This is a genomic window from Mesorhizobium sp. C395A (assembly GCF_030323205.1).
GTDB lineage: Bacteria > Pseudomonadota > Alphaproteobacteria > Rhizobiales > Rhizobiaceae > Mesorhizobium.
On record NZ_CP100473.1, the window covers coordinates 1,072,008 to 1,187,350 of the forward strand.

The window sequence follows — 115,343 nt, forward strand, 5'->3', positions numbered from 1 at the left end:
GTTGATGGTCGAGAACGGCGTGCTGAAGCACTGGTTCCTGTCGACGTCCGCCGCGCGGGAATTGGGGCTGACCACCAACGGACGCGGCGCGCGCAGCGGCTCGTCGGTATCGCCGTCTTCGACCAATCTCGCCATCGAGCCGGGCGACAGGACGCCGGAAGACCTGATCAGGTCGCTGAAATCCGGCTTTTATGTCACCGAAGTGTTCGGCCAGGGCGTCGACATGGTGACCGGCGAATACAGCCGTGGCGCATCCGGCTTCTGGATCGACAATGGTGAGCTTGCCTATCCGGTGGCCGAGGTGACCATCGCCTCCAATTTGAAGACGATGTTCCTCAACATGGTGCCGGCGAGCGATCTTGACCGCGATTTCGGCACCGCCGCACCGACGCTGCTGATCGAAGGAATGACCCTTGCCGGAGCGTGACCCGGTCATATCGGCCGGGGCCTCGGACGACCTCGATCTGCTGCGCGACGCCGCCCGCGAGGCGGGCGCGATCGCCATGCGCTATTTCGGCAAGAACCCGCAAGTGTGGATGAAGGGCGGCACCTCGCCGGTCAGCGAAGCCGACCACGCGGCGGACGCCTATTTGCGCGAGACCCTGCTTGCGGCGCGGCCGGACTATGGCTGGCTATCAGAGGAAACGACTGACGATCCGGCGCGGCTTCTGGCGCGGCGCACCTTTGTCGTCGACCCCATAGACGGCACCCGCGGCTTCCTCGAAGGCCTGCGCTCGTGGTGCGTCAGCGTCGCGGTGGTCGAGAATGGCCGCACGCTCACCGGTGTGCTCGAATGTCCGGCCAAGGGCGAAACCTATTGGGCGCTGCCTGGCCATGGAGCTTTCCGCAACGGCAAGCCGATTGCCGTGCGCGGCCTGGGTAAGACGGTCGAGATCGGCGGGCTGAAGCAGTTGATCGACCTGATGCCGGCGCAATGGCAGGGCCGGGTGCGGCGGGCGGCGCACATTCCCTCTCTCGCCTACCGGCTGGCGATGGTCGCCAACGGCACGCTCGACGCAACCTTCGTCAAGCCCAACGCGCATGACTGGGATATCGCCGCCGCCGATCTCATCTTGCGCGAGGCTGGCGGCGCCGTGCTCGACGGCCATGGCCGCGCGCCGCTTTATGCCGGGGAGATCATCCGTCACGGCGCGCTGGTCGCCGGCAGCGGGCAGTTGCTGACCGTGCTTGCCGGCGTCATTGCCGATACGGAAGCGTGATCGAAGGTTCCAAAGTCGGCAGCTTTGGGCTAGACCTGTCGCAAACTCACAATATGTGAAGGACCGAAATGGCCGCGGAAGACGGAAAGAAACAGCTTTTGCACCTGGTGTTCGGCGGCGAGCTGAAGAAGCTGGGAGGCACCGAGTTCCGCGATCTCGACGCGCTCGACATCGTTGGCGTTTATCCGGACTATCAAACCGCGCACACCGCGTGGAAGGCAAAGGCGCAAGCCAGCGTGGACAATGCCCATATGCGCTATTTCGTCGTCCATCTGCACCGGCTGCTCGACCCTGAAAGCAAGGCCGCCGGTTGACAGCGATGGAGCATGAAGCGGTGAAAGGGCAGCCCACCGGCGCCGCGGTCCGAAGAAGACGCGGCGGCAGTTCGAAGACATTCTGGCGCAAGGTCCGCGAGCCGTTGGCGCAGTCGCGAATCGTCAAGAGCATGATCGTCAGCCTGCTCGCCCAGTTCGTCCGCCTGGTGCGCCTGACCAACCGCGTGGTCGAAGGCTCGGCTAAATTTTCAGGCGGCGACTACGCCGAATTCGAACCCGGCATCATCGCGCTCTGGCATGGCCAGCATCTGCTGACCCCAGCCTATTATCCCAAGGGACGGCCGCTGGTCGCCATGGTCTCGCGCAGCGCCGACGCCGAACTCAACGCGCTGATGATCGAAAAATTCGGCATCGAGGCGGTGCGCGGCTCCGGCGGGCGTGAAAGCACGAAGCATCTCGACAAGGGCGGCGCCAAGGCGCTAATTGCCCTGAAAAAGTCACTCGTCGCCGGCAAGAACGTCGCCATGATCGCCGACATTCCCCACGGCACGCCGCGCGACGCGGGGCTTGGTATCGTTCTGCTGGCACGCCTTTCCGGCCGGCCGATCATGCCTGCCGCCATCGCCACCAGCCGCCGCAAGGTGCTGGAAAGGAGCTGGGACAAGACCACCATCAACCTGCCGTTCGGCCGCTCCTCGATCGTCATCGGAACGCCGGTTTTCGTGCCGGCCAATGCCGACGAGGCCGAGATGGAGCGCAAGCGCCAGGAAGTCACGGCCGCGCTCAATGCCGCAACCGCCGAGGCCTATCGGCTCGTGGACGGCAGGCCATGAGCGTCGGCTGGGCGCGCGCCTTCCTGGCGGCCTACCGCCTTGCCGGTGCAGCCGCCTATCCGCTGATGGGTCCCTATGTCGCCTGGCGCACATCGCAGGGCAAGGAAGACCGCAGCCGCAGCCGTGAGCGCTACGGCGTTGCCGGGCGGCCGCGCCCCGAAGGGCCGGTGATCTGGATCCATGCGGCAAGCGTCGGCGAGACCCTTGCGGTCGTGCCGCTGGTGCAAAGCATCCTCGACTACGGTGTCAACATCGTGCTGACGACGGGAACAGTGACCTCGGCGCAGGTTGCCGACGAACGGCTGGGCGACCGCATCATCCACCAATATGTTCCGCTCGACCTCAAGCCGGCCGTCAGCCGCTTTCTCGATCACTGGCGGCCGGACCTGGCTATCATCGCCGAATCCGAGATATGGCCGATGACGATCCTCGAGCTCGGCGCCCGCCACGTGCCGCAGGTGCTGGTCAACGGCCGGCTCTCCGACCGTTCGTTCAAATCCTGGAAGAAGCGCGCCAACATCGCCGAGGCGCTGTTCGAGAACCTTGCACATGTCGTTGCCCAGTCGGATGTCGACGGCGAACGGTTTCGCGCGCTTGGCGCCCGGCCGGTCACCGTGTCCGGCAACCTCAAGGTCGACACCTTGCCGCCGCCCGTCGACGAACGGGCGCTGGCGACGCTGAAGCGCCAGATCGCCGGCCGCCCGACCTGGGCGGCAATTTCGACCCATGACGGCGAGGAGGTGGTCGCGGCGGAAGTCCACGCCACGCTCTACAAGCGCCACCATGGCCTGCTGACGATCATCGTCCCGCGCCATCCCGACCGCGCCGAAGCGCTGGCCGCACAGATTTCCGGCATGGGCCTGAAGCTGGCGCGGCGCAGCAAGGGCGACCGGATCACCGCCGACAGCGATATCCTGCTCGGCGATACGATCGGCGAGATGGGGCTTTATCTCCGGCTGACGGAAATCGCCTTTGTCGGCCGCTCGCTGACCTCGGAAGGCGGCCAGAATCCGCTGGAGCCGGCCATGCTCGACACCGCTGTGCTGGCCGGCCGCAACGTCCAGAATTTTCGCGAGGCCTATCAGCGCCTGCTCGACAGCGGCGGCGCCAAGCTGGTGCGCGACCGCGACATGCTGGCCGGCGCCGTCAATTTCCTGCTGAGCAATGAAGTTGCGCGCCACGAGATGATGGCGGCCGGTGCCGCCACAGTCGACCAGATGCGCGGTGCGCTGGCGCACACGCTGAAGTCGCTCGAGCCTTATATCCAGCCATTGATCGTCAAGTCGCGCCTGAAGGGCGCCGACGGGCGATAGGTGGCGTCGGAAGCACCACCTTTCTGGTGGGAAGCGCCGGACTGGCGGGTCTTTGCGCTGTCGCCGCTATCAGCCGTCTATGGCATCGTCGCCGGCCGCCGCATGCATCGGGCGGTACGTGAAAAGATCGACGCGCCAGTGCTTTGCGTCGGCAACTTCACCGTCGGCGGCAGCGGCAAGACGCCGGTCGCCATCGCGCTGGCCAAGCAGGCCAGGCGCATGCAGCTCAATCCCGGATTCCTGTCGCGCGGCCATGGCGGCTCGTTTGCGCAGCCGCATGTCGTCGATGCCAGTCACGACGCCGCCAAGCATGTCGGCGACGAGCCGCTGCTTCTGGCCGAGCATGCGCCGGTTGCGGTAAGCCCGAACCGCGCCGCCGGCGCCAAGCTGCTCATGGAAGCCCATGGCTGCGATTTCCTGATCATGGATGACGGTTTTCAGAGCGCGCGCATCCATATTGATTATGCGCTGGTCGTCGTCGACGCCCGCTACGGCATCGGCAATGGCCGCGTCATTCCGGGTGGGCCGCTGCGCGCCAACGTCGTCGACCAACTGGTGTTCACCGATGGGCTGTTGAAGATGGGCGAGGGCACCGCCGCCGACCAGGTCGTGCGCCAGGCGGCGCGCGCCGGCCGGCCGATCTTCGAGGCGCATGCTGAACCGGGCGGCAAGGAGCGGTTCGCCGGCCGGCGGTTCCTCGCCTTTGCCGGCATCGGCCATCCCGAAAAATTCTTCGAGACGCTGCGCGGCACGGGCGCGGAAGTGGCGCTGAGCCGGTCGTTTCCGGACCATCATTTTTATGCCCCCGACGAACTCGCCGAACTGGCGGCAACCGCGCGCCGTGAGGGACTGGGCCTCGTGACCACCGCCAAGGACGCAGCCCGGCTGCGCCATGGCGCAGCCTCGGCTGAATTCCTTGGTCAACTCGACGTGCTGGAGATAGACGCCACGTTCGAGCTCGACAATGTGCCGGAGCGGATCATCGATGAGACGCTGGATGCCTGGAGACAGCGCCGGCTGCGAGGGTAGGGCGCTCCCGCGTTGACACAGGATATTTCTCGCCGCTTATCACAATTATAAGTCAGACCGGCTTCAGCGCGGGGGGTGGAATGGTTAGGTTGCGGGCACTCTTTGTGGGCTTTGTTCTTGTGGCGATGGCGAACCCATCTTCGGCGCAGGCACCCACCGCGACCGACAGCGAATTTCTGGTCTCGGTCACCGAAGCGGACGGTGCTACCCACGTTCGGCCCTCAAACATTGTACCGCTTATCCCCGATAGCGCCTGCTTTGAATGGCGCGTACGTTTGGCGCAAGGCGACAGACTGGTATCGGTCACCGAGGTGTTCGCGCTTCCCGCGGAGCCCAGGCAGTGGGGTGGTATCGACGGAAACGAATACAGCTTGAGCAAGCTATCGGGCGATCGAAGGGTCTCCGAGACCACCATGTTCTACAAACCGCAGGACGGATGGATCTCGCATGGGTGGTGCATGGCCGAGGGTGATCCGATCGGGCCGTATTCCATCAAAGTGCTTGTCGGAGATCGGCTTGTTCATAAATTCGACTTTTCGGTCGAAAACGCGCCGGCATCCTCAAAGCCATAGTCCTGCAGGCGTTCCAGGAAAATCAGATCGACGGTGAGCCTTGCTTTCCGGTGTGCCGATCTAGCCCCGGCTGCGCAGGTCCGGATGCGTTTCGATCTCGCGGCGCAGCGAGGCGGCGGCGCTGACATAGGGCTCCTGCCTGGCGACGCTCCAATATTTGAGCTCGTCCAGCGGAATGCTCTCACCGGTCACAGCGCAGCGCACGAATGCGCCGGGGCTGGTGACCTGGAAGTCGCCGTCGAGATAGCGGATCCGGGCTTCCTTGCCGCCAGGGCCTTCGAAGCGGTTCATCATGGGGTGGTGCCAGAGTTCATGCTGATTTCATCGCCATAAATTGCCGGCAAGGTCAAGCTTGACGCAATGCTGAGGCGCTATTGTCGGCTCCAAACCATTCTTATGGGACCGGCATGGACATTTCATCCGCCCGCCTGACTGCGCTGCTGCGCGAGGCCATGATATTGGCAGCGGTGCCGTCGGCGAAGGCCGATCCGGCGAAAGCAGCACTTATAAAGGCGCTGGTGCAGCCGCCGACGCCATCCGGTGCGCCTTTGCAGCCGGCAGCGGCGCCGGCGCTGCAGGCGCTGTTGTCCGCAGCCGTCGCAAAGGGGCAGCAGACGGGTTCAGCCGAGATCCTGCAGGCCTATCTGGCGCTTGCCGAACCGGGTGACGCGGCGCCCGACGATTTCGGGCCGACAACGGCTGCGACAGGCAAGGCGACGCCAGCCAACGACGATGCACAGCGCGGTCTGCCGGTGCCGCCGGCCAGGTCCGATGATGGCGCTGCCGCAAAGCCGGCAGGACTGCCCTGGTTTGCGCTTCTCGCACCGGGGGTTTCGCCGCCGCGCCGCGCCTCCGCCACCGACGCGGCGGCGAAGCGGGGGCAGGCGATGTCTGGGTCGAATGACACGGTCCAGCCCGAAGGCCGGCAGCAGATGCGTGTCGGCCTGATGGCGCTGGCAGCCGGGTTTCTGGCCGTCGCCATTGTCGGGCTCGCCTTGCTGGTGCTTGGCTGAGCACCGAACAATCGCCGCTATCGCTCGGCTTCGAGGAACGCTTCCATCTTTTCCATCGCCAGCCCAGCCTCAATTGCGATGCGGCGCGAAAGCTCGGCGGCAGCCGTGCGCGGCCGCCCCAGCGGCCGGTCGAGCCAGTACGACACCGGGTTCAGCGCCGTGCGCTCATCGACGGCAACGATGCGGCCCGACTCCAGCTGATGTCGGGTCAATGGCGGCCGCGCCAGCGCGATGCCGAGCCCATAGGCGGCAGCGTCGAGCACCAGATTATAGTCCTCGAAGCGGCGGTCCTGCGGGCGCGGGCGGTAGTCCATGCCTTGCGCGGCAAACCAGGCACGCCATCCGGAGGCGTCGGAATCGTTGATCAGTGGAAATTTGAGCAGCCGGGCCGGGTCGCCGCGACCGATCTCGCGGGCAAGGCCAGGCGCGGCGACGGGAAAGACATGTTCCTCGAACAGCTTCACCGAGATCCGGCCCGGAATGCCGCCGCGCCCGCAGCGGACCGACAGGTCGATGCCTTCATCGGCAAGGTCGGCCTGGCGGATGTCGACGTCGAGCACGATGCGCAGCTTGGTGGGATTGTTCTCCAGCGCCGCCATGCGCGGCATCAGCCACAGCCCGCTGACGGAGGGTATCGATGTAAGCCGCACCACGGCGGTGCCGCGCGGCTCGACCCAGCGGTCGGAATGGCTGGAGATCAGCGCAAAGGCTTCCGCTGTGCGCAGATGCAGGCGGTTGCCCTCGATGGTCAGCGAGACGCCGCGGGCCCCGCGGTCGAACACTTTCAGGCCCAGCCAGTCCTCCAGCTTGGCGATCTGCCGGCTGACGGCGCCATGGGTGATGTTGAGCTTCTCGGCCGCGGCCGAAAAGCTCCCCGTGCGCGCCGCCGCATCGAAAGCACGCAGTGTCTCGAGCGGCACCATTGTGTCTGAGCTGTGATCCATAGTCACAGGTGATCCTCGATTTGATCGTTTGTCAACGGCGCCGAAAAGGCGCTTTCTGCCTTTCAACACTCTGGGAACCCGAGGAGAGGCAGATGAGCGCAACGACCAGCACGTCGAATCCGACACAGCGGATGGACACCACGGCGGCCATCGCCGTGGCCTTGACGGTGGTTGGCTGGGCCTCGGCCTTTCCGGCGATCCGTGCCGGACTCGCCGCTTTCGGGCCGCTGGAACTCGGTGCGCTGCGCTTTGCCATTGCCGCGGTGCCGGCAGCGATCTTTCTTGCCGTCAAGCGCCCGGCGCTGCCGAGGCTCGACGAAGTGTGGCGCCTGGTTTTTGGCGGCGCCATCTTCGTCGCGCTCTACACTGTCATGCTCAATTTCGGCGAATTGACGGTTTCGGCGGGTGCCGCCGGTTTTATCATCAATGTCAGCCCGATCTTCACCGCCATCATGGCAATGGCATTGCTCGGCGAGCGCTTCTCAAGCTGGGCCTGGTTCGGCACGGCGATTTCTTTCGCCGGCATCGGCATCATCGCCGTGGCCGACGGGAATGGCTTGAGTTTCGACACCGGCGCGCTGCTGGTTCTTGGCTCCGCGCTGTGCTCGGCCGTCAATACGATCGTGCAGAAGCCGCTCTTTGCCCGCCATCACCCGCTGACCATTTCGGCCTCCAACATGATCCTTGGCGCGCTTTGCCTGGCACCCTTTCTGCCGAGCGGCTTTGCGCAGGCCGCGGTCGCTAACACGGCCGGTATCGGTGCCGTGATCTTTCTTGGCATCGTGCCCAGCCTGATCGCCTATGCCGCCTGGGCAACCGCACTGTCGCGTCTTCCGGCAGCGCGCGCGTCGAACTTCCTCTATCTGGTCTCGCCCATGTCAGCCCTGATCGGCTTCTTCTGGCTGGGCGAAGTGCCGACGCTACTTGGTATCCTCGGCGGCGCACTGGCGCTGGGCGGCGTGATCGTGGTGAATTTAAAGCGTTAAAACAAATGATTTGAGCTGTTTTCGGACTCAAACCGAGAACCGCTTCCATCAGAATGCAGACACCCAGAGGAAGGACAGCTATGGTACGCTGCCTTCACTGGGGGACGGAATGGGAAGACTGTTCATATCGGCAATTTTTTGCGTTTTGCTGCTGACCGGGAAAGCCGCCGCGGGCTGGTATCAGGTCGAAAACTACGAAGGCTCCATCGGACCTAACCCCGTCCACCTATCGCTGCAGAGATATGACAGTTTCGGCAGCGGGATTACGGTCGAGGGGAGCTATTTCCACGACGCGAAGCAAAGCCCGATAGCGGTGTACGGCAAGATCAGTGGCACCAGCGTCTTCCTTTGCGAGATTGCGGACGACAGGGAGTTCGACCGGTGCTGGTCATGGGATCGAAAACGCCCGTTGGCACCACCGGATGTCCGTTTTCTCTCGACCTTGGCGAAAGCGGCGCAACAGGGACTTGGAGCAAGGGCTCGGACAAGTTCCCGATCACGCTGAAGAAGGTCGCAAGCCTCGACGATACCGGTGAGGCGAAGGTTGACGGCACCGTCGAGATTCCCTTCTGGGCGCAGACAGCCACCCACAGATTTGCCGGGGTCTACGAGAAAGCGGGCTTTCTCGTCTGCATGAATAAGCTGCGGGTCATCGATAAGAAGAAAAAGAAGGTCGTTCAGGAGATCGCTTTCGATGACGACGATTGTGATGCCGGCATGCTGATGACTCCCATCTACATGAATGTTCAAAAACAGGTTGGGAGAAGCTTCGAGATAATCTCCGTGAATTTTCGCGGCGGTGGCGCCGGTTACTCAAGGGATTACGTTTTCTCTCATAGGTTCAAGGATTATCGCCTGTTGGTGAATTGAGCGTGTGGCCTGACCTGGCTTGTGCTCACCGCCTTCCGAACAACCGCTCGATATCGGCGAGCTTGAGTTCGATATAGGTCGGGCGGCCGTGGTTGCAGGTGCCGGAGCCGGGAGTCGCCTCCATCTGTCGCAGCAGTACGTTCATCTCCTCAGGCTTGAGCAGGCGGCCGGAGCGGACCGAGCCGTGGCAGGCCATGGTGGCGGCGATCTTGTCCAGCCGCTCTTTCAGCGTCTCGACGGTATCGTTGTCGGCGATCTCATCGGCAAGGTCGCGCACCAATTGCTGGACATTGGTTTCGCCGAGCATGGACGGCGTCTCACGCACCGCCACCGCACCGGGGCCGAAACGCTCGATGCCGAGGCCGAAACGGGCCAGGGTCTCGGAATGCACGGCCAGCCGCTCGGCATCCTCTTCCGGCAGGTCGACGATCTCCGGCAAGAGCAGCATCTGCGAGGGCACGGCCCGGGAATGCAGCGCATTCTTCAGGGCTTCGTAGACCAGCCGCTCATGCGCCGCATGCTGGTCGACGATGACAAGCGAATCCCTGGTTTGCGCGACAATATAGTTTTCGTGCACCTGCGCGCGCGCAGCACCGAGCGTTGTGCCAAGCAGCGTCTCGGCCGGCTCGGCCGTGCCTGCACGCGCGTCGGCGCTGACAAGCGGCCCGGCATCGAATGCAGCCTGGTCGTTTTCGCGGAAGCCGGCGCCGTCAAATCCCATATCCAGCGGCCGCTGCGGCGAGCGGTCGAACCCGGCAAAGCCCGATGCGCGATGGGCCGCGTCGTAGCTGCGATGGCCGTTGGCCGGGCCGGCATGGGCGTAGGAGGCCGCTCCCGGCCGGAACGCCGCCATGATACCGGCGGCACCGCTGGTGGCGGCGCGGATGCCGGCATTGGCCAGAGCCTCGCGGATGGCGCCGACGATCAGCGCGCGCACCAGGCCGGGATCGCGGAAGCGAACATCGGCCTTTGCCGGGTGGACGTTAACGTCGACGGTCGCCGGATTGAGCGTCAGGAACAGCACGGACACCGCGTGCCGGTCGCGCGGCAGCACATCGGCGAAGGCGCCGCGAATGGCGCCGGCGATCAGCTTGTCGCGCACCGGACGGCCGTTGACATAGGCGTATTGCTGCAGCGCGTTGGCGCGGGTGAAGGACGGGATCGAAACGTGGCCGGTCAGGTGCACGCCGTCACGACTGGCATCGATGGCAATGGAATTGTCGGGGAACTCGGCGCCCATCACCTGGGCGACGCGGCGCAGGCTGCCCTCCGTACTGTCATCGGTCGCCGGCAATTCCAGCGTCGAGCGGTCCGAGCCGGCCAGCGTGAAGCGCACGGCGGGGAAGGCGATGGCGATGCGCTTGACCACGTCGCTGGTGGCCGAGCTTTCGGCCCGCTCGCCCTTCATGAATTTGAGCCGCGCCGGCGTGGCAAAGAACAGGTCGCGCACCTCGACCGTTGTGCCGCGATTGGCCGCCGCCGGTTTGACCGCCGAAACGCGGCCGCCTTCGATGGCGATCTCGGCGGCAGCGACGCCTGCGGTCGTGCGCGAACGGATCGACAGCCGCGCCACCGAACCGATCGACGGCAGCGCCTCGCCACGGAAGCCGAGCGAGCGGATATCATGAATGTTGTCGGCAAGTTTCGAGGTGCAGTGGCGCGCAATGGCCAGCGCCAGTTCCTGTTCGGGGATACCGGAGCCGTCATCGGTGACGCGGATCAGGTTCAGCCCGCCGCCGGCAGTGACGACCTCGACGCGGGAGGCGCCGGCGTCGAGCGCGTTTTCGACCAGTTCCTTCACCACGCTCGCCGGACGCTCGATGACTTCGCCGGCGGCGATCTGGTTGATCATCGTTTCGGAAAGCTGGCGAATGGGCATGGGGGTATTATAGGCGGATTCGAAGGGTGTGCGGAAGGCTTCAATGAATGCCGGACATTGGAGACGCCAGCGGGACAGCACCCCCCCTCTGGCCTGCCGGCCATCTCCCCCGCAAGGAGGGAGATCAGATGTCACGACGGCTTTCGCCAATCTCCAATGCTTGAAGGGTGACGCGACATATGAACTGCCAATCTCCCCCTTGCGGGGGAGATGTCCGGCAGGACAGAGGGGGGTGTGAAGGAACTCCGCGATAGTGACTACGCTGCAACCGATTTCAAGCCTGCGCCGCCAGCCAGTCCCTGACTTTCCGCGCATTCTCGCTCAACTCCCGGTTCTTCGGCCAAACCACATAGAACGCCTTGCCGGTTCTCAGCACATGGTCGGTCACCGGCACCAGCAGCCCCGACGCCAGGAGCCGTTCGGCCAGATGCCGCCAGCCGAGCGCGATGCCCTGGCCCTCCATGACGCCCTGGATCACGAGGCCGTAATCGTTGATGCGCAGGCCGCGCGCGGTGTTGTCGAGCCTGCCGCCCGCAGACTGGAACCATTCGTCCCAGCTAGCCGCCTCGCGGTAGGGCTCCTCGAGGTGGATCAGGCGATGCGTCGCCAGCTCCGCGACGCTCCTTGGCATGCCGAATTTCGCGAGATAGCTGGCGCCAACCACCGGAAAAATCTCCTCGTCGGCCAGCGGCAGCGAATGATAATCGGCCCAGTCGCGCGGTTCGCCGCCGCGAACGGCGAGCGGGATGCCCTCGGCGATGATGTCGAGATCACGGTCGGCGGTCTGGATGCGCAAGTCGATGCCCGGCAGTTCGTCGCGGAACTGCTGCAGGCGCGGCATCATCCAGAACGAGCCGAAGGCGGTCGACGCCGCCAGCGTGACATGGCCGCCGCTCGCCTGCAGGCGCAGATCCTCGGCCGATTTGCGGATATGCGACAGACCGAGCGAGACGTCGGCATGGAAGCGTTCGCCCGCTTCTGTCAGGACGACCTGGCGGTGGCGGCGCTGGAACAGCTGCGCGCTAAGCTGTTCCTCCAACCCGCGCACCGCATAGGAGACGGCGGCCTGCGTCATGCCGAGCTCGCGCCCGGCAGCGGTGAAGCTCGACAGCCGGCCCGCCGCCTCGAAGACGATCAGGCTGCCGGCCGAGGGCAGGAGGTGGCGCAGGCTTCGCATAAGCTGAGCTTATACAAGAGATCAGGATTTTCCAGCATCACATCCATATTTCCTCTCGCTAACTTGGTTGGACGGAATGAGGAGGCTCCATGAACGCACCGGCCGCTGAACTGACCGAGCAAACCCACCGCCGCGGCGGCGGTCGCCTCGGACGCAAGGCGCTGAGGAGCGCCCCCGTCACCTCGTTCCCGACGCTGGTCCGCGAGATCCCCACCTACCAGATGGTCCCGGACGAGGCGGTGGAACTGATCCACCAGGAGTCACTCGCCATCCTCGAAGAGGTCGGTTGCGAGTTCCGCGACGACGAGGCGATCGCCATGTGGAAGGTGGCGGGCGCCGACGTGTCCGAGACACGCGTCCGCATCGACCGCGGCCTGCTGATGGAACTGGTCGCGAAGGTTCCGTCCGAATTCACCCTCAATGCGCGTAATCCCGAGCGCACCGTGCGCGTCGGCGGCAAGAACTCCATCTTCGCGCCGATGTATGGCGCGCCTTACGTGCGCGACCTCGACAACAACCGGCGTTATGGCACGCTTGAAGACCTCAACAATTTCCACAAGCTCGCCTACATGGCCCCGGCGCTGCATTCGTCGAGTTCGATCATCTGCGAGCCGATGGAGATCGCGGTGCCGAAACGGCATCTCCACATCATCCATTCGGCGCTGAAGCATTCCGACAAGCCGTTCATGGGCATCGTTACTTCCAAAGACCGCGCCGAAGACACGATGGCGATGGCGGGCATCGTCTTCGGCGAGGAGTTCGTCCGCGACAACCCGGTCCTGGTGTCGATTACCAACTGCAACTCGCCGCTGGTGTGGGACGCCACCATGCTGGACGCGATGAAGGTCTATGCGCGCAGCAATCAGCCGCTGATCCTGGCTCCCTTTGCGCTGTGCGGCGCATCGACTTCGGCCTCGGCCGTCGGCGCGGTGGCGCAGGTCAATGCCGAAGCACTGGCCGGCGTCGCTTTCACCCAGCTGCTGCGCCCGGGTTCGCCGCAAATCTACGGCCAGTTCATGGTGACGGTCGACATGAAGACCGGCGCGCCGATGGGCGGCACGCCGGAAGCCGCCCAGATGATGTATCTGATGGGCGCGCTGGCGCGGAAATACAAACTGCCCTGGCGAACCTCCGGCTTCCATGTCGGCTCCAAGCTCAACGACGCCCAGGCCGGCTATGAATCCAACATGCTGATGCATGCCGCCATCCTCGCCGGCGCCAATTATATCTGGCACTCCGCCGGCTGGTTGGAGGCCGGGCTGACATGCGGCTATTCGAAATTCGCCACCGACTGCGAGCAGCTTGTCGGCTGGTATAAATATGCCGGCGGCCTGCCGTTCGACGATTTCAAGGAGGCCATGGCGGCGATCCGCGAAGTCGGGCCGCAGGGCCATTTCCTCGGCACCCAGCACACGCTCGATCATTACGAGTCGGCATTCTTCATGCCCACCATCATGGATTTCAACTCCTACGAACAATGGAAGGCTGGAGGGGCGAAGGACCACGACACGCGCGGCCGCGAGAAAGCCCGCAACATGCTGGCCGACTATGAAGAGCCGAAACTCGATGAGGGCATTGCCGAGGGCCTCAGGGACTTTATCGCGCAGCGCGAACAGAGGCTGCCCGACAGCGTTAGCTAAGAGAACGACGAATGAGTTGATAACGGGCGAAGACCCGATGGGAACCGCAAGGGAGAAAGATATGACAGTTTTCAAAAGCAATGGCGATCGCGTGCCAACGGCCATCGAGGCGATGGCGCAAGAGACGCGTGCTGGCCGTATGGACCGGCGCGAGTTTCTTGCATTGGCAAGTGCGTTCGGCGCATCGACGGCGCTGGCCTACGGCATGATCGGCCTTGCCGCGCCGGGACAGGCTTTTGCCGAGGAGCCGAAGAAGGGCGGCACGCTGCACATATCGATGTCGGTCAAGGCCCAAAAAGATCCGCGCACCTATGACTGGGTGGAACTCGCCAACATCTCGCGCTGCTGGCTGGAGCCGCTGGTCCGCTACACCAGGGAATTCACCTTCGAGCCAGTGCTGCTCGAAAGCTGGGACATCAATGACGACGCCACGGAATACACGTTGCATGTGCGCAAGGGCATCACCTGGAACAATGGCGATGCTTTCAACGCCGATGACGTGGTCTTCAATGTTACCCGCTGGTGCGAGAAGAAGGTCGCCGGCAACTCCATGGCCGCTCGCGTCGGCGGGCTGATCGACGAAAAGTCGGGCAAGGCCAGGGAAGGCGCGATCGCCAAGGTCGACGACAATACGGTCAAGCTGACGCTCAGCGCGCCCGACATTTCGCTGATCCCGAACCTCACCGATTATCCCGCGCTCGTCGTCCACCGCAATTTCGACGCCGAAGGCGCCGACCCGGTCAAGAAGCCGATCGGCACGGGCCCGTTCGAACTGGTCTCCTACGATGTCGGCCAGAAGGCGGTGGTCAAGCGTCGTGAAAACGGCAAGTGGTGGGGTGGTGAAGCGCCGCTCGACAGCGTCGAGTTCATCGACTACGGCACCGACTTCAACGCTTCGATCAACGCCTTCGAATCCGGCGAGATAGACCTCAATTTCGAGACGCCGGCCGACTTCATCGACATCCTGGATAAGATGGGGCTGGAGAAGTCCGAGGTTGCGACGGCAACCACGCTGGTTGCCCGCACGAACGTTACCCACAAGCCCTATGACGACCAGCGGGTGCGCAACGCGCTGCAGATGGCGGTCGACAACAATGCGGTGCTGGAACTCGGCTATGCCGGGCGAGGGACGGTCGGTGAAAACCACCATGTCAGCCCTATCCATCCTGAATATTTCGCGCTGCCCAAGAAGACGCGCGACGCGGCCGGCGCCAAGAAACTGATGGCCGACGCTGGGCAGGCCGATTTCGAGCACGAGCTGATCACCGTCGAGGACGATTGGCAGAAGAACACCGGCGACGCGATTGCCGGCCAACTGCGCGACGCCGGCATCAAGGTCAAGCGCACGGTGCTGCCGGGCTCGACCTTCTGGAACGACTGGACGAAATATCCCTATTCGATGACCATCTGGTACATGCGCCCGCTTGGCGTCCAGGTCCTGGCGCTTGGTTATCGCACCGGCGAGGCCTGGAATGAATCGGCCTATTCCAACCCGGACTTCGACGCCAAGCTGAAGCAGGCGCTGTCGCTGATCGATGTGGAGAAGCGGCGTGAGGTGATGAAGGATGTCGAGCAGATCCTGCAGGATTCCGGCGTCATCATTCAACCCTTCTGGCAGAAGCTCTACAGCCACATGAACAAGAAGGTGAAGAACTACGGCGTCCACCAGACCTTCGAGATGGACCTGCAGAACGTCTGGCTTGATGGCTGAGACGGTGCAGCCGGGGCTTCATGAGCCGCAAAAAAACCGATATGCAGGATGTCTGGTATTGCACCTTGCCGCCAAACGTCCGGAGATCCTGCATGAAACCGATAGTGCTTGCCGCTGTCTTTTCTATTGCCTTGCCAGCGACAGTGCTGGCCGGGCCGGCTTCCAACGCCGTCAAGTTCTTTTATGTGCCTGAAGTGAAATTCGAGGGAGACGCAAAGTACCGCGACCGCTTCACCGAGCCGGTGACCAAGCTGTTCGATCTCAACGACCAGGCAACGAAGAACAAGCCCGACGAAGTCGCCTGCCTCGACTTCGATCCCGGCCTTGACGCCCAGGATTTCGACCAGAAGTCGATTGCCAAGACATTGAAGCTGGCCGAGACCGTCAATGGCGATACGGCCGAAGTCACCGCCACCTTCAGCCTTTTTGCGGAAGGCGATGATTCCAAACGCGAAATGCTGTGGTCGCTGAAGAAAATCGACGGCAAATGGAAGGTCGCCGACATTACCTCCAAGACCAGCAGCTGGACGCTGAGCGCGCTGGAATGCATGCCCGACAAAGCGCCGGAGTGATCCCGTGCTCCGCCGTCTTGCCTTGGCGCTGTCGCCCATGTGCGTGCTGGCGGTGGGTATGAGCGCAGCCGCAGCACAAGGCCTGTTGGGCCCGCCGCCAGCCAATGCGCCGGCCGTGACGGCACCGGCCGGCGCAGCACCGCCCGCAAATCCACCCGGGACAGCGGTGGAACCGGCGACACCGCCGGTTGGGTGGCCGCCGGCCGACGCCCCACCGGCCGCACCCATTCTGCCGGGATCCCCGACGGCGGTGGTGCGGCCATTTTACGATCAGGTGGGACTGGAGATCGATCCGGCGCAGCGCAGCCACTTCATCGACCCGGCAAAAACCGTTCTCGACAAGAGCGACGCGTTGCGCACATCCGGGCAGGGAGAATGTCTCGACCCCAACATGGCGCTCGACAATGCCGACTATGACAAGACCGAGATCGATAAGAGCCTGAAGACACTCGAAGCGATCAATGGCGACCAGGCCAAGGTCATTGTCGCCTTCGTCGTCGCCGGCAACCCGCATCGCCTTGAATGGAAATTCAGGAAAGTCGACGGCGACTGGAAGATATCCGATCTGCTTTCGGTGACCGGTGAATGGGCGCTCAGCCAGTACCAGTGCGAATAATGTTGATTGAGGATCAGCGCCTGCGATCCTTCGCGCCCCCCTCTGTCCTGCCGGACATCTCCCCCACACGGGGGGAGATCAGCAGTTCCAGCGTCTCGCCCGCTCCGCATCATTTGAGATTAGCTAAAGCCTATGTGGCGGCCAATCTCCCCCCGTGTGCGGGAGATGTCCGGCAGGACAGAGGGGGGCGCTGTCCCGCTAAAGTTCCGCAAAATAGCTTCAGCCCCTTCCGCGATAGGGGGCAACGCCGGTGTCGGGCAACCAGGCGCCTTCGGGCGGAGCGCCGGTCTGCCAGAAGACATCGATCGGAATGCCGCCGCGCGGATACCAATAGCCGCCTATGCGCAACCACAGCGGCTTCGTTGCCGCCACAATGCGGCGGCCGATCATCACCGTGCAGTCTTCATGGAAAGCGCCATGGTTGCGAAACGAGGTCATGAACAGTTTGAGCGACTTCGATTCCACGAGCGTGGTATCGGGTGCGTAGTCGATGACGATATGAGCGAAATCCGGCTGTCCGGTGACCGGGCAGAGCGAGGTGAATTCCGGGCAGGTGAAGCGCACGATCGCCGGCGGTCCGTCGCCGCGCTGGAACGGCACGGTCTCCAAGACCGCGGTCTCCGGGCTCTGTGGCGTCTCGACGTGGGCGCCGAGCTGGGTGAGGGTTTTGGTATCGATCATCGCGGTTTTCCTGGGGATTTCCGCGCTCATTAGCACCGGACCGAAAAGTGTGCAGCGATTTTCGAATAAATTCGATGCTTAAGACAAGAACTGGAGCAGCACGCGCTGCTCCGACACAAATTGGAATGGCAGGAAGATGATGACCAGCAACGACCCGCTTCTCCAGCCTTACCAGCTCAAACACCTGACGCTGAAGAACAGGGTGATGTCGACCAGCCACGAGCCGGCCTATTCCGAGGACGGCATGCCGAAACAGCGCTACCGGCTCTACCACGCCGAAAAGGCCAAGGGCGGCATGGCGCTGACCATGACGGCGGGCTCGGCGATCGTCTCGCGCGACAGCCCGGCCGCGTTCGGCAATCTGCATGTCTATGACGACCGCATCGTGCCCTGGCTGGCCGAACTGGCGGACGCCTGCCACGAGTATGACTGCAAGGTGATGATCCAGATCACCCATCTTGGTCGCCGCACCGGCTGGAACAAGGCCGACTGGCTGCCGGTGCTGTCGGCTTCGCCGGTGCGTGAGCCGGCGCACCGCGCGTTCCCCAAAACCATCGAGGACTGGGACATCGAGCGCATCGTCGCCGACTATGCGTCGGCTGCGCAGCGCTGCCAGGCGGCCGGCCTCGACGGCATCGAGTTCGAATCCTACGGCCATCTGATGGACGGGTTCTGGTCGCCGGCCACCAACCATCGCGACGACGAGTTCGGCGGTTCGCTCGACAACCGGCTGCGCTTCACCGACATGGTGCTGGATGCCGTGCGAGCGGCCGTCGGTGAGAAGTTCATCGTCGGCATCCGCATGGTCGCCGATGAGGATTTTGACAAAGGCCTGTCGAAGGAGGAGGGCGTTGAGATCGCCCGGCGATTGGCCGGTTCCGGCAAGGTCGATTTCCTCAACATCATTCGCGGCTCGATCGAGAGCGATGCGGCACTAACCAAGGTCATCCCGGTCGCCGGCATGCGCTCTTCGCCGCATCTCGATTTCGCCGGCGAGGTGAGGGCGGCAACAAAATTCCCGACCTTCCATGCGGCGCGGATTTCCGATGTTGCCACGGCGCGCCACGCCATCGCGACCGGCAAGCTCGATATGGTCGGCATGACCCGCGCCCATATCGCCGACCCGCACATCATCAAGAAGGTCATGGAAGGTCGCGAGCACGAGATCCGGCCTTGCGTCGGCGCCACCTATTGCCTCGATCGTATCTATGAAGGCGGCGAGGCGCTGTGCGTCCACAATGCCGCGACCGGCCGCGAGGCCGAGATTCCGCATATCATCGTGAAGACCGAAGGGCCCAGGCGGAAAGTCGTCGTCGTTGGCGCCGGCGCCGGCGGGCTGGAGGCGGCGCGCGTCATGGCCGAACGCGGCCACCATGTCACGGTGCTCGAAGCCTCCGGTCAGGCCGGCGGCCAGATTCGGCTGGCGACGCAGAACCCGCGCCGCAAGGAGCTGATCGGCATCATCGACTGGCGGCTGGCGGAACTCGACCGGCTCGGCGTCCAGATCCGCTACGACACATGGGCCGAGCAGGACGAAGTGCTGGCGCTGTCGCCCGATGTGGTGGTGATCGCCACCGGCGGCCTGCCGCAGAACCCGCCGCTAACATCAGGCGACAATCTCGTCACGTCGAGCTGGGACATCATGGCCGGCAGCGTCAAGCCGGCGGAGAACGTGCTGCTCTTCGACGACAATGGCGGCCATCAGGGCATGGGCGCGGCGGAGCTGATCGCCAATGCCGGCTCGAAGCTGGAGCTGGTCTCGCCGGAGCGCTTCTTCGCCCCCGAAATGGGCGGCATGAACCACGTGCCCTATATGCGCGCCTTCCAGGAGAAGGGCGTCACCATCACCATCAACACCAGGCTGCGCTCGGTGCGGCGCGAGGGCAACCAGCTCGTCGCCGAACTCGCCTCCGACTTTGCCGATGGCTGGCGTGGCGAAAGGCGGGTCGACCAGCTGGTGGTCGAGCACGGCACGGCGCCGCTCGACGATCTCTATCTCCAGCTGAAACCGCTGTCGAAAAATGGCGGCGCGGTCGATTACGAGCGGCTGGTCGGCGGCGGCGATATTTTTCCTTCACGCAATCCCGAAGGCGGCTTCGTGCTGTTGCGCATCGGCGATGCGGTCGCCTCGCGCAACATCCATGCCGCCATCTATGACGGCATCAGGTTCGGCTTGCGCGTTTGAGCCTACAAGCCGGCCTACGGCTTGTTCCAAAGCTCGATCTCACCCTTCCGGCGGGCGCAACTCGATCGATCAAAGTGATGGGTGGCGCGCAGCCAAACCTCTGTGCGGAGAGCCACCTTGCACATCCGTCCGAACTGCGCGCCGCGTACGCCACGAGCCGAGAGCCAGGCGACGCACGATGCGGAATGCTCTTCAACCGGGAGGCGACGTGCGGCAGGGCTCAAATCATCCTGGCGGTCGCCATGCAAAGCACGGTGAGCACCAGCAGCCAGGCGGCGATGCGCTCGCCGCGGGCCATTTTGGTGCGCAGCGCTGCTTCCGTTGCGACGTCCGCGCCGGCAAGCTGCCGGCTGGTCTTGCTGAGAACGCCGGCAGCGGCGAAGGCGGCCAGGATGCCTAGCGCCAACACCATTTCCATCGAGCCGAAATAGGCGCCGTGGAAGAAATACCAGAGCAGGGCGCCGGTCACGAACACCATGCCGGCCGAGCCCATTTGCGGTCCGATAAAGCGCTCCGCCCTGATCTCGGGGTCGCGGGCAAGCGTGATGGTGGTGCCGGCCCAGAACACACCGGCCATGACGTGAAGGCCGATAACGACGATGTAGACATATTGCATGACCGCTTCCTCCTTGCCCGCCGCCCGTCCTCGGATCCCTGTCGAATGCAGGATGATACGAACTCGGTAGATCGACACGCATGATAGTTAGATATCAAATGGTTCGATGTCAATGTATAATGCCGCGTTCCATCGCTCGGCGCCTTGTTCTACTGTCGGCGCATGACTCCCTTTGACCGTCCGCCAATCGGCATGAATCTCGCGCGCACCTCCAAGCTGGTGGCGCAGGCCTTTGACGCCGCTTTGGTCGAGGCCGGCGGCACGCTGCCGGTGTGGCTGACCTTGCTTTCGGTCAAGTCGAGCGAGCTTGCCAACCAGCGCGAACTTGCCGGCATGATCGGCATCCAGGGCGCCACGCTCACCCACCATCTCAACGCCATGGAGGCGCAAGGCTTGCTGACGCGCCGCCGCGATCCGGACAACCGCCGGGTTCATCTGGTCGAGCTGACGCAGGCGGGCGAAACGATGTTCCTGAAGCTGCGGGCGGCGGCTCTCATCTTCGACAAGCGGCTGCGCGCGGGATTGCCGGACGACAGGCTGGCGGAGTTCGCCGAGGTGCTGGCGGCATTGCGGGCGAATGTCGCGCCGGCCAAATGACCGGCACCGGTGGGCAATAGTCTAGGCTAAATTGCCCTGAAGCACCTTCAGCTTGGCTTTCTTCGGGCTGCGCGCCAGCAGCCATTCGCGCGCCTTGTCCTGCGGCATCGGGAAGGCGATGGAATAGCCCTGCACCTGGTCGCAGCCGATCGCCATCAGCGAATCGAGCTCGGCTTCGGTTTCCGCGCCCTCGGCGACGATCGAAATGCCGAGACCGCGCGCCAGCTCGGTGATGGCGCGCACGATCTTGGTGTTGTCGCCATTCTCGTTGATGTTCTGGACGAAGCGGCGGTCGATCTTCAGCCGGTCGATCTCGTTGGGATTGACATGGCTGAGCGAGGCATAGCCGGTGCCGAAATCGTCGAGCTCAAGATGGACGCCGGCAGCGCGGATGTGGCGCAGCTTCGCCGCGATGCCCGTCTTCTCGTCGTCGAGAATGACGGATTCGACGATTTCCAGCGACAGCTTCTGCGGAGCAAGGCCGGCCTTTTCCAGCGTCGCGAACAGGAAGCGGTCGAAGTCGGGTTCGCGCAGCTCGGTGCCGGACACGTTGACGGCAAGCCGGCCGAAAGCGATGCCGGCGCGATCCCATTCGGCTGCTTGCTCGATCGCCTTGGTAAAGACGATGCGGCCGATCTCGGGCATGAAGCCGCATTTTTCGGCGACCGGAATGAACTCGCCCGGCGCAATCATGCCGCGCTCGGCATGCTTCCAGCGCACCAGCGCCTCGATGCCGCTGATGGCGCCGTTGCTCAGCGACACCTGCGGCTGGAAATAGACTTGGAAGGCGTTCTCCGAGATCGCGACCTTGATGTCGTGCTCGAGCTGCTTGCGGTAGTCTAGCTCGCGCCTGAGTTCCTCGGAGAAGAACGAGAAGCTGCCGCCGCCGAGCTTTTTGGCGGAATAGAGCGCGAGGTCGGCGTGGACGAGCAGATCCTCGGCATTGTCGGCGTCGATGGGATAGACGGCAATGCCGGCGCTGGCCCCTGGAAGGATGGTCGTGCCCTGGAAGGTAATCGGCTCGTTGATCTCCTCCAGGATGCGCCGGGCCAGCATGTTGATGTCCTCGGGGCCGCCGGCGCCATTGAGGATCATCACGAATTCGTCGCCGCCAAGGCGCGCGCAGAGATCCGACGCACGGCAGGAATCGCGCATGCGCTGCGCGGTGACGACCAGCACATAGTCGCCGGCGGCGTGGCCGAGTGTGTCGTTGATCTGCTTGAACCGGTCGAGGTCGAGCTGGATGACCGCCAGCCTCTCGCGCCGGCGATGCGCGCCCTTGATCAGCGTTTCGAAGTGGTCGGTCAGGAAGGTGCGGTTGTGCAGACCGGTCAGCCCGTCATGTACGGCGATGAAGGCCATCGAGTTGCGGGCATCGACAAGCTCGTGCGTCTTGCGCAGGATCGCCTTCGACATCGGCCGGAAGATGAAAAGCGCCACCAGGACGATGACGCCGATGGTGGCGTAGAACAAGGTGCGATGGAGATCGAGGAGCTTTTCCGACCGCTCGTCTGCGAATGCGGCGATGCGTTGGCCGAGCGCGGCATAACCCGACAGCGTCGCATTGGCGACGGAAGCATCGAGATTGACGCGCTCGCCGCCGCCCTTGTAGGCGGCATTGCCGGAGAGCTGGGATTCGAAGGACGAGATCAGCCTTTCGCCATTGGCGACCAGCCCGACCGAGAAATAGTCGAGGTGGAACGGCTTGCCGTAGAGCACGCTCTCGATCGACCTTGGGTCGGACAATGCCGGCGACAGCGGGTCGGCTCCCGTCTGTTTGAGGAGCAGGTCGTAGTTCGTCTCGAACTCGGCGGTCGCCTGTTTCAGCGCGGCAACTAGGGCCGGCTGCTTGTCACGCGCGGCGGAGCCGGTTGCGCTGGTCAAAAAGACGATGCGCTGCGACAGCGCCTTCTGGGTGCTGACGATGTCGAGCAGAGTATGGTTGTGCTGTTGCGCCGCCATCATCTGCTGCAGCAGGATGAAGGAGGCCATCACCATGGCGGCGATGATCAGCAGCGCCAGCCAATAGCCGCTCTTGATCAGCAGGATGAGTTTGCCCGAGACGGTTTGCGCCGGCTGCTGCGACATATTTTAGGTGACCCCTCGGTCGAACTGATTCCGCCACGGATTCGTGGCGAGAAGACCATTGGCTTGAAAGGGTTAACAGGTCTGGAAGCCGGCGGAACTGTTGCTTCGGCAGTAAACGAAAGCTGCCGAGATGGTTATCATGTTCTTTCGCGGCATAGCCGTATTCGCGTGCCTGCTACTCCAGCATGCGGGCCATGCGATCGGGTCGCGCCAGGGTTGAGCCCGCCGTGCCACCGAAACGGTCGCTTTTGCGATGGATTTTTAGTGCGCGTAGCGCGACAGTCGCGCCAATCTCAACAGGACCTGATCCATGAGCGCGGCATTCCTCTCCCATATCGACAACGAACTGCAAGGGCTGAAATCCGCCGGGCTCTACAAATCCGAGCGGGTGATCACCTCGACCCAGTCGGCTGAGATCGAAGTCGGCGGCGACAAGGTGCTGAATTTCTGCGCCAACAACTATCTCGGCCTCGCCGACAGCTCAGAATTGCGCGATGCAGCCAAAGGCGCGCTGGACCGCTACGGCTACGGCATGGCCTCGGTGCGCTTCATCTGCGGCACGCAGGAAGAGCACAAGCAGCTTGAATCAACGATTTCATCATTCCTCGGCATGGACGACACCATCCTCTACGGCTCCTGCTTCGACGCCAATGGCGGCCTGTTCGAAACGCTGCTCGGCGAGGAGGATGCGATCATCTCCGATGCGCTGAACCATGCCTCGATCATCGACGGCGTGCGGCTGTCGAAGGCCAAGCGTTTCCGCTATGCCAACAACGACATGGCCGACCTCGAAGCGCGGCTGAAAGAGGCGAAAGACTGCCGCTTCCGCCTGATCGCCACCGACGGCGTGTTCTCCATGGACGGCATCATCGCCAATCTGAAAGGCGTCTGCGACCTCGCGGAAAAATACGACGCCATGGTCATGGTCGACGACAGCCATGCCGTCGGCTTCGTCGGCAAAAACGGCCGCGGCTCGGCCGAACATTGCGGCGTCGAGGGCAGGGTGGACATCATCACCGGCACGCTCGGCAAGGCGCTGGGCGGCGCCTCGGGCGGCTACACCTCGGGCAAAAGTCAGGTGGTCGACTGGCTGCGCCAGCGCTCGCGGCCCTATCTCTTCTCCAACACGCTGATGCCGGCGATCGCCGGCGCCTCGATCAAGGTGTTCGAGCTGATCCGAAATGGCGACGCCCTGCGCCAGCGCCTCTATGCCAATGCGGCGCGCTTCCGGTCCGAGATGGGCAAGCTCGGCTTCACGTTGGCCGGCGCCGATCACCCGATCATCCCGGTGATGCTGGGCGATGCGAGCCTGGCGCAGGAAATGGCGGCGCGCATGCTGAAGCGCGGCATCTATGTCATCGGCTTTTCGTTCCCGGTGGTGCCGAAAGGCCAGGCGCGCATCCGCACCCAGATGTCGGCGGCGCATTCCACCGCCGACATCGACCGCGCCGTGGCAGCGTTCGCGGCGGTGGGAAAAGAGTTGGGCGTCATTTCCTGATCGCCAAAAGCGATTCCGGATCAAGGGATTCAAGGGACAAAAGCATGTCGAACATGATGAAGGCGCTGGTGAAGGCCAAGGCCGAACCGGGCATCTGGATGGAAGAGGTACCGGTGCCGGAGATCGGCCCCAACGACGTGCTGATCAAGGTCAAGAAGACGGCGATCTGCGGCACCGACGTCCACATCTACAATTGGGACCAGTGGGCGCAGAAGACCGTGCCGGTGCCGATGGTGACCGGCCATGAATTCGTCGGCACGGTGGCCGATTTCGGCGCTGCGGTCACCGAATACAAGGTCGGCCAGCGTGTCTCCGGCGAAGGTCACATCGTCTGCGGCCATTGCCGCAATTGCCGCGCCGGCAGGGGGCATCTCTGCCGTAACACGCTCGGCGTCGGCGTCAACCGCCCCGGCGCCTTCGGCGAATATCTGGCGATCCCGCAGCACAATATCGTGCCGATCCCCGACGATGTGCCCGACGAGATCGCCGCGATCTTCGATCCCCTGGGCAATGCCGTCCACACCGCTCTGTCCTTCGACCTGGTCGGTGAAGACGTTCTGGTCACCGGCGCCGGGCCGATCGGCATCATGGGCGCGCTCGTTGCCCAATGTGTGGGGGCGCGAAAAGTCGTCATCACCGACATCAACCCGGTGCGACTGGCGCTGGCCAAAAAGCTCGGCGTTCAGCATGTCGTCGACGCCTCGAAGGAAAAGCTGCGCGACGTCATGCCGGCGCTCGGCATGACCGAAGGTTTTGACGTCGGCCTCGAAATGTCCGGCGCCGCGCCCGCCTTCCGCGACATGATCGACACCATGAACAACGGCGGCAAGATCGCCATTCTCGGCATCGCGCCGACCGGCTTCGAGATCGACTGGAACAAGGTCATCTTCAAGATGCTTCATCTCAAGGGCATTTACGGGCGCGAGATGTTCGAGACCTGGTACAAAATGATCGCGCTGGTGCAAGGCCCGCTGGATGTCAGCGGGCTCATCACGCATCGGATCGGTATCGATGATTTCCAGACAGGGTTCGATGCTATGCGCAGTGGCAGTTCGGGTAAGGTGGTGATGGATTGGTGAGGGTGCGGCTGAGCGCTATCCGCTGGAAATGTCGGCGCGAGGCATCCCCCTCTGGCCTGCCGGCCATCTCCCCTGCAAGGAGGGAGATTGGCAGCTTTGACGCCTCGCCAACCTCTGCAACATTGGAGATTGGCGAAAGCCTTCGCGACATCTGATCTCCCCCCTTGCGGGGGAGATGTCCGGCAGGACAGAGGGGGGTGTGAAGGATCACGGCGGAGCAGATTCTTTATTCACCCAACGCTCCCTCCAGCGCCGCCACGCCGCTCACAATCGCTGTCCGCTCCTCTGTGCTCAACCTCTCCAGCAACTCCCGTTCAAAGGCTTTCGCCAGCGGCACCATCTCGCGATAGGCGGCCAGTCCCGCCTTGGTCAGCGCCAAATGCTCCACACGCCGATCATTCTCGTCCGGCGTGCGCGTCAGCCAGCGCCGCCGCTCGAGCTCGGCCACCGCGCGCGACACCTTGGTCTTGTGCATGGCCGACTGCTCGCCAAGCGCTGTCGCCGTCATCGTGCCGCGCTGGCCCAGTCCCGAAAGAGTGCGCCATTCCGGTCGCGTCAGGCCGTGGCGGTCCCTGTAGATCTTCGAGAATTCGCGGCTGACGGCGTCGGCCAGCCGGTAGAGCCGATAGGGCAGGAAGCTTTCGAGTTCGAGGATTTCCATCTGCACCATGGATGCGGCATTCGCCCGTTGATAGTTACATTTTCGATGGTTACAAATGAAACCAGTTTGGTCAACATCGCCGGCAAGCAGCGCTTCGCGGGGCCGGGATCAGGGAGGATCGGATGACCTTTTCCTACATGCCGGGCTTCGGCAACGACTTTGAAACCGAGACGCTGCCCGGCTCGCTGCCGCAGGGGCGGAACTCGCCGCAACGGCCGGCTTACGGGCTCTATGCCGAACAGCTATCGGGCTCGCCCTTCACCGCGCCGCGCGGCACCAATGAGCGTTCCTGGCTCTACCGCATCCGGCCGAGCGTAAAACACACCGGCCGCTTCAAGGCAGCGAGCTATCCCTTGTGGAAGACAGCACCCAATGTCGGCGACCACGAACTGGCGCTCGGGCAGTATCGCTGGAACCCGGTGCCGATGCCGAAGGAGCCGACCGATTTCATTCAAGGGATGCGCACCATCACCACCGCCGGCGACGTGCTGGGCCAAAGCGGCATGGCGGCGCATGTCTATGTCGCCAACCGCTCGATGGTCGACGACCATTTCTTCAACGCCGACGGCGAGTTGCTGATTGTCCCCCAGGTCGGCGCCTTGCGCTTTGTCACCGAGATGGGCGTCATCGAGCTTCGGCCCGGCGAGATCGCCGTGCTGCCGCGTGGTCTGGTGTTCAAGGTCGAGCTCGCCGACAAGGAAGTGCGCGGCTATGTCTGCGAGAATTACGGCGCCAAGCTGACGCTGCCCGACCGCGGCCCGATCGGCGCCAACTGCCTGGCCAACCCACGCGACTTCAAGACGCCCAGCGCCTGGTTCGAGGAGAAGGAGACGCCGTGCCGGCTGACGGTGAAATGGTGCGGCAATTTCAACGTCACCGAGATCGGCCATTCGCCGCTCGACGTCGTCGCCTGGCACGGCAACTATGCGCCCTACAAATATGATCTGGCGACGTTTTCGCCGGTCGGCGCCATCCTGTTCGACCATCCCGATCCGTCGATCTTCACCGTGCTGACGGCGCCGAGCGGCGAGGAGGGCACCGCCAATATCGACTTCGTCATCTTCCCGCCGCGCTGGCTGGTGGCGGAAGACACGTTCCGGCCGCCCTGGTACCACCGCAACATCATGAGCGAGTTCATGGGCCTGATCCATGGCCAGTACGACGCCAAGGAAGAAGGCTTCGTGCCCGGCGGCATCAGCCTGCACAATCTGATGCTGGCCCACGGCCCCGACGCACCTGGCTTCGAAAAGGCCTCGCGCTCCGAGCTGAAACCGGTCAAGCTCGACAACACGATGGCCTTCATGTTCGAGACCCGATTCCCGCAAATGCTGACCCGCTACGGCGCCGAGCTTGAAACAAGGCAGGACAATTACATTGACTGCTGGACCGACCTGAAGAAGCGCTTCAACGGCACGCCGGAGGGCGACTGGTCTTGAGATCAGCTCGATGAGCGACCGGCTGGTGCTTCTCGGCTCGAAAGGCGGCCCGGCATTGCGGCCGGGCGGGCCGTGGCCGAGTTCGTCGCTGCTGGAGCTTGGCGGGCGGACCATCGTCGTCGATTGCGGGCTGGGTGTCACGCGTGGCCTGGTCGATGCCGGCGTCAGCCTGAAGGCGCTCGACCTGATCTTCGTCACCCATCTGCATTCCGATCATGTGCTGGAACTGGGGGCGCTGCTCCACACCGCCTGGACCGCCGGTCTGGCCAATCCGGTGACGTTGTTCGGACCGCCCGGCACCGGCCATTACTGGCGGCGCTTCTGCCAGGCGATGGAGTTCGACATCGAGATCCGAATCGTCGACGAAGGCAGGCCGGACATCCGCGAAATGGTTTCGATCGTGGAATTCGGCGAGGGCGAGATTTTTGCGCAGCGCGGCCTGAAGGTCTCGGCACTGCGCGTCGACCATCCGCCGGTGACCGACTGTTTCGCGCTGCGTTTCGACCACGCTGGCAAAAGCATCGTCTTCTCGGCCGACACAGCCTTCTTTCCGCCGCTCGCAGGCTTTGCCCGAAATGCCGACATTCTCGTCCATGAGGCCATGCTGGAAGAAGGCATCGAGCGGCTGGTCGCCAGGACCGGCAATGGCGCGCGGCTGAAAGAGCATCTGCTTGCCAGCCACTCATTTGCCGAGCAGGCAGGTCGCATCGCCAGCGATGCCGGGGTGAAGAGGCTGGTGCTCAACCACCTCATTCCGGCCGATGATGCCGCGATCGGCGAGGCCGACTGGGAGGCGGCCGTCAGGAAATCGTGGGCGGGTGACTTGACGATTGCCCGCGACGGCCTTGTTGTGAACTTAGACGGCGCCAAAGCCGCATCAGGAGAGGAAACCGCATGAAGCTTGCCACATTGAGGGACGGGACGCGCGACGGAAAGCTTGTCGTCGTCTCGCGCGACCTGACGCGCTTCACCGACGCCTCGTTCCTGGCGCGCACGCTGCAGGCGGCACTCGACGACTGGCAGCGGATTTCGCCGCACCTGGCGACGATCGCCGAATCGCTGGAGAACAATGCGGTGCCGTCGGCACGCTTCCATGAGCATGACGCCCATTCGCCGCTGCCGCGCGCCTATCAATGGGCCGATGGTTCTGCCTATGTGAACCACGTCGAGCTGGTGCGCAAAGCCCGCGGCGCCGAGATGCCGGCAAGCTTCTGGACCGATCCGCTGATCTACCAGGGTGGCTCGGATTCCTTCATCGCGCCGCGCGAGCCGATCCGCACGGCGGACGAAGCCTTCGGCATCGACATGGAGGCGGAAGTCTCCGTCATCGTCGACGATGTGCCGATGGGCGCCAGCCTCGACCAGGCGCGCGCCGCCATCCGGCTGGTCATGCTGGTCAATGATGTGACGTTGCGCGCGCTCACCGGACCCGAGCTCGCCAAGGGGTTTGGCTTCTTCCAGTCGAAGCCGTCCTCGGCTTTTTCGCCGGTGGCGGTGACGCCGGACGAACTCGGCGACGCCTGGGATGGCGGCAAGGTCAACCTGCCTCTGCTCGCCGACGTCAACGGCAAGCCGTTCGGCCGTGCCAATGCCGGCGTCGACATGACCTTCGACTTCCCGGCGCTGATTGCCCATGCCGCAAAGACACGGCCGCTGGTTGCCGGCACCATCATCGGCTCCGGCACCGTCTCCAACAAGCTGGATGGCGGGCCGGGCAAACCGGTGGCGGCCGGCGGCGCCGGCTATTCCTGCATCGCTGAACTGCGCATGATCGAGACCATTGAGTCTGGCGAGCCCAAGACGCCGTTCCTGCGCTTTGGCGATACAGTGCGTATCGAGATGAAGAATAAAAGCGGAAACTCGATCTTCGGCGCCATCGAGCAGAAGGTCGAGAAGTCCCAGGCATAAGAGGGGCAATGCAATGACGGGCGAGGCGTTCTACCTGCTGGCCGGCGTCTGGGCGTTGGCCATTCTGGTGGTCTTCATCCAGGCGATCCGGCTGAGCTACCGCATCGAGGCGCGCTCGCCCGATCTGACCAACCACAGTGGCTACCCGCGCAAGGCGATGATGTTTCACACCATCACCAACACCAACGTGGCGCGCGACGAGGAGACACAGGCCATGCGCCGGCGCATGAACCGGCTGCTGCTGATCGTCGTCGCCGGCTTCGCGGTGATGGCGGCAGGCATTGGCCTGATCAGACGAATGAACGCGTGACCCTGCTCGAGCATTTCAGCCGCATGGCCGGCAACAATCTCTGGTCGAACGACCGGCTCTATCGCGCCGTGCTGCAGCTAAACCCCGGCGAATTCGAAGCCGAACGCACCAACTTCTTCCCGTCGATCAAGGCAACGCTCAACCACATCCTTGCGGTCGATCATCTCTATCTCGATTTTCTCGAAGAAGGCGGCGTCGGTGCGGCCGCCTATGACGACTACGTGCCGTTCGATGTGCCGCAGGCGCTGTTTGCCGCCCAGGTCGCAGCAGATCGACGCCTGATCGCCTTTTGCGAGAAGCTGTCGGAGGCGGATCTCGACCGTCAGGTCATCACCGACCGGCGCGAGGATGGCATGATCCCCGAAAAAATCGGCGACATTCTCGCCCATGTCTTCCTGCACGACATCCACCATCGCGGCCAGGTGCACGCGATGCTCTCCGGCACGTCAGTCGCGCCGCCGCAACTGGACGAGTTCTTGCTCGATTATGATTTGAAGGTGAGGAGGGAAGAGGTCGTGCGGCTGGGCCTCTGACCTTTATCTGGTGTACTCGTTCCATTCAGGGCCGAGTTTGTCGAAATCGTCAGAAATCCAAATCTTGCCCTTCAGGGCACCTATGCGCGACAACAAGTCTTCTCGAACTGGTGGCACGAGCCGCGCCGCGATCTTGCCGTGATGAGTGATGACTATCTCCTCGCCGGCCTCCGCGCGGCCGACGAGTTCCGATAGTTTGGCCTTTGCTTCGGTTATGGAGACGTTCACGGCTTGACCCTTGTGATCGAAATTTAGATCAAAGCCGATCGAGCCGCAAACGGGGTTTCAGGCCGCTTTCCCGTCGACCTTGATCACGCCGCGCTTGATCTGGTCCTGCTCGATCGACTCGAACAGCGCGCGGAAATTGCCTTCGCCAAAACCTTCGTCGCCCTTCCTCTGGATGAATTCGAAGAAGATCGGGCCGATCACGGTTTTGGAGAATATCTGCAGCAGGATCTTGGTCATGCCGCCGTCGACCACGCCTTCGCCGTCGATCAGGATGCCGTGCTTCTTCATCCGCTCGATCGGCTCGTCATGCCCGTTCACCCTGTTGTACGACATGTCGTAGTAGGTCTCCGGCGGACCGGGCATGAACTTCAGCCCATTGTCGGCAAGCTTGTCGGTGGCGGCGTAGATCTCGTCGGTGCCGACAGCGATATGCTGGATGCCTTCGCCATTGTACTTCTTCAGATACTCGGCGATCTGGCTGGTGTCGTCCTTGGACTCGTTCAGCGGGATACGGATCTTGCCGCAGGGCGAGGTGATGGCGCGGCTGACGAGGCCGGTGATCTTGCCGTCGATGTCGAAGAAATGGATCTGCTTGAAGCCGAACAATTCGCGATAAAAGTCCCACCATTTGTCCATCTGGCCGCGATAGACATTGTGGGTGAGGTGGTCGAGGAAATAGAAGCCGACGCCTTGGGGCCGCGGGTCGCGTTCGCCCAGCCACTCGAACTCGGCATCATAGGCCGAGCCCTTCTTGCCATAGGCTTCGATGAAATAGAGCAGTGAGCCGCCAATGCCGACAATGGCCGGCACGTCGAGCGCCTTGTCGTTGCCGTCGTAGGGCGTGGCGCCTTTCGATACCGCATGCTCGAACGCATGCTTTGCATCGACCACGCGCCAGGCCATCGAGGCGGCGCAGGGGCCGTGCTTGTCGACGAATTTCATCGCATGCGAGCCGGGCTCGGCATTGACGACATAGTTGATGTCGCCCTGGCGCCAGATGGTGATGTCCTTCGTGCGGTGCTTGGCCACCGCGACATAGCCCATGCGGGTGAACAGCTCGGCGAGCTTCTGCGGCTCCGCATGGGCGAACTCGACGAACTCGAAACCGTCGGTGCCGGCGGGGTTTTCCTTGCTGATCTTGGCGGGCGGGGCGTCGTGCGGAAAGGGACCCATGGCATTCCTCCAAACGGATGGTGGCCGCATCGGACCACGAGATGACGCATGATAGTGCGAAGCAACCGCACGGTGCTTGCATTCAAACGCTTGAAATGATCATCTCGTGCGCAATTCATGCATGATTGGAGATGAATCGATGAATGAAGCGCGCATCGATCAATTTGACCGCAAGATAATGGCTCTCTTGCAGGGCGACGCGCGGCTCACCAACAACGATCTCTCGGAGCGCGTGAACCTGTCGGCATCGCAATGCTCGCGCCGCCGCCAACGGCTGGAGGAGGACGGCTTCATCACGGGCTATCGCGCGGTGCTCGACCGCGACAAGCTTGGATTCTCGCTGGTCAACGTCATCTCGGTGACGCTCGCCACCCACAACCGCGACAATGCGCGGCGCTTCGGCGAATTGCTGGCGCGGCTGCCGGAAGTGCAGGAGGCGCACGCGCTGACCGGTGAGATGGACTACATCTTGAAAGTGGTGACCCCCGATCTGAAATCGCTGTCGGAATTCGTCAACGGCGTGCTGTTGCCGCACGACTCCGTGCAGCATGTAAAGACGGCGATCGTGCTGGAGACGCTGAAGGAGACCGGGGCGCTACCGATCTAGTTTGAGAGAGTTTCAGTTGATACGTCGGCGGGACAGCACCCCCCTCTGGCCTGCCGGCCATCTCCCCCGCAAGGAGGGAGATCAGCAGCTTTGTCGATAGCGCTCATCCTGCAATGTCGGCGATTGGCGAAAAGCGAAGGCGACATCCGATCTCCCCCCTTGCGGGGGAGATGATGTCCGGCAGGACAGAGGGGGGTGTGAGGGATCGCCAGCGCCTCAGATGCTCACCCCTTGGACTGCTGAATCAGCCCGTAGAGATTGGTGCAGCGCGCGCCCGAGCGGCAATAAGCAAACACCGGTCCCTCGAGCGCGTCGAGCGCTTCGGCCTGATCTTCGACATTCTCGGCTGTGATCTGGCCGCTGATTACCGGGATGTAGCGGAAGGCCAGCCCCGCGGCTTCGACCGCCGCCTTGACGCTGTCGGCCGAAGGCTGGTCGGGCTGCTCGTCATCCGGCCGGTTGCAGATCACGCTCTTGAAACCGGCTTCCTTGATGGCGGCGGCATCTTCGGGCTGGATCTGGCCCGAGACCGAATAGTCCTCGCTGATTTCTCGATATTCCATGGCTCTCATCCTCTCAACCTGGTTTGGCGCGAAGTCTTGCCACTCTCACACGAGGTCGGCAATCCGCGCCGGAAAGAAATACCTCGGCGCAGATAGACATTTGCGGCCCAAGATCCAACCCAGGCTCAAGAGGTTTCGCGCTGTTGGCCTTGCCCGGAGGCGGCAGCGACTCTAAACAGGCGCACCGACAAACGAAGGAACCATCCCATGAGCATTCGTCGCATCGATGTTGGCCCGCGCATGAGCCAGATCGTCATCCACGGCAACACCGTCTATCTCGCCGGCCAGGTCGGAACGCCCGGCGCCAGCGTTGGCGAACAGACCAGGTCGATCCTCGCATCTATCGACGAACTGCTGGCCAAGGCCGGCACCGACAAGACCAAGATCCTGCAGGCGATCATCTGGCTGGCCGATATGGGCACCTTCGCCGAGATGAACAAGGAATGGGACAAGTGGGTCCCGCAAGGCAACACGCCCGCCCGCGCCACGGGCGAGGCCAAGCTTGCAGGGCCGGAATATGTGGTCGAGATTATTGTTACGGCGGCGATTTAAAGTGCAGCCTTCTACCTCCCCCTTGTGGGGAGGTCGGACCGAAGGTCCGGGTGGGGGGCTTGGCGCCGACCCCCACCCCGCTGCTTCGCAGCGACCCTCCCCACAAGGGGGAGGGTAAAGGAGCTACCCCTGCGAAGGCCTGAACCGCGCCACCAGCGTGTGGCTCTCCGCGGCGTAGGTGAACCTCACCTGCGTCACTGGGTGCTCGGCGCTCCAGGTCCGGCGCTCGACCACCAGGCAGGGCGCGCCGGTTGCGATGTCGAGCGCTTCGGCAATATGCCTGTCGGCCGCCACCGCGCGGATACGGTGCTCTGCCTCGCTCCATGGCACGCGGCCGATCAGCCAAGGGCCGGGGGCGATGTCGAGAAACTCCTCCTCGGCGGCTTCCGCGACGGCGGCGAGATTGATCAGCCGCTGTTCGTGCGCGAACGGCCGCTTGCCGGCGAAATGCCGGCATTCCAGCGCCAGCACCTGTCCAGCCGCTCCCAATTCCAGCAAGGCGCGATCCTCGGCGCTGCTGCGCCTTTTCTGCCGCGCCACGCGCTCGTAGCGATAGGCCAGCCCAAGCGCCTCGACCTCGATCCTGATGTCGTGGATTTCCAGCACCGCGGCCTGCGATTGCGGCTGGCGCACGAAACTGCCCGAACGGCGGCGGCGCTCGATCAGCCCGGCCTTGGCCAGTTGCGACAGCGCCTTGTTCACCGTCATGCGCGAGCAATGATACTGCGCCGTCAGCTCGTGCTCGAACGGGATGCGGTGGCCCGGCGCCCAGGCGCCGGACATTATTTTCTCGCTGATGTCGGACAGGATGCGCTGGTGCAGCGAGCCGCCTTCTACCACCGCTGTCTCTGAAATGCTCATGCCGAAAGCGCTGTCATCACCTGACGAAAGCGCTCGGCGATAGTCTTACGCGCTACATGCCGGCCGCCGCTGACTTGTTTTTTTCCGTGCACCCAGACGCAATCGACCTTGCCGCCATTGGCAAAGATCCAGGCGTCGAGGATCGCATCGCCACTTTTTCCGGCCAGCGAAGGATGGTTTTCGTCGAGGGAGACGAAATCAGCCGCGGCGCCGGCGGCGATCCGCGACGGGCCGGTGCCGAGTGCGGTGCTGCCGCCATCGAGGGCGGCGTCGAACAGAGCCCGCCCGGTCGAGCCGCCGGCCACCGCCAGCACATTGCGGGCGCGGTGTGCGAGGCGCTGCGAATATTCGAGCTGGCGCAATTCATCCGGCAGGCCGATCAGCACGTTGGAATCCGAGCCGACGCCGAAGCGGCCGCCATGTTCGATGAACAGAGGTGCTGAAAAGGTGCCGTCGCCGAGATTGGCCTCGGTGATCGGGCAAAGCCCGGCAATGGCGCCGCTTCTGGCCATGCCGGTTGTCTCAGCCTCGGTCATGTGGGTGGCGTGGATCAGGGACCAACGCTTGTCGATCCCGGCATTGGCGAGCAGCCATTCGACCGGTCGCGCACCCGACCACGCCAGGCAATCCTCGACCTCCTTCACCTGCTCGGCGACGTGGATGTGGATCGGTCCGTCCGGCGCAATGGCGGCAACAGCGCTGAGTTCCTCCGGCGTCGCGGCGCGCAGGCTGTGCGGGGCGACGCCAACGACAGCCTGATTCAACGCACGAACCGATTCGCGGCTTTTCTCAAGCAAGCGTTCGAACCGATTCACATCGTTGATGAATCGCCGCTGGCCTTCGTTGGGCGCAGCGCCGCTGAAGGAGGAATGGGCATAAAACACCGGCAGCAGCGTCAGGCCGATCCCGGTTTCGCCGGCGGCCGCGGCAATACGTTCGGCCATCTCGGCAAGGTTGGCATAGGGTTTTCCGTCGCGATCGTGGTGGAGATAATGAAATTCGCCGACGCGCGAGAATCCGGCCTCCAGCATTTCGACATAAAGCTGGGCGGCGACCGCCTCGACCTGGTCCGGCGTCATCGACAGCGCAAAGCGGTACATCACCTCGCGCCAGCTCCAGAAGCTGTCGGCGGAGGGACCGCGCAGTTCGGCAAGCCCGGCCATGCCGCGCTGGAAGGCGTGGCTGTGCAGGTTCGGCATGCCGGGCACCAGAATGGCGTGGCGTTCGTCACCGCTCCGCGGCGAAGAACCTGGCTCCACCTTCGCGATCTGACCGCCGCTCAGCGAGATCCGCACCTTGTCATGCCAGCCATCGGCCAGCAGCGCCTGTTCCGCAAAGATCGCCGTCACGTTTTTCTCCGCATTCCATCAACAATGCACTTGCAGCGCGTTTCAATATGTATATACATAATCGCCATCCAAGCAACGGAAAAAGATGATGGCGGCACAAGACAAAAGCCGGGCAGGGGGCCTTCAGCTTTGGCGCGATGCGCGCCTGGCGACCATGGCCGAAGGCGTTGCCGGAGTTGGCATCGTCGAAAAGGGCGCGATCGTCGCCCGTGACGGCGTCATCGTCTATGCCGGTCCGGAAGCCGACATGCCGTCAGCGTTGGCTCAGGGCGGCGAGACTACCGATTGCGAAGGCCGCTGGATCACGCCCGGCCTGATCGACTGCCACACCCATCTCATCCATGCCGGCAACCGTGCCAACGAGTTCGAGATGCGGCTGGCCGGCGCCACCTATGAAGAAGTCGCCCGTGCCGGCGGCGGCATCGTCTCCTCGGTCAAATCCCTGCGTGCCGCGAGCGAAGACGCACTGGTTGCGCAGACGCTGCCACGCCTCGATGCGCTGATGGCCGAGGGTGTCACCACGGTAGAGGTAAAGTCGGGTTACGGGCTCGATCTCGAAAATGAACAGAAGTCGCTTCGCGCCGCGCGGCAGCTGGACAAGCAACGCCCGGTCACGGTCCGCACCACCTTCCTCGGCGCGCATGCGCTGCCGCCGGAAGCAAAAGGCGACAAGGACGCTTTTGTCGATCTCGTCGCCAACACGATCCTGCCCGCAATCGCCGCCGAGGGCCTGGCTGACGCCGTAGACGGCTTTTGCGAGGGCATTGCCTTTTCGCCGGAACAGATTGCCCGCGTCTTCGACAAGGCTAAGGCGCTTGGCCTGCCGGTCAAACTCCATGCCGACCAGCTGTCCAATTTGCATGGCGCCGAACTCGCCGCCCGCTATGGCGCGCTGTCGGCCGACCATCTCGAATACACCGACGAGGCCGGCGCCGCAGCGATGGCCAAGGCCGGCACCGTGGCGACCATTCTGCCCGGCGCCTACTATTTCATCCGCGAAACCAGGAAGCCGCCGGTCGGCCTGTTCCGCCAGCACGGCGTCAAGATGGCGGTCGCCACCGACAACAATCCCGGGACGTCGCCGCTGACCTCGCTGTTGCTGACCATGAACATGGCGGCGACGCTTTTCGGCCTGACCGTCGAGGAATGCCTGGCCGGCACCACTCGCGAGGCTGCCCGCGCGCTTGGGCTGCTTGGCAAGACCGGCACGCTTGAGGCAGGAAAATCCGCCGACCTGGCGATCTGGGACATCGAGCGTCCGGCCGAACTCGTCTACCGCATGGGCTTCAACCCGCTCCATGCCCGCATCTGGAGAGGACAATGACCGAACTTAACCTGAAGCCCGGCAATGCGACGCTGGCCGACTGGCGCGCTATCTATCGTGGCGCCATGCCGAAGCTCGACGCCTCCTGCCGGCCAAAAATCAAGGCCAGCGCCGAGGCTGTCGCCCGCATCGTCGCCAAGGGTGAGCCGGTCTATGGCATCAACACCGGCTTCGGCAAACTGGCCAGCGTCCGCATTCCGGCCGAGGATCTAGAGACCCTGCAACGCAACATCGTTTTGTCGCATGCCGCCGGCGTCGGCGAGCCGATGCCGGTCGCTGTGGTTCGGTTGATGATGGCGCTGAAGCTCGCCAGCCTGGCGCAGGGTGCGTCGGGCGTGCGGCCGCAAACCATCGAATTGCTGGAAGCGATGCTGGCCAACGACGTCATCCCCGTCGTGCCGGCGCAGGGCTCGGTCGGCGCCTCCGGAGATCTCGCGCCGCTGTCGCACATGACTGCGGTGATGATCGGCGTTGGCGAATGCATTACACCGCATGGCCGCTTCCCGGCCAAGGTCGCTTTCGTCTCGCACGGCCTGGAGCCGGTGACGCTTGGCGCCAAGGAAGGTCTGGCGCTGCTCAACGGGACGCAGTTTTCCACCGCCTACGCGCTGGCCGCTCTGTTCGAAGCCGAAGTGCTGTATCAGTCGGCGCTGGTCGCCGGGGCGCTGTCGACCGACGCTGCCAAGGGCTCCGATGCACCCTTCGATCCGCGCATCCATCTCCTCAGAAAACACCCGGGCCAGATCGAGACGGCGGCAGCGCTGCGCAATCTGATGGCCGGCAGCGCTATCCGTGAATCGCACCGCGTCGGCGATGAGCGCGTGCAGGATCCGTACTGCCTGCGCTGCCAGCCGCAGGTGATGGGTGCGGCGCTCAGCGTGCTGCGCCAGGCCGCCGATACGCTCGGCACCGAGGCCAATGGCGTCACCGACAATCCGCTGATCTTCGCCGAGGACGATACTGCGCTTTCAGGCGGCAATTTCCACGCCGAGCCGGTGGCTTTCGCAGCCGACATGATCGCGCTCGCCGTCTGCGAGATCGGCTCGCTGTCGGAACGCCGCATCGCCATGCTCGTGGACCCGGCGCTGTCCGGCATGCCGGCATTCCTGACGCCGAAGCCCGGCCTGAACTCCGGCTTCATGATCCCGCAGGTGACGGCGGCGGCACTCGTTTCCGAAAACAAGCAGAAGGCCTATCCCGCGAGCGTCGATTCCATCCCGACCTCGGCCAACCAGGAAGACCATGTCTCGATGGCCGCACACGGCGCTCGCCGGCTGATCGGCATGATCGAAAACGCCACGGCCGTCATCGGCATCGAACTCCTGGCCGCCGCGCAAGGCTGCGATTTCCATGCGCCGCTGGCGTCGAGTGCAGCTCTGGAAGCGGTTCGCAAGCTGGTCCGCGCCGAGGTGCCGCATCTCGACAATGACCGGCATTTCCACCCTGACATGGAAAAAGCCATCGCCATGGTGCGCAGCGGCGCTGCCATCAAGGCTGCGAGCGCGGTGACATTGCCTTCGATCTCGGGAGTCTGACATGACCGACTGGCTGACAGTGACGGAAGGCACGGCACCCCTGTTGGTGTCCATCCCGCACACGGGTATCGATCTCGCCGGCATCGACAATCGGCTGGTCTCGCCCTGGCTCGGGCGCCGCGATTGCGACTGGTGGATCGACAATCTCTACGATTTCGCCGCCGGCCTTGGCGCGACGATTGTGCATACGTCGATCTCGCGCACCGTCATCGACGTCAACCGCGATCCTTCCGGCGCCTCGCTCTATCCCGGGCAGACGACAACGACGCTATGCCCGACCGAGACCTTCGACGGCGATCCGCTGTATCTGCCCGGCGCGGAACCGACGCCGTCGGAGATAGACCAGCGCCGCATAGCGTATTTCGTGCCTTACCATGAAATGCTGGCGGCCCAGGCCGTCAGGCTGCGCGGCCTGCATGAGAAGGTCGTCATTTACGATTGCCACTCGATCCGGTCGGTGCTGCCGCGCCTGTTCTACGGCACGCTGCCGGTGTTCAATCTCGGCACCAATGACGGTCAGACCGCGGATCCTACGCTGCAGGCGCTGGTTGGCCAGATCATGGCCGAGAGCGGTGAAAGCAATGTCATCAACGGCCGTTTCAAGGGTGGCTGGATCACCCGCTATTTCGGCAATCCGCAAGGCGGCTACCATGCGCTGCAGATGGAACTTGCCGATCGCGGCTATTTGCGCGAGCCCGAGGGCAAGGGCGAACCGGACAATTGGCCGGTGCCTTATGATGCCGAGTTCGCCGCGCCGATGCGCGCCACACTGACGAAAATCCTCCAATCCGCCATTGACTGGGCCGGGCGTTGAGACGCCGCCTTACTCCAAAGGGACAATGATGAACAATCCTCGCCACAACATCCGCGAAGTGCGCGCGCCCCGCGGCGACAAGCTCAACGCCAAATACTGGACGACCGAAGCGCCGCTGCGCATGCTGATGAACAACCTCGATCCCGATGTCGCCGAAAACCCCAATGAGCTCGTCGTCTATGGCGGCATCGGCCGGGCCGCGCGCACCTGGAACGATTTCGACAGCATCGTCGCCTCGTTGAAGACCCTCAATGAAGACGAGACGCTGCTGGTCCAGTCCGGCAAGCCGGTCGGCGTCTTCCGGACGCACACCGATGCGCCGCGCGTGCTGATCGCCAACTCCAACATCGTGCCGCATTGGGCGACCTGGGATAAATTCAACGAGCTCGATAAAAAAGGCCTGATGATGTACGGCCAGATGACGGCCGGCTCCTGGATCTATATCGGCACGCAAGGCATCGTGCAGGGCACCTACGAGACCTTCGTCGAGGCCGGCCGCCAGCACTACAATGGCAACCTTACGGGCAAATGGATCCTGACCGGCGGCCTCGGCGGCATGGGCGGCGCCCAGCCGCTTGCCGCCGTCATGGCCGGCGCCTGCTGCCTCGCCATCGAATGCAATCCGGACTCGATCGATTTCCGGCTGCGCACCCGCTATGTCGACGAGAAGGCCGAGACGCTCGACGAAGCGATGGAAATGATCGAGCGCTGGACCAAGGCCGGCGAGGCGAAGTCGGTCGGCCTGCTCGGCAATGCGGCCGACATCGTGCCGGAAATGTTCAAGCGGGGCATCCGCCCCGACATGGTCACCGACCAGACCTCGGCGCATGACCCGATCAACGGCTATCTGCCCAAGGGCTGGACGATGGCTGAGTGGCGCGAGAAGCGCGTCTCCGATCCCAAGGCTGTCGAGAAGGCCGCCCGCGCCTCAATGCGCGAGCATGTCGAGGCGATGGTCGCGTTCTGGAATGCCGGCGTGCCGACGCTCGACTATGGCAACAACATCCGCCAGGTCGCCAAGGACGAAGGCTTCGAGAACGCCTTTGCTTTCCCGGGTTTCGTGCCGGCCTATATAAGGCCGCTGTTCTGCCGTGGCATCGGCCCGTTCCGCTGGGCTGCTCTTTCGGGCGATCCCGAGGATATCTACAAGACGGACGCCAAGGTGCGCGAACTCACCCCCGGCAACACCCATCTGCACAACTGGCTGGACATGGCACGTGAGCGCATCGCCTTCCAGGGCCTGCCGGCGCGCATCTGCTGGGTCGGCCTCGGCGACCGCCACAGGCTGGGCCTCGCCTTCAACGAAATGGTGGCCAGGGGCGAACTGAAGGCGCCCGTCGTCATCGGCCGCGATCACCTCGATTCCGGCTCGGTCGCTTCGCCGAACCGCGAGACGGAAGCGATGAAGGACGGCTCCGACGCCGTCTCCGACTGGCCGCTGCTCAACGCGTTGCTCAACACCGCGTCGGGCGCAACCTGGGTGTCGCTGCATCACGGCGGTGGCGTCGGCATGGGCTTCTCGCAGCATGCGGGCATGGTCATCGTCGCCGACGGCACGCCGGACGCCGCAAGGCGCCTGCAGCGCGTGTTGTGGAACGATCCGGCGACAGGCGTCATGCGCCACGCCGATGCCGGCTACGACATCGCCATCGAGTGCGCGAAGGAGCACCAGCTCAATCTGCCCGGTATTCTAGGTTGATTGGCTTAAATGATGCGCATCCTATGGGCCGCCGACTACCGGGTCATGCCGTGGAAGAATGGCGGCGGCACGACCACCGAGATCGCCGTCTCGCCGAACGGCGCCGGGCTGGACGATTTCGACTGGCGCGTTTCGATGGCGCGAGTCGAGGATAGCGGGCCGTTCTCGGGCTTTGCCGGCGTCGACCGCACGCTGGCCGTGCTGGAAGGCGAGGGCATCGTCCTCGACATTGCTGGCCGGCGGCCGGCCGAAGTGACGGCGGCTTCCGCCCCGCTGTCCTTCCCGGCCGATGTGCCGACCACGGCCGCGCTGATCTCCGGTCCGATCACCGACCTCAACGTCATGACCCGCCGCGGGCGGGCAACGCACTCGGTCCAGCGTCTGATAGTTTCGGTTCCGACCGATATCCGGCCGACCAGCGCTATGACCCTGATCCTGCCGTTCGACGGTGAGGTCGGCGTGACCGGCGCGACATCGTCGCGCCTTGGACCTCGCGACACGCTGTTGCTCGGACCGCAGGCCGCGAAACTGCGGCTTGAACCGGTGCGGCCGACGATCGTGTTCGTCGTCCGGATAGCCAGCCTGGGCTAGCCGCACCGCCAGCACAACGATTAACGCCTGTTGCCAAACATGATCGCACGCCGGAGAAATCTGGCGTAAGCTGTTGTCTGGATCACGAAAAAGCCCGAATCCTTCCGTCGTTCCAAGGCGGACGGGAGGGCAGGGGTGCTCGTCCTTAAGTTGTCGAAAGCCCCACTTAAAATGTCGAAGGGATAACGCCTCTGGCGTGGTGCGAAGCAAAACTTTCGGCCAGTGTAATCATGCAACCAATTGCATTTGAATCGGTTTTAGGGACATTGCCGTGGCGGTGGCGCCGCATCGCGTCCCCCATGCGGAATTTTCAATGAATATCCAGACAAATCCTGCCCATATCGAAAAGTCCAGCGCCGGCTTCCCGGTCATCACCGAAGAGCCGATACGCTCCAATTTCCTGCCCGAAGAGCGGCTGCGCGCGCTGGGCGAAAGCCTCGCCAAGGGCGACATCAAGGACCTGTTCGGCCTGACGCCGTTCGATTTCCAGGCCCGCATCCGCGACAGCGCCAAGAAAATCCTCGAAGTCTACCGCTCGACCAATGCCGCCCAGGCCAAGGGCGAAACCATCACGCCTGCCGCGCAATGGCTGCTCGACAACAATTATCTCGTCGAGGAGACCATTTTTCAGGTGAAGCGCGACCTGCCGCGCCGTTTCTACCGGCAGTTGCCGACCCTGGAAGTGGCCGATCGCGCCGCGGTGCCGCGCGCGCTTGCCCTGGCCTGGAGCTATGTCGCCCATTCCGACAGTTCGGTTTCGGCGACCATGTTCAAATCCATCGTCGAGGGTTTTCAGTCGGTCGAGCCGCTCAAGATCGGCGAATTGTGGGCGCTGCCGTCGCTGCTGCGCTTCGTTTTGATCGAGAATCTGCGCCGCATCGCCGTGCGCGTCGACCGCACCAGGCAGATGCGCCATATCGCCAACGAGGTCGCCGACCGCGTGCTGGCGACCGACGACAATGCAGACCGCCGGAAGATCCTGTCGGGCTACGGCGCGCATGCGCAGGACACCACCTTCGCCACCCAGTTGCTCTACCGCCTGCGCGACGGCTCGCAGAATGCCGGCAGGGCGCTGGAATGGCTGGAGGTCGAGCTCGAGAAAACCGGCTCCGACGCCGAGGAAATCATCATTTCCGAGCATCGCACGCTGTCCAGCGGCAATGTCACCACCGGCAACATCATCCGCGGCCTGCGCCTCATCAACGACGTCGACTGGACGGTGTGGTTCGAGGGCGTCAGCCGCATCGACACGCTGTTGCGCGAGCGCACCGATTTCGCCGCGCTCGATTTCTTTTCGCGCGACCAGTACCGCACGTCGATCGAGCAACTGGCGCGCCGTTCCGACCTGTCCGAATTCCGTGTCGCCGAAAAGGCCATCGAGCTGGCCAGCCATGTTCCCGGGGTCACCGATGCCTCCGGCGTGCCGGATGCATCAGCCGATCCGGCCATGCATACCGATGTCGGCTTCTTCCTGGTCGGCCCGCGCCGGCCGGATCTGGAAAAGGCGATCGGCTATCGGCCGCCCTTCCATGTGACCTTCAAGCGCGCCTTCACCGCCACGGGCTGGCTCGGCATCGTTGTGCCGGTCTTCCTGCTGACGGTGCTACTGCTGGTTGTCTCCGGCAATGCGCTTGCCCATCTCGGCCTGTCGGTGGAATCCATCACGCTGATGCTGGCGCTGTTTGCGGTGCCTGCCAGCGAAGGCGCGCTCGCCTTCTTCAACACCGTTGTTTCACTGTTCCTGAAGCCGACGCGGCTCGTCGGCTATGATTACAAGCACGGCATTCCGGCGGCATCACGCACCTTGGTCGTGGTGCCGTCGCTGATCGGCTCGCGCGATGATGTCGAGGAAAACATCCGCAACATCGAGGTGCATCACCTCGCCAACACGGCCGAAGAAATCCATTTCGCGCTGCTGTCCGACTGGCCGGATTCCAAGACCGAGATCGACGCCGCCGACATCGAGATCCTGCAATATGCGCGCGACGAGATCGCCAGGCTCAATGCCCGTTATCCCTCGGAAGGCGCGCCGCGTTTCTATATCCTGCATCGCCGCCGGCTCTACAACCAGGCGCAGGGCGCCTGGATGGGCTGGGAGCGCAAGCGCGGCAAGCTGCATGAGCTGAACCTTCTCTTGCGCGGCGACAGCGACACCACCTTCCTGCCGCTCGACGTGCCGCTGCCGGAAAAGGTCGTCTATGTCATGACGCTCGACGCCGACACGCGCACCACGCGCGACGCCGTGTCGTCACTGGTCGGCAAGCTCGCCCATCCGCTCAACCGCCCGCATTTCGACGCGACAAAGCGCGTCGTTACCGCCGGCTACACCATTCTGCAGCCGCGCATCACAGCCTCGCTCACCAGCGGCGACGACGCTTCTTTCTTCCAGCGCGTCTTCTCGTCCAACAGCGGTCTCGATCCTTACGTCTTTGCCGTCTCGGATCTCTACCAGGACGTCTTCAGCGACGGCTCCTTCACCGGCAAGGGCCTTTATCACGTCGACGCTTTCGAGGCGGCGCTGCAGGGCCGCATCGAGGAAAACACCGTCCTCAGCCACGATCTGCTCGAAGGTGCGCTGGCGCGCGCAGCACTTGTCACCGACGTCGAACTGGTCGAGGACTATCCTACCCGCTACTCGGTCGACGCCTCGCGCCACCACCGCTGGGCGCGCGGCGACTGGCAGCTGCTGCGCTTCATCTTCTCGCCGCGTTCCGGCGTGCCGGCGCTGTCGCGCTGGAAGATGGTCGACAATCTGCGCCGCTCGCTGACCCCGATCTTCTGGGTGATGGCGGCGATCGCCGGCTGGACGCTACTGCCCTTCACGCAGGCCGCGCAGTGGCAGGCGCTGCTGATCCTGTCGCTGTTCATGGCGCCGACCTTCGATGTCGTCAACGCCATCCTGCCCAAGAGCGGCGACCAGACGCCGCGCGGCCATTTCTCCGCGCTGGCGCACGACACCGTCTTCGGCACGGCCCTTGTGGCGCTGAAAGTGCTGTTGATGGCGCACAATGCCTGGATGATGGGCGACGCCATCGTGCGCACGCTCTACCGCCTGTTCGTCAGCCGCCAGAACCTGCTGGAATGGCGCACCGCGTCGCAGGCGCACAAGGGCGGCGACAACGATATCGGCTCCTATTACAGCATGATGTATGGCGCCGTGATCATCGGCGTCGTCGGTCTCGCTATCCCCGTGCTGGCCGATTCCACCGGTGCCTTCGTCGCCTTCTTCTTCGCTCTGTTCTGGATCGGTTCGCCAGCGGTTGCCTGCTGGATCAGCCGCTCGGCCGAGACCGAGGACCGCCTGCGCATATCGCAGGCCGACATCCACGCGCTGCGCACCGTGGCGCGCCGCACCTGGCATTATTTCGAAACCTTCGTCACGGCCGAGCACCACAATCTGCCGCCCGACAATTTCCAGGAAAGCCCGGCGCCCGTTGTAGCGCCGCGGACGTCGCCGACCAATATCGGCGTCTACCTGCTGTCGGTGGTGTCGGCACGCGATTTCGGCTGGATTGCGCTCTCCGACGCCATCACCCGGATCGACGCCACGATGACGACCATCGAGAGCATGCCGCGCAACCGTGGCCACCTCTTCAACTGGTACGACACCACGACGCTCAAACCGCTCTATCCGCTCTACATCTCCGCCGTCGACAGCGGCAATCTCGCCGGACATCTGGTCGCGGTGGCGGCTGCCTGCGCCGAATGGGCGGAAGCCCCGTCCGTTCACCTGCAGGGCGATTTCGAAGGCGTCCTCGACACGGTGAGTATCCTCGACGAGAGCCTCGAGGAATTGCCTGACGACCGCCGGCAACTGCGGCCGTTGCGCCAGCGTCTGGCCGATCGCCTCGATGGCATGCGGCGCGCCGTCATGACCATCAAGGCGCAGCCGGAGATGGCCTCGATCCGCACGATCAACCTGGCCGTGCTTGCCGGCGAGATCCGCAAGCTCGCCACCGCCATCCACACCGAGGCCGGATCGCAGCGGAGCGACATTATCGCCGACTGGGCGGCCCGGCTGGAAGCGACCTGCGAGGCGCATGTGCATGACTCGCACAGCGACGAAAACGCCGTCGAAGCCTTGCGCGCCAAGCTGCTGGCGCTGCGCGAACGCTGCCGCCGCTATGCCTTCGAGATGGATTTCTCTTTCCTGATGCGTCAGGAGCGCAAACTGCTCTCGATCGGCTACCGGGTCGAGGAGCACCAGCTCGACGAGAGCTGCTACGATCTGCTCGCCTCCGAGGCGCGGCTGACCAGCCTGTTCGCCATCGCCAAGGGTGACCTGCCGACGGAGCATTGGTTCCGGCTTGGAAGGCCGATCGTCGAGATCGGCTTCCAGGGTGCGCTGATGTCCTGGTCGGGCTCGATGTTCGAGTATCTGATGCCGCCTTTGGTGATGAAGGAGCCGCAGGGCTCGATCCTCAACCAGACCAGCAAGCTGATCATCAAGCGTCAGATCCAGTACGCGCGTTCGAAGAACGTGCCCTGGGGCATTTCGGAAGCGGCCTACAATGCCCGCGACCGCGAACTGACCTACCAGTATACCAATTTCGGCGTGCCCGGACTTGGTCTCAAGCGCGGCCTTGGCCAGAACACGGTGATCGCGCCTTACGCCACGATCCTCGCGGCGCAGTTCACACCGCGCGAATCCGTCCAGAATCTGGCCAGGCTGCGCTCCATCGGCGCTCTCGGCCGGCATGGCTTTTACGACGCCGTCGACTTCACGCCGCAGCGCGTGCCGGAAGGCACCGACCATGCCGTTGTCCTGAACTACATGGCGCATCACTCCGGCATGTCGATCGCCGCCGTTGCCGACGCCATCTTCGAGGGCCGGCTGCGCGACCGCTTCCACAGCGATCCGGTGATCGAGTCTGCCGAACTCCTGCTGCAGGAGAGGGCGCCGCGCGACATCCCGACCGCCACGGTCAGGACCGAAGCCGACGAGCGTTCGAAGGACGAGACCGAGGTCGAGAGCCCGGACTCGCGCATTATCCTCGACCCGCTGAGGGCGTTGCGCGCCACCAGCGTCATGTCCAATGGCCGCTACTCCGTCATGGTCTCGGCCACCGGTTCCGGTTACAGCCGCTGGGGCGAACTCGCCGTCACCCGTTGGCAGCCCGACCCGACCGAAGACCGGCTCGGCTCCTACATCTTCCTGCGCGACGCCGGCAGCGGCGACTGGTGGTCGGCCACCGCAGAGCCGAAGCAGGCGACCGGCGAGAGAGTGCAAACGCTGTTTTCCGACGACAAGGCGAGCTTCGTCAAAACAGTGGGCTCGCTGCGTTCGGAGGTCGAATGCATCGTCATCTCGGAAGGCAATGGCGAGGGACGGCGCGTCACGCTCTATAATGACGGCGCCACTGACCGGCATATCGAGGTGACCTCCTTTGCCGAGCTGGTGCTGGGCAACGAAGCCTCCGACAATGCCCATCCTGCGTTCTCGAAAATGTTTATAGAGACCGAGATCGCTGCCAACAACGGTGCCATCTTTGCCACCAGGCGCAAGCGCGACAAGAACGAGCCTGACGTCACCATGGTGCATTTCGTCACCGATCCGTCCGGGTCGGCGCGCGATGCCGAGGCCGAAACCGACCGCCGTGCCTTCATCGGCCGTGGCCGTACCATCGCGGAAGCGGCGGCCTTCGATCCCGGCGCCAAGCTTGGCGGTCACCACGGCTTCACCCTCGATCCGGTAGCGGCCCTGCGCCGCCAGGTGCGGGTGCCGGCCAACAAGAAGATATCGCTGACCTTCTGGACCGCCGTCGGCGCCAACCGCGCCGAACTGGACGAGGCCATCGCCAGGCTCGACCATCCCGAAAGTTTTGCTCGCCAGGCGATGCTTGCCTGGACGCGTTCGCAGGTGCAGACCCGCCATCTTGGTCTCAGCCTGACCGACGCCGCCAACGTGCAGAAGCTGGCGCGCTTCCTGATCTATCCCGATCCGTTCCTGCGCCTGCCCGGCGAATCCATCGCTTCGGGGCTGGGCAAGCAGTCCAGCCTGTGGCCGACCAGCATTTCGGGCGATTTCCCGATCTTCCTGGTCCGCATCGGCGACGTGGCCGACCTCGAAATTGTCGCCCAGGCGCTGCGCTTCCAGGAGTATATGCGCGCCCGCGGCATGATGATCGACTTCGTGGTCGTCAACGAGCAGGCATCGTCCTATGTCCAGGACCTGCAGCGCGCGGTCGAAACGCTGTGCGAAAACAGCCGCCTGCGCGGCAAGGAACTCGGGCCGCGCCAGCACATCTTCGCCGTGCGCCGCGACCTGATGGACGAGGCGACGTACAAGACGCTGCTGGCGGTTGCCCGCGTGGTTCTGCACACACGCAACGGCACCATCTTCGACCAGATCGAACGCGCCGAGGCGGCAGCCTTGCAAGCACGCGATGCCCTGCAGCCGGCGGCCCCCGCGTCACTGCGCGAGCCGTCTCTGCCGGTGCCGGCGGCGCCTGCATACCATGCCGCGTCCGACAGCAGCGCCGACGGCAGCGGCCTCAGCCAGTGGAACGGCTTCGGCGGTTTCGAAGGCGATGGCCGTCACTATGTCACGCGTCTCACCGGCCGGCGCACGACTCCGCAGCCCTGGATCAACGTCGTCTCGAACGCCTCGTTCGGCTTCCATGTCTCGGCCGAAGGCGCTGCCTTCACCTGGAGCCGCAACAGCCGCGATTACCAGCTGACGCCATGGTCGAACGATCCGGTCACCAACCGGCCGGGCGAGGGCATCTACATCTACGATCAGGCCAGCGGCAAGGCATTCTCGCCGCTGGCTGCCGTGGTCCGCGATCCCTCGATGACCTATGAGACATGGCACGGCCAGGGCTTCTCGACCTTCCGGTCCAAACGCGGCCCGCTGTCGATGGATCTGACGCACGTCGTCGATCCCGTCGATCCAGTGAAGATCACGCGGCTGCGCATCCAGAACTCGGGCTCGGCGCCGGCGCGGCTGCGCGTCTATGCCTATGCCGAATGGGTTCTCGGCAGCCATCGCTCGAGCACGGCTGCGACCATCATCCCGTCCAGGGATCCAGCCACCGGCGCGCTTCTGGCGCAAAACCCCTACGGTCTCGATTTCGGCGACCGGGTGGCCTTCCTGGCCGCCACTGGTCCGGTGCATTCGGTGACAGCCGATCGCGGCGAGTTCATCGGCAGGCATGGCACCAGCGCCTTCCCGCACGCCGTCGTCAGCGGAGCCGGCCTGTCGGGCCGCGTCGAGGCCGGCGACGATCCGTGCGCAGCTGTCGCCAGCGATGTCGACATCCCCGCCGGCGGCGACGTCACGCTGGTCTGGCTGCTTGGCGACGCCGCCACATCAGCCGAGGCGAGCGCGTTGGTGCAGACCCATTCGGGCAAGGATTTCGACCAGCGGCTGGCCGACAATGAACGCGTCTGGCGCGGCTTCCTCGACACCATCCAGGTCGAGACGCCCGACAAGGCGCTCGACGCCATGGTCAATCACTGGCTGCCCTATCAGAGCCTGGCCTGCCGCATCCGCGCCCGCTCGGCCTTTTATCAGGCAAGCGGCGCCTTCGGCTTCCGCGACCAGCTGCAGGACACGCTGGCCCTGCTTGCGCATGATCCGAAACTGGCGCGCGACCAGATCCTCAATGCGGCGCGCCGGCAGTTCCCCGAAGGCGATGTCCAGCATTGGTGGTTGCCGCGCACCGACGCAGGCGTGCGCACCATGATCTCCGACGATGTGGTCTGGCTGGCGCATGCCACCAATCGCTACATCGAGGTGACCGGCGATACAGGGATCCTGAAGGAGCAGCTGCCTTTCATCGACGGGCAGGTGCTGGGCGAGGGCGAGCACGACGCCTTCTTCACGCCGGAAATCTCCAAGACGAACGCGTCGCTCTACGACCATTGCGCGCGTGCGCTCGACCTTGCGGTCAAGCGCAGCAGCCCGGCCGGGCTGCCGCTGATCCTCGGCGGCGACTGGAACGACGGCATGAACCGCGTCGGCGAAGCCGGCAAGGGGGAGAGTGTCTGGCTCGGCTGGTTCCTTTTGAAGACGCTGGGCGACTTTACCACCGTGGCCAAGGGGCAGGGCGACACCAAGCGGGCGCAGGCCTGGACAAAACACGCCGATGTGCTGAAGCGGGCGCTGGAAAGCACCGCCTGGGACGGCCAGTGGTATCGCCGCGGCAGCTACGACGACGGCACGCCGCTTGGCTCGCATAATTCGGACGAGTGCAAGATCGACTCCATCGCGCAGTCGTGGAGCGTGCTCTCCGGCGAGGGCGACCCCGCGCGCTCGACCACGGCGATGCAGCAGGCGACGAACCTGCTGGTCGACGACAAGCTCAAGATCGTCAAACTGTTTACCCCGGCCTTCCAGAACACGAGAAAGGACCCTGGTTACATCAAGAGTTATCCGCCGGGCGTGCGCGAGAACGGCGGCCAGTACACCCATGCGGCGACCTGGTTTGTCATCGCGCTCGCTGAAATGGGCCGCACCGACGATGCCTATCGCTGCTTCTCGATGCTGAACCCGGTCAACCATGCGCTCGACGATGCATCGGCCGAGCATTACCGCGTCGAGCCGTACGTCGTCGCCGCCGACATCTATTCCGGTGAGGGCAAGGGCGGTCGCGGCGGCTGGACCTGGTATACGGGCTCAGCGGGATGGCTCTACCGTGCTGCGGTCGAAGGAATTCTGGGCATTGAGCGGCGGGGCAAGCAGATCACGTTCCGGCCGAAACTGCCCAGCCATTGGGACGGCTATTCTGCCACGCTGAAGATGCTGGGGTCGGAGATCAAGGTTCGCGTCATCCGCGACAAAAAGGCCAAATCCATCTCGCTCGAAGTCAATGGAACCAAGACAAAGTCTTCCGGTTTTCAGCCGAAAGCCGGCGACAAGACCGAGGTGGTCGTCAAGATACCCGCGTAAAATCAAAGGCTTCAGGTTATTGACGCGCGCCTTTCGAGGCGCGCGTTTTCTACTTCGGCATGCTCCTGGCGCAGAACGGCGTGCCTTCCCGATAACGGCGGTCCAAGCGTGCAGTGACTAAAAATGTGGCAGCGCCAGCTGCTGCCATGATTTTGCCGCAAGACTGACATTTCACCTTTTATCTCAAACCGTTAGGTGATCACGGCAGATTTCGCAACGTCGTCATCTTTTGTTCGCAGAATGGGAACGGAAGAGGTAGACGGGCATTGTTTTGCGACCCGTTAACCGGTACGTGTCAAGAAATGGTGCGGTGCACAATAATGTTTTGGGCGGAGTAGCTGAAGTGTCACTTCTGCAAATCTACTGGAGAGCGCTGGGTTATCTCGCAGCCGACAGGAAGCGCGTTGCGTTTATCTGCGGTGCGAATGTCGCGCTCGCCATTATCGCCATCCTCGAGCCGATCATGTTCGGCCGGGTGATCGACGCCATCTCCGATAAGGGTTCGGTGTTTTCGACGCTCGCGCTGTGGGCCGGTCTCGGCGCCTTTAACATCGTCGCCTTCGTGCTGGTGGCGCGCGGCGCCGACCGTTTTGCCCACAAGCGTCGCAGCGAGGTGCTGTGCCAGTCGTTCGAGCGCGTGATCACCATGCCGCTCGCCTGGCACCACCAGCGCGGCACCTCCAACGCGCTGCACACGCTGCTGCGCGCCGTCGAGACGCTGTTCAGCCTGTGGCTTGAATTCATGCGCCAGCATCTGTCGACGGCGGTTGCGCTGGCTCTGCTGATCCCGACCGCGATAAGCATGGATCTGCGCATGTCGCTGGTACTGATGGCGCTGGGCGTTCTCTATGTCGGCATCGGCCGGCTTGTGATGAAGCGCACCAAGGCGGGCCAGGCCGCCGTGGAGCGCCACTACCATCAGGTGTTCGCGCATGTGACCGACTCGGTCAGCAATGTGGCCGTGCTGCAGAGCTACAACCGTCTCGGCCACGAGGCCGATACGCTGCGCCGCTATGTCAAGAACCTGCTCGACGCGCAGAACCCGGTGCTCGACTGGTGGGCGATGGCCAATGCGTTGCACCGCCTGTCGTCGACCATTTCGATGATGGTTGTGCTTTTGATCGGCGCCTATCTGGTCACCCATGGCCAGCTCAAGATCGGCGACGTCATCGCCTTCACCGGCTTTGCCACGCTGCTGATTGCCCGCCTCGACCAGATGTCGGCTTTCGCCAACCAGATTTCCGAAGCCCGCGCCAAGCTCGAGGACTTCTATCACCTCGAGGATTCGGCCGCCGACTCCGCCGAGCCGGACGGCTTGCGCGACCTCACCAACGTCACCGGCCACGTCCGCTTCGAGAATGTCGGCTTCGAGTTTGCCAATTCGAGGCAGGGCGTCGACGACGTCTCCTTCGAGGTCCAGGCCGGGCAGACGGTTGCCATCGTCGGCCCGACCGGCGCCGGCAAGACGACGCTGATCAACCTCTTGCAGCGCGTCTTCTCGCCGTCTCATGGCCGTATCCTGATCGACGGCATCGACACCCGCACGGTGACCCGCAAGTCGCTGCGTCATTCGATCGCCACCGTCTTCCAGGATGCCGGCCTGCTCAACCGCTCGATCGAGGACAACATCCGCGTCGGTCGTGCCGAGGCGACTTATGACGAGGTTCACGCCGCCGCCAATGCGGCTGCCGCGCAGGATTTTATCCTTGCCAAGAGCGCCGGCTATGACACCGTCGTTGGCGAGCGCGGCGGCCAGCTTTCGGGCGGCGAGCGTCAGCGCATCGCCATTGCCCGCGCCGTGCTCAAGGACGCACCGATTCTGGTGCTCGACGAGGCGACCAGCGCGCTCGATGTCGAGACCGAGGACCGCGTCAAGGAAGCCATCGACGAACTGAGGCGCAACCGCACCACCTTCATCATCGCCCACCGCCTGACCACCGTCCGCGACGCCGACCTGGTCGTGTTCATGGACAAGGGCAAGGTGGTCGAGATGGGCGGCTTCGCCGAACTGTCGCTGCGCAATGGCCGTTTCGCCAGCCTGCTGCGCGCCGGCGGCCTGCTCAACGACGAGGAAGTCCGCCGTCTCAGCCGCACGGTGAATATCGAAGCGGCGTAGCTTTTTTACCTCCCCCTTGTGGGGAGGTCGGACCCGTAGGGTCCGGGTGGGGGTAGTGCCCCACCACCCCCACCCCGCTGCTTCGCAGCGACCCTCCCCACGAGGGGGAGGGTAAATAAGACTGCGACACTCCCTCGATTGCCCCGAACGCGCCGCCGGTCTATCTAGACCTTATGAGCGATACCTCCTCACGCCTCGCCGGCTGGACCGACCTCGCCAACCCCACGCGCTTTGTCGGGCTGGCCGATAGGCTGGTGCCGTGGCTGGCGTCGATCGCCGCGATCCTGCTCGCCATCGGTCTCTATATGAGCTTTGCCGCGCCTGAGGATTTCCAGCAGGGCATCACGGTGCGCATCATGTATATCCACGTGCCTTTCGCCTGGCTCGCCATGATGTGCTACACGGTGATGGCCGTCGCCGCGCTCGGCACGCTGGTCTGGCGCCATCCCTTGGCCGATGTCGCGCTGAAGTCGGCAGCCCCGATCGGCGCCACCTTCACCGCGCTTGCGCTGGTCACCGGCTCGATCTGGGGCAAGCCGATGTGGGGCACCTGGTGGGTCTGGGACGCCCGCCTGACCTCGGTCTTCATCCTGTTCCTGATGTATCTCGGCATCATCGCGCTGACGCGTGCGCTCGATGACGCCAGCCGCGCCGCCTGGGCCGCCGCCATCATCACGCTCGTCGGCTTCATCAACATCCCGATCATCAAATTCTCGGTCGACTGGTGGAACACGCTGCACCAGCCGGCCTCGGTGTTCCGGCTCGGCGGACCGACGATCGATCCCAGCCTGCTATGGCCACTGCTGGTGATGGCGCTCGGCTTCACCGTGCTGTTCTTCGCGCTGCATTTCACGGCGATGCGCACCGAAATCCGCCGCCGGCGGGTGATCGCCATGCGCAGGGTGGCGGCACGGCAGGCCGACTAGCGCGATTTTCAAAATCGAAGCCATACGCCTGCCGCCAAACATTAGCATGTGCTGCTATGTTGCGGTGCAGCAACAAGAATTCTCAAAAGATTGTTCCCGACTTCGCTTGGCTCCTTGATCTCGTTTGCTTTCTTGACAGCTCGGCCGCGAAGCAAGAGTGATACCAGTCACTAGTTGTAGCGAGGGAATCGGCGATGAAACTGCGCTTGTTGGCTGGCGTCTCGACATTTGCATTGGCGCTTGGTTGGAGTTCGGCCTACGCCGCCGACGCGATTGTCGACGTTCCGAGGGCGGAGGATCTCTGGTACGTCACGCTCTTCGGCGGCGCCAGTTTCCCGAACCATGTGAAAACGGACTACAATGGTACTGGCTATTCAGTCGATCTTGATACCGGGTTCGTAATCGGCGGCGCTGTCGGTCGGCGCATCAACGATGTGTTTCGTGTCGAAGGCGAACTGTCCTACGCGCGCTACAAGGCAAGCGAATACAGCTACACGGGCGTCGGCAACTATCCGGCTTCCGGCAATCTGTCGGCCACCTATCTTCTCGCCAACGTCTGGGCCGATGTTGCGCATTTTGGTGATGCCAAACTCTATGTCGGCGGCGGTGTCGGCGCGGCCTATGTTACCGCCGATACTCACTTTGATGGCCACGCCTTTGGATACGGGCCTGGCGGCTGGGGTTTCGCCGGCCAAGTGGGCGCCGGTGTTACCTACGCGGTAACGCAGAATGTCGACCTCGATTTCGGTTACCGCTTTAAGGCCGTGACAAGCGTGGATCTAGACGACAATGATGGCGGCGGCACATACGAGAACGCCAAATTGTACTCCCACAATCTCCAGCTTGGCGTAACCCTGAAGTTCTGATTGGTTCGTCGCAGGCCGCGACCGGGATTTGACGGATGCCGCTCTTGCCACGCCGGCAACCCCTGGGCCTGCCGGCAATGATCCCAGCCTCGCTGCCGACCGCCGGTGAGCCGGCGGAAAAGACATTGCAGCGCGGCATCGACCTGCAACGGCGCAAGCGTTTTCGCGAGGCCGAGTTCTGCTACCAGACGGTGCTTCGCACGCAGCCCAAAAATGCCATGGCGCTGAACCTGATGGGCACGCTCGCCATCGAGGCCGAGCATCATGACGCCGCCATTGCCTATATGGAAAGGGCGGTCAAGCTCGAACCGGACAACGCCATCTTCCGCAACAATCTCGGCAATGCCTACAATGTCACCGGCAACGTCGACAAGGCGCGCAGACATCTGAGAAAGGCGATCGAGCTCGACGGAGGGCTCATCGAAGCGCTGTGCAATCTCGGCCGCTCCTACCGCAGCCAGCTCGAGGGCGACATTGCCGAAGGGTTCTATCGCCAGGCGCTGGCTATCGACGGCCAGTCGGTGATGGCACTTGCCGGTATGGGCGATTTGCTCACCGACATTGGCCGGCCGGCCGAGGCGGTCGAATGCTTCAGCAAGGCCCTTGCCATCGACCCGGGCCATGTCGAGGCGCTGGCTGGAATGGCGCTTGCGCGCCGGGCGGTCAAGGATGATCCGACGCTGCCTCTAATACGGGCTCGTCTGGAATTGCCGACGACCACCGATCGCGAGCGGGTGGTGCTGCACCATGCCGCCGGCAAGATGCTCAACGATCAGCGCGAGTATCGCTCGGCAATCCGCCATTTCGCGAGGGCCAAGGCGATTTCCGGCAATGATTTCGACATCGACCGGCACACCCAGCTTTACGACAGCTTCATCGACACTTTCGACGCCGGCTTCTTCGAGGCGCGAGCCAATTTGGGAAATCCATCCAGACGCCCGGTCTTCATCGTCGGCATGCCACGGTCGGGAACGACGCTGACCGAGCAGATATGCGCCAGTCATCGCGATATCCATGGCGCCGGGGAGTTGTCGACCATTCGTTCACTTGCCGGCGAACTTGGGTTCGACAAGCTCGACCCAGCCATTTTCACCAAGGCCATGGCGGCGCTCACTGCGGCCAAGGCCAAGGAGCTTGGATCGAAATATCTCGACGATCTCAAAAAGCGCAACAACACGGCGCGGCTTGTCGTCGACAAGATGCCGCATAATTTCGAGCTGCTGGCCTTCATCAGCCTGATCTTGCCGAATGCCCGCATCATCCATTGCCGGCGTGACCCGATGGACAATTGCGCGTCCTGTTTCATGCATAATTTTTCCGAGGCGCACGGCTATAATGCCGATCTGACCAAGCTTGGGCAGTATTACCGGCAGTATGACCGCCTGATGCGCCATTGGGCCAAGGTCATCCCGCTGGATATCCACGACATGCCCTACGAAGAAACGGTCGCCGATTTCGAAAATCGCGCCCGCGGATTGATCGGATTCCTCGGCATCGAGTGGGACGATGCCTGCTTGCGTTTCAACGAAACCGAGCGCACGGTCCGGACGCCGAGCCGCTGGCAGGTGCGCCAGCCGATCTATTCATCCTCGGTCGAGCGCTGGAAGCTGTATGGCGACGCGCTGGATCCGCTGAAGGCGGCGCTGGGTCCGGTTTATCCGTCCTGATTTCAGTTGGCCCGAACAACCTCGCGCTCGACGCGCGCTGGCGTAGATTAGACCTGAGTTGCACCGTGCTTTGGGGCCAAATGAAAGCCGAATGCTTTCATGACCGCCAGTGTGGTTTCCAGCGTAGGATTACCGTTTTCGCTGAGCGAGGTATAAAGATGCTCGCGAGCCAAGCCGGTCTTTCTGGCAATGTTGCTCATCCCCTTGGCGCGGGCAACGACACCGAGGGCGGACGCGACGAATTTGGCGTCTCCGGTTTCCATTGCCTCTGCCAGAAACGCCTCGATTGCCGTATCGGAATCGAGCATTTCGGCGGGATCGAAATCATAGATTTTTTCAACCATTGTCGTCACTCCATTCTACGGCCAGGCGCTTTGCTGTCCGTATGTCGGTTTCTTGTGAAACTTTTATCCCCGCCGCACAGGAGCAGGATGACCGTTTCACCGCGCTTGTGAAATAAACGCGATAGCCGGGCCCATAGTGAATGCGCAATTCACTGATGCCTTCACCCACTGGGGCCACGTCGCCGGGATTTCCTACAATCAAACGTTGCAGCCGAACGGCAATTGCCGCCTTGGCTCTTCCGTCTTTCAGCTTTTGGTGCCACCTCCGAAAGGTGGCTGTCTGCTTCAGGATTGCCATGGGGACTAGTAAGTTATAAATTACAATTCGTCAATGTCGAAATAGGGCGAGCCTCCAAAACGAAAAGCCTCACCCCATCCGCCCACGCGCTTCCACCTTCAGCGTTTCCAGCACCTTGTCACCGTCGATCAGATGCACCTGGTCGAACAGGTTGGTCACGACGCAGCAATGATCAGGCACCACGCGAACGCGTTCGCCGATGCGTAGGCTCGCGCCATTCGCAAGCGTGACCGTGCCATGTTCCTCGCTCAAGCTGGTAACGCGGGCGCCGGGCATGCCGAGCAGCTCGCCAAAATCGGCGAGCCCCAGCGTGTCGCTGGACAGCGCCTTGCTGCCGCTGTCGAGGATGGCGCGGGCCGGCGTCGGATGGCTGACCACGGTGGCGAGCACCGTCAGCGCACAATCGTCGAGCGTGCCGACGCCTTTGGCGACCTGATACCGGTCGAGGTAGATGTAGGTGCCGGGGCGGTATTCGGTCACCACGCTGTCCTCGCCCGAGCGCCACATGTCAGGCGTGCCGCCGCTGGAGATGCGATCACAGGCGAGACCCGAGGCCGCGAGCGTTTGTTTGGCGCCGGCCAGCCAGGATTCAGCCTCGGCGGCGCGGCCGGCCGCGGGGTAGGTCATCAGCCCGCCGAAGGTGAGCCCCTTGGCTTGGTCGATCAACTTCGCCGGTGCCAGCGCCTCGGCGGCGCTTTGCACACCGCAACGGCCCATGCCGGTATCGCATTCGACCAGGACGGGCAGGGGGTGCCCTGCATCGGTGAAGGTGGCGGCGAGCCCCTCCAGTGTTTCGCGGCTGTCGGCCGTCACTGACAGTGTCACGCGGCCATGCAGCGCCTTGAGGCGCTCCAGCTTGGCGCGGCCAAGGATGTTGTAGGGCAGGAAAATATCGGTCAGCCCGGCATCGGCCATCACTTCGGCCTCGCCGATCTTCTGGCAGGTGATGCCGACCGCGCCGGCCGCCATCTGCTTCTTCGCCCAATAAGGCAGTTTGTGCGTCTTGATGTGCGGCCTGAGTTTCAGCCCGTGGCGGTCGGCATGCGCCTGCGCTCGTGTGATGTTGGCTTCGGCGCGGGCTGCGTCGATGAGGATCGCCGGCGTGTCGAGGTCGTCTATGCCTTGCATGAAATATCACCCTGGGAAATCTGGCTGACTTATGGCCCCGATCCGCACGGATGTCATGGGGCCAGCACGCAGTTTGCGTCGACACCGCAGCGCTGTTCGGCTATGCGCTTCAGATAACTCCAGGGAACGCGACGCGAAGGGATCACGATCATGAAACGCTCCACCGTCAACGACATCATCCGCGATGCAGACGCCTTCATCCGCTCGTTCGGCTACATCATGCCGCCCTTCGCCTACTGGAGCCCGGAAGAGATGAAGGCGCGCAAGGCCGACTCCGCCGCCATTTTCACCTCGCGGCTCGGTTGGGACATCACCGATTACGGCCAGGAAAAATTCGACGAACTCGGCCTGTTCCTGTTCACCGTTCGCAACGGCGTCTATGCCGACATGAAGAAGGGCATGGGCATGCTTTATGCCGAGAAGATCATGATCTCGCGCAAGGATCAGCTGTCGCCGATGCACCGCCACAACATCAAGGCCGAGGACATCATCAACCGCGGCGGCGGTAAGCTCGTGCTGGAACTGTTCATGCACGATCGCGACGGCGGCATCGATCCGAAGGCCGAAGTGACGGTGCCGGTCGACGGCACCATCCACAGGCTGCCGGCAGGCGGGCTCCTGAAGCTCGACCCGGGCCAGAGCGTGACGCTGCTGCCCGGCGTCTGGCACGCCTTCTGGGCCGAGGGCAAGGATGTGCTGATCGGCGAGGTCTCGACCGTCAATGACGATCTCACCGACAACGTCTTCCGCGAGCCGATCGGCCGCTTCTCCAACATCGACGAGGATGTCGCGCCGGTGCACCTGCTGGTGTCCGACTATGAGAAGTGGGTGGGGTAGGCGAGGGCCTAATCGCCCCAATTCAGCTGCTGAAAGAACGTCCAGATGCTGATCGTGCTGTCATCCCGATCGCTCGTGCTGTGCAGCGTCAGGACAATATCCACGGTGGGCGGCGCCTTGCTCAAGACTGTGATCAGGCGCGCGCTGCCGTCAGGCACGATACCTCTGCCTGAGGTCATTTCCCAATTTCCGTCGGCTCGCTGAAGTCGGGAAGAAGAATCTCCGAATTGCTTCCTCATCGATGCATCGTTTAGAAACGGTTCGTCGGTGAGTTCTGCAAATTCCTTCCAGGATCCGGAGACTGCGGCCTGAATGGCGCGTTCTATTCTGGCTTTTTCCGCTTCGCTAACTTGAGCCGGCATCCCGAACTCCGATCTACCGCTGGTACTTATCCGCCTTGCGTGTTCCCAGCAAAAGCTTGCGTTCGAGCTGTGCCCGCAGCTCGCCATAATAGGCGGTGAGGAAGGCCCTGGAATCGACCGGCTCGATTGTCATGCCGATTTTGCGCCCGATCGTCTCGGCCACGGCTTTCAGGGCGAAATAGTCGTCGCGGCGCAGCACCTCTTCCAGCTTGTGCAGTTCGGCGATGCCATAGGCATCGAGCTGCGCCTGGGTGAATCGGAAGGCGCGGGTGGTGGTGTCCTGGCGTTGCGACAGGTCTTCGACCAGCGCCAGTTTCGGCGCCTCGACAACCCACGTTCCGGCCAAAAGGTCGCCGATGCGCATGCGGTCGCGATTGAACAGCGGGAAGAGCGCAAACAGCAGCGTCCACACCAGTCCGAAGATCGTCGTCAGCGTGTCGGCGAGCCCCATCTCGCTGCGGCCGAGGATGATCGATAGCGGCAGGAAGATCTCGATCTCGCGCATCAGGTTGCGGGCAATGACCTGATCGACCGACAGGCCGGCGCCGCTGCGCGATGCCACCCGGATGCCGAGCATCCGTTTGCCGGGTGTGGCGGCGCGGCGGCCGGCTTCGAAGACGATGAAATAGGCGTTGCGCAGGAAGAAGATCAGGATGATCCAGACGATGAACAGCGGCTGCGCGCCTTCGCCTTTGAGGCCGGCCAGCCCGAACAGTGCAACGATCGAGATCACGATCGCCGTGACAATGATGATGACAAAGTCGAGCAGGAAGGCGGCGGCGCGGGTGCCGGCATCGGCGAGCTTGATCCGGAGATCGACGCCTTCCGGCGTGATCAGCGGCCGTATTGTCGAGACGGCAGCACGCCTAGCGGTTGCCATGCCGCACCACCCTGAACACATAGAAATAGCAAAGCCACAGCGTCAGCATGACGCCGCCAATGGCATAGCGTGTCACGTCGCTGGTGATCACCTGCCTGCCGATGCCTTCGAGCAGGCCGGCAAACAAAAGCATGATCGTCACCCCGACCATGGTGGTGGCGGCCACGCGCCCGGCATAGGCAGCAGCCGTCATCCGCGTCAGTTCGCCGGGGAAGGCGATGCGCGTGCCGATGCGCATGCCGGCGGCGCCCGCCAAGGCGATCGCGAAGATCTCGGTGGTGCCATGGATGGACAGCCATCCGCCCAACTCCAGGCCGAGCCCCTTGGCGACGTAGATCTGGAACATTGCGCCAAGCAGGCAGCCATTCATCAGGATCAAGAGCACGCTCGGCACCGCGAAGGCAAAGCCCAGCGCGAAGGCCAGGATCGCCACCTGGACATTGTGCGTGAACAGATAGGCGGCGAAGCCCGACAGGAAATTATTCTCGGCGCCGTCATAAAGCACCTGCCGCAGGACTTCGACTGAGGCATCCGGGTTGCGCCCGCCGGCCAGGCTCGGCGGAATGATGGCGTCGAACCAGCCCTTGTCTTTGGCCACCAGCCAGTAGCCGGCGCCGGCGCCGACAAAGGTCAGGACGACCGACAGCAAGGTCTCGCGCCACAAATCGCGAATGGCATGCGGCCAGTCATGCAGAAAGAAATCGCCGATGCGCTGCCGCAAGCCGCGACGCGCGCCATAGAGGTAGAAGTAGCCGCGCAGGCACAGCGCTTCGAGATAGCTGACCAGCGCATTGTCGAGCGACGTCGCCCGCGCCACCGAAAGCGAGGACAGCGCCGAGCGGTAGAGCAGCGGCAGCGACAGCAGTTCGTCTTCCGACAGCGTGCGCGGCGCACGTTTCTCGACCCGGGCAAGCAGCGCCTCGAACGCCTTCCAGTCGGCCTCGCGCTCCGAACGGAAGCTCGCCAGCGACTGGCGCACCGCATCCTTGCCGACCAGCGCGTTCACAACAGATCCTCTCGCTTGAGTTCGAGATAGCGCTCGACCAGTGCCGGCCCGAGCCTCTGATGGTCGGCTTCGATGACATGCGCGCCGAGCAGCCTGAGCCTGCCGATGACGACCTGCCTTTCGCGCAGCAGCCCGCCGGCGACGACCGAGCGCGCCACATCCTCCGGTGCGTCCGGCGGCATGTCGGCCAGTGTCTCCAGTTCGACATCCTTCATCATCATGAACAGCACCAGATGCCGTTCGGTGAGCCGGCCGACGGTGCGCAGCATCAGTTCGGCGCTGATCGGATCGACGAAGTCGGTGAAGATGATCATCAGCGAACGCCGGTCGAGCCGCGCCGCCAGCGTCGTCAGCGCCAAAGTGAAATTGGTCTCTTCGGTGGAATAGTCGATTTCCGCGGCCCGCTTCTGGATCATGGCGAAGCTGGCGGAGCCGCGCACGGCGCCGCTGGAAACGCGCGGCCTCGCGTCGAAGCCGAACAGGGAGACCATGTCGCCGCCCTTCAGCGCAATGAACGCCGACAGCAAGGCTGCGGTGACGGCGCGGTCGACCTTCGGCACGCCGTCGACGGGCTCGCACATCAGCCGGCCGCTATCGATGGCCAGCACGATGTTGTTGTTCTCCTCGATACGGAATTCGCGCGCCAGAAGCCTGCCGTGGCGGGCGCTGCGCTTCCAGTCGATCATGCGCCGGCCCATGCCGGGCTGGTAGTCCTTGAGCGCCTCGAATTCGCGGCCCTGGCCGGCGCGGCGCTGCGCATGTCCGTCGGGCAGCGCCTGGCGCTGCAGAAGCGTGATCGCCTCGTCGCGGGCGCTGCTGACGTTGGGCAGCACCGCCACCTTGCCGTCCATCGGCAGCACGACCTGGTTCCAGACCAAGCCGAACGGCCCGCGCCAGCGCACCCACAGACGGTCGAACCTGGCAATGCCGCGCCGCAGCGCCTGAAATTTGAGGTCGAGCGATGCGCTGCCGGCCTCGGCGGTCAACGCGCCGCCGGTGCCGCCCACCGGTTCCAGCCGCTCGTCATGGCCGAGGCGCGCCTGCACCGCGCGCGACCGTCCGCTGAGCCCGGCAGTGACATGGACGGTGAACTGGCCGCCGACGCTGACTTGCGGCGGGGCATGGATGCTGGCATCCAGGGAAGCGCGTCCGCGCCCGGCGGCGGCGTCCACGGCCAGGAAAGCAAGCAGCGCGCAGATCCACAACAGGCCGAGATACCACAGCGACGGCAGCGCGAGCGCGATCAGGAAGGCCGGTATTGCACCTGCCGCACCTGCCCAGACTGCCCGGCCGCTCGGATAGATCAACGTGGCGCTTCCGTCTGGTCGACCAAGTCGGTGACGATCTGCTCGACCAGGCGGCCGTCGATCTGCGCCGCCGGCGACAGGATCACACGATGGCGCAGCGCCGGCACCGCAAGCGCCTTGACGTCGTCGGGGATGACATAGGCGCGCCCGTCGAGCGCTGCCCGGGCGCGTGCGGCTCTCGCCAGCATGGCGCCCGCACGCGGGCTGGCACCGACTTCCAGATCGGGGCTGGCGCGCGTGGCCCGCACCAGCCTTGCGATATAGTCCACGACGTCGTCGACAAGCGTGACCTCGCCGACGGTCGCCAACGCCTTTTCCAGCGTCTTGCGGTCGGCCTGGGCGGTGATGCCGTATTGCTTGATATCGTGCGAGGCGGTGCTGCCGCCATGGTGGATGATGATCGCCTTTTCCTCTTCCGGGCCGGGGTAGCTCACCCGGTGCTTGAACAGGAAACGGTCGAGCTGGGCTTCGGGCAGGGGATAGACGCCCTGGTGCTCGATTGGGTTCTGCGTCGCGACCACCATGAAGTTCGGGCCGAGCGCATGGGTGGTGCCGTCGAAGGTGACGGCATGCTCCTGCATCGCCTCCAGCAGGGCTGCCTGGGTCTTCGGCGGCGTTCGGTTGATTTCGTCGGCGAGCAGCAGATCGCAGAAGATCGGGCCGCGCGTCAGCGTGAATTGCCCGGTCTGGAAATTGTAGATGTTGGAACCGACGATATCGCCGGGCATCAGGTCGGGTGTGAACTGGATGCGGCCATAGGCGACGCCCAGCGCCTGGGCAAAGCAGCGCGCCGTCATCGTCTTGGCCGTGCCCGGCGGTCCCTCGAGCAATATATGCCCGCCGGCGAACAATGCCGTGAGCATCAGATCGACCGTATCGTGTTGCCCGGTGATGGCCTTGGCCACCTCTTCCCTGATCTGTGTCGCCAGGGCCTTCACATCATCGACGTTCACCGAGCCTCCTTGCCGTCCAGTCGTGCAGCTTTTCGGCTGCATCATGCATTTGTGTCAGGGTCTTTGCCGCGTTCGCAGCTTGCAGGCGGGTCGTGAAACCGCCGGCTTCGTCCTTGTCGCGGGAATCGAGCCAGCGGTCGAGCGCTTCGTCGTGCAAACCGTGCGGCGCGCCGAGCAGCGCGCCGGCGCGCACGCGTGCCAGTGCTCCATAGCGGTCGCCCAGTTCCTCCAGCCGGCCGGCGCGGCGCAACAGCATCGCCGTGGTGTCGACCAGCGCGCGTTTGCCGAAGGCGATGGCGCGCTGATCGGCCCGTGGCGGCCCGAACCGGCCAAGGCCATGCAGGAAGGCAAGTGCCGCCGCCGCCAGGATGGTCAGCGTCAGCGCCAGGAAAGGCGGTTCGACCAGAAGCTTGGCGAGATCGTATTTTCGCCCGACGCCATGCAGCGTCAGGTCGAACATGACGGCACCCTCTTCGGGCTGGAGGAACTCGATCAGCTTGAGCGCCGCCGCCGCCTTGTCGGGATCTTTCAAGCCAGCGTTGTTGATGAGATCGGGGTCCGTCAGAATGTAGAACCGCTCGTCTTCGACCTCGGTCAGCACGGCCTTGCCGTTGCCGGCGGCAATCAGCGGGTGTTCGTCGGCCACCCATTGCAACTGGTCGGGAACGCTGACCATTTGCCCTGAGACGTCGAGTTGCTTGGCCGTGCTTTCGCCTTCGCCGAGCTTGGCCTTGGCGATGCGGCCGAGCCAGTCGTTGACCACCACATCCGGCAGTCGCTGGATCTTCATCTCCCAGCCTTCGTGCAAGGCCAGCGGCAAGGTCGCCCATTTGGGCAGAACGAACAGCGTATCCAGGCCCTTGCGAAGCTTGATTATGTTGGCGAGCGCATCTGGGTCGCTGTCGGGCGAAATGGTGACGATCAGCAGCATCTCGGTCTCGAGATCGCTGTCGGACCGCGCCATATCGGGCGCCTTGCCGGTCAGCTTCAGCCATTGCGCCAGGCCGGCATAGCCGATGCCGCTCTTCGACAGCGGCGTTGCGCCACCGGCGCTCGGCTGGCGAAGGTCGGGCGCATAGGTGGACAACAGGAAGAAGCCCGCGGCCGCGAGTAGGCTGGCGAAAATGCCCCAGAACAGCGTCCTGCGGCTGAACGGTTCCTGCTGGGCGATGTCGGCTGTCGCGTCACTCACGTCCAGGCATCCCTGAAGACGAATCGCTCATAGGCGCTGCGCGCCTCCTGCCAGCCCTCTGGCCCGACCGGCCGGCGCGCGAACAGAGCGGCCTCGACGATGCGCGCGATCTGGGTAAAGGCGCCACGCGCCCGCGTTGGCAGCGACGCCGCTCCCGCGATATCGCGCGCGGTCAGCGACGGGCGCAGGAAGTCGGGCAGGCGGCCGGCAATGTCGGCAACGCTGCGGCGCAGCAGGAGATGCACCGCCTCGTCATACTCGCCCCGGGCGGCCAGCGCATCGGCTTCCGACAACAGGATCTGCGCGGCGCCCACGTCGGGGTGCCATGTCGCTTCCGCCTCGGTCACGCTCTTTTTGCGCCACCAGGGCAGGCGCCAGGCGACGCCTTTCACCTCAAGCAAAATCAGCAGCAGAATGATTGCGGCACCTGTGATCACCGCCCCCCAGAACAGATAGATCATGTAAGGGCCGAGCGATTTCAGGAACTCGCCCAGCGGTCTTAGCCACTCGGGGGTCTCGGGTGGTCTGTAGGCCGGCAAGTCGAACTGGATCGAATCGTCCGACAGCAACTGCTTGTGCAGTTTGGCCAGCCATTCGGCTTGCGCAGCGTCCGGCTGTGCAGCAGTCACCTTCTCGCCCCCCTGCAACCTGCGGTTCGCGAGCCGACACTGGCAATACGCCAAGGCAATTGCAAGCGGCGGCAACCGCAAGTATCAATATCGGTGATTTATACTTTCTGATTTCGGGTATCCATTAGTCGGGGGGAATGTAACATGACGTCAATCGCGAGCGAGCGTCCGGAACGGTTCAGCGTCGGCAGGGCTTTCAGCAATACGTTTTCGGTAATCGGACGCAGCTTCGTCCCACTTGCTGCCATCGTCGGCCTTTTTTCGACGCTGCCTGCGCTGCTGTACAACATCTGGAGCTTTAGACAGATTGCAAAGATAGCAGTACCTGGGGCGAGCTTCGAGCAATCGGCTATGGCGGGCTATGGTGCCGTTTCGATGATTGCCGGCCTGGTGCTCCTGATCTTGGCCTTTCTGGCGCAGGCGGCGCTGGTACGAGCGACAATCGAAGATTTGAACGGCAAGCGCCCGTCGATTGGCGATTGCATTCAGATAGCCCTGCGCAGCTTCCTCCCCACGCTCGGAATTGGTCTTGTGATCATCGTGGCAATGTTTCTGGTGGCGATGATATTAACGGTCATCACCATGGCCATCCCCATCGTCGGCGGTGTGATTGCACTTCTGTCGCTCATCCCCATAGCCATGTGGCTGATCAGCATATCGGTGGCTGTGCCCGTCGCAGTTCAGGAAAGGCCTGGCGTCTTCGCCTCGATTTCGCGAAGCAGGGCGCTGACGAAGGGAAGCCGCTGGCGGATATTCGCGCTGTTTCTGGTCCTCGGCATTGTTGCGATAGGGCTACAAGTGGTTTTCACCTTGCTGTTTCAGGCTGCTATTGCGAGCGGCGGGATCAGCACGACCGGTCTCATTGCCGCTGCCATCGGAAGCAGCCTGCTGTCGACAATCGTTTCGGCGGTGATTTCGGTGGCGATTGCCGTCACCTATGTCGAGCTGCGCCAGGTCAGGGAAGGCACCAGCGTCGACGAACTGGCGGAGATCTTCTCGTAACGAAGGTTTTGGCCCGAGAACAGCCAGTCATGTTGGCGCGATTGGCCGGGATCTAGCTCGGGCCGGAAGGGGTAATCGTGGCATCGACGGCGTCGGCGCGGCTTGAGAAGTTCCAGATCGGCAGGGTTTTCAACAACACCTTCGCCGTGATCGACCGCAATCCCGGTCTGATGATTGCTTTGGCGGCGCTTTTCCTGGTCCTCCCAGCAGTTGCGCTCAATCTGTCGAACCACTGGAATGGCGGCTCCAACGGCTACATCGCCGCACCTCCACTCGGCGCGAAGTGGGTCATTATGAGCAGCTCGTTCTTATCGCTCGTTTTAAGCCTGATCTATTTCGTTTGCGCGCTGTTGTTCCAGTCCTCGCTGGTGCAAGCGACGATAGAGGACCTGAACGGCAAGCGCCCGGCGATCGGCGACTGCATCCAGATAGCCTTGCGCAGCATATTCCCGACGCTGGGGGTGGGGCTGATTGTCTTTTTGGCCATGATCCTTGGCCTCATCGTGATGGGCATCGCCGGAATGTTGGTGCCGATCTTCGGAGCGATCATTGCCTTCGTGGTGTTGCTCGTTGCCGGCATCAGGTGGCTGCTCGGCATATCGGTTTCCGTGCCGGTGCTGATGCAGGAGCGGCTTGGCATGTTTGGCGCGATGTCGCGCAGCCGTGCTCTGACAAAGGGCAGCCGCTGGCCGATGTTCGGTGTCTTTCTGATCCTGTTTTTGGCGGCGCTTGCCTTCCAGATGATGTTTGCCTTGCTGATCGGCCTGATTTTCGCTTTCTTCAGCGGCCTCTCGACGGTTGCCCTGATTTTCGGCGCTATCGGAAGCGTCCTTATCGCGACGGTCGTGTCCACGGTGGCATCGGTGGCCATTGCGGTCGCCTATGTTGAACTGCGCCAGGTTAGGGAAGGCACCAGCGTAGACGAACTGGCGGAGATTTTCTCTTAGAAGGCGAAGCCAACTCGGCTGGTCGGGCGGCGGGGATTTCAGTGACAACAGCTTGGCCCCGCCTCCGCGCTCGTCCGACACAGGCACGACGAGGTGATCGCCACATCCCGCGCGAGCTGGACATGGTCGAAGCAGCGTTTGGCCGCACGGTCTGCCTCGTCCTTGCCGTGCTCGTTCCAGGTGAGGTTGTAAAAAGGCCCGGCGGCATAGGCGATGCCCCAATGCACGAAGGCGCAATCAGGATCTGTCTCCAGCGCCTTCTCGAAGCACTTTATGCCTTCCTCATGGTTGAAGCCGTAGCACCAGTTCAGCCCGATATCGAACCAGCGCTGCGTCTCGACCGAGGCGGTGGAGATTGGACGGCGATAGGTGCCGAGGTCGAAGTGGTCCATGCGTTCTCGTGCAAAATATCGCGGCCAAAGTGTATCAGGCCTTGAACTCAATCTTGGGGTGCTGACCTAGGTAAAGTGCGAAGCAATCTGTTCGACAGGGTCCTTGTCTGGGCGCACCAAAAGCCAGAAGATCAGCCCTGTAGCGCCACCGAGTATCCCTATGAAGGAGCATGCATAGAGAACTCCGCCGATTCCCAATGGAGGACTCCACTTACTGAGGCCGAAGACAAACGCTGGAACAAAAACTGCCAGAAAGCCAACGACGACGTATACCCAAAAAAACTGCCAGCGCCGTCGGGTCAGGACATAGAAGGCCGGAATTCCTACCACCGCCTCCACAACATAGAAAACAAGGGTTACGAAGATGAAGCCCGACAACGGCCCCGTCTCAGGGTGGTTCGCATGCCAATTGTAGCCGGGCAGGATCGCCGGAATAATGGGTGCAAGAATGAAAGCCCAACGGGCGCGCATGTGTATTCTCCGGAATGACGCGAGCCCACAGCGGCGCCTCGTCGACACACCAGACCGATCCACGGTCGCCGCGTCAAGACAGACACCGTCGTAAATGCTCGGAGTGCGCTGCAGGTATCTACCTGAGCGACATACCGCTCAGGTGCCAGCCGGTATGCGGCGTCCCCGAAGGATCACCCCTCCAGCCACACCTTCTCAAAATGCTGTTCCAGCGACTGGTGCTGTTCGCAGCCTTGCACGCCCTTGCGGTAGGTGCGGTAGACCGAGCGCCAGTAGGGCTGGATGATGATGCCGGCATCCCGCAGATTCTGTTCGATCTTGGCCATGATCTCCTTGCGCTGGGCAGCATCCGGCGTTGCCAGCGCCTTGTCGAGGAGTTCGTCGAACTCTTTGTTGGCGTAAGCGCTTTCGTTCCAGGCGGCGCCCGATTTATAGGCGAGCGCCAGCACCTGGACGCCGAGCGGGCGGCCCAGCCATTCGGTGGTGGAGAAGGGGTATTTGCTCCAGTCGTTCCAGAAGGTCGCCGCCGGCAGCACGGTGCGCTTGATCTTCAGGCCGGCCTCGCGCATCTGCGCGGCGATCGCGTCGCCGGTGCTCTTTTGCCATTCGATGTCGACCGAGATCAGCTCGAATTCGTGGTCCGTCTTGCCGGCTTCAGTGAGCAGTTTCTTCGCCTGATCCATATCTCGCTTGGCCGGACCGATATCGGCAAACTCAGGATGCATCGGACCGACATGGTGGTTGTCGGCAGGCTTCCCGCGGCCGCCGAGGCCGAGCGCCAGCACGGCCGAATTGTCGACCGCAAGCTGGGCGGCGCGGCGCACGTTGACGTCGTCATAGGGCGCGTTGCCGACATTGAAGCGGGCAACGATGGTCGAGCCGGTGGCGATCTCGGAATTCAACAAGCCCATCTGCTCGGTCTGCGACACGGCGTCGGACGCGGTCTCGTGGTCGGTGTCGATTTCGCCGGATTCGAACGCCGACAGCATGGCGTTGGGGTCGGAGCCGTAATCGACCCATTTGATGCCGTCGAGGTAGAAGTCGCCCTTCCACCAGGGCTTGTCCTTGCGCTTCACCTCCGCACTGGTCTCGGCATTCCAGCTGACCAGTTCGCAAGGGCCGGTGGTGATCGCCAGCGCCTTCATCGGGTCGTCGCCGCCCTCATAGGAGCGATGCATGATCAGCGCGGGATAGTCGGCCATGCCGGCGATCAGCGAAATGTCGGGTTTCGGCAGATTGAGCTTTACGGTGAAGTCGTCGACCTTCTCGATGCCGCCATCGACCGGCTTCTTGGTGTCGGCATTGACCAGCGCGCCCATGCGTGCGGCGACCGAGTTGCCGGCGACGGAAGCATCGCACCAGCGGCTGAGATTGTGGATGACGTCATCGGCGTTGAAGGCGTCGCCATTCGACCAGGCGATGCCCTTGCGCACATGAAGCGTCAGCGTCTTGGCGTCGTCGCTGGTTTCCCAGCTTTCGAGCAGCCACGGCTCGAAGGTGAAGTCGCGGTTCCAGCGCACCAGATATTCGTTGCAGTGGCGCGCTACATTGGACATTTCGACGCCGTCGAAAGTACGTGGATCCTTGAAGCCCTTGACGTTCATGGCGACGCGCAAGGTGCCGCCGCGTTTCGGCTCTTCGGCCCGGGCGGGCGAAGGGGAAAGGCCGCCCAATGCCAGTGCTCCGGCCGCGCTGACGCCGAAGCCGGCCATGATGGCGAGATATTCGCGCCGGTTGACGCCGCCCTTTGTGAAATCTTGGGCGACGGGTTTGGCCTGCGGGTGCAAATTGCGGTCGGTCAGCATGAATTTCATCGTCGTTCCCTCTTTTGTTGGGCGCCCCGACGGTCCGCCTCCGCTGGGGGCGGATGCGATCATGGGGCGCCGTTGCCTGAGCAGGTGATGATAAAGCGGGCCGACCCCGGGAAATGTTCTCTTTTCCGCAATTCTTGTGCGCCACTCCGCAGTGGGAGTGCAGACAATTTCCCCCTTGTGGGCGCGGCAATCGCATATGGATTTCGGCGCTTTGCGCTCTACGAATACCCCCACCCTTAATCCCTCCCCACAAGGGGGAGGGAGACTTCGGCAGCGCCGAACTCGGCAGATTGGCCACGTTGAGCGCCGCAATATAGCGGGCGGCAGCGTTCCCTCCCTTGTGGGGAGGACTAGGGTGGGGTCCTCTTCGCAAAAATCTCATATGCGATTGCCTGCCCACGAGGGGGAGATCAGCGCTTCGCCGCCTCAATATGGCCAGTCGTTCTTGCCGAGCACGGCGACGGCGGCGATGGCTGCAAGCGTGCACACGAACGCCTCGCCGGCGCGCTGAACACTTTTGCGGGCGCGCAGAAAACTGTGCACCAGCCGCGGCTCCTCATACCACCAGGCGCGGCCGCCGGCGGCAACAATGCGGTCGCGATAGGTCTCGCCGTCCGATGACAGCGGATCGCATTGGGCAGTGATGATGACAGTCGGCGGCAGGCCGGAGAAGTCGTTGTCTTTCAGCGGCGAAAAAGTCGGGTCGTCGGGCGACTGTGCCGGGGCAGCGCGAATGGTGCGGTAGAACGCGATGTCGCGCAGTGTCAACAGCGGTGCGTCGGCATGTTCGACATAGGAGCCGGCACTCTCGTCGCCGCCGAGGCCGGGATAGATCAGCACCTGGCCGACCGCCCGGCGCAGGTGGCGGCGCGAGGCGTGCGCGACCGCGGCGGCAAGGTTGCCGCCGGCGCTTTCGCCAACGAGCACGATCGGCAGGTCCGTTGTCACCGCCGCCCATTCGAACGCGGTCAGCGCGTCGTCGAAGGCGGCCGGGTGGGGATGTTCCGGCGCCAACCGGTAGTCGGCCGAGACAACGTCGAAACCGGTGCCGGCGCAGATCTCGGCGCAGATGTCGTCATGGCTGTCGAGCCCGCCCAGCACAAAGCCGCCGCCATGATAGTAGACGATGACGGCGCGCACGGGCTTGCCCGCCATCCGGTAGTAGCGGATCGGGATGGCGTGCCCTGCATCGGCGGCGATGTTGCCGCCGCTGGCCGAAACCCCTTTGGGATAACCCTGATGGAAGGCGCGGCACATCGCATCATAGACCGACCTTTGCTCGGCGATCGGAAGTTCGGCGATTTCTGGCGGGAACCAGTCATTGACCAGGTCGATATGCTCCCACAGCGCCGGGTCGAGCAGGGTGGCGTATTTCCCCCGCCTGGTGGTCTTGAGCTTGTGGACCGTGCCCATCTCTCAGAGCTCGCCGTAGAGACGTTCGGCGTTTTCAAAGGTGAAGCGCAGCGGCACCGAGCCCTCGACCCGCCATGCATCGACGGTGTCGCCCGCCATCAGCCGGCACGCGTCTATCGTGTTGGTGACGGCGCCGCCATAGAGCCGGTTGGCAAGGTTGAGGATGGCGGTCTGGTGCATGGCGGCACTGCCGCTGCCGCAGGCATCCTTGACCAGAAGCACACGAAAGCCGGATGCGACCGCGTCCTTGACGGTGGCGTCGATGCAGGCCTCGGTCCAGACGCCGGCGACGATCAGCCATTCGATGCCGCGCGCCTTGAGTTCGGTTGCGACAGGCCCGGCGCCGAAGGCGCTGGCCTGCGTCTTGACCAGCATCGTCTCGCCGGCCGCGGCCGCCACTTCCGGGCAGATTTCCGTCAGCGGATCGCTCTTGTCGGAAAAAGCCGACTTGCCGTCGGCATCGAGCGGATGGAACGGCCGCGCCTTGGCGGTATCGACGATATAGGCCCAGTGATACAGCGGCACGAAGTTGCGCCGCGCCGCCGCCTGCAGGCGCTGGACGTTGGCAAGCACCTCGCCAAAACCTTCGACCAGATAGCGCTTGTCCTGCCGATGCTCTTCCTGGAGGTCGATGAACGCCGCGGCGACCGTGCCACGTTTGATCGAGATGGGGCTTTTCATGCGGATAGGCCTTGGTTCGCGACCAACGCCATTCCGTTCAGCGAAGTCGCGCAAACAGTGGTGATTGGCCGGTGCCTCCCCACCTTCGTCATCCACGGGCGAAGCAGGAGCGAAGCTCCGTCGCGGAGACCCGAGGATCCATGCCGTGACGCTGGTCGGAGAGTGCGGCGGAGCAGAACTTGCACCGTTGGGGCGCGGATGAGTCCCGGCATGGATCCTAGGGTCTGCGCCGCGTCGCTGCGCTCCTTGCTTCGCCCTAGGATGACGAAGGCATAGCTGCCGCGACTATTCCCGAAGGTTTGCGATACCGCGCTGACGTTAGTGAGGGACGCTGCGATCAAACCTGCTTCTCCAGAAATTCATCCTCGTAGGGAAAGCGCGACAGAAGCTCGGTGCCGGTGTCGGTGATCAGGATCTCGTCCTCCAGCTTGACGCCCTCGCGGCCGCCTTTCTCGCCGATATAGCTTTCCACGCTCACCACCATGCCGGGCACGATAACACCGTCGCGGCCGTAGGTTTCATAGTCCATGGCGTGCGCTATGAACGGCGTCTCGCCATGCATGCCGACGCCGTGCATCACCGAGGTATAGCGCTGGTCGACGAAACGGTCCGGGATTTTCCACGCCTTTTCGGCGATCTCGCGAAAAGCCATGCCCGGCCTGACGATCGAAATGTTGTGCTGAACCTGGTCGTGCGCCATGCGGTAGAGCGATTTCTGATAGCCGGTCGGCTTGCCCGGCCCGCAGCGGAAGGTGCGCGAAAAATCGGAATAATAGCCATAGCAGCCGATCGTATCGGTATCGAGCGCCAGAAGCTCGCCCGGCCGGATCTTGCGGCCGCTGGCCTCGTTGAACCACGGATTGGTGCGCTGTCCCGAGGTGAGGAGCCGCGTCTCGATGAACTCGCCGCCCTGGCGGATCACCTCGCCATACATGATGGCGAACAGCTCATTTTCGGAGACGCCGGGCTTGATCGCCTCGCGCACGGCATAAACAGCGGCTTCCGCGCCAGCCATCGATACCTGCAGGCATTTGACTTCCTCGGGTGTTTTCACCGCGCGCACCGCCAGGATTTCGCCCTGACAATCCCTGACGTCGCAGCCGCGCTTTTCCAGCGCCAGCGCCTGCAAATGGCTGCAGCGGTCGAGCCCGAGCTTCATCGAGCCGCCGCCATGTTTCTTCAAAAGCTCGGCGATCTCGTCGGCGAAGGGGCCGGCGGTTTCGTCGTCGCGGCCCGACACCGAAGACCATACCAGCTTGGACGGGCGCGCCTCGTCGATCGTGTCGAGCACCATCGAGACATGGTAGCTCTGCGGGTATTCGAACAGAACGATCGGCCCGTCGGTCGGGATGAAGAAATACCGCGTCGAGTTGCGCAGGAAATAGCCGAACATGTTGCGCGAGCCGGTGGCATAGCGCTGGTTGTAGGGGTCGAACAAAACGACGCCCCCATAGCCCGCCTCGCGCATCCAGCCGCGCAGTTTCGCCAGCCGCCCCTTGCGCAAGGCGTCGGCATCGATGAAGGACGGCTCGGTGTCCGACAGCCACATGCCGCCGGCGGAGTCAGCCGCGACCGGGTGGCGCATGCGGTCTTTGAAGTCCACGTCTTCGGTGCTGTCGGGATCGAAAACGACGATGCTCATTGGGTGCGCCTCCTGAAGGGCTAGACCATAGCCATGCGCCGAAAAATGTCTGTGCGAGAATCCGCAGATGTCGTGCGAAATGCCGCAAGAAGGGCATGGATACAAAGGGCAATGTTGCGATCCTTCGCGCCCCCCTCTGTCCTGCCGGACATCTCCCCCACAAGGAGGGAGATTAGCAGCTTTCGCGTCCCGCTCGCCCTGCAACGTTGGTGATTGGCGAAAGCCGAGGCGACATCTGATCTCCCCCTGTGTGGGGGAGATGTCCGGCAGGACAGAGGGGGGCGCTGTCCCGCCAGCATCTCACCGCGTTAGCGCGCAGCGCCCTCTAATGCCGCCGCATCGCCTTCGGCGCGTGCCCATGCTCCTCGCGAAACGCTCGGGCGAAACTTGACATGGACGCGAAGCCGCAGGCCAGCGCCACGTCTCGCACCATCAGCGTCGAATGGGCCAACAGGTCGGCGGCGCGCCGCAGCCGGAGCCGCCGGTAATATCCATTGGGCGAAATGCTGAGCTGGGCGCGAAAATTGCGCTCCAACTTGTCGGAGGAGACGCCGAGCCTTGCCGCCAGTTCCGTCATCCCAAGCCGCTCCTCGACCGCATCCTCCATGATGGCGATGGCCGACAGCACCAGTTCGTTCTGGACGCCGGTGCGCAGCCTGAGCGGCATCAGCTTGCGGTCGACGCTCGAACGCAAGGGGCTGTGCACGAACCATTCGGCAACGCCCGCCGCGAGCTCGCCGCCATAATCGTTGGTGATGATCTCCAGCATCATGTCGAGGCTGCCGACGCCACCGGCCGAGGTGAAGCGCTTGCGGTCGATGACGTAGAGATCGCGCCGAAGCTCGATATCCGGGAACGCCTCGGTGAAGGCGGCCTGGCTGGTCCAGTGCAAGGTGCAGGCATGGCCGTCGAGCAGGCCGGCCCTGGCGAGGAAGAAGGCGGCGTCGGCCACCGCGCCGATATGGGCGCCGGCGCGCAGGCTCCTGCGGATCCAGGCAACCGCATCGTCCGCGACAAGCAAGTCCGCATTGCCGCCGGAGCAGACGACGATGCGGTCGACCTTCGGTGCGCTGGAGGCTGAGAATCCCGGTTGTATGACAACCCCGTTGGACGCCTCGACCGTTCCCTGGTCGGCGCCGACGATCACCCAGCGGTAACAATCGCGTTTGGCCAGCACATTGGCGGCGCGCAGCGGCTCGATCACCGAACTGAACGCCATCATCGGAAAGCCGGGAAAGACCAGCACGGCGAAGGTGAGGGGACCTTCGCTTGCTGCGGGTTGCGCCCGGTCGTGTGTTTGGCTGGCACGGTCGGTATTCACAATTGTGTATTTCCCGGGAGCATCATTGGTGGCAGACAGGAAATGTAGCGGGCTTTTTGGCCCGCCGGCAATGGAGACGACGCCATGTTTGCGGCCCAGACCATCGACAGCACCAACAAGCCAGCCTTCTACCGCGAACTGGCCACCCAGTTGAAGGCGCTGCTGGAAGGCGAGAGCGACTCCGTCGCCAACGCCGCCAACACATCGGCGCTGATCTTCCAGATGGTGCCCGATCTCAACTGGGCCGGCTTCTATTTCCTGGCCTCCGACGAGGAACTGGTGCTCGGACCGTTCCAGGGCAAGCCGGCCTGCGTGCGCATCGCCGTCGGCAAGGGCGTGTGCGGCACCGCGATCGATCTCGAAATGTCGATGCTGGTCAAGGATGTGCATGAATTTGCCGGCCACATCGCCTGCGACGCCGCCTCGCGCTCCGAACTGGTCGTGCTGCTCAGGGACAATCAGGGCGTCTTCGGCCTGATCGACCTCGACAGCCCGACGCCCGGCCGCTTCGACAAGGACGACAAGGCCGGCATCGAAGCGCTGGCCGCGATCTATGTCGCGGCGAGTTCGTTCGAGGATTAAGCGAACTTCACCAGCATCAGGCTGAAGCAGCCGATGAACAGGAAGGCGCAGTAGGCGAGCGCCAGCGGGCGAAGGCCGCGCGAGCGCAGCTGCGAAATGTTGGCCTGCAGACCCATGGCGGCGAGCCCCATGGTCAGCATGATGGTGGTGGCGAACGCCATGGCCGACTTCACTTCGGCCGGCACGGCAACCAGGCTGTTCAGCGCCACGACGGTGATGAAAGCGGCGACGAACCACGGCATCGGCGGCCGCGCACCGGATTGGTCGCTTGGGCGATCGCCATTGCTCTTGCGGCGCGCCATCAGGCCGAGCGCGATGACCATCGGCGCCAGCATGGCGACGCGGGTCAGCTTGGCGACGGTGGCGATCTCGCCGGACTGGGCGCCGTTCTGGAAGCCGGCGCCGATGACCTGCGCCACCTCGTGGATCGAGGCGCCGGCCCACAGGCCGAATGCATGCTGGTCGAGGCCGAGCACCGGCGCCAGCAGCGGAAGGCCGAGCATGGCGACGGTGCCGAACAGCGTGATCGAGGCGACGGCATAAGTGACGTCCTCGTCGCGCGCATCGGTGACGATGTTGGTGGCGACGATCGCCGAGGCGCCGCAGATCGAGGTGCCGGCGGCAATCAGCTGCGCCAGCTTGGCGTCGACGCCGAGCAGCCGGCCAAGCGTGATGGTGAAGACGAAGGTGGCGCCAAGGGTGGCTGCCACGATGCCGACGGCGCCGGCGCCGATGGAGACGACCTGGCCAAGCGTCAGCTGGAAGCCGAGCAGCACGACGGCAAAGCGCAGCAGGCGCTTCTGCGAAAATGCGATGCCGGCCTTGGCATGGGCGGGGGTGCCGAGCACGTTGGAATAGATCATGCCGGCGCCGACGGCGAGGATCATCGGGCTGAACAGCGCGAAGCCGGAGACATTATGGGCCGAGAAGGCCACAGCCGTGATCATCGCTACCAGCACGATCCCGGGGATGACGCCATTCCACACGGAATCGAGCCGCTTCCGGCCCACGGCCAGGTCGGCGGAAATCATGCTGATCGGAATATCGTTCGCTAGTTGGGCGGCGGCAGACAATGCAATTCTCCAGGCAAGTACCTCAGGAGAATGTCATTCCAGAATCGATCTTTCCAACGAATTGTTCTTATTGGAATGATCGATCTTTGCGAACGGTCGGCAATGCCTTCAATCTTGCCTGTGCCATGCAAACATGATGACTGGCTCGGTTATGCAGCTTGACGCTCTGCGTCTTGCACTCCAGCGTGGCGTCATGTCCATTTTCTCGCTCGCCATCGCCCAGCGACGTCGCCTCTGCACAGTGCGGAGCGGCAAGGCGCGACGACAAAGACCGGCACACTAAATCGGTTCGTTCGTTCCAGCCCCGCCCGCGACGTGTGCCGGCGGGGTTTTCATGTCTGGAGCCTTTGCCATGTCCAATTCTTCCATCCTGTTTCGGCCGGCCCAACCGGCGGACGCTGCCGCCATCAGGGACATTGTGCGTGCCGCCTATGCCAAATGGGTGCCTCTGATCGGCCGCGAGCCGCTGCCGATGCGCGCCGACTATGACAAGGCGGTCGCCGAACATCCGTTCGATCTCGCCATCGAAAATGGCCGCATCGTCGGCATGATCGAGACCATCCCGGCCGACGATCATCTCTGGATCGAGAATGTCTGCGTCGCGCCACAGGCGCAGGGCAGGGGCATCGGCCGGCTGTTGCTGGAACGGGCGGAGCAGAAGGCGCTGGAGGCCAGCTGCTTCGAGCTGCGCCTGCTGACCAACGGCGCCTTCATGGCCAATGTGTTGTTGTACAAACGGCATGGCTATACGATCGACCGGGAGGAGCCGTTCATGAACGGCATGACGGTCTATATGAGCAAGAAACTGGGTGATGGCCGATAACAGGGAGGATCGGATGGCAGTCAGGGTCCGGTTGAAGCCGCTCACGGGGCGGTATGCGGTTTCGCGCCTCGAAGCAAAAGACAGCATTCCCGGCTGGGCGGACGGGCCGGGCTTCGTCAGCATCACCAGGACAGAGGACGAGCTTTCGGTCGTCTGCCTGCAGGATCGGGTGCCGGACGGGGTGAAGCATGACAGGGACTGGGTCGCCCTAAAACTCCAAGGTCCCTTTGCCTTCGACGAAACCGGCATCGTCCTGTCGGTGATAAAGCCATTGTCGGAAAGCGAACTCGGCATTTTTCTGGTATCCACCTTCGATGGTGACCATCTGCTCGTCAAAGCCAAGGATGAAGCCGCGGCAAGGGGGCTTCTGGTCGCGGCGGGGCACACGCTTCTGTAGCCGTAGGCTCAATCGCCCGCCCTTGCGTTTGACATCGCTCTTGCCCCATCGTTATCCCCGATACGACGATCTGGCGATCGCCCCCATCAATTCAGAAATCCCCCGAGGAGAAGCCCGTGTCACACAATCTGCAGTTCTATATCGACGGCGTGTGGGTCGATCCTGTCGTGCCCAGCACACTCGACGTCATCGACCCGTCAAACGAAGATGCTTTCGCGCAGATTTCGCTCGGCTCAAAGGCCGATGTCGACAAGGCGGTTGCGGCCGCCAAGCGCGCCTTCGAGACATTCGGCTTCACTTCGGTCGAGGAGCGCCTCGATATCCTCAACCGCATAATCGAGGTCTACAAGAAGCGCAGCGCCGATCTGGCGTTGGCCGTATCGCGCGAGATGGGCGCGCCGCGCCAGATGGCACTCGACAGCCAGGTCGGCATTGGCCTGGCACATCTGCGGAAGATGGCCGAGGTGCTGAAGTCGTTCGAATTCCGCCACGTCAAGGGCTCGTCGCTGATCGTCAAGGAGCCGATCGGGGTCGTCGGCCTGATCACGCCGTGGAACTGGCCGCTGAACCAGATCACCTGCAAGGTCGGCCCCGCCCTTGCCGCCGGCTGCACCATGGTTCTGAAGCCCTCGGAAATCGCCCCGCTCGACGCCATCATCTTTGCCGAAATCATCGACGAGGCAGGCGTTCCCAAGGGCGTCTTCAACCTCGTCAACGGCGACGGCCCGGGCGTCGGCCAGGCGCTGTCCAGCCATCCCGATGTCGACATGATGTCGTTCACCGGGTCGACCCGCGCCGGCATCCTGGTCGCCAAGGCGGCCGCCGACACGGTCAAGCGCGTGCATCAGGAACTCGGCGGCAAGTCGGCCAACATCCTGTTTCCCGATGTCGATCTCGAAAAGGCCGTCAGCAAGGGCGTCGCCGGCTGCTTCAGCAACTCGGGCCAGTCCTGCAACGCGCCGACCCGCATGTTCGTGCCGCGCGACCGCCATGACGAGGCGACCGGCTACGCCAAGACGGCGGCCGAAAAATTGACCGTCGGCCCGGCCGATGCGGCCGGCACCAAGCTCGGCCCGGTGGTCAGCCAGATCCAGTTCGACAAGATCCAGGACCTGATCCAGGCCGGCATAGATGAAGGCGCCACGCTGGTCGCGGGTGGACCGGGGCGTCCGGCCGAGCTCAACCGCGGCTACTATGTCCGCCCCACCGTGTTCGCCGACGTCACGCCCGATATGCGCATCGCACGCGAGGAAATCTTCGGACCGGTGCTGGCGATCATGCCTTACGACACAGTGGAAGAGGCGATCGGCACCGCCAACGACACCGTCTATGGCCTGGCCTCCTACATTCAGGCCAAGGACATTCAGAAGGCCCGCGAAGTCGCCGCCCGCATGCGCACCGGCAACGTCTACATCAACTATCCCCAATGGGACGCCGGCCTGCCCTTCGGCGGCTACAAGCAATCCGGCAACGGTCGCGAATACGCCGAATACGGCCTCGAGGATTTCCTCGAGATCAAGGGCATCGCCGGCTACGAGGCGGCGGAGTAGGGGCTACCCCTTGGGGACCGGCAACCAGCCGGTCCCGAGGCTTCAGCTCTCAAACGTGCGGCTTCACTCTTCCCGGAAAGCTTTCTGGATCTGATCCGACAGCGGCTTCACCAGATAGGAAAGCATCGTCCGGTCGCCCGTCGGGAAGAACACCTCGGCCGGCATGCCCGGCGCCAGCGCCAGCCCGCGCAGCTTGGCGACCTCCGTTTTCGGCAGCGTCACCCGCGCCACATAGAAGGCTGCTCCGGTGCGCTCTTCGACGGTGAGATCGGCCGAGATCCGCGACAGCGTCCCGGTCAGCTCCGGCGTGGTTTGCCGATTGAAGGCCGACAGGCGCAAAATCGCATTCTGGCCCATCGTCACCTGGTCGATATCCTGCGGTGCGATATGCGCTTCAACGGTCAGGTCGTCCGTCACCGGTACGATCTGCATCACCTGTTCGCCGGGGGTGATCACCCCGCCGATCGTATGCACGGCCAACTGCAGCACCACGCCATCCTGCGGGCTGCGCAGATCGATGCGCTTCAACTGGTCCTCGGCCGCCACCTTGCGTTCGACGAACTCGGAGATCTTCCCTTGGGTTTCGCGTAAGTCGGTTGCGACCTCGCTGCGAAGGTCCTGGTCGATCTGGATAATCTGCAGTTCGATCTCGGACGCCTTGCCTTTCACCTGGGCAATTCCGGCGGTCAACTGGCCATGCTCGCCTTCGAGCCGCACCGCGTCCCGTTCCAGCGCCGTCATCCGCTCGATCCCTATCAGCTTGCGACGCCAGAGCGACCGCACCCCTTCCAGCTCGATCCCTATCAGCTCGATCTCGCGGCGTTTCGCCTGCCGCTGCTCGGTCAGGCCGGCGGTCTCCTGCGTCAACTGGGCGATCCGTTCGCGCAATTGAGATCGCTGGCCGGATCGCGCCTGGTGCCGGAAATCGAACAGCGATTGTTCTCCGGCCATCGATGCGGCGACACCGGCTTCGTCGCGCCGCGATGTCAAAACCTCCGGAAAGCTGATCGTGTCCTTGCCGTCACGCTCCGCCTCCAGGCGCGCCAACCGTGCATAAAACTCATCCAGACCTTTTGAGACGATCGCCAGATTGGCGCGCGTTGTCGTCTCGTCCAGCCGCACCAGAATATCGCCCGCCTTGACCCGGTCGCCTTCACGCACCCTGATCTCGCCGACCACGCCGCCCGTCGGATGCTGAACCTTCTTTACATTGGAATCGACCACCAGCCGGCCAGCTGCGATCACCGCACCCGACATCTTGGTCACTGCCGCCAGGCCGCCAACACCTCCGACAAGCAGCAGACAGGTAGCAACGCCAGCCACGAGATAGCGGCGGACCTGCCGGTGATGCAAAGCGCTTCTGTCCTCGCTCATGCCGGAACGCCTCGCTCCGTGGCGGCAACGACCTTGAGCGGCGCTGCCGATCGGAAGACCTTGTTCAGCACCTCGTCCTTCGGACCGAAGGCCTGCACATGGCCATTGGCCATCACCAGCACCGTATCGACATTGGCCAGCACACTGGACCGGTGCGCGACGACGATAACGATGCCGCCGCGGTCCCTGATGCCCTGGATCGCTGCGGACAAGGCCACTTCACCCTCCGAGTCGAGATTGGAATTCGGCTCGTCCAGGATGACCATGAACGGATCGCCATAGAGAGAGCGGGCAAGGGCGACACGCTGCCGTTGCCCCGCCGACAGCGAGGCGCCGGCTTCGCCAACCTTCGTGTCGTAACCGTCGGCCAGATGCACGACGAGATCATGCACGCCGGCGGCCTTGGCTGCCGCAAGCACCATGTCGGATGACGCATCCGGGTCGAAGCGGGCGATGTTCTGCGCAATCGTGCCGTCGAACAACTGCACATCCTGCGGCAGGTAGCCGATATGTTTGCCCAACTCGTCGGCCGGCCACTGGTCAAGCGTCGCTCCGTCCAGCCGCACGGCGCCGCGCGCCGGCAGCCAGACACCTGCAAGCGTACGCACCAGCGATGATTTGCCGGAAGCACTCGGGCCGATGACCCCCAGGCCTGCTCCCTTGGCCAGTGAAAAACTTGCATCCCACACCACCGGCGTGCGTTCGCCCGGCGGCGCGACACTGACATTCTCGACCGCCAGCGCGCTGACAGGCGCGGGCAGGGTCACGCCGGTTGCGCCTTCCGGCAGCGCGGACAGAAGCTGCTTCAGGCGTGCCCAGCTTTGCCGCGCCGAAATGAAACCCTTCCAATGCGCTATCGCCAGTTCGATCGGAGCCAGCGCCCTGCCCATCATGATCGAGCTTGCGATCATGATGCCGCCGGTCGCCTCTTGCTTGATGACCAGATAAGCGCCGATCGCCAGCATTGCCGATTGCAGCATCAACCGCAGGATCTTGGAAATCGTGCCAAGCGTTCCCGCGACATCGCTGGCCGCCGCATGGGCGTTCAGGTACTCGGCATTGACGGCAGACCACCGCTCGGCGATACGCCCGCCAAAACCCATGGCCTGCATGGCTTCGGCATTGCGCCTTGTCGCCTCGGCCAACGTGCTGCGAACGGCCGCGTGCTGTCCGGCGATCCTTGTCGGGCCGCGGGTCCGGAATTCGGCCAGAAGCGTCAGTGCAAATAGGACAACGGCGCCGGCAAGCGCGGTAACGCCGATCCAGAAATGAAAAATGAAACAGATGCCGATGTAGAGCGGCATCCATGGCAGGTCGAACAAAGCGGTCGGTCCGGCACTGCCGATAAAGGAGCGGACCTGATCGAGATCCCGTAGGGGTTGCAGCCCGTCGCCGGAAGGCTTGGCGCGCAGCGGCAGGCGCATCAGCGCCGAATAGACCGACGGGCTCAGCTTTGCGTCCAGCCCCTGTCCCAGCCGAACCATGAGGCGAGAGCGGATCAACTCCAGCACGCCCTGAAACACGAACAATGTTCCCGCAAGCACCGCCAGGCCGACCAGCGTCGGCACGCTGCGACCCGGAACGACGCGGTCATAGACTTGCAACATGAAGAACGAGCCGGTCAGGGTCAGCACGTTGACGACCCCGCTCATCAGGACGATGCCCGAAAACGCACGTCGAAAGGACGCCAGGATTCCGACCAGCGTAAGCGGCGTCGATGGCGTCAGCTGCATGCAGGCTCGCAATCAGGATATGGCATCTCGCCCTTCAATAGATAACTGCCTTGAGTGTGACATGGACGGGCAGGCCGGCCTGGAACTGCGCGCTGCCCCGCGCCACCAGCCAGCCGTCCGCACGCTCCAGGCGCGCAACGACCTGCAGCGTTGGTGAAGCGGTCGAGCTTGCGGGCAGGGGCAAGGAAAATTCTATGGTCTTTGAGCCGCCCTCGCTCTTGAGGCTGGTTTTGGCGGCGCGGCGTCGCCCACTGTCCTGAATGGCGGGATCCTCAAGATAGATCTCGAGATGACCTTCCGGGATAGCCTTGCCGCCCACAAAGGTGACGGCGCCGCGAATATCCGTTGCGCGAATATCTAGCGCGCGAATATCTGGCGATTGCGCTGCCGCCGCCCCGGTGGCCGCGGCGACTGCCGCAACTCCGGCGGCCATTAACACTGTGCGGCGGTCGGTCATCGCGTCCTCTCCCTTTTCACTGCGCTGGGGTATGCGGGAGGGGAGCCTGACGGCACCCCTCCCGGCAACGCGTTAGATGACAATGAAGTCTGCAGCCGAAAGATCCAGATTTGTGTTCAGGTGTGCAAACTGAACGGCTGCTCCCTGTCCGGAACCATCGGCGTCGTAAGACAATATTCCACTGTCGGTGTCGTAGATGATGCGGTCGTCGGCATCATGAGCAACACCGGCTGCGCTCTTGTAGAATGAGCCCAAAGCGAGGGCGCCGTCGCCGCCAACGCTGGCAAAGATGAGGTTGTCCAGCAGGATCGTATCGTCGGCGACCTTGAAGTCCTTGATCCAGTCGATATTGCCGTTCCCGAGTTCTGTCGAGAAGCGGAAATAGTCGTCGCCGGCGCCGCCGGTCAGCGTATCGGCAGCCAGCCCGCCATCCAAAAGGTCGCTGCCGCCGCCGCCATTGAGCGTATCGGCGCCCGCAACGCCCGGCTGAGCTGGTGCCGGCGGGAATTCGACCGATACGTTCAGCTTGTAAGTCGAGCCCTCCGGCACGGATTCCACCCAGCCATCGCCAGGAGCGGAGTCCGACCATTCGCCCTCCACAATATAGTAGGTTCCGGTTTCCTGAACGATGAAGCTGGTGCTCGAATCGCGGCCGTTGTTGGAGCCGGGGTCGTTGCCGCCATCGTCGTTCTGGGCGACGATATTGCCATCGCTGTCCAGCACCCTGACGATGCTGTCATGGACATTGGGGTCGGCAATGCCATCGACGTCGATGGTGATGATCGTGCCGGCGGCCAGGTTGATGCTGTAATATCCGCCGAGGCCGTTTCCGGTGGCATTGACGGTGGTGTGAAGGGTGGTCGTCGAATCGAAGATGTCGGGGTCGGCCGTAAGCGAGAAGTTGTTCGAGATGTCGAAGGCGGTCGAGACCGAATTGTTGGTCGCGTCCGGTCCGAGCGTGGCGTAGCCGGTGCCCATGCCCGGGCGTGGCGGAGCATCGCCCTGATAGGCGAAATCGCCGAGCAGGGTGTCATCGCCGCCACCGCCGTCGATCTTGTCGGCGCCGCCCTGGCCGGTCAGCACATTGGCAGCATTGTCGCCCGTCAGGTGATCGTTGAAGCCCGAACCAGCCAGATTTTCGATCGAGATATAGGTGTCGCCGCCGGATTTGCCGCCACCCAGCTTGAGGTTTTGCCCGCTGCTCGCGTCGGCGTAGTCCGCCGTGTCGCTGCCGGCGCCGCCATTCAACGTGTCGGCGCCGCCGCCGCCGGTCAGCGTGTCGTTGCCGGCGCCGCCGGAAAGTTTGTTGGCCTGGGCGTTGCCGATGAGATGGTCGTCGAAGAACGTCCCGACGGCGTTTTCGAAGCCGACCAGGATGTCGTGCCGGATAACGGTGCCGCGCCCGACGATCTGCACCGGGCCATCGCCATCGCCGCCATTGGCCGTGCCATTGGCGAGGTCGATCGTCACGCCGGCGGAGCTGCCTTCGTAGACGACCGTATCGATGCCGGCGCCGCCATCCAGATAGTCCTGGCCGGCGCCGCCGATGATCGTGTCGTTGCCGGCTTCACCGTACAGGATGTCGCCGTCATTGCCGCCATCCAGTATGTCGTTGCCGCCGCCGCCGTTGAAATAGTCGCCGCCGCCCCGGCCCCAGAAATGATTTGCCGCCGACGTACCGATGAAACGGTCGATGCGGTCATCGGAGCCGATCAGGTTCTCGATGCTGTAGAAGGTGTCGCCCGTGGCGGTTCCGCCGCTGGCCACGTTCGTCTCGAGGTTGACGAGCAGTTGGAAGGGGCTCTCCTTGCTGAAGTCGACCGTGTCGACGCCGGCGCCGCCCCGGAATATATCGACGCCATCCTGGCCGCTCAGCGTATCGTCGCCGTCGCCGCCGTCGAGGATGTCGTTGCCTTGGCCGCCGAGGATCGTATCGTTGCCGCGGCCGCCATAGAGCGTGTCATTGCCGTCGTCGCTCTCGGTCTGGTCTGGAAGGTCGGCGACATCGATGGTGTTGTTGATGTCGCGGCTGGCGAGCGAGTCGCGGCCGCCGATGATGAGGTCATCGCCGCCCTGGCCGAAGATCGTGTCGTCGCCGGCGCCGCCGTCGAGCGTATTGTTGCCATTGTCGCCGAAGATGACGCTGGTCATCGTGTTGTCGCCGATGGTCGGTGCGGTTTCGGTGCCGCCGTCTCCAGGCTGGAGTGTCGACTCGTCGGCGTAGATGATGTGTTCGACGTTGGCGATTTTCCGGATATTCAAGTTCCTGTTCAGCAGAACGACCGTGTCATTCCCGCCATTCGCTTCCTCGCGCACGATGTCGTCGAGGGAATCGACGAAGTAGGTGTCGTCGCCGCCATTGCCGGCCATGCGGTCGCCGCCGCCGCGGCCATCCAGCACGTTGGCTCCGTCATTGCCAATCAGGACGTCGTCATAGCTGCTGCCGATGCCGTTCTCGATGTAATAGTCGGTGCCGTCGGCGTTGTGCCCGGCAAAGATCGACACATTGTTGCTGTGGCCGTTGACGCTGGAGAACTGTCCGGCGCGCAAATCGAGGATCGTACCGGCCGTCGAGCCGGAGAAGTCGATCGTGTCGGTTCCGCCGGTGTCATGGATGACAAAGCCGATATCGTGCTGCATGCCCGAGGAGGTCAGCCGGTAGCCGTCCACTGCACTGCCGAAGCCGTAGACGTTGTCGCCGGTGTTGAGATCGATATGCTGATAGGTGCGCACGCCGTTCTCGTCGACGGTGGAGAAAAAGCGGCGGATGACCGCCTCGATGTCGGCCATCATCGGCGTTGACGCCGACCAGCGGCTGGTTTCACCGACATCGATCCCGTCGAAATAGGACATGACGCTGTATTGCTGACGGTCGTAGGTCCAGGTCGCATTGTTCAGATAATTGATCTGTACGCCGCCGGGGCCGCTGTAATTGTAGAGCCCGGGGTGGTTCAGCCCGAACTCATGACCGAATTCATGGATGAAGGAATCGAAGACATAGCCGCCAATATCCGTCTTGTTGACCTCGGTGTCGTGGAAACGCTGGCCGATGCTGACATAGCGGTCGTTGGAATAGGCGCTGCCGTCGTCCTCTTCGCCCAGTTCGGGGCTGACAACCTGCATCCAGTCCGTTGCGCTGTTGTATGGTGCATTGTCGACGATTTCGAACTTCAACGGGGTGACACTGGCCCACATCTGCAAGGCGCCGATCGCGGCGGCCTTGTATTCGGGATGGTCATTGAGCTCGGAGACATTTATCCTCAGCGTTCCCGCCGCGATCGCCGGCGTTATCGACCGGTCCAGCGCTCCAAGGTAGGTGAGGAAGGCCCCGTAATCTTCGCTTTTGCCGTACGGGTTGTCCGGCGTCTGGTCGTTGACCCACCATTGATCGCTGGTTTGGCTTGAGTTCGGCATCCTTGGGACTCCTTGGTCTCGCAGCCGTGGCAATTACGGCCGTACGGTTTAGCAGTTGCCAACCACCGACAAGCATCGTTTGCGCTTGCCGGTCGAGCCCCGTCCCAGTGCCAACAATGCTATTGGAATCTTCACTTGTCTAGCCTCAGTTCGCGCTCGGTACATATGAAGGTTCTTGGGCGCGCTTGTACCGGCGGGTTTTGAGATACTGGTTTGGTGTTAATTGAGCTATCGCTAATCTATGGTCGTACCTCGCCCGTAGGCACGAGGGGCTGAATGCGCAAGCGTGCTTCAGGAACCCGTCCGGCGCGCGAAATGTTCATATGTCACGCGCCAGGGGTCGCTCTCCGCTCGTCTCTCCTCACCGATCCAGTGAAAGCTGGCGGCTGTGATCTCGGTGAACCGCCACCGCGCCTGCAGGCCGCGCGAGTCGGCGCCCATCTGGACGATGTCCTTGCCTTCGGCCCGCCCGATCTGGCGCGAGTAATCCTGGTTGAGCGGATCGCTCCAGATAATGTGCCAGCCACCGATCCCGGGATCGAAGACGCGCAAGGTCGTGCCATACATGGTGGACGGGGCAGGGCGCCTGGGCCTGATCCAGATGTCCTGAATGGCGCGGCCTTCGAGCACCCAGCCAAAGTGACACTCGCCATCCGATTTCTGGATTGTGCCGTCGTTGCGGTGGTGAACCGTCTCCATGTCCCAGCTGCCAATCAACCATCCATAGAGGTCCATGTCTTTCGCCCGGTCGGCTGGCGGACCTTCGGATGCGAGAGCGGTGAGAAACGTCGTCATGATTGTCTCCAGGGCAAGCCTCGCGGAAACGCTGGGCGCCACAACCCTTGCAGCGTTGCGGGCCCGGGTCTTGGGAAAAATTGCTGTAGTGCCGCGGCTGCCGACCTTCCGCGTTCGCGCCATATCGCATCTATGCACCAATGCTAATGTAGCGTCGGCGGGTACCCCAATGCCCGCCTGGCCGGCGCCTCCTCAGGCAATCTCTTGGATGAGCGGCGCCGGCCGCTGGCCTGGGCGGCGTCCAAGTTCCTGCCGGGGAAATATGAGGCTTGGCGGGAGGGTTATCGCTGGGCGGTTTTGGCCGGCATTTGGATATCGGTCTGTATTCCCAGAACGTCCGCTGCCCAATCGCGCAGTTCCGGAGAAGCATCGCCCGATTTCATGATCATTGGAACCCAATCAATTCTCGGGCGGCGCTTCATCTTCCCAGCCGGCCAGCTCCGGCAGGTCGTCAAGCCAACTCTTCTCCGTCGCCGAAGCTTCGCCGGCCTGCGGTACCGCCTCTGTGGCGTTTTGCATGAGCGAGTCCATCCACTTGCGATAGGCAGCCGGCGCCAATTCGGGCGGCAGCACCTTGGCCTTGGCCAGCATGCGTTTGCGGAAACTGAGTTGCCGGCGCAGTTTGGTCGTCGTGAACTTTATCGCCTTGCCCTGGTATTCCACCGTCCAGCGCCCATCCCCATGGCTGGTCAGCCGGTCGATGGCAAAACCCGCATCGACCGGCCTGTCGCGCCAGGGAAGCTCGATGGCATTTCGCCTCAGATCGAGTGCCCATCGCCGGTAGTCGGCACCGGTACGCTGCGGCGGCAGCACGCCAGCCTGTTCGAGGATTTTCCTGCGAAAGGTAGGCTGCTTCTTGATCTGGCCGGTTGTCAGCTCGATGCCATGCCCACGGAACTCGACATGCCAGCGGATTCTCCCGTTGCCGACATATTTTGCCAGCCTGTCGATGGCGAACTCGTCGTCGGACAACTCCACGCATCCCTGGCGGATGCGTTCGAGGATGTACTGGCTGTCAGTGGGCATGACGTGCCTTGGCTGGGGAACCTGGATTCGAACCAGGACTAACGGAGTCAGAGTCCGTGGGTCTACCGTTAACCTATTCCCCAGCAGGCGCTGTCGCGCTGGTGGGCCGCCGAAGCAGCCGCGCGTGCCTTGTAGCCGGCGCCGGAAAATAGTCAAGCCTAAGCTGCGTTTCAATCACAGCGTTTCATAGGGGCAATTACGCCCGGGTGGCGCGCCGCACCCAATGATCCTCAGCTCTCCGTCCGGCTGTATTGCGAATGTTCGAAGAACAGCACCACGCCGAGCGCGATCAGCAACGGGATGATCAGGTAGAACAGCCGGAACACCAGAAGTGCCGCCAGCACGCCGACCGGGTCCATATCAGACAGGCCGGCGAGGAACACGACCTCGAACACGCCGAGCCCGCCCGGCGCGTGCGAGATCTGCGCTACCGAGAACGACACCAGGAACACGCCGAGGATAGCGAAATAGCCGGGATTGCCGGCAACGGGCAGGGCAAAGAAGATGATCGCCGCCGCCGCCAGAAGCTCGATCGGGCCGATCAGCAATTGCCGCGCCACGATCGGCAGCGCCGGATAGTGCAGCTGGAAGCCGGCGATTTTCAGCGGCTTCAGATGCAGCCAACTGCCGAAGATGTAGGCGCCGACCAGGATCAGCAAAGCGATGCCGGCGGCGATCGCCAGGCCGTGGTGCGGGGCGCCGGAAAAGCGGTCGATGATTGCAGGCTCGAAAACCAGCACCAGGCCGCCGACCAGAATGCTGGAGAGCACGAAGGTGATCCAGCAGATCGCCACCAGAATGCCGACATCCTGGCCGGTCAGCCCCCTGGTGCCGTAGGCGCGGTAGCGGATCACGGCGCCCGAAAACACCGAGCCGCCGATATTGTGCGACAGCGCGTAGGTGGTGAAGGAGCAGAAGGTGACGAACAGCCACGACACTCGTCTGCCGATATGCAAGAGCGCGATGTGGTCATAGCCGGCGAGCGAGGCATAGGCGACCACCGAGCTCAGTGCCGCAAGCATCCAGCCGCGCGTCGGGATGGCGGATATGCCGTCCCAGACATCGTCGATCGAGATGCCGCGCAGTTCATGCCACAGCAACAACAGCGACCCGATGACCGCCGCGACACCGATGACCGGCCACAGATAGCGCTTCCAATTCGTGGCCCCCCAATTCATGGAGTTGTCGTCATGTGTTGCTGCCCATCGCCCAGGCGGGCGTTAAAACGTCCGCGATTCACCAATTCCCCCTCATTTCAGAAATGCCTCATTGAAGCCGGCTATTCAACCGGCAAGGGTGAGCAGCCGGTTCGCCAACGGCGAATTCGTCGTGCCAGTGGCAAGATGAAAGGCTAGCGAACGCCGGGACGCTGCAAAGCAGCGGGGATCTGGCAGGACGCAGCCGGCAAAATTTGAGTCCTTGCTCTTGGTGATCCGGTCCGGCGCTGCTACTCTGGCGGCAACTTAAAAGATTGAAGCGCCTGCTGCGTCCGGTTTTCCGGTTCGCGCGGCGCCGGAAGGAACTGAAGTGGAAGACCACGACACCGGCGCTGGCGCGCCGGAAGTGGGTGTGTCCAGGGCTTCGCCGCCATCAGGCGGGCCAAGCCCATCCGCCGGGCGGCCCCGCCAGGCGGGGCCCCAGTCCGGCAACGGACAGGCCGGCGACGCCCAGCATCAGCGCGGCAAGGCGAGAAAGCGGCGCAAGCGCCGGCGTGGGCGCAAGGTTTTTGCGCGCGACGACAGCCCTCTCGCAACGGCCGCGGCGGTCGGTGCGCCGGCCTCCGTCGGCCCGGCCGCTCCAGCGCCCGTGCCTTTGCCCTCGGCCCCACAACCCCGACCGGAACAGCCCATGCATCGGCCGCCGATGCAGGAACTGCCGGTGTTTGCCGCGCTCGATCTCGGCACCAACAATTGCCGGCTGCTGGTCGCGGTGCCGCAGCGCCATGGCCAGTTCCGCGTCATCGACGCCTTCTCGCGCATCGTCAGGCTGGGCGAGGGGCTGACGGCGAATGGGCACCTGAGCCAGGCGGCGATGGACCGCGCCGTCGAGGCGCTGAAGATCTGCGGCGACAAATTGCGCAACCGCAAGATCAGGAAAGCCCGGCTGATCGCCACCGAGGCCTGCCGCACCGCCGACAATGGCGTCGAATTCCTGCAGCGCGTCGAACGAGAGGCGGGGTTGAAGTTGGAAATCATCGATCGCCAGACCGAGGCGCGGCTTGCTGTATCCGGCTGCGGCTCGCTGGTCGAGCGCGACACGCAAGGCGTGGTGCTGTTCGACATTGGCGGTGGCTCGTCCGAAATCGCGCTGATCGACCTCACCGGCCAGCGCTCGCCGCGGCTGGCCAACCACATCGTGTCGTGGACCTCGCTGCCGGTCGGCGTCGTCTCGCTGGCCGAACGCTTTGGCGGCCGCACGGTGACGCGCGAGATCTTTGCCGCCATGGTCGACGATGTCGCGGTGCGGCTGAAGTCCTTCGACGGCCGCGACCGGTTGAGCCACGTGCTGACCAGCCCGAAATTCCATCTGCTGGGCACATCAGGCACGGTGACGACGCTGGCCGGCGTCCATCTCGACCTCGAACGCTACGATCGCCGCCGCGTCGATGGGCTGTGGATGGACCGCGACAGCGTCGACCGCATGGTCGAAAAACTGGTCGGCTGGGACTTCCAGCAGCGCTGCGCCAACCCGTGCATCGGCGCCGACCGTGCCGATCTTGTGCTGGCCGGCTGTGCTATTCTTGAAGCGATCCGTGCGGTGTGGCCGTCGGAGCGGCTGCGCGTCGCCGACCGGGGCTTACGCGAAGGCATTTTGAGCGAGCTGATGGCCGATGACGGCGTCTGGCGCAACAGTGGGCGGGGCCGAGCATGATCCGCATTGCTTTGGTGAACGGTCGACCCCCACTCCGTCGAGCTTCGCTCGACACCTCTCCCCCGATCGACGGGGTAGAGGAAGGGCGCGAACTTATGCAGACCGGCGCCTTTCCTCTCCCTCCGGAGGGGGAGAGGTGGCGCCGCGAAGCGGCGACGGAGTGGGGGAAGCCCTTCGCGAAACGCGAAGCCGCCGAAAAACGGCGGCAACTCGGCCAGCGCAAAAACTCAAACAAGAAATAACGTCATGACCAAGAAGCCGGAAAAGCCGGGCTCCGCCAGCATTCGTGTCCTCAAGACGCGGATCAAGAAGAAGAGCGGCCTGAAGGAATCGTCGCGCCGCTGGCTGCAGCGCCACATCAATGATCCCTATGTCCAGCGCTCCAAGGCCGACGGCTATCGCTCGCGCGCGGCCTACAAGCTGATCGAGATCGATGACAAGCATCATCTGCTGAAACCCGGCATGAAGGTCATCGATCTCGGTGCGGCCCCCGGCGGCTGGTGCCAGGTGGCGGCCGCGAGGACGAAATCGACGGCTGATAATCCACATGTCATCGGCATCGACTATCTCGAAATGGATGCGGTGCCGGGTGCGCCGGTGCTGCTGATGGATTTCCTCGACCCGGAAGCGCCGCAAAAGCTCGCCGAGGCGTTGGGCGGCGACCCCGATGTCGTGTTGTCGGACATGGCCGCGCCGACGACGGGTCATAAGCGAACCGACCACATCCGCACCATGCATTTGTGCGAGGTGGCCGCCGATTTCGCGCTGTCGGTGCTGAAGCCGGGCGGGCACTTTTTGGCCAAGACGTTTCAAGGCGGCGCCGAAAACGAGCTGCTGTCGATGCTCAAGAAGAACTTCCGCTCGGTGCACCACGTGAAGCCGCCGGCGTCGCGGGATGAGTCGGTGGAACTGTATTTGCTGGCGAAGGATTTTAAGGGCAGAGACGGCACGGCGTGAAAGGCGCTTCGTAGCGTTCCGTCCCTCTGTCCTGCCGGACATCTCCCCCGGAAGGGGGGAGATTGGCAGCTGCGACCGCCTCGCCATTCCTTCAAAGTTGCAAGATTGGCGAAAGCCGCGTGATATCCGATCTCCCCCTTGCGGGCATAGGCGCTAAGATAGCTTTGGCATGGACTGAAACTTGCGCTTTCGTGGTGGTTCGCGCCAGCGATATCGCAAGGCATGGAGATTTTGGCGCAGGGCCGCCAAGGAAGGTTGAGTAAAGATGGTCGCGATCAGAGAGGCGACGATCTGGCGGGTGGCGCGCCACAGCAGCGGGCGCCCGTCGCTCAAGGGGGAGAGACACCCAACTCCTGCGAGAGGGGTTCGGTCACAAGCGCGATGAGGAAGTGTGCAAGGATCCAAGGCCTTGCGATCCTTGGGTCTTTGGCGGGAGGAGAGCGCAGCCCGATCAGGCTCTTCAGGCGCTTGAAGGCGAGTTCGATGCGCCAGCGCATGCGGTAGAGCTTGAGGACCGTATCGGCGGGAAACTCCTCCCGGTCAAGCGAGGTCACAAGCAGGACGAAGCCGGCCGCAATCAGCGTCTGCGGTTGAACCTTGTTGCCCTTGGCCCTGGCTTCCTTGTTGATTTTGCGCCGCGCTTCTTGTGCCGCGGCCTCGGATTTGCGCAAGGCGATCAGGCGCATCTTCACAGGCTCGCCCTTCTTGAGTGCCAGCCGGGCAGGCGTTTCGCAGACTTCCTCCCGGCAGCTCTCCAGGAAGCCGATGAGATCGAACGCCCTGCCGTTGGCGTCGAGCCATCGCGCGTTTTTCCACGACGCGCGCACAACAACATCGCCGCCTTGCGCCATCACCTTGGCGATCCGCTCGGCCTGCAGATAGGCGCGGTCACCGATGCGGATCTCGCCCGGCACCACCGGCACGCGGTCGATCAACTCGGCATCGCTCTGGTCGGTGATCTCGAGGAAGTCGAACTGCTCGCGCTCAAGCTCAAAGGCGCAGTGCATGCGCCAAAGACCATTGTTCTTCTCATACGCACCGGCCTTGGCAACCGCTGTCGCATCGAGGATGCGGATCAGTCGGCCTTTGGCTAAACCTGCATCCTCGCGCTTCAAAAGGTGCCCAATCAACTGCTGCAGCCATGGTCCTGCATTGCGCAGCCGGCCAAGCAACGCCACGTCCGAAATGTCGGCAATCCCGCTCGCCGCCGCCCAGGCCACGACGCCCCGCATGCCAACCTTGCCAAGGCAGTAAGCCAGTGTCAGGCGCAACAGGTCGCTCGCCGACCTGACGCCGCGCGGGCGCAGGAACGCCTTCGTCTCGCGGGCACTTGCTGCGATCAACTCTTCGCCGCCCAGAAGCTCAATCGTCTCGGCCCAGCCGTCATCAACAAGCGATTCGTGTGTCATCGCAGTGTAGAATCACACCCGATTCCGCAGGGCAATACCTATCTTAGCGCCTATGCCCTTGCGGGGGAGATGGCCGGCAGGCCAGAGGGGGGGTGTGAAGGATCGCCGACGTCGACGATTTTCGTCGCGCCGCCCCTTACTTCCCAGCCGTGCTCACCGGCTCCAGCGTCTTCGGCGTCGTCAGCCGGCCATGTCCCGACACGGCATTGCCGGCATCCGGCGCCAGCCGCATGAATGACACGGACGCTGCCGCCGACACCGCCGCCACGATGAAGAAGGCGATGTGGAAATCGCCGAGCGCCAGCGGTCCGCCATGGATCGAGGTCGAGACTTCCAGGATGCCGCCGGCCAGCGCCACGCCGAGCGCGATCGACAGTTGCTGGAACACCGCCGTGATCGGCGTTGCCTTGCTGGTGTCCTCGGCCGTCACCTCGGCATAGGAGAGCGCGTTGACGCCGGTGAAGAACATCGAGCGGATGAAGCCGCCGACCAGCAATATCGCCAGCATCAGCGCGTAAGGCGTCTCCGGCGTGAACAGGCCGTATATGGCGATCGATGCCGCGGCGATCAGCGAGCCCCAGATCAGCACCCGGCGGAACCCCGCAAGCCGGAAGATCAGCGCGGTAACGAATTTCATTCCGATGGCGCCGATAGCCGAGACGAAGGTGATCATGCCCGACTGGAACGGCGTCAGCCCGAAGCCGATCTGGAACATGAGGGGCAACAGGAACGGCACCGCCCCGATGCCGATGCGAAACAGCGAGCCGCCGAGCACCGAGGAGCGGAACACCGGGTTGCGGAACAGTTCCAGCGCCAGCAGCGGGTTCTTGGCGCGCCGCGCATGCAGGAGATAGAGCACGCCGGAAATCAGCCCGACCGCCACGGTGATGAGGCCGGTCGCCGGCGGCAGATAGGGCAGGCTGACCACCGACAGGCCGAAGATGACGCCGGAGGCCGCCAGCCCGCTCAGTACGAAACCGACGAAATCGAGCGGCGGCGTCTCCATCGAGTCGGTTTGCGGCAGGAAGCGCGTCGCCAGCCAGATGCCGATCAGGCCGATCGGCACGTTGATCAGAAAGATCCAGTGCCAGGTGAAATAGGTGGTGATGAAGCCGCCGATCGGTGGTCCCACAAGCGGGCCGACCAGCGCCGGCACCGTCAGCCACGACATGGCCGCGACCAGCTCGCTCTTCGGCGTCGCGCGCACCAGGACCAGCCGGCCGACCGGCGTCATCATGGCGCCGCCTATGCCTTGCAGGAAGCGCGAGACGACAAAGGCCGGCAGTGAATTGGAGATGGCGCAGCAGACCGAGCCGACGATGAAGACGCCGATCGCGGCGCGAAAAATGGTCTTCGCGCCGAACCGGTCGGCCATCCAGCCGCTGATCGGAATGAAGATCGCCAGCGCCACCAGATAGGCGGTCAGCGCCAGCTTGAGCGCGATCGGGCTGGTGTGGATGTCGACGGCAATCGCCGGCAGCGATGTCGCGATGACGGTCGAATCCATGTTTTCCATGAACAAGGCGACCGCCAGAATGAGCGGAATGATGCGGTTCAACGAACGCGTCCGAACTGGTCTAAATGTGCCTGCCGGCCAATCCAAACAATGAAAAGGCGGGCAAGCCGATACAAACGGGCGGTTATCACGCCTCAGGCGCGATGTCGCATTAATTTGCTGTCACTTTTGTGCGACCGTGGGCGGACAAGAGGCGTCGCTGCGTTTCGCCACATTGAATGAACTTGCGAAAATTGACCTGGTTCACTATGCTGTAGTGAATATAACTACTATATGGACAATGCTATGGAAGAAGCCGTTTCCGCAGCCGACGCCAACCGCAAATTCTCGCTCCTCCTGCGCGGTGTCCGCGAAGGACAGAGCTATGTCGTGACCAGCCATGGGCGCCCCGTGGCGCGGATCGTGCCTGCAGGGCAGCCCGACCCTGCGGCGTCTCGTTCGCGCACAGCGCTGCTGTCGCGCCTCGAACGCCAGCCTGTTGTAGAAGCCGGGCGCTGGAGCCGCGACGAGCTTTACGAGGACGAGCGGTGAAGGTCGCGCTCGATACCAACATCCTTGTTTATGCCGAGGGGATCAACGGAGCCGAGAAGCGCGACATCGTTTTCGGCCTGCTGCACGACATTGCGCAAGAGGCAGCCGTCATTCCAGTCCAAGTGCTCGGCGAATTGTTCACCGTTCTCACACGCAAGGCCGGACGATCACGTGCACAAGCGCGCGACGCCCTGTTGAGCTGGCGCGACGCGTTTCCGCTTGTCGGCACGACGCCGGAGGTGATGACGGTCGCGGCTGATCTTGCGACCGATCACCATTTCGGCATCTGGGATGCGACCATCCTGTCTGTTGCCTCGCAAACCGGTTGCCGGCTGCTGCTGTCGGAAGATCTGCAGGACGGCTTCACCTGGGGCGGCGTAACGGTCGTCAATCCTTTCGCGTCACCGCGCCATGTCTTGCTCGATGCCCTGTTGGGCAAGTCCGCCGAATAGGCCAGGACCGGCTTTTCAACCACGCCGCGACGTGTTACCAGCCAGCGCCAATCCTGAAAGGGAAGAAACGAGTCGGCGCTGTCCATTTCGGTCCAGCGCTTTTTTGTATTCTCCCAGCGCTTTTCGTATCCGAGGACTGGCCATGGCAAAAATCATCGAAACGTCCACCGGCGCGCTGGCGCTGACCTTTGACGACGTGCTGTTGCAGCCCGGTCATTCCGAGGTCATGCCCGGTGAGACCGACATCCGCACCCGCATCGCCACCGACATCGACCTCAACGTGCCGATCCTGTCGGCCGCCATGGACACCGTCACCGAGGCGCGGCTCGCCATCGCCATGGCGCAGGCCGGCGGCATCGGCGTCATCCACCGCAATTTCTCGCCGGCCGAACAGGCCGAGCAGGTGCGTCAGGTCAAGAAGTTCGAATCGGGCATGGTCATCAATCCGGTCACCATCGGCCCCGACGCCACGCTCGCGGACGCGCTGGCGCTGATGCGCACCTATTCCATCTCGGGCATTCCGGTGGTCGAGAATGGCGGCAGCGGCGGCCAGAAGATCGGCCGCCTGGTCGGCATCCTGACCAACCGCGACGTGCGCTTCGCCTCCGATCCGGGGCAGAAAGTCTACGAATTGATGACCCGTGAGAACCTGATCACGGTCAAGGAGAATGTCGACCAGGACGAGGCCAAGCGGCTGCTGCACCAGCACCGCATCGAAAAGCTCGTCGTCGTGGACAAGTCCGGCAATTGCGTCGGCCTGATCACCGTCAAGGACATCGAGAAGTCGCAGCTCAACCCGCACGCCACCAAGGATGCGCAGGGGCGCCTGCGGGCGGCGGCCGCCACCAGCGTCGGCGATGACGGCTTCGAGCGCGCCGAGCGGTTGATCGACGCCGGTGTCGACCTCCTGGTCATCGACACCGCGCATGGCCATTCGCAGCGCGTGCTCGATGCGGTGACGCGGGCCAAGAAGCTTTCCAATTCCGTGCGCATCCTGGCCGGCAACGTCGCCACCGCCGAAGGCACGCAGGCGCTGATCGACGCCGGCGCCGATGCCGTCAAGGTCGGCATCGGCCCGGGCTCGATCTGCACCACGCGCATCGTCGCCGGTGTCGGCGTGCCGCAGCTTTCGGCGATCATGTCGGCGGTGGAGACGGCGCATAGATCAGGCGTGTCGGTCATCGCCGACGGCGGCATCAAATATTCGGGCGATCTGGCCAAGGCGCTTGCCGCCGGCGCCAGTGCGGCCATGATCGGTTCGCTGCTGGCCGGCACCGACGAAAGCCCGGGCGAGGTCTATCTGCATCAGGGCCGCTCCTTCAAGGCCTATCGCGGCATGGGCTCTGTCGGCGCCATGGCGCGCGGCTCGGCCGACCGCTACTTCCAGGCCGAGGTTCGCGACACGCTGAAACTGGTCCCGGAAGGCATTGAAGGGCAGGTGCCCTACAAGGGACCTGTGTCTGGCGTGCTGCACCAGCTTGCGGGCGGGCTAAAAGCCGCTATGGGTTATGTCGGTGGCCGCGACCTTGCCGATTTTCGCGAACGCGCCACCTTTGTGCGCATATCCAACGCCGGACTTCGTGAAAGCCACGCCCATGACGTCACGATTACCCGCGAAAGCCCGAACTATCCTGGCGGAGCCTGACCGGCAGCCAGAGCGGTACATGCTCTGGCGCCACCAGGCGACGATCGTGCTGCGGCTGGCGCGCCATGCCGGCGCGCTGTGCTTTGCCGCCGCGGCGGTTTTCATCATCATGACGCTGCTGGAATTCTTCTATTTCCGCCGGCTGAGCGGCGGCCTGCCGTCGCTCGACGTGCGCCTTGGCGGGTTCACGCCCGACGAGGGCATGGCCTGGCTGACGGCACTCGGCCGACGCGGCAGCGAGATCATCCTGGTCTGGCACTATTTGACTTTCGACCTTCTCTTCCCGGCGCTGCTGTCGCTGACCATGGTCAGCCTGATCCTGGCAACCGGGCGGCGGCTGAAGAATTTTCGTGCCATGCCGGTGCAGCTTCAGGCGCTGTTCGCGCTGGTCATCGTGCTGCCCTACACGTGCGCCGACTACGCCCAGAACATTGCGGTGGCGCGGCTTCTGTCCGATGCGCTGTCGGCCAATCCGGATTCTCTGTCTTTCGCCTCGTCGCTGATCGTCACCAAATTCGCGCTGCTGGCGATCCCCGTCATCGTCATCGCGTTTTTGATCCTTGCCGCCCAGCGGCGTCCACAGGCATGAACGACAGAGCAGGGGCAACGCCATGAGCCAGACCGCGATTTTCTGGCCGATGCTGGCGCAGGTGTTCCTCGTCTATATCGTCTATGTCGTGATGGGCCGGCGCCGCTACGGCGCGGTCAAATCGGGCGAGGCCAAGGTCGGTCAATACAAGGTGCGCACGACCGAGCCCGGGTCGAGCGTCACGGTTGCCAACAATCTCATCAACCAGTTCGAACTGCCGGTGCTGTTCTATGTGCTGTGTCTGGCGCTGCACGCGACCAATGGCGTCAATTATCTGACCCTGGCCTTGATGTGGATTTTCGTGATTTCCCGCTATGGCCACGCCTGGGTCCACCTCACCAGCAACAATCTGCGGTTTCGCAGCCGCGCCTTCTACGTCGGCGCGATCATTCTCTTGCTGGCATGGATCTGGTTCGCGCTACACCTGCTCGGAGCGGTGTAGGGCAGTTGTTTACCCTCCCCCTTGTGGGGAGGGTCGCTCCGCGCAGCGGAGCGGGGTGGGGGTCTACAAATCGAACACCGCGATCTTCCGCTTGTCGAACTTGATGCCGATTTCGCCGCGCACCAGCTTCAGTGCGGCTTCGCCGAACACGGCGCGTCGCCAGCCCTGCAGGGCCGGCACGTCGGCATCCTCGCCCTCGGCGGCGATGCGGTCGATGTCGTCGCTGGACGCCAGCACTTTCGAGGCGACGCCTTCCTTCTCGGCGACGATCCGCAACAGAACTTTCAGCAGCTCGGAGGCGGCATTGGAGCCCTCGGGCGGCTGAAAGCTCTTGGGCAGCTTCGGCATCTCTTCGCGGGGCAAAGTGAGCGCCGTGTTGACCGCGCCAAGCAATGCGGTAGCCGTCGACGAACGCTCCCAGCCTTTCGGCGTCGTGCGCAGCTTGCCCAACGCTGCCGCATCGCGCGGCGCCTGCTGGGCGACCTCGTATATGGCGTCGTCCTTGAGCACCCGGCCGCGCGGCACGTCACGCTCGCGCGCCTCGCGTTCGCGCCATGCCGCCACCGTCTGCACGATCGCCAGCTCCTGCGGCTTGCGCAGCCGCATCTTCAGCCGCTTCCAAGCGTCTTCCGGGTGCGGATCGTAGGTCTCGCGCGAAGTCAGCACCTCCATTTCCTCGTTTAGCCAATGGGCGCGGTTTTCCCGCTCCAGTTCGGCGCTGAGATGCTTGTAGACGTCGATCAGATGGGTGACGTCGGCCAAGGCATAGTCGAGCTGCTTGTCCGACAGCGGCCGGTGGCGCCAGTCGGTGAAACGCGAAGATTTGTCGAGCCGTGCGCCGGTGATGCGCTGCACCAGCTGATCGTAGGAGACGCTGTCGCCGAAGCCGCAGACCATGGCCGCGACCTGGGTGTCGAACACCGGATGCGGCACCAGATCGCCGAGATGGACGATGATTTCAATGTCCTGGCGGGCGGCATGGAAAACCTTGACCACCGCCTCATTGGCCATCAGCCGGAAGAATGGGGCGAGGTTGATGTCGGGCGCCAGCGGGTCGATCAGCGCGGTGACGCCGGGCGCCGCCATCTGGATCAGGCACAGAATCGGCCAGAATGTCGTTTCGCGGATGAATTCGGTGTCGACGGTGACGAAATCCGACTTTTCAAAAGCGGCGAGAACGGACTCAAGCTCATTTTGGGTGGTGATGACGTGCATCAAATCGCTTTTTAGTAACGGGTAAGGTTCTCTTTCAATTTCAGCCATGGGCGCTTTCGTCAAGCCGCCCTTCGGTCAAGTATCGGCCGATCCGTCGGAATCGCCATTTCTGCGCGCCAGCCGCGCGAAGGCGGTTGATGTGCGCAGCAGCGCCGTGAAGCGGCTGCGCTTGCCCGCCGGCACGCTGCCGCGCACCTGCATGCGGTAGAGAATGACGGCGATGAGGGTGGCGTAGACGACTGCGCTGAAGACAAACAGGGCGCCCGGTCCGAAATGTTGCATCACTGCGGACGCCGCGAAGGGGCCACCAATGGCGCCGAAGGAATAGAACAGCATCAAGGAGGCGTTGATCAGCACGAACTCGCCCTTGTCGGCGCGGTCGTTGGAATGCGCCGCCGATAGCGAATAGAGCGGCATGGCGAAGCTGCCGAAGATGAAGACGATGATCAAATTGAGGGTCGGATCGGCGCCAGCGACGAAGACCAGCGCCAGCGCGGCGAACATGGCGCCGCATGTCGTGGCCAAAAGCACCGCGCGCCGATCCCAGCGGTCGGAGAGGTAGCCCAGCGGATACTGGATGAGGGCGCCGCCGAAGATGCCGACGCTGACGAAGGTGACGACATCGGCGACCGACATGCCGATCTGCTCGGCATAGACTGGCGACAGCGTGCGGAACGCGCTGTTGGTGACGCCGACGCAGATGCAGCCGAAGCAGCCGAGCGGCGAAATCCGCCAGACGCGGGCGAGATCGAGCTTGACGTCTTCCGGCGGCGTCGGGTTGGAGCGGTCGCCGAGCGACACCGGAACCAGCGACAGCGTGATCATCATCGACATGATGGCGAAGATGGCAAAGCCGCCGGGGCCGAAGATCGGGATCAGGAACTGCGCGCCGGTTACCGAGCCGATATCGACCATGCGGTAGACGGCGAGCACCCGCGCACGATCCTTGTTTTCGACGCCGGAGTTCAGCCAGGCTTCCATGACGGTGAACAGGCCGGCAAAGCAGAAACCGCCGGCAAAGCGCACCGCGCACCACATCACCGGATCGATCACCAGCACCAGGAGCAGCGTACTGGCAGCGGCGATGGCGGCGAGCGCTGAAAACGTCCGGACATGGCCGACTGCCTTGAGGATACGGGTGACGGCCAAGCACCCCAACAGGAAGCCGGCGAAATAGAACGTGCCCATCAGGCCGATGTCGGAGGCCGAAAATCCTTCCTGCGCGCCGCGCAACGCGATCAGCGTGCCCTGCAGCCCGTTGCCGCCAAGCAGGATGCCGGCGGCGATGAGGAGCGGGATCAGCGGGCGGATGGAGGACATACGGAACCGTTGCTTAGGTGGCTCCACAGTTCTGAACCATCGGTGTGGCCAATGCCAGTGGCTTATCCCGCCGCCAACAGGTGTGTGGCTTTCAGGTAGGGCCGTTCAGGCTTCGTGAGCCCTCGTCAAAGCCTCATCCGCTTGTGCGGCCGGGCGGGACGCCCTTCGGCCAAGCGAGCCGGCGGTCAGCAGGCTGAGGATGATGAACGGAATGCCGATGCCGAAGGCCGAACGGATGCCCCAATGGTCGGAGACGAAGCCGAGCAACGGCGGGCCGAGCAGGAAGGCGACGAAGGAGATCTGCGACAGCGCCGCGACATTGATTGCCGCGGAGCGGTCCGTGCGTTGGGCCGCCGCCGAGATCGCCAGCGGAAAGATCGCGCTGCTGCCAATGCCAAGTAGCGCAAAGCCCAGCATCGATACGAGCGGGGCAGGCGAGAAGAAGACGAGCAGCACGCCGACCGCCATCGTCGCCAGCAGCACCCGCGCCACGCCGCTCGGCGAGTGGCGGTCGACAAAGGAGTCGGCAAAGAAGCGCGTGGCCGCTTGCGAGAATGCAAACAGCGCCACCGTGAAACCGGCGACGAAAGGGCCCGCATCGAACACGGTGCGCATGTAGATTGCCGACCAGTCGATGCTGGCGCCTTCCATCAGCATCGCCGACAGCGTCACCGCGACGAGGACGAGGATAGGCAGCGTCGGCCGCGCCAGCCTTGGCGCCGTCTCGTCATTGCCGGCGAAGCGGCTCGGCGCCGGTTCGTAACCGCCGAGAAACAGCGCGATTCCTGTCGCAACCATCGGTACGACAATCGCCAGGTGCAGTTGCGGCGATATGCCGAGATGCGCAAGCGCGGCGCCGAACAGGCCAGCGCCGAAAAAGCCAATGCTCCAGAACGAATGCGCCCGGTTCATGATCCGGCGCTTGAGCAGGAATTCGGTTCTGTCGGCCTCGACGTTGAGAATGATCTCGACGCTGCCGATCATCAGGCCGACCGGAAACAGCATCAGGAACAGCGCAAGCGGCCCAGGCGCATGCACGGCAATGGCAAAGACAACCGACAAAAGCGGCACCAGCCCGAGCAGCGCGCGGCGGAAGCCGATGCGCTCCAGGATCGGCGCCGCGAGCGTCAGCGCGGTCAAGGTGCCAATCGGCGTCCCGATCAGGCTGAGCCCGAGCGTGCCGTCTCCTATGCCCATGGCATGCTTGATGTCGGGCAGCCGCGGGAAGATTTGGCCCATGGCGAACGAATAGATCGCAAAGCCGGCGTAGACCCGGTGTTGCGGAGCGAGGCGGAGGCCAAAGGTCATGAAGATGCTTTCAAGGCAAGAGAGTCGACGGTTGTCACTGTTTGATATGCCTACATCTTGCACAAACATGCAAATCGTGCAAGAACGTGCATGAAAAAACAGGATCATGCAATGCTGACCGATGAGCGGCATCAAATTATTCGCGATCGCCTGGCCGTCGAGGGAAGGGTGCTGGCCGGCGAGCTGGCAGGCCGCTTCGGCGTTTCGGAAGACACGGTTCGCCGCGACCTCAGGGAGTTGGCCAAGGCCGGGCAGTGCCGCCGCGTCTATGGTGGTGCGGTCGCGACCGCACCCTTCGCGGCCACGCCGGTCGGCCTGCGCGCCGGTCATGCGGTCGAAGAAAAGACGCGGCTGGCCCGCGCGACCGTGGCATTGCTTTCGCCCGGACAGACCCTGTTCATCGACAGCGGCTCGACCAATGCCGCGATCGCCAGGGCCATCCCGCGCGACATCGATCTGACCGTCGCCACCAATTCGCTCGAAATTGCCTCCGTCCTGTCAGACCACGCTTTGGTCGAACTGATTGTGCTGGGCGGGCGGTTCGACCGCCATCTCGGCGCCTGCGTCGGCGCCGACACGCTTGCCGCTGTCGCGCAACTTGGCGCGGACCTGTTTGTTCTCGGATCCTGCGGTCTCGATGCGTCGCGCGGCGTCACGGCCTTCGATTCGGCTGAGGCCGAGGTAAAGCGGGCCATGGCCAAGAACAGCGCAGGCATCGTCATCGCTGTAACCAACGACAAGCTGGCCACAGCCGCACCCTACCGGGTCGCCAGGCCAGAGGCGATCCGCCATCTCGTGGTCGAAAAGACCGCGCCGGCCGCGATCCTCGCCGACTTCGAACGCCAGGGCGCTGAAATCCACTTCGCTTGAACAATGGGCCTGCGCCGGATCACCCGGCTTGCCTTGACAAATCAGGCCTCCCATGCGCTTTTCGCGCAAATTTTGGACCGGGCTTTGACGCTCGGCCCACAACCCAGCACCCCGGACTTTTGACATGACAATGCATCGTTACCGCAGCCACACCTGTGCCCAGTTGAGAAAGAGCGATGTCGGCTCTTCGGTTCGCCTGTCGGGCTGGGTGCATCGCGTGCGCGACCATGGCGGCCTGCTGTTCATCGATCTGCGCGACCATTACGGCCTGACCCAGATCGTCGCCGATCCGGATTCGCCCGCCTTCAAGGTGGCCGAGACGCTGCGTGGCGAATGGGTGATCCGCGTCGATGGCGAGGTCAAGGCGCGCCTGCCGGACACCACCAACGCCAACCTGCCGACCGGCGAGATCGAGATCTTTGCCCGCGAGATCGAGGTGCTGTCGGCAGCCAAGGAATTGCCGCTGCCGGTGTTCGGCGAGCCCGACTATCCCGAAGACATCCGCCTGAAGTACCGTTTTCTCGACCTGCGCCGCGAGACGCTGCACAGGAACATCGTGGCGCGCACGAAAATCATCGCCGAGATGCGCAAGCGTATGACCGATGTCGGCTTCACCGAATTCTCGACGCCGATCCTCACGGCCTCGTCGCCGGAAGGCGCGCGCGACTTCCTGGTGCCGTCGCGCATCCATCCCGGCACCTTTTACGCGCTGCCGCAGGCGCCGCAGCAGTACAAGCAACTGATCATGGTTTCGGGCTTCGACCGCTATTTCCAGATCGCGCCCTGCTTCCGCGACGAGGACCCGCGCGCCGACCGTCTGCCCGGCGAATTCTACCAGCTCGACCTCGAAATGAGCTTCGTCGAGCAGGACGACGTGCTGTCGACCATGGAACCGGTGATGCGCGGCGTCTTCGAGACCTTCGCCAACGGCAAGCCGGTGACGCAGACATTCCAGCGCATTCCTTACGATGTCGCGATGCGCAAATATGGCTCCGACAAGCCGGACCTGCGCAACCCGATCGAGATGCGGGCCGTCTCCGACCATTTTCGCGATTCCGGCTTCAAGGTCTTCGCCAACATCCTGGCCAACGATCCGAAGGCCGAAGTGTGGGGCATTCCGGCCAAGACCGGCGGCAGCCGCGCCTTCTGCGACCGCATGAACTCGTGGGCGCAGGGCGAGGGCCAGCCGGGACTGGGTTACATCTTCTGGCGCAAGGAAGGCGACAAGCTTGAAGGCGCCGGTCCGCTGGCCAAGAACATCGGCGAGGAGCGCACCGAGGCGATCCGCCAGCAGCTCGGCCTTGCCGATGGCGACGCCGCCTTCTTCGTCGCCGGCGATCCGAAGAAGTTCGTCACCTTCGCCGGTGCCGCGCGTACGCGTGCCGGCGAAGAACTGAACCTTGTCGACCGCGAGCGCTTCGAATTGTGCTGGATCGTCGACTTCCCGTTCTTCGAATGGAGCGAGGAGGAGAAGAAGATCGACTTCGCCCACAACCCGTTCTCGATGCCGCAAGGCGGTATCGACGCGCTCAACGGCGACGACCTGCTCGGCATCAAGGCCTTCCAGTACGACATGGTCTGCAACGGCTTCGAGATCGCCTCTGGCGGTATCCGCAACCATTTGCCGGAAACCATGGTCAAGGCGTTCGAGACGGTTGGCCTCGACCGCGCCACGGTGGAAGAACGCTTTGGTGGCCTCTACCGCGCCTTCCAGTATGGCGCCCCGCCGCATGGCGGCATGGCGGCCGGCGTCGACCGTGTCGTCATGCTGCTGGTCGGCGCCAAGAACCTGCGAGAGATCACCATGTTCCCGATGAACCAGCAGGCCTACGATTTGTTGATGAACGCGCCTTCGGAAGCCTCGCCGCAGCAGTTGCGTGATCTGTCGCTGCGTGTCGCGGCAGTGAAGAAGGACTGACGGCAGCGTTGCAGCTGCCCTTTCTCCCCGTCTCTATACGGGGAGAAATGTCCGGCAGGACAATGAGGGGCAGCACGCATGCAGGCAATTGGCGAACGGCCTTAGCAGTTGGCGCCTTCTGACAATCGGTTCAGCATCGAACTACAATTTGCAGGCGTTGGCGCCGCCCCTCATCCGCCTGCCGGCACCTTCTCCCCGTATAGTGACGGGGAGAAGGGAGCGAACTTCGATCAGTCTTCGTTGGCCTTGACGTGGACGCCCAGCGTCTTGGTCAGGTCGGCCGGGTTGGACATGGCGCCGGCCATGATCAGCGCGAACGGCACCGCTGCCGGCGGCTCGGCCGAAATCTCGAGGCTCTTCGGATCGTCGAGGTACTTGCTCACCGCGGCCGTCACTTCGGCGGTCAGTTCGGGATTGTTGAGCTGCGCCATGCCGAACGGCACGATCGCCTTGGCCTGGTTGGCGATGTCCTTGCCCGACATGCCCTGCTGCTTGCCGACATACTCAAGCACCTTGCCGGTGAGCGAATCGTCATCGAAGCGGATCGATGCGCTGTTGAAGGAGAGCTGCTGCAACAGGCCGAGCAGGGCCATGCCTTGCGCCGAATTGTCAGCCCCTTCGGGCTGCGCCGCCATCTTCTTCTGCATCTCCTGCAGCGACTTGACGAAGTCGACCGTGTAGCCGCCGAGGCCGAAGGTCATGCCGAGCGTGCCGGCATTCTCGACCGAGATGTCGTATTTCGACAGGTCCATCTTGCCGTCGCTCGGCTGCCAGGTGCCGCCGATTTCGATATTGCCCGAGATGTTCTGGTAGCCGAGGGCCTCGATGGCTTCCTTGGATTTCGCATCGTCGACCAGGGTCAGGTCGGCGTTGAACTTTTCCGTGGTGGCGGAAAACTCCATCGCCTTGCCGTCGGCCGGCGGCGTGATCTGGACAGCAAGCCCATCCACCGAGAAGGCGGTCTTGTCGGCAACCTTGACCGTCAGGTTTTCGAGTTCGGCCGACTTGTAGATCATCATCGAGCCGAGCGGGCCTGTAGCGCCCTCAGCCGGGATGTTGGCGTCGTGGATGACGAAGGGGGTGAGGTTGAGCGTGACGCCGTCCTTGCTGTGCTCGAAGGCCGAAGTCGTGATGGTCGCGACATCGAAGCCACCATTGGCTTCGGTCACGCCTTCGAGCTTGACGTCACCGATCGGCAGCGATTCCTTTTCGGCCGCCGGTTTGACCGACACGCCCTGCAGCACCATGCTGGAATTGTCGCCGGTAACGCCGGTCCAGGTGATATCGACGCCCTGGACGGCAAGTGCGGCCTTCAGTCGGTCGGCAACCGCCGTGTCTTGCGCAAAGGCGGCATTCAGCGGCAGCGTCAACAAAAAGGTCGAAAAAGCAAGTTTCTTGAGTGTCGAACGTTGGATTGTCATCGCGAGTTCCCTGAGAGAGTCCTGAAAAAGTGTTTTCTCAATTCTACGCCATCACTATTCCGTGACGAACTGGACGGGAAAAAGGCGCTTTCCCGCAGAGTTGTCGAAAATCACGGCGAAAGGCAAATCGGAGCGGGAGCCTTCGCTCGATGCGGTGAATATGTCATGAAGGTCGGGCTCCCCTGCGTACCGTCTCCTGCCTTAGAGAGGGCGTGTAACAGATTGATGTTGGTTGGCAACAGCGCTGCTACCGGTGCTGTTGCACAGGGACGGCAAGCTGGAACATGAAGTTCGTCACATCCATCGTCGGACCTTGAGCCGCCCTCGTAAGCCAAAGGCTGCGCCTTGCCGCGAATCACCCGCTCGGCTAGTCCAGCCGCATGGGAAAAAGGATTTTGCCGCCTGAAAATGGCGGCGGTGACCACATCGAACCGGTGGATCTGAAGAAGGCGCTGGAAGAGCGCTATCTCGCCTATGCGCTGTCGACCATCATGCACCGGGCGCTGCCTGACGTGCGCGACGGGCTGAAGCCTGTGCATCGTCGCATCATGCATGCCATGCGACTGCTCAGGCTCAACCCCGACCAGGGCTTTGCCAAATGCGCCCGCATTGTCGGCGACGTGATGGGCAAGTTCCATCCGCACGGCGACCAGTCGATCTACGACGCGCTGGTGCGCCTGGCGCAGGATTTCTCCATGCGCTATCCCCTCGTCGACGGGCAGGGCAATTTCGGCAATATCGACGGCGATAACGCCGCCGCCATGCGCTATACCGAGGCGCGCATGACCGAGGTGGCGAGCGATTTGCTTGCCGGCATCACCGAGGACGCCGTCGATTTCCGGCCAACCTACAATGAGGAGGACGAGGAGCCCGTAGTGCTTCCCGGCGCCTTCCCGAATCTGCTCGCCAACGGTTCCTCCGGCATTGCGGTCGGCATGGCCACGTCCATCCCGCCGCACAATGCCGCCGAGCTTTGCAACGCAGCGCTGCAGTTGATCGAGCAGCCGGACGCGCCGGTGACAAAGCTGATGGAGTTCGTCCAGGGGCCGGATTTCCCGACCGGCGGCATCATCGTCGACAGCCGCGCATCCATCCTGGAGGCCTATGAGACCGGCCGCGGCGGTTTTCGCGTGCGCGCCAAATGGGGCCAGGAGGATCAGGGCAGGGGCACCTGGAGCATCGTCGTCACCGAAATCCCCTACGGCATCCAGAAGGCCAGGCTGATCGAGAAGATCGCCGAGCTTTTGATCGCGCGCAAATTGCCGCTGCTTGAGGATGTCAGGGATGAAAGCGCCGAGGACGTCCGCATTGTGCTCGTACCGAAGAGCCGTTCGGTCGATCCCGGCATTCTGATGGAATCGCTGTTCAAGCTGACCGAGCTCGAAAGCCGATTTCCCCTCAACATGAACGTTTTGTCGCGCGGCAAGGTGCCTAACGTCCTGTCGCTGAAGGGCGTGCTGAAGGAGTGGCTCGACCATCGGCGCGATGTGCTGATCCGCCGCTCGAAGCATCGGCTTGGCGAGATCGAGAAGCGGCTGGAAATCCTTGCCGGCTACCTGATCGCCTATCTCAACATCGACGAGGTCATCAGGATCATCCGCGAGGAGGATGAGCCCAAGCAGGTGATGATGGCCCGTTGGTCGCTCACCGACACCCAGGCCGAAGCCATCCTCAACATGCGGCTGCGGGCCTTGCGCAAGCTGGAAGAGTTCGAGATCCGCAAGGAGTTCGACGGTCTCACCACCGAGAAGAAGCAGATCGAGGCATTGCTCGCATCCGACGCCAAGCAATGGTCGACGATCAAATGGGAAGTCACGCAGGTTCGCGACAAGTTCGGCCCCGAGACCGAACTCGGCAAGCGCCGCACCCAGTTCGCCGACGCGCCGGAGCATGATCTGACCGACATTGCGCACGCCATGATCGAGCGCGAGCCGGTCACCGTGGTGGTCTCGGAAAAGGGCTGGCTGCGGGCGATGAAAGGCCATCTGGCCGACCATTCCACGCTCACCTTCAAGGAAGGCGACAGCCTCAAGCTCGCCTTCCATGCCCAGACCACCGACAAGATCCTGGTCTTCACCACCGGCGGAAAATTCTACACCATCGGCGCCGACCGGCTGCCGGGCGGCCGCGGCCATGGCGAACCGATCCGCATCATCGTCGACATGGACAACGACCAGGACATCGTCACCGCCTTCGTCCACGACCCGAAGCGCAAGCTGCTGCTCGTCTCCTACGATGCCAATGGTTTCGTCGTGCCGGAGGAGGAGGTCGTCGCCAACACCCGAAAGGGCAAGCAGGTGATGAACGTCAAGGCGCCCGACGAGGCCAAGGCCTGCGTCCCCGTGTCAGGCGATCATCTCGCCATTGTCGGCGAGAACCGCAAGATGCTGGTGTTTGCGCTCTCCGAAATTCCGGAGATGGGCCGCGGCAAGGGCGTTCGCCTGCAGAAATACAAGGATGGCGGTCTGCTCGACCTGAAACCCTTCACGCTGGCGAGCGGCCTGTCGTGGCAGGATTCCGCAGACCGCACCTTCGTCAGGTCGCGCGAGGAGCTGGCGGAATGGATCGGCGCGAGAGCGTCGGCCGGTCGCATGGTGCCGAAGGGATTCCCGCGGACCGGGAAATTTGGTTGAAGCTGCTGATCTCCCCCAAGTGGGGGAGATGGCCGGCAGGCCAGAGGGGGGCGCTGTCCCGCCAGCGCATCAAATGGTCATGGCTCGCCACTCGGTCGCAACTCTTGGGTCTTCAATGTGGGGTGCCAGGCTGGCGATCCTTCGCGCCCCCCTCTGTCCTGCCGGACATCTCCCCCACAAGGGGGGAGATTGGCAGCTTCACCAACCATTTGGACTATCGTCACGATTGCGGCACTATAACAGTGCATAAACGCTGTGTAGGCTGGGGAGAATTGACCGTTTGAAGGAAGCGAAGATCCAGAAGCCGGAACGTCAGCAGCGCCTGTTCGGCCTGTCGACACCGTTGCGATCCGCCGTCATTCCGCCGCTGTCGGCGGCGCGCTGGCTGTTGGTGCTGATCGTTGCTGCCGGCGTCTATTTCTTCCACGGCTTCCTGTTTCCCGTGCTGGCAGCCCTCGTCATTGCTTTTGCCAGCTGGCCACTCTACCGCCGGCTGCTTGCCGGTGTCGGCGGCAACCGCACCGTCGCCGCGACGCTCGCCATCCTGTTCATCCTTGCCTTCCTGGTGGTGCCGATAGCGCTCGCCGGCACCTACGCCATCAACGAGGTCCGCGAATGGGTGGGCTGGGCGATCGAGACCAACAGGCACGGCGCGGTCACACCGCACTGGATCACCTCGCTGCCTGTCGTCGGCGAGTGGCTGAACGAACAGTGGATCGACAATTTCGGCCATCCCGGCGGCATCGGCGAGCTGATCCAGCTGGTCAGCGGCGCCAATATCGGCAGCATCTATCGCGGCGTGCTGGCTGCCGGCGGCAGCGCCTTCGGCCTGTTGCTGACGCTGCTGTTCATGATGATCGCGCTGTTCTTCGCCTACCGCGACGGCGAACACTTTGCCAGCCAGATCGACCGGCTCGGCGAACGCATCCTGCCGACGCGCTGGGAGCGGATTTCGCGCGTCGTGCCGGCGACCATTTCCTCGACCGTTACCGGCATGACCGTGATCGCCATCGGCGAGGGGCTGGTACTCGGCATCGCCTACTGGCTGGCCGGGGTGCCGTCGCCGGTGACGCTGGGCGCATTGACCGGCGTGATGGCGTTGATCCCCGGTGGCGCGCCGCTGTCGTTTACGCTTGTGTCGATCTACCTCGCCGCCAGCGGCTCGCCGATGGCGGGTCTGGCGCTGTTCATCTGGGGCGCGGTGGAACTGTTCATCGTCGACAAGACCTTGCGCCCGAAGCTGGTCGGCGGACCGATCAAATTGCCCTTCCTGCCGACCTTTTTCGGCCTGATCGGCGGCGTCAAGACGATGGGCTTTCTCGGCCTGTTCATCGGCCCCGTGCTGATGGCGCTGCTGGTGGCGATATGGCGCGAATGGCTGCGCGAGGTGGAACTGGCCGAAGACACCGTTCCAGATGCCGTCGCCGAGCTCGAAGGCGGGCCGCCGCAGATCGAGATTGTCGCCGGCCCGGCGAAGAAAAGTCAGGCTGGGTAAGCGACAGCAAGTGCTGCCCGGCGCTTGCGCCCCTCATGCAGCTGCCACAGGGAATGCGCGACCAACGTGACGATCAGGATCACGCCGCCGATCAGGCTGTTGCGCGACGGCGTCTCGGCAAAGATCATCCATATCCAGACCGGCGCCAGAACCGTTTCCAGGAGATAGAACATCGCCACTTCCGGGCCTGAAATGTATTTCGGCCCGTTGGCTAGGCAGAAGAAGGCGAACGGCATGATGACGGCGCCGTTGAAAACGATCCACCATGGCGCTTCCACCTGGAAACCGGTCTTGGAAACCATGAGTGCCGCCAGCCCGAACGGCAGCAGGACGCCGGTCAGCGCGGTGAACCCCATATCCCTGCCGCTGGCGCGCGAAACGGTGATGGCGCAGGCAATCGCCAAGGCCGAACACAGCGCCATCACGTCGCCGAACAGATATCCCGTGCCGACGGAATCGCCGACGATGATGGCGATGCCGACGATCATCAGCGCCATTGCCGCAAGCGTCAGCGGCCGCGGTCGCTCCTTCAGGAACAGCCACGACAGCAGCGCCGAGAACATGGTGGAGAAGGCCAGGATGAAAACCAGATTGGCGGTCGAGGTGTTGTAGACGGCAGTGATGAAGGCGATTGCGCCGAGCCCGTAGAGGGTGGCGACGACGAGCCCCGACCAGCCGGGTATCAGCTGCGGAGCATTCTTGCTGAACGAGCGCCAGATGGCCCATACGATCAGCCCTGCCACGAAGGTGCAGCCGGTGCGCAGCAAAAGGATCGTCCAGGCTTCGCCATGGGCGAGCCGGATCAGGGGAATGTCGATTGTCAGCGCCAGCCCGCCAAGCGCGGTGAGCAGAAGTCCTTTGGTGTGGGCATTGTGAGAGGACATGCAACGGCTTTCGCAATGATTTGAGCAGATGCCAGTCGGCGCAATCGCCCCGCCAACGGGCGGAAAGACCAGCATCGTCTCGGCTGAAAATGTTTAGATCAGGATCTGGTAAGAAGAAATATCAGCGCGTGACCGCTTCGTGATCGTAGCGTTCCCAGCCCTTCGGGCCGAGATGCTCCTGCGGCATGAAGCGCATTTTATAGTTCATCTTGCGCGAGCCGTTGACCCAGTAGCCGAGATAGACATGGGGCAAGCCCATGGCCCGGGCGCGGGCGATATGGTCGAGGATCATGAAGGTGCCGAGCGAACGGTCCTCGAACTCGGGATTGAAGTAGGAATAGACCATCGACAGGCCATCGGCCATCTTGTCGGTCAGCGCCACGGCGATCAGCTCGCCCTGGCCCTTGCCGGTGATGAATGTGTCGGGGCCGCGGCGCCGGTATTCGATCACCTTGGTGTCGACATGGGTATCTTCGACCATCATGGCGTAGTCGAGCACCGTCATGTCGGACATGCCGCCGCGGCGATGGCGAGCGTCGAGATAGCCGCGAAACAGGGAATACTGCTCCGTCGAGGGCTGCGCGTCGTGCATGGCGCCGATCAGATCGGAATTGCGCTGGATCACCCGCTTCATGTTGCGGCTGGCGGTGAACTCCTGCGCCAGGATACGCACCGAGACGCAGGCGCGGCAGGTCTCGCAGGCGGGACGGTAAGCGATGTTCTGCGAGCGCCGGAAACCGCCTTGCGTCAACAGATCGTTCATCTCCGGCGCCTTGTCGCCGACCAGATGCGTGAACACCTTGCGTTCGAACTGGCCCTCGAGATACGGGCACGGCGATGGCGCGGTCAGGAAGAACTGCGGCGACTGGGTCGGATGGTGCGTCATCGAACCTTGGGAACACTCCTGCGAATCGCTCTACCTTTGGCTTGGCTGGCGAAAAATTCAACAGGATTGTGAGGGCGGGGTTGAGCGGACCCCTTCACATTTGCGCACAAATGCCTGTTGGCCCCGGTTGAACGCCGGTTCAACGGTCGTTGCGGCTGACGACCGTGCCAAGCAGCAGGTCGTGCAGTGTGCGCTTGCGATCGGAAAACAGCGTCACCAGGAGGACGAGCGGCGTCAGGATGACCGTGCTCGCCCAGAACAGCACCGAATGGACAACGGCGGTGAGGCCGTCGATACGGCTGCCGTCGAGACGATCGAGTCGAATGCCCATCATCTTCATGCCTGATGTGGCCTGGTTGCGACCGCCCAGCGTGTTCCAGATGTAGAGAATGGCGACCGCCGGCACGAGGATGGAATACAGCGCCCAGCCAAGACCGAATGTCAAAAGGCCAAGCACGGCCACCAGGATCGCGAACGGAATGGTGAGAAGCGCCACGATGCAATAGTCGATGATGAAGGCCAGGATGCGCCGCGTGCGCACACCGTCATAGGCCCTGACGTCGTCGAGCCTGCTGGTGATGATTTCGCCGTCAAGTACGCGCGCGTTCATGTCATGTCCTCGTAACAGGCGGCACGCTAGGGTGCCGCCATCTGAAATGGTGAAGACCGCGGGCGGAATCAAGATCGCTTCGTTCATCGGTCCGGCTCGGCAGTGTGACGCGGTTGAGCCGATTGAATTTGGTGGACGGATGGCGTTAGCTTGCTGCGGCGCAACAAGACGCCGAGGGGGCGGGGTTACATGGATTACGACATGCTGGTCATCGGCAGCGGCCCTTCCGGGCGCCGCGCCGCGGTTCAATCGGCCAAGCTCGGCAAATCGGTCCTGGTGGTCGACCGCGGGCGCCGCCTCGGCGGCGTCTCGGTGCACACCGGCACCATCCCGTCGAAGACGCTGCGCGAGACGGTGCTGAACCTGTCCGGCTGGCGCGAGCGCGGCTTTTACGGCCGCGGCTACCGGGTCAAGCAGGACATCTCCATCGCCGACCTGGTCGAGCGGCTGCACAAGACGCTCGACCACGAGGTCGAGGTGCTGCAGCACCAGTTTATGCGCAACGCCGTCAAAAGCGTGCGCGCCATGGCGAAATTCGTCGGCCGAAACAAGGTCAGCCTGACGGCAGACAATGGCGACTACTCGGAGGTTGGTTTCACCAATGCGCTGATCGCGGTCGGCACCAGGCCGCACCGGCCGCGCGACGTGCCCTTCGACAAGATCCGCGTCTTCGACAGCGACGAGATGCTGGAACTCGACCATCTGCCGCGCACGCTGACGGTGATCGGCGCCGGCGTCATCGGCGTTGAATATGCGACGATCTTTTCGGCGCTCGACGTGCCGGTGACGCTGGTGGAGCCGCGCAACACCATCCTCGATTTCGTCGACCGCGAGATCGTCGACGACTTCATCCACCAGATGCGCGACCGCGGCATGACCATTCGCCTCGGCAGTACGGTCAAGGAAATCGTCTCAAAACCCGACTATGCCGAAGTGACGCTCGCCGATGGCCGCACCATCCGCTCCGAGATCGTGCTTTACGCCGCCGGCCGCAGCGGCAATCTCGGCAGCCTCGGCCTCGACGTGGTCGGCATCGAGGCCGATTCCCGGGGCCGCATCAAGGTCGATCCGCAGACCTTCCAGACCAGTGCGCCCAACATCTATGCCACCGGCGACGTCATCGGTTTCCCCAGCCTTGCCTCGACATCGATGGAGCAGGGCAGGGTGGCCGCCTGCCACGCCTTCGGCGTGCAACTGCCACCGCCGCCGGAAACCTTCCCCTATGGCATCTACGCCGTGCCGGAAATCTCCACCGTTGGTCAGTCGGAGGAGCAGGTGCGCGAGGGCGGCGCTGCTTATGAAGTCGGTCTGGCGCGGTTCCGAGAAACCTCGCGCGGCCACATAATGGGCGTCAACTCCGGCTTTCTGAAACTGCTGTTCTCGGTCGAAACGCGCCGCCTGCTCGGCGCCCACATCGTCGGCGAAGGCGCCACCGAACTGATCCATATCGGCCAGGCGGTGATCAACCTCGGCGGCACGGTTGATTTCTTCGTCAACAACACCTTCAACTATCCGACGCTGGCCGAAGCCTACAAGATCGCCGGGCTCGATGCCTGGAACCGGATGGGACAGGGCTAGGCGACGAGCATCTGCTCAGCCGTTCCGCCGGGCGCCGATGCGGTCTACCAAGGTCTCTTAGCCTGCCTGGCGTGCGACCAATGCTGGTCCCGCCAGCCATTGCCGGACGATGGCCGCATCCGGGTCGCCGATTTCGTGACCTGAAGGCACGATGCGCGCATCGACCTCGGCGCCATGTTTGTTGAGCAGCCTCACCAGTGGCGGCGCAAACGGCCCGTAGGTCTCGTCCGCGGCACCAGCGACAATCAGGACGCGCCTTCCTGTCAGATCGGTTGCCGGCGCATCGTCAAGCACGGGCATTGCTCTCAGCAGCACTGCTTTTCGGACTAGGTCAGAGTTGAGCAGCATCAGGCTGGAAACCAGATTGGCGCCGTTGGAATAGCCGACGAAAGTCGCCCGGGCGAGGTCGAGCCCGTGGCGCTTTGCGGCCTCGCTTGCGAAGGCGGCAAAGGCCAATGTTTCGGCACGGATGCTCGCCTGTTCGAAACTGGTCGGCGTGATCCGCTCGAACCAGCGGAAGCCGTCTTCTTGGCGGATGCGGCCACGCACCGCGACCAGCGTGGCGTTGGGGGCGATCTGCCTCGCAATCGGCACCATCGTCGTTTCGTCGACACCCGATCCGTGCAGTAAAAACAGGCTCTCGCCGCCGGCATTCTCCGGCTTGAGGAGGCGGTAGGGAAAGGCCAGATCCTGATGCAGAAAGGCGTTCTCGTCGCTATATCGATGCACGCTCATATCTCATTGATTTCACGGGATATTGGTCCTTTGCCAGCTTCAAAACGGAATATTTTCACGCTCCGCGAAATGTGATTGCAACAGGCTCATTTCAGACCGTTTCTGCGCCGATATGCTCCCTGCGGGAGGAATCGAAGCGGTGTGCGCCGATGGTCGCATCCCGGCATGAACAACGCGAGCACCCTTGCTCTCCTTTGAGGCCTTTTGTC

Annotated in this window: 102 protein-coding genes and 1 tRNA gene (1 of these 103 only partly in view); 54 read left to right on the top strand and 49 right to left on the bottom strand. The window is 63.4% G+C overall.

The features are described 5' to 3' along the window. From NLY37_RS05270 to NLY37_RS05300, 7 genes are all read left to right on the top strand, one after another. Positions 1–427: the end of a TldD/PmbA family protein gene (locus tag NLY37_RS05270; RefSeq protein WP_023712780.1), read on the top strand. 917 nt of this gene lie to the left of the window's left edge; only the last 427 of its 1,344 coding nucleotides appear in the window; the start codon falls outside the window, past its left edge; it ends in the stop codon at positions 425–427. Continuing rightward, positions 414–1,220 (top strand): 3'(2'),5'-bisphosphate nucleotidase CysQ, encoded by an 807-nt coding sequence (locus tag NLY37_RS05275; RefSeq protein WP_023689592.1) that lies wholly within the window; start codon positions 414–416, stop codon positions 1,218–1,220. The genes NLY37_RS05270 and NLY37_RS05275 overlap by 14 nt, the downstream gene beginning before the upstream one ends. 68 nt (positions 1,221–1,288) lie before the next feature. Then, positions 1,289–1,534, top strand: coding sequence for a DUF4170 domain-containing protein (locus NLY37_RS05280; RefSeq protein WP_023682943.1), 246 nt, complete (start codon positions 1,289–1,291; stop codon positions 1,532–1,534). 5 nt (positions 1,535–1,539) lie between these two features. Next, on the top strand, positions 1,540–2,328 hold the full coding sequence (locus NLY37_RS05285; RefSeq protein ID WP_023742951.1) for a lysophospholipid acyltransferase family protein: 789 nt from the start codon (positions 1,540–1,542) through the stop codon (positions 2,326–2,328). Then, positions 2,325–3,641: a lipid IV(A) 3-deoxy-D-manno-octulosonic acid transferase gene (gene waaA, locus NLY37_RS05290; RefSeq protein WP_023689593.1), complete on the top strand. Its 1,317-nt coding sequence runs from the start codon at positions 2,325–2,327 to the stop codon at positions 3,639–3,641. The genes NLY37_RS05285 and waaA overlap by 4 nt, the downstream gene beginning before the upstream one ends. Next, a complete protein-coding gene (gene lpxK / locus NLY37_RS05295; RefSeq protein WP_023742950.1) occupies positions 3,642–4,670 on the top strand; it encodes a tetraacyldisaccharide 4'-kinase in 1,029 nt (342 codons plus the stop codon). Between the two features lie 89 nt (positions 4,671–4,759). Continuing rightward, positions 4,760–5,242 carry a PM0630 family protein gene (locus NLY37_RS05300; protein ID WP_155922435.1) on the top strand — a complete coding sequence of 161 codons (483 nt, stop codon included), beginning with the start codon at positions 4,760–4,762 and terminating at the stop codon, positions 5,240–5,242. 60 nt (positions 5,243–5,302) lie between these two features. On the opposite strand, the gene NLY37_RS05305 is transcribed toward NLY37_RS05300, so the two are convergent. Beyond that, on the bottom strand, positions 5,303–5,536 hold the full coding sequence (locus NLY37_RS05305) for a DUF2093 domain-containing protein (protein WP_023671580.1): 234 nt from the start codon (positions 5,534–5,536) through the stop codon (positions 5,303–5,305). Between the two features lie 113 nt (positions 5,537–5,649). Here NLY37_RS05305 and NLY37_RS05310 point away from each other — a divergent pair, with 113 nt between their 5' ends. Beyond that, positions 5,650–6,255 carry a hypothetical protein gene (locus NLY37_RS05310; RefSeq protein WP_023742949.1) on the top strand — a complete coding sequence of 202 codons (606 nt, stop codon included), beginning with the start codon at positions 5,650–5,652 and terminating at the stop codon, positions 6,253–6,255. A gap of 17 nt (positions 6,256–6,272) precedes the next feature. Here the strand turns inward: NLY37_RS05310 and NLY37_RS05315 are convergent, their stop codons facing one another. Beyond that, positions 6,273–7,199: a LysR substrate-binding domain-containing protein gene (locus NLY37_RS05315; protein WP_023826123.1), complete on the bottom strand. Its 927-nt coding sequence runs from the start codon at positions 7,197–7,199 to the stop codon at positions 6,273–6,275. Between the two features lie 92 nt (positions 7,200–7,291). Between NLY37_RS05315 and NLY37_RS05320 the strand changes: the two genes are divergently transcribed. Then, positions 7,292–8,185: a DMT family transporter gene (locus NLY37_RS05320; RefSeq protein ID WP_023671583.1), complete on the top strand. Its 894-nt coding sequence runs from the start codon at positions 7,292–7,294 to the stop codon at positions 8,183–8,185. A gap of 381 nt (positions 8,186–8,566) precedes the next feature. Next, positions 8,567–9,055: a hypothetical protein gene (locus NLY37_RS05325; protein WP_156933973.1), complete on the top strand. Its 489-nt coding sequence runs from the start codon at positions 8,567–8,569 to the stop codon at positions 9,053–9,055. 25 nt (positions 9,056–9,080) lie between these two features. Here NLY37_RS05325 and mutL read toward each other — a convergent pair whose 3' ends face one another. Beyond that, a complete protein-coding gene (mutL, locus tag NLY37_RS05330) occupies positions 9,081–10,934 on the bottom strand; it encodes a DNA mismatch repair endonuclease MutL (RefSeq protein ID WP_023742947.1) in 1,854 nt (617 codons plus the stop codon). A 274-nt stretch (positions 10,935–11,208) separates the two neighbouring features. Next, positions 11,209–12,111 (bottom strand): LysR substrate-binding domain-containing protein, encoded by a 903-nt coding sequence (locus NLY37_RS05335; protein WP_023671586.1) that lies wholly within the window; start codon positions 12,109–12,111, stop codon positions 11,209–11,211. An 89-nt stretch (positions 12,112–12,200) separates the two neighbouring features. Between NLY37_RS05335 and NLY37_RS05340 the strand changes: the two genes are divergently transcribed. The 4 genes from NLY37_RS05340 to NLY37_RS05355 all read left to right on the top strand — a co-directional run bounded on the left by NLY37_RS05340 (position 12,201) and on the right by NLY37_RS05355 (position 16,650). After that, positions 12,201–13,751, top strand: a complete 1,551-nt coding sequence (locus NLY37_RS05340; protein WP_023743435.1) for a trimethylamine methyltransferase family protein — start codon at positions 12,201–12,203, stop codon at positions 13,749–13,751. Between the two features lie 61 nt (positions 13,752–13,812). Beyond that, complete coding sequence (locus tag NLY37_RS05345) at positions 13,813–15,462, top strand: ABC transporter substrate-binding protein (RefSeq protein WP_023698003.1); 1,650 nt, start codon at positions 13,813–13,815, stop codon at positions 15,460–15,462. Positions 15,463–15,554: 92 nt separating this feature from the next. Then, the gene (locus NLY37_RS05350) at positions 15,555–16,034 is read left to right on the top strand and encodes a DUF3828 domain-containing protein (RefSeq protein WP_023694426.1); all 480 of its coding nucleotides are present in this window, start codon (positions 15,555–15,557) and stop codon (positions 16,032–16,034) included. 4 nt (positions 16,035–16,038) lie between these two features. Further along, entirely contained in the window at positions 16,039–16,650 is a 612-nt protein-coding gene (locus NLY37_RS05355; protein WP_031246708.1) for a hypothetical protein, read from the top strand. Positions 16,651–16,869: 219 nt separating this feature from the next. On the opposite strand, the gene queF is transcribed toward NLY37_RS05355, so the two are convergent. Beyond that, complete coding sequence (gene queF, locus NLY37_RS05360) at positions 16,870–17,331, bottom strand: preQ(1) synthase (protein ID WP_023672924.1); 462 nt, start codon at positions 17,329–17,331, stop codon at positions 16,870–16,872. A gap of 139 nt (positions 17,332–17,470) precedes the next feature. On the opposite strand from queF, the gene NLY37_RS05365 reads away from it, so the two are divergent. Further along, positions 17,471–19,516 carry an oxidoreductase gene (locus tag NLY37_RS05365; protein WP_286442822.1) on the top strand — a complete coding sequence of 682 codons (2,046 nt, stop codon included), beginning with the start codon at positions 17,471–17,473 and terminating at the stop codon, positions 19,514–19,516. A 220-nt stretch (positions 19,517–19,736) separates the two neighbouring features. Here the strand turns inward: NLY37_RS05365 and NLY37_RS05370 are convergent, their stop codons facing one another. Next, on the bottom strand, positions 19,737–20,132 hold the full coding sequence (locus NLY37_RS05370; RefSeq protein WP_031246707.1) for a hypothetical protein: 396 nt from the start codon (positions 20,130–20,132) through the stop codon (positions 19,737–19,739). A 192-nt stretch (positions 20,133–20,324) separates the two neighbouring features. Here NLY37_RS05370 and NLY37_RS05375 point away from each other — a divergent pair, with 192 nt between their 5' ends. Next, on the top strand, positions 20,325–20,729 hold the full coding sequence (locus NLY37_RS05375; RefSeq protein ID WP_023672921.1) for a MarR family winged helix-turn-helix transcriptional regulator: 405 nt from the start codon (positions 20,325–20,327) through the stop codon (positions 20,727–20,729). Between the two features lie 21 nt (positions 20,730–20,750). Here NLY37_RS05375 and NLY37_RS05380 read toward each other — a convergent pair whose 3' ends face one another. After that, on the bottom strand, positions 20,751–22,817 hold the full coding sequence (locus NLY37_RS05380) for a putative bifunctional diguanylate cyclase/phosphodiesterase (protein ID WP_023724848.1): 2,067 nt from the start codon (positions 22,815–22,817) through the stop codon (positions 20,751–20,753). Between the two features lie 310 nt (positions 22,818–23,127). On the opposite strand from NLY37_RS05380, the gene NLY37_RS05385 reads away from it, so the two are divergent. Together NLY37_RS05385 and tdh are read left to right on the top strand one after the other, a co-directional pair. After that, positions 23,128–24,315, top strand: a complete 1,188-nt coding sequence (locus tag NLY37_RS05385; protein WP_023739256.1) for a glycine C-acetyltransferase — start codon at positions 23,128–23,130, stop codon at positions 24,313–24,315. Between the two features lie 44 nt (positions 24,316–24,359). Further along, positions 24,360–25,394: an L-threonine 3-dehydrogenase gene (gene tdh / locus NLY37_RS05390; protein WP_023743434.1), complete on the top strand. Its 1,035-nt coding sequence runs from the start codon at positions 24,360–24,362 to the stop codon at positions 25,392–25,394. Positions 25,395–25,620: 226 nt separating this feature from the next. Here the strand turns inward: tdh and NLY37_RS05395 are convergent, their stop codons facing one another. Next, positions 25,621–26,055, bottom strand: a complete 435-nt coding sequence (locus NLY37_RS05395) for a MarR family winged helix-turn-helix transcriptional regulator (RefSeq protein ID WP_031246445.1) — start codon at positions 26,053–26,055, stop codon at positions 25,621–25,623. A gap of 122 nt (positions 26,056–26,177) precedes the next feature. Here NLY37_RS05395 and hmgA point away from each other — a divergent pair, with 122 nt between their 5' ends. Genes hmgA through NLY37_RS05420 form a run of 5 tightly spaced genes read left to right on the top strand, consistent with a single transcriptional unit; the run spans position 26,178 to position 30,242 of the window. Further along, complete coding sequence (gene hmgA / locus NLY37_RS05400) at positions 26,178–27,491, top strand: homogentisate 1,2-dioxygenase (RefSeq protein WP_023689622.1); 1,314 nt, start codon at positions 26,178–26,180, stop codon at positions 27,489–27,491. Between the two features lie 10 nt (positions 27,492–27,501). Beyond that, complete coding sequence (locus NLY37_RS05405; RefSeq protein ID WP_023742745.1) at positions 27,502–28,389, top strand: MBL fold metallo-hydrolase; 888 nt, start codon at positions 27,502–27,504, stop codon at positions 28,387–28,389. Then, positions 28,386–29,399, top strand: a complete 1,014-nt coding sequence (locus NLY37_RS05410; protein ID WP_023672913.1) for a fumarylacetoacetate hydrolase family protein — start codon at positions 28,386–28,388, stop codon at positions 29,397–29,399. The genes NLY37_RS05405 and NLY37_RS05410 overlap by 4 nt, the downstream gene beginning before the upstream one ends. Before the next feature lie 13 nt (positions 29,400–29,412). After that, positions 29,413–29,709, top strand: a complete 297-nt coding sequence (locus tag NLY37_RS05415; RefSeq protein WP_023682921.1) for a hypothetical protein — start codon at positions 29,413–29,415, stop codon at positions 29,707–29,709. Then, complete coding sequence (locus tag NLY37_RS05420) at positions 29,706–30,242, top strand: DinB family protein (RefSeq protein WP_023672911.1); 537 nt, start codon at positions 29,706–29,708, stop codon at positions 30,240–30,242. The genes NLY37_RS05415 and NLY37_RS05420 overlap by 4 nt, the downstream gene beginning before the upstream one ends. Before the next feature lie 3 nt (positions 30,243–30,245). Here NLY37_RS05420 and NLY37_RS05425 read toward each other — a convergent pair whose 3' ends face one another. Then, positions 30,246–30,470: a type II toxin-antitoxin system Phd/YefM family antitoxin gene (locus tag NLY37_RS05425; protein WP_023672910.1), complete on the bottom strand. Its 225-nt coding sequence runs from the start codon at positions 30,468–30,470 to the stop codon at positions 30,246–30,248. 57 nt (positions 30,471–30,527) lie between these two features. After that, entirely contained in the window at positions 30,528–31,643 is a 1,116-nt protein-coding gene (gene hppD, locus NLY37_RS05430; protein ID WP_023672909.1) for a 4-hydroxyphenylpyruvate dioxygenase, read from the bottom strand. Between the two features lie 139 nt (positions 31,644–31,782). Here hppD and NLY37_RS05435 point away from each other — a divergent pair, with 139 nt between their 5' ends. Further along, positions 31,783–32,250 carry an Lrp/AsnC family transcriptional regulator gene (locus NLY37_RS05435; RefSeq protein ID WP_023672908.1) on the top strand — a complete coding sequence of 156 codons (468 nt, stop codon included), beginning with the start codon at positions 31,783–31,785 and terminating at the stop codon, positions 32,248–32,250. Positions 32,251–32,474: 224 nt separating this feature from the next. Here the strand turns inward: NLY37_RS05435 and NLY37_RS05440 are convergent, their stop codons facing one another. Beyond that, positions 32,475–32,813 carry a protein tyrosine phosphatase family protein gene (locus tag NLY37_RS05440; protein ID WP_023672907.1) on the bottom strand — a complete coding sequence of 113 codons (339 nt, stop codon included), beginning with the start codon at positions 32,811–32,813 and terminating at the stop codon, positions 32,475–32,477. 207 nt (positions 32,814–33,020) lie between these two features. On the opposite strand from NLY37_RS05440, the gene NLY37_RS05445 reads away from it, so the two are divergent. Next, the gene (locus tag NLY37_RS05445; protein ID WP_023682919.1) at positions 33,021–33,365 is read left to right on the top strand and encodes a RidA family protein; all 345 of its coding nucleotides are present in this window, start codon (positions 33,021–33,023) and stop codon (positions 33,363–33,365) included. Between the two features lie 123 nt (positions 33,366–33,488). Here the strand turns inward: NLY37_RS05445 and hutC are convergent, their stop codons facing one another. Both hutC and NLY37_RS05455 read right to left on the bottom strand, forming a co-directional pair. After that, the gene (hutC, locus tag NLY37_RS05450; protein ID WP_023682918.1) at positions 33,489–34,226 is read right to left on the bottom strand and encodes a histidine utilization transcriptional repressor HutC; all 738 of its coding nucleotides are present in this window, start codon (positions 34,224–34,226) and stop codon (positions 33,489–33,491) included. Further along, on the bottom strand, positions 34,223–35,575 hold the full coding sequence (locus tag NLY37_RS05455; RefSeq protein ID WP_023742744.1) for a formimidoylglutamate deiminase: 1,353 nt from the start codon (positions 35,573–35,575) through the stop codon (positions 34,223–34,225). Before NLY37_RS05455 ends, hutC begins: the two co-directional genes overlap by 4 nt. 88 nt (positions 35,576–35,663) lie before the next feature. Here NLY37_RS05455 and hutI point away from each other — a divergent pair, with 88 nt between their 5' ends. The 10 genes from hutI (at position 35,664) to NLY37_RS05505 (ending at position 56,006) form a co-directional block, all read left to right on the top strand. Beyond that, the gene (hutI, locus tag NLY37_RS05460) at positions 35,664–36,899 is read left to right on the top strand and encodes an imidazolonepropionase (RefSeq protein ID WP_023682916.1); all 1,236 of its coding nucleotides are present in this window, start codon (positions 35,664–35,666) and stop codon (positions 36,897–36,899) included. Next, entirely contained in the window at positions 36,896–38,434 is a 1,539-nt protein-coding gene (hutH, locus tag NLY37_RS05465; protein ID WP_023705775.1) for a histidine ammonia-lyase, read from the top strand. The genes hutI and hutH overlap by 4 nt, the downstream gene beginning before the upstream one ends. A 1-nt stretch (position 38,435) precedes the next feature. Continuing rightward, positions 38,436–39,248, top strand: coding sequence for an N-formylglutamate deformylase (gene hutG, locus NLY37_RS05470; protein ID WP_023742743.1), 813 nt, complete (start codon positions 38,436–38,438; stop codon positions 39,246–39,248). Positions 39,249–39,276: 28 nt separating this feature from the next. Next, on the top strand, positions 39,277–40,947 hold the full coding sequence (gene hutU / locus NLY37_RS05475; RefSeq protein WP_023705777.1) for a urocanate hydratase: 1,671 nt from the start codon (positions 39,277–39,279) through the stop codon (positions 40,945–40,947). Between the two features lie 12 nt (positions 40,948–40,959). Then, positions 40,960–41,538: a HutD/Ves family protein gene (locus NLY37_RS05480; protein ID WP_023742742.1), complete on the top strand. Its 579-nt coding sequence runs from the start codon at positions 40,960–40,962 to the stop codon at positions 41,536–41,538. A gap of 313 nt (positions 41,539–41,851) precedes the next feature. Then, positions 41,852–50,431 (top strand): glycoside hydrolase family 94 protein, encoded by an 8,580-nt coding sequence (locus tag NLY37_RS05485; RefSeq protein ID WP_023742741.1) that lies wholly within the window; start codon positions 41,852–41,854, stop codon positions 50,429–50,431. Positions 50,432–50,774: 343 nt separating this feature from the next. Beyond that, positions 50,775–52,547, top strand: coding sequence for a glucan ABC transporter ATP-binding protein/ permease (locus NLY37_RS05490; protein ID WP_023672897.1), 1,773 nt, complete (start codon positions 50,775–50,777; stop codon positions 52,545–52,547). A 173-nt stretch (positions 52,548–52,720) separates the two neighbouring features. Then, positions 52,721–53,473: a heme ABC transporter permease gene (locus NLY37_RS05495; protein ID WP_023742740.1), complete on the top strand. Its 753-nt coding sequence runs from the start codon at positions 52,721–52,723 to the stop codon at positions 53,471–53,473. Between the two features lie 194 nt (positions 53,474–53,667). Beyond that, positions 53,668–54,339, top strand: coding sequence for an outer membrane protein (locus NLY37_RS05500; protein WP_023742739.1), 672 nt, complete (start codon positions 53,668–53,670; stop codon positions 54,337–54,339). A gap of 35 nt (positions 54,340–54,374) precedes the next feature. Beyond that, a complete protein-coding gene (locus NLY37_RS05505) occupies positions 54,375–56,006 on the top strand; it encodes a tetratricopeptide repeat-containing sulfotransferase family protein (protein WP_031246443.1) in 1,632 nt (543 codons plus the stop codon). A gap of 47 nt (positions 56,007–56,053) precedes the next feature. Here the strand turns inward: NLY37_RS05505 and NLY37_RS05510 are convergent, their stop codons facing one another. From NLY37_RS05510 to NLY37_RS05520, 3 genes are all read right to left on the bottom strand, one after another. Beyond that, entirely contained in the window at positions 56,054–56,350 is a 297-nt protein-coding gene (locus tag NLY37_RS05510) for an addiction module antidote protein (RefSeq protein ID WP_023742737.1), read from the bottom strand. Next, on the bottom strand, positions 56,343–56,648 hold the full coding sequence (locus NLY37_RS05515; protein WP_084559014.1) for a type II toxin-antitoxin system RelE/ParE family toxin: 306 nt from the start codon (positions 56,646–56,648) through the stop codon (positions 56,343–56,345). Before NLY37_RS05515 ends, NLY37_RS05510 begins: the two co-directional genes overlap by 8 nt. 69 nt (positions 56,649–56,717) lie before the next feature. Further along, positions 56,718–57,776, bottom strand: coding sequence for a D-TA family PLP-dependent enzyme (locus NLY37_RS05520; protein ID WP_023742736.1), 1,059 nt, complete (start codon positions 57,774–57,776; stop codon positions 56,718–56,720). A 150-nt stretch (positions 57,777–57,926) separates the two neighbouring features. Between NLY37_RS05520 and NLY37_RS05525 the strand changes: the two genes are divergently transcribed. Then, positions 57,927–58,613, top strand: coding sequence for a D-lyxose/D-mannose family sugar isomerase (locus tag NLY37_RS05525; protein WP_023694398.1), 687 nt, complete (start codon positions 57,927–57,929; stop codon positions 58,611–58,613). A gap of 8 nt (positions 58,614–58,621) precedes the next feature. On the opposite strand, the gene NLY37_RS05530 is transcribed toward NLY37_RS05525, so the two are convergent. From NLY37_RS05530 to NLY37_RS05560, 7 genes are read right to left on the bottom strand one after another with little or no spacing between them, the layout of a single operon-like run. After that, complete coding sequence (locus tag NLY37_RS05530; RefSeq protein ID WP_156933966.1) at positions 58,622–58,975, bottom strand: hypothetical protein; 354 nt, start codon at positions 58,973–58,975, stop codon at positions 58,622–58,624. 13 nt (positions 58,976–58,988) lie between these two features. After that, positions 58,989–59,855: an RDD family protein gene (locus tag NLY37_RS05535; RefSeq protein ID WP_023742734.1), complete on the bottom strand. Its 867-nt coding sequence runs from the start codon at positions 59,853–59,855 to the stop codon at positions 58,989–58,991. After that, positions 59,842–60,861 carry a stage II sporulation protein M gene (locus NLY37_RS05540; protein ID WP_023742733.1) on the bottom strand — a complete coding sequence of 340 codons (1,020 nt, stop codon included), beginning with the start codon at positions 60,859–60,861 and terminating at the stop codon, positions 59,842–59,844. Before NLY37_RS05540 ends, NLY37_RS05535 begins: the two co-directional genes overlap by 14 nt. Then, positions 60,858–62,168 carry a DUF58 domain-containing protein gene (locus NLY37_RS05545; protein WP_023742732.1) on the bottom strand — a complete coding sequence of 437 codons (1,311 nt, stop codon included), beginning with the start codon at positions 62,166–62,168 and terminating at the stop codon, positions 60,858–60,860. The genes NLY37_RS05540 and NLY37_RS05545 overlap by 4 nt, the downstream gene beginning before the upstream one ends. Continuing rightward, entirely contained in the window at positions 62,165–63,121 is a 957-nt protein-coding gene (locus NLY37_RS05550; protein WP_023742731.1) for an AAA family ATPase, read from the bottom strand. The genes NLY37_RS05545 and NLY37_RS05550 overlap by 4 nt, the downstream gene beginning before the upstream one ends. Continuing rightward, entirely contained in the window at positions 63,108–64,313 is a 1,206-nt protein-coding gene (locus tag NLY37_RS05555) for a hypothetical protein (RefSeq protein WP_023742730.1), read from the bottom strand. The genes NLY37_RS05550 and NLY37_RS05555 overlap by 14 nt, the downstream gene beginning before the upstream one ends. Next, positions 64,310–64,942: a DUF4129 domain-containing protein gene (locus NLY37_RS05560; RefSeq protein ID WP_023742729.1), complete on the bottom strand. Its 633-nt coding sequence runs from the start codon at positions 64,940–64,942 to the stop codon at positions 64,310–64,312. Before NLY37_RS05560 ends, NLY37_RS05555 begins: the two co-directional genes overlap by 4 nt. A 144-nt stretch (positions 64,943–65,086) precedes the next feature. On the opposite strand from NLY37_RS05560, the gene NLY37_RS05565 reads away from it, so the two are divergent. Both NLY37_RS05565 and NLY37_RS05570 read left to right on the top strand, forming a co-directional pair. Further along, positions 65,087–65,944 (top strand): hypothetical protein, encoded by an 858-nt coding sequence (locus NLY37_RS05565; RefSeq protein ID WP_023672536.1) that lies wholly within the window; start codon positions 65,087–65,089, stop codon positions 65,942–65,944. Between the two features lie 146 nt (positions 65,945–66,090). Further along, entirely contained in the window at positions 66,091–66,891 is an 801-nt protein-coding gene (locus NLY37_RS05570; protein ID WP_245270992.1) for a hypothetical protein, read from the top strand. A gap of 38 nt (positions 66,892–66,929) precedes the next feature. Here NLY37_RS05570 and NLY37_RS05575 read toward each other — a convergent pair whose 3' ends face one another. The 7 genes from NLY37_RS05575 to NLY37_RS05605 form a co-directional block, all read right to left on the bottom strand. Beyond that, the gene (locus NLY37_RS05575) at positions 66,930–67,283 is read right to left on the bottom strand and encodes a hypothetical protein (RefSeq protein ID WP_023742727.1); all 354 of its coding nucleotides are present in this window, start codon (positions 67,281–67,283) and stop codon (positions 66,930–66,932) included. Between the two features lie 66 nt (positions 67,284–67,349). Next, the gene (locus NLY37_RS05580; protein ID WP_023742726.1) at positions 67,350–67,754 is read right to left on the bottom strand and encodes a hypothetical protein; all 405 of its coding nucleotides are present in this window, start codon (positions 67,752–67,754) and stop codon (positions 67,350–67,352) included. Between the two features lie 173 nt (positions 67,755–67,927). Then, positions 67,928–69,568, bottom strand: a complete 1,641-nt coding sequence (locus NLY37_RS05585; RefSeq protein ID WP_023742725.1) for an ABC transporter substrate-binding protein — start codon at positions 69,566–69,568, stop codon at positions 67,928–67,930. Positions 69,569–69,994: 426 nt separating this feature from the next. Then, the gene (locus NLY37_RS05590; RefSeq protein ID WP_031246439.1) at positions 69,995–70,981 is read right to left on the bottom strand and encodes an alpha/beta hydrolase; all 987 of its coding nucleotides are present in this window, start codon (positions 70,979–70,981) and stop codon (positions 69,995–69,997) included. Positions 70,982–70,984: 3 nt separating this feature from the next. Beyond that, positions 70,985–71,662 (bottom strand): isochorismatase family protein, encoded by a 678-nt coding sequence (locus tag NLY37_RS05595; RefSeq protein WP_023742723.1) that lies wholly within the window; start codon positions 71,660–71,662, stop codon positions 70,985–70,987. A 337-nt stretch (positions 71,663–71,999) separates the two neighbouring features. Next, the gene (locus tag NLY37_RS05600; RefSeq protein WP_023742722.1) at positions 72,000–73,304 is read right to left on the bottom strand and encodes a M24 family metallopeptidase; all 1,305 of its coding nucleotides are present in this window, start codon (positions 73,302–73,304) and stop codon (positions 72,000–72,002) included. A 325-nt stretch (positions 73,305–73,629) separates the two neighbouring features. Further along, entirely contained in the window at positions 73,630–74,526 is an 897-nt protein-coding gene (locus NLY37_RS05605) for a GlxA family transcriptional regulator (RefSeq protein ID WP_245270993.1), read from the bottom strand. Between the two features lie 183 nt (positions 74,527–74,709). On the opposite strand from NLY37_RS05605, the gene msrC reads away from it, so the two are divergent. Then, on the top strand, positions 74,710–75,207 hold the full coding sequence (gene msrC, locus NLY37_RS05610; RefSeq protein ID WP_023742720.1) for a free L-methionine (R)-S-oxide reductase MsrC: 498 nt from the start codon (positions 74,710–74,712) through the stop codon (positions 75,205–75,207). Here the strand turns inward: msrC and NLY37_RS05615 are convergent. Beyond that, complete coding sequence (locus NLY37_RS05615; RefSeq protein ID WP_502882108.1) at positions 75,204–76,238, bottom strand: YeiH family protein; 1,035 nt, start codon at positions 76,236–76,238, stop codon at positions 75,204–75,206. The two genes, msrC and NLY37_RS05615, sit on opposite strands and share 4 nt — an antisense overlap. A gap of 394 nt (positions 76,239–76,632) precedes the next feature. Between NLY37_RS05615 and NLY37_RS05620 the strand changes: the two genes are divergently transcribed. The 3 genes from NLY37_RS05620 (at position 76,633) to NLY37_RS05630 (ending at position 79,050) form a co-directional block, all read left to right on the top strand. Then, on the top strand, positions 76,633–77,103 hold the full coding sequence (locus NLY37_RS05620; RefSeq protein WP_023742718.1) for a GNAT family N-acetyltransferase: 471 nt from the start codon (positions 76,633–76,635) through the stop codon (positions 77,101–77,103). Positions 77,104–77,116: 13 nt separating this feature from the next. Further along, positions 77,117–77,500 carry an ACT domain-containing protein gene (locus NLY37_RS05625; RefSeq protein ID WP_023705798.1) on the top strand — a complete coding sequence of 128 codons (384 nt, stop codon included), beginning with the start codon at positions 77,117–77,119 and terminating at the stop codon, positions 77,498–77,500. A 116-nt stretch (positions 77,501–77,616) separates the two neighbouring features. After that, positions 77,617–79,050 carry an aldehyde dehydrogenase family protein gene (locus tag NLY37_RS05630; protein ID WP_023742717.1) on the top strand — a complete coding sequence of 478 codons (1,434 nt, stop codon included), beginning with the start codon at positions 77,617–77,619 and terminating at the stop codon, positions 79,048–79,050. Between the two features lie 63 nt (positions 79,051–79,113). Here NLY37_RS05630 and NLY37_RS05635 read toward each other — a convergent pair whose 3' ends face one another. From NLY37_RS05635 to NLY37_RS05670, 8 genes are all read right to left on the bottom strand, one after another. After that, positions 79,114–80,424, bottom strand: a complete 1,311-nt coding sequence (locus NLY37_RS05635) for an HlyD family type I secretion periplasmic adaptor subunit (protein WP_023742716.1) — start codon at positions 80,422–80,424, stop codon at positions 79,114–79,116. Continuing rightward, positions 80,421–82,157 (bottom strand): type I secretion system permease/ATPase, encoded by a 1,737-nt coding sequence (locus NLY37_RS05640; RefSeq protein ID WP_023705801.1) that lies wholly within the window; start codon positions 82,155–82,157, stop codon positions 80,421–80,423. Before NLY37_RS05640 ends, NLY37_RS05635 begins: the two co-directional genes overlap by 4 nt. A gap of 34 nt (positions 82,158–82,191) precedes the next feature. Then, on the bottom strand, positions 82,192–82,614 hold the full coding sequence (locus tag NLY37_RS05645; protein ID WP_023734185.1) for a hypothetical protein: 423 nt from the start codon (positions 82,612–82,614) through the stop codon (positions 82,192–82,194). Positions 82,615–82,686: 72 nt separating this feature from the next. Continuing rightward, entirely contained in the window at positions 82,687–86,028 is a 3,342-nt protein-coding gene (locus tag NLY37_RS05650; RefSeq protein WP_023742715.1) for a M10 family metallopeptidase C-terminal domain-containing protein, read from the bottom strand. Positions 86,029–86,319: 291 nt separating this feature from the next. Then, on the bottom strand, positions 86,320–86,823 hold the full coding sequence (locus NLY37_RS05655) for a hypothetical protein (protein ID WP_023682882.1): 504 nt from the start codon (positions 86,821–86,823) through the stop codon (positions 86,320–86,322). Positions 86,824–87,222: 399 nt separating this feature from the next. Then, positions 87,223–87,849 carry a hypothetical protein gene (locus NLY37_RS05660; protein ID WP_031246438.1) on the bottom strand — a complete coding sequence of 209 codons (627 nt, stop codon included), beginning with the start codon at positions 87,847–87,849 and terminating at the stop codon, positions 87,223–87,225. A gap of 9 nt (positions 87,850–87,858) precedes the next feature. Next, positions 87,859–87,932 (bottom strand) — tRNA-Gln (locus NLY37_RS05665). Between the two features lie 147 nt (positions 87,933–88,079). Further along, on the bottom strand, positions 88,080–89,027 hold the full coding sequence (locus tag NLY37_RS05670; protein ID WP_023705805.1) for a lysylphosphatidylglycerol synthase domain-containing protein: 948 nt from the start codon (positions 89,025–89,027) through the stop codon (positions 88,080–88,082). Positions 89,028–89,376: 349 nt separating this feature from the next. Between NLY37_RS05670 and NLY37_RS05675 the strand changes: the two genes are divergently transcribed. Continuing rightward, positions 89,377–90,720, top strand: coding sequence for a Ppx/GppA phosphatase family protein (locus NLY37_RS05675; RefSeq protein ID WP_023742714.1), 1,344 nt, complete (start codon positions 89,377–89,379; stop codon positions 90,718–90,720). Between the two features lie 246 nt (positions 90,721–90,966). Beyond that, complete coding sequence (locus NLY37_RS05680; RefSeq protein WP_023689533.1) at positions 90,967–91,677, top strand: RlmE family RNA methyltransferase; 711 nt, start codon at positions 90,967–90,969, stop codon at positions 91,675–91,677. Positions 91,678–92,006: 329 nt separating this feature from the next. On the opposite strand, the gene NLY37_RS05685 is transcribed toward NLY37_RS05680, so the two are convergent. Then, the gene (locus NLY37_RS05685; RefSeq protein ID WP_286441773.1) at positions 92,007–93,086 is read right to left on the bottom strand and encodes a transposase; all 1,080 of its coding nucleotides are present in this window, start codon (positions 93,084–93,086) and stop codon (positions 92,007–92,009) included. A gap of 136 nt (positions 93,087–93,222) precedes the next feature. Then, positions 93,223–94,644 (bottom strand): MFS transporter, encoded by a 1,422-nt coding sequence (locus tag NLY37_RS05690; RefSeq protein WP_023689532.1) that lies wholly within the window; start codon positions 94,642–94,644, stop codon positions 93,223–93,225. A 243-nt stretch (positions 94,645–94,887) separates the two neighbouring features. On the opposite strand from NLY37_RS05690, the gene NLY37_RS05695 reads away from it, so the two are divergent. From NLY37_RS05695 to NLY37_RS05715, 5 genes are all read left to right on the top strand, one after another. After that, a complete protein-coding gene (locus NLY37_RS05695; RefSeq protein WP_023673036.1) occupies positions 94,888–95,133 on the top strand; it encodes a type II toxin-antitoxin system Phd/YefM family antitoxin in 246 nt (81 codons plus the stop codon). After that, positions 95,130–95,585: a PIN domain-containing protein gene (locus NLY37_RS05700; RefSeq protein WP_023742867.1), complete on the top strand. Its 456-nt coding sequence runs from the start codon at positions 95,130–95,132 to the stop codon at positions 95,583–95,585. The genes NLY37_RS05695 and NLY37_RS05700 overlap by 4 nt, the downstream gene beginning before the upstream one ends. A 142-nt stretch (positions 95,586–95,727) precedes the next feature. Further along, positions 95,728–97,230 (top strand): IMP dehydrogenase, encoded by a 1,503-nt coding sequence (gene guaB, locus NLY37_RS05705; protein ID WP_023742866.1) that lies wholly within the window; start codon positions 95,728–95,730, stop codon positions 97,228–97,230. Between the two features lie 19 nt (positions 97,231–97,249). Continuing rightward, positions 97,250–97,819 carry a hypothetical protein gene (locus tag NLY37_RS05710; RefSeq protein WP_023749016.1) on the top strand — a complete coding sequence of 190 codons (570 nt, stop codon included), beginning with the start codon at positions 97,250–97,252 and terminating at the stop codon, positions 97,817–97,819. Between the two features lie 22 nt (positions 97,820–97,841). Then, positions 97,842–98,261 (top strand): MAPEG family protein, encoded by a 420-nt coding sequence (locus NLY37_RS05715; RefSeq protein ID WP_023682427.1) that lies wholly within the window; start codon positions 97,842–97,844, stop codon positions 98,259–98,261. Positions 98,262–98,324: 63 nt separating this feature from the next. Here NLY37_RS05715 and rnd read toward each other — a convergent pair whose 3' ends face one another. From rnd to NLY37_RS05730, 3 genes are all read right to left on the bottom strand, one after another. Continuing rightward, the gene (gene rnd / locus NLY37_RS05720; RefSeq protein WP_023742865.1) at positions 98,325–99,476 is read right to left on the bottom strand and encodes a ribonuclease D; all 1,152 of its coding nucleotides are present in this window, start codon (positions 99,474–99,476) and stop codon (positions 98,325–98,327) included. 75 nt (positions 99,477–99,551) lie between these two features. Beyond that, positions 99,552–100,796, bottom strand: a complete 1,245-nt coding sequence (locus NLY37_RS05725) for an MFS transporter (protein ID WP_023742864.1) — start codon at positions 100,794–100,796, stop codon at positions 99,552–99,554. 105 nt (positions 100,797–100,901) lie between these two features. After that, a complete protein-coding gene (locus tag NLY37_RS05730; protein WP_023739295.1) occupies positions 100,902–102,104 on the bottom strand; it encodes an MFS transporter in 1,203 nt (400 codons plus the stop codon). A gap of 90 nt (positions 102,105–102,194) precedes the next feature. Here NLY37_RS05730 and NLY37_RS05735 point away from each other — a divergent pair, with 90 nt between their 5' ends. Both NLY37_RS05735 and aspS read left to right on the top strand, forming a co-directional pair. After that, on the top strand, positions 102,195–102,974 hold the full coding sequence (locus NLY37_RS05735) for a DeoR/GlpR family DNA-binding transcription regulator (protein ID WP_245264399.1): 780 nt from the start codon (positions 102,195–102,197) through the stop codon (positions 102,972–102,974). 130 nt (positions 102,975–103,104) lie between these two features. Next, the gene (gene aspS, locus NLY37_RS05740) at positions 103,105–104,892 is read left to right on the top strand and encodes an aspartate--tRNA ligase (RefSeq protein WP_023739297.1); all 1,788 of its coding nucleotides are present in this window, start codon (positions 103,105–103,107) and stop codon (positions 104,890–104,892) included. 230 nt (positions 104,893–105,122) lie between these two features. Here aspS and NLY37_RS05745 read toward each other — a convergent pair whose 3' ends face one another. Beyond that, positions 105,123–106,313 carry an aq_1923 C-terminal domain gene (locus NLY37_RS05745; RefSeq protein WP_023742863.1) on the bottom strand — a complete coding sequence of 397 codons (1,191 nt, stop codon included), beginning with the start codon at positions 106,311–106,313 and terminating at the stop codon, positions 105,123–105,125. A 380-nt stretch (positions 106,314–106,693) separates the two neighbouring features. Between NLY37_RS05745 and parC the strand changes: the two genes are divergently transcribed. Together parC and NLY37_RS05755 are read left to right on the top strand one after the other, a co-directional pair. Continuing rightward, positions 106,694–108,946, top strand: a complete 2,253-nt coding sequence (gene parC, locus NLY37_RS05750) for a DNA topoisomerase IV subunit A (RefSeq protein WP_023694915.1) — start codon at positions 106,694–106,696, stop codon at positions 108,944–108,946. A gap of 280 nt (positions 108,947–109,226) precedes the next feature. Continuing rightward, positions 109,227–110,441 carry an AI-2E family transporter gene (locus NLY37_RS05755; RefSeq protein WP_023693242.1) on the top strand — a complete coding sequence of 405 codons (1,215 nt, stop codon included), beginning with the start codon at positions 109,227–109,229 and terminating at the stop codon, positions 110,439–110,441. Here the strand turns inward: NLY37_RS05755 and NLY37_RS05760 are convergent. The 3 genes from NLY37_RS05760 to NLY37_RS05770 all read right to left on the bottom strand — a co-directional run bounded on the left by NLY37_RS05760 (position 110,429) and on the right by NLY37_RS05770 (position 112,821). Continuing rightward, a complete protein-coding gene (locus tag NLY37_RS05760; RefSeq protein ID WP_023697468.1) occupies positions 110,429–111,325 on the bottom strand; it encodes a DMT family transporter in 897 nt (298 codons plus the stop codon). The two genes, NLY37_RS05755 and NLY37_RS05760, sit on opposite strands and share 13 nt — an antisense overlap. Before the next feature lie 121 nt (positions 111,326–111,446). After that, the gene (locus NLY37_RS05765) at positions 111,447–112,211 is read right to left on the bottom strand and encodes an arginyltransferase (protein ID WP_023682417.1); all 765 of its coding nucleotides are present in this window, start codon (positions 112,209–112,211) and stop codon (positions 111,447–111,449) included. Between the two features lie 139 nt (positions 112,212–112,350). Next, positions 112,351–112,821, bottom strand: a complete 471-nt coding sequence (locus NLY37_RS05770) for an RDD family protein (RefSeq protein WP_023697467.1) — start codon at positions 112,819–112,821, stop codon at positions 112,351–112,353. A gap of 189 nt (positions 112,822–113,010) precedes the next feature. Between NLY37_RS05770 and sthA the strand changes: the two genes are divergently transcribed. Then, entirely contained in the window at positions 113,011–114,399 is a 1,389-nt protein-coding gene (gene sthA, locus NLY37_RS05775; RefSeq protein WP_023697466.1) for a Si-specific NAD(P)(+) transhydrogenase, read from the top strand. A gap of 57 nt (positions 114,400–114,456) precedes the next feature. Here sthA and NLY37_RS05780 read toward each other — a convergent pair whose 3' ends face one another. Then, positions 114,457–115,128: an alpha/beta hydrolase gene (locus NLY37_RS05780; protein WP_245270998.1), complete on the bottom strand. Its 672-nt coding sequence runs from the start codon at positions 115,126–115,128 to the stop codon at positions 114,457–114,459. Positions 115,129–115,343 lie beyond the last annotated feature (215 nt).

What these genes read in the sequence shown, in the direction of transcription:
- NLY37_RS05500 (WP_023742739.1), top strand. Translation starts at nt 53,668, where the DNA reads ATGAAACTGCGCTTGTTGGCTGGCGTCTCGACATTTGCATTGGCGCTT.
- hppD (WP_023672909.1), bottom strand. Translation starts at nt 31,643, where the DNA reads ATGGGTCCCTTTCCGCACGACGCCCCGCCCGCCAAGATCAGCAAGGAA.
- rnd (WP_023742865.1), bottom strand. Translation starts at nt 99,476, where the DNA reads ATGCACGTCATCACCACCCAAAATGAGCTTGAGTCCGTTCTCGCCGCT.
- queF (WP_023672924.1), bottom strand. Translation starts at nt 17,331, where the DNA reads ATGATCGATACCAAAACCCTCACCCAGCTCGGCGCCCACGTCGAGACG.
- NLY37_RS05375 (WP_023672921.1), top strand. Translation starts at nt 20,325, where the DNA reads ATGAATCTCGCGCGCACCTCCAAGCTGGTGGCGCAGGCCTTTGACGCC.
- NLY37_RS05590 (WP_031246439.1), bottom strand. Translation starts at nt 70,981, where the DNA reads ATGGGCACGGTCCACAAGCTCAAGACCACCAGGCGGGGGAAATACGCC.
- NLY37_RS05515 (WP_084559014.1), bottom strand. Translation starts at nt 56,648, where the DNA reads ATGGCAATCCTGAAGCAGACAGCCACCTTTCGGAGGTGGCACCAAAAG.
- NLY37_RS05365 (WP_286442822.1), top strand. Translation starts at nt 17,471, where the DNA reads ATGACCAGCAACGACCCGCTTCTCCAGCCTTACCAGCTCAAACACCTG.
- NLY37_RS05585 (WP_023742725.1), bottom strand. Translation starts at nt 69,568, where the DNA reads ATGAAATTCATGCTGACCGACCGCAATTTGCACCCGCAGGCCAAACCC.
- NLY37_RS05650 (WP_023742715.1), bottom strand. Translation starts at nt 86,028, where the DNA reads ATGCCGAACTCAAGCCAAACCAGCGATCAATGGTGGGTCAACGACCAG.
- NLY37_RS05710 (WP_023749016.1), top strand. Translation starts at nt 97,250, where the DNA reads ATGCTCTGGCGCCACCAGGCGACGATCGTGCTGCGGCTGGCGCGCCAT.
- mutL (WP_023742947.1), bottom strand. Translation starts at nt 10,934, where the DNA reads ATGCCCATTCGCCAGCTTTCCGAAACGATGATCAACCAGATCGCCGCC.
- NLY37_RS05580 (WP_023742726.1), bottom strand. Translation starts at nt 67,754, where the DNA reads ATGCGCGCCCGTTGGGCTTTCATTCTTGCACCCATTATTCCGGCGATC.
- NLY37_RS05520 (WP_023742736.1), bottom strand. Translation starts at nt 57,776, where the DNA reads ATGCAAGGCATAGACGACCTCGACACGCCGGCGATCCTCATCGACGCA.
- NLY37_RS05615 (WP_502882108.1), bottom strand. Translation starts at nt 76,238, where the DNA reads ATGATTTCCGCCGACCTGGCCGTGGGCCGGAAGCGGCTCGATTCCGTG.
- NLY37_RS05605 (WP_245270993.1), bottom strand. Translation starts at nt 74,526, where the DNA reads ATGATGGCGTTCAGTTCGGTGATCGAGCCGCTGCGCGCCGCCAATGTG.
- hutH (WP_023705775.1), top strand. Translation starts at nt 36,896, where the DNA reads ATGACCGAACTTAACCTGAAGCCCGGCAATGCGACGCTGGCCGACTGG.
- NLY37_RS05315 (WP_023826123.1), bottom strand. Translation starts at nt 7,199, where the DNA reads ATGGATCACAGCTCAGACACAATGGTGCCGCTCGAGACACTGCGTGCT.
- guaB (WP_023742866.1), top strand. Translation starts at nt 95,728, where the DNA reads ATGGCAAAAATCATCGAAACGTCCACCGGCGCGCTGGCGCTGACCTTT.
- NLY37_RS05280 (WP_023682943.1), top strand. Translation starts at nt 1,289, where the DNA reads ATGGCCGCGGAAGACGGAAAGAAACAGCTTTTGCACCTGGTGTTCGGC.
- NLY37_RS05505 (WP_031246443.1), top strand. Translation starts at nt 54,375, where the DNA reads ATGCCGCTCTTGCCACGCCGGCAACCCCTGGGCCTGCCGGCAATGATC.
- NLY37_RS05645 (WP_023734185.1), bottom strand. Translation starts at nt 82,614, where the DNA reads ATGACCGACCGCCGCACAGTGTTAATGGCCGCCGGAGTTGCGGCAGTC.
- waaA (WP_023689593.1), top strand. Translation starts at nt 2,325, where the DNA reads ATGAGCGTCGGCTGGGCGCGCGCCTTCCTGGCGGCCTACCGCCTTGCC.
- NLY37_RS05685 (WP_286441773.1), bottom strand. Translation starts at nt 93,086, where the DNA reads ATGACACACGAATCGCTTGTTGATGACGGCTGGGCCGAGACGATTGAG.
- NLY37_RS05670 (WP_023705805.1), bottom strand. Translation starts at nt 89,027, where the DNA reads ATGAATTGGGGGGCCACGAATTGGAAGCGCTATCTGTGGCCGGTCATC.
- NLY37_RS05370 (WP_031246707.1), bottom strand. Translation starts at nt 20,132, where the DNA reads ATGCAATATGTCTACATCGTCGTTATCGGCCTTCACGTCATGGCCGGT.
- NLY37_RS05595 (WP_023742723.1), bottom strand. Translation starts at nt 71,662, where the DNA reads ATGAAAAGCCCCATCTCGATCAAACGTGGCACGGTCGCCGCGGCGTTC.
- NLY37_RS05635 (WP_023742716.1), bottom strand. Translation starts at nt 80,424, where the DNA reads ATGAGCGAGGACAGAAGCGCTTTGCATCACCGGCAGGTCCGCCGCTAT.
- NLY37_RS05620 (WP_023742718.1), top strand. Translation starts at nt 76,633, where the DNA reads ATGTCCAATTCTTCCATCCTGTTTCGGCCGGCCCAACCGGCGGACGCT.
- NLY37_RS05510 (WP_023742737.1), bottom strand. Translation starts at nt 56,350, where the DNA reads ATGGTTGAAAAAATCTATGATTTCGATCCCGCCGAAATGCTCGATTCC.
- NLY37_RS05440 (WP_023672907.1), bottom strand. Translation starts at nt 32,813, where the DNA reads ATGGAATATCGAGAAATCAGCGAGGACTATTCGGTCTCGGGCCAGATC.
- NLY37_RS05385 (WP_023739256.1), top strand. Translation starts at nt 23,128, where the DNA reads ATGAGCGCGGCATTCCTCTCCCATATCGACAACGAACTGCAAGGGCTG.
- NLY37_RS05445 (WP_023682919.1), top strand. Translation starts at nt 33,021, where the DNA reads ATGAGCATTCGTCGCATCGATGTTGGCCCGCGCATGAGCCAGATCGTC.
- NLY37_RS05655 (WP_023682882.1), bottom strand. Translation starts at nt 86,823, where the DNA reads ATGACGACGTTTCTCACCGCTCTCGCATCCGAAGGTCCGCCAGCCGAC.
- NLY37_RS05725 (WP_023742864.1), bottom strand. Translation starts at nt 100,796, where the DNA reads ATGTCCTCCATCCGCCCGCTGATCCCGCTCCTCATCGCCGCCGGCATC.
- NLY37_RS05625 (WP_023705798.1), top strand. Translation starts at nt 77,117, where the DNA reads ATGGCAGTCAGGGTCCGGTTGAAGCCGCTCACGGGGCGGTATGCGGTT.
- NLY37_RS05660 (WP_031246438.1), bottom strand. Translation starts at nt 87,849, where the DNA reads ATGCCCACTGACAGCCAGTACATCCTCGAACGCATCCGCCAGGGATGC.
- NLY37_RS05495 (WP_023742740.1), top strand. Translation starts at nt 52,721, where the DNA reads ATGAGCGATACCTCCTCACGCCTCGCCGGCTGGACCGACCTCGCCAAC.
- hmgA (WP_023689622.1), top strand. Translation starts at nt 26,178, where the DNA reads ATGACCTTTTCCTACATGCCGGGCTTCGGCAACGACTTTGAAACCGAG.
- NLY37_RS05345 (WP_023698003.1), top strand. Translation starts at nt 13,813, where the DNA reads ATGACAGTTTTCAAAAGCAATGGCGATCGCGTGCCAACGGCCATCGAG.
- NLY37_RS05340 (WP_023743435.1), top strand. Translation starts at nt 12,201, where the DNA reads ATGAACGCACCGGCCGCTGAACTGACCGAGCAAACCCACCGCCGCGGC.
- NLY37_RS05760 (WP_023697468.1), bottom strand. Translation starts at nt 111,325, where the DNA reads ATGTCCTCTCACAATGCCCACACCAAAGGACTTCTGCTCACCGCGCTT.
- NLY37_RS05695 (WP_023673036.1), top strand. Translation starts at nt 94,888, where the DNA reads ATGGAAGAAGCCGTTTCCGCAGCCGACGCCAACCGCAAATTCTCGCTC.
- NLY37_RS05480 (WP_023742742.1), top strand. Translation starts at nt 40,960, where the DNA reads ATGCGCATCCTATGGGCCGCCGACTACCGGGTCATGCCGTGGAAGAAT.
- NLY37_RS05525 (WP_023694398.1), top strand. Translation starts at nt 57,927, where the DNA reads ATGAAACGCTCCACCGTCAACGACATCATCCGCGATGCAGACGCCTTC.
- NLY37_RS05770 (WP_023697467.1), bottom strand. Translation starts at nt 112,821, where the DNA reads ATGAACGCGCGCGTACTTGACGGCGAAATCATCACCAGCAGGCTCGAC.
- NLY37_RS05535 (WP_023742734.1), bottom strand. Translation starts at nt 59,855, where the DNA reads ATGGCAACCGCTAGGCGTGCTGCCGTCTCGACAATACGGCCGCTGATC.
- NLY37_RS05530 (WP_156933966.1), bottom strand. Translation starts at nt 58,975, where the DNA reads ATGCCGGCTCAAGTTAGCGAAGCGGAAAAAGCCAGAATAGAACGCGCC.
- NLY37_RS05715 (WP_023682427.1), top strand. Translation starts at nt 97,842, where the DNA reads ATGAGCCAGACCGCGATTTTCTGGCCGATGCTGGCGCAGGTGTTCCTC.
- msrC (WP_023742720.1), top strand. Translation starts at nt 74,710, where the DNA reads ATGTTTGCGGCCCAGACCATCGACAGCACCAACAAGCCAGCCTTCTAC.
- NLY37_RS05410 (WP_023672913.1), top strand. Translation starts at nt 28,386, where the DNA reads ATGAAGCTTGCCACATTGAGGGACGGGACGCGCGACGGAAAGCTTGTC.
- hutC (WP_023682918.1), bottom strand. Translation starts at nt 34,226, where the DNA reads ATGAGCATTTCAGAGACAGCGGTGGTAGAAGGCGGCTCGCTGCACCAG.
- NLY37_RS05565 (WP_023672536.1), top strand. Translation starts at nt 65,087, where the DNA reads ATGACGTCAATCGCGAGCGAGCGTCCGGAACGGTTCAGCGTCGGCAGG.
- tdh (WP_023743434.1), top strand. Translation starts at nt 24,360, where the DNA reads ATGTCGAACATGATGAAGGCGCTGGTGAAGGCCAAGGCCGAACCGGGC.
- NLY37_RS05335 (WP_023671586.1), bottom strand. Translation starts at nt 12,111, where the DNA reads ATGCGAAGCCTGCGCCACCTCCTGCCCTCGGCCGGCAGCCTGATCGTC.
- aspS (WP_023739297.1), top strand. Translation starts at nt 103,105, where the DNA reads ATGCATCGTTACCGCAGCCACACCTGTGCCCAGTTGAGAAAGAGCGAT.
- NLY37_RS05640 (WP_023705801.1), bottom strand. Translation starts at nt 82,157, where the DNA reads ATGCAGCTGACGCCATCGACGCCGCTTACGCTGGTCGGAATCCTGGCG.
- NLY37_RS05730 (WP_023739295.1), bottom strand. Translation starts at nt 102,104, where the DNA reads ATGACCTTTGGCCTCCGCCTCGCTCCGCAACACCGGGTCTACGCCGGC.
- NLY37_RS05575 (WP_023742727.1), bottom strand. Translation starts at nt 67,283, where the DNA reads ATGGACCACTTCGACCTCGGCACCTATCGCCGTCCAATCTCCACCGCC.
- NLY37_RS05310 (WP_023742949.1), top strand. Translation starts at nt 5,650, where the DNA reads ATGGACATTTCATCCGCCCGCCTGACTGCGCTGCTGCGCGAGGCCATG.
- NLY37_RS05485 (WP_023742741.1), top strand. Translation starts at nt 41,852, where the DNA reads ATGAATATCCAGACAAATCCTGCCCATATCGAAAAGTCCAGCGCCGGC.
- NLY37_RS05305 (WP_023671580.1), bottom strand. Translation starts at nt 5,536, where the DNA reads ATGATGAACCGCTTCGAAGGCCCTGGCGGCAAGGAAGCCCGGATCCGC.
- NLY37_RS05380 (WP_023724848.1), bottom strand. Translation starts at nt 22,817, where the DNA reads ATGTCGCAGCAGCCGGCGCAAACCGTCTCGGGCAAACTCATCCTGCTG.
- NLY37_RS05320 (WP_023671583.1), top strand. Translation starts at nt 7,292, where the DNA reads ATGAGCGCAACGACCAGCACGTCGAATCCGACACAGCGGATGGACACC.
- hutI (WP_023682916.1), top strand. Translation starts at nt 35,664, where the DNA reads ATGGCGGCACAAGACAAAAGCCGGGCAGGGGGCCTTCAGCTTTGGCGC.
- NLY37_RS05435 (WP_023672908.1), top strand. Translation starts at nt 31,783, where the DNA reads ATGAATGAAGCGCGCATCGATCAATTTGACCGCAAGATAATGGCTCTC.
- hutU (WP_023705777.1), top strand. Translation starts at nt 39,277, where the DNA reads ATGAACAATCCTCGCCACAACATCCGCGAAGTGCGCGCGCCCCGCGGC.
- NLY37_RS05745 (WP_023742863.1), bottom strand. Translation starts at nt 106,313, where the DNA reads ATGACAATCCAACGTTCGACACTCAAGAAACTTGCTTTTTCGACCTTT.
- NLY37_RS05350 (WP_023694426.1), top strand. Translation starts at nt 15,555, where the DNA reads ATGAAACCGATAGTGCTTGCCGCTGTCTTTTCTATTGCCTTGCCAGCG.
- NLY37_RS05285 (WP_023742951.1), top strand. Translation starts at nt 1,540, where the DNA reads ATGGAGCATGAAGCGGTGAAAGGGCAGCCCACCGGCGCCGCGGTCCGA.
- NLY37_RS05680 (WP_023689533.1), top strand. Translation starts at nt 90,967, where the DNA reads ATGACCAAGAAGCCGGAAAAGCCGGGCTCCGCCAGCATTCGTGTCCTC.
- sthA (WP_023697466.1), top strand. Translation starts at nt 113,011, where the DNA reads ATGGATTACGACATGCTGGTCATCGGCAGCGGCCCTTCCGGGCGCCGC.
- NLY37_RS05765 (WP_023682417.1), bottom strand. Translation starts at nt 112,211, where the DNA reads ATGACGCACCATCCGACCCAGTCGCCGCAGTTCTTCCTGACCGCGCCA.
- NLY37_RS05735 (WP_245264399.1), top strand. Translation starts at nt 102,195, where the DNA reads ATGAAAAAACAGGATCATGCAATGCTGACCGATGAGCGGCATCAAATT.
- NLY37_RS05415 (WP_023682921.1), top strand. Translation starts at nt 29,413, where the DNA reads ATGACGGGCGAGGCGTTCTACCTGCTGGCCGGCGTCTGGGCGTTGGCC.
- NLY37_RS05600 (WP_023742722.1), bottom strand. Translation starts at nt 73,304, where the DNA reads ATGAGCATCGTCGTTTTCGATCCCGACAGCACCGAAGACGTGGACTTC.
- hutG (WP_023742743.1), top strand. Translation starts at nt 38,436, where the DNA reads ATGACCGACTGGCTGACAGTGACGGAAGGCACGGCACCCCTGTTGGTG.
- NLY37_RS05405 (WP_023742745.1), top strand. Translation starts at nt 27,502, where the DNA reads ATGAGCGACCGGCTGGTGCTTCTCGGCTCGAAAGGCGGCCCGGCATTG.
- parC (WP_023694915.1), top strand. Translation starts at nt 106,694, where the DNA reads ATGGGAAAAAGGATTTTGCCGCCTGAAAATGGCGGCGGTGACCACATC.
- NLY37_RS05395 (WP_031246445.1), bottom strand. Translation starts at nt 26,055, where the DNA reads ATGGAAATCCTCGAACTCGAAAGCTTCCTGCCCTATCGGCTCTACCGG.